The organism is Sinorhizobium sp. 8-89 (assembly GCF_030124325.1).
Classification (GTDB): domain Bacteria; phylum Pseudomonadota; class Alphaproteobacteria; order Rhizobiales; family Rhizobiaceae; genus Sinorhizobium.
The window spans coordinates 14,387-128,765 of sequence record NZ_JASKLR010000006.1; the positions used below are offsets into that span (position 1 = coordinate 14,387).

The 114,379-nt window shown below is 60.8% G+C and carries 99 protein-coding genes and 17 pseudogenes (1 of these 116 only partly in view); 70 read left to right on the top strand and 46 right to left on the bottom strand.

All coding sequences use genetic code 11. From position 1 onward, the window contains the following. Positions 1-932, top strand: a pseudogene (locus QN219_RS13960) (adenylate/guanylate cyclase domain-containing protein); the annotation flags it as partial. Positions 933-1,102: 170 nt separating this feature from the next. Here QN219_RS13960 and QN219_RS13965 read toward each other — a convergent pair. Then, positions 1,103-1,234 (bottom strand): annotated as a pseudogene (locus tag QN219_RS13965) (SAM-dependent methyltransferase); the annotation flags it as partial. 447 nt (positions 1,235-1,681) lie between these two features. Here QN219_RS13965 and QN219_RS13970 point away from each other — a divergent pair. Next, a pseudogene (locus QN219_RS13970) lies at positions 1,682-1,809 on the top strand (WGR domain-containing protein); the annotation flags it as partial. 370 nt (positions 1,810-2,179) lie between these two features. After that, a complete protein-coding gene (locus tag QN219_RS13975) occupies positions 2,180-3,004 on the top strand; it encodes a methyltransferase domain-containing protein (protein WP_284000320.1) in 825 nt (274 codons plus the stop codon). Positions 3,005-4,099: 1,095 nt separating this feature from the next. Here the strand turns inward: QN219_RS13975 and QN219_RS13985 are convergent. Beyond that, entirely contained in the window at positions 4,100-4,537 is a 438-nt protein-coding gene (locus tag QN219_RS13985) for a pseudoazurin (RefSeq protein WP_284000321.1), read from the bottom strand. Positions 4,538-4,734: 197 nt separating this feature from the next. Beyond that, positions 4,735-5,565, bottom strand: coding sequence for a ferritin family protein (locus QN219_RS13990; RefSeq protein ID WP_284000322.1), 831 nt, complete (start codon positions 5,563-5,565; stop codon positions 4,735-4,737). A 171-nt stretch (positions 5,566-5,736) separates the two neighbouring features. On the opposite strand from QN219_RS13990, the gene QN219_RS13995 reads away from it, so the two are divergent. The 7 genes from QN219_RS13995 to QN219_RS14025 are packed head-to-tail and all read left to right on the top strand — an operon-like array spanning position 5,737 to position 14,609. Next, positions 5,737-8,010 (top strand): regulatory protein NosR, encoded by a 2,274-nt coding sequence (locus QN219_RS13995; RefSeq protein ID WP_284000323.1) that lies wholly within the window; start codon positions 5,737-5,739, stop codon positions 8,008-8,010. Between the two features lie 23 nt (positions 8,011-8,033). After that, complete coding sequence (nosZ, locus tag QN219_RS14000; protein WP_284000324.1) at positions 8,034-9,953, top strand: TAT-dependent nitrous-oxide reductase; 1,920 nt, start codon at positions 8,034-8,036, stop codon at positions 9,951-9,953. Then, positions 9,953-11,320 (top strand): nitrous oxide reductase family maturation protein NosD, encoded by a 1,368-nt coding sequence (locus QN219_RS14005; RefSeq protein WP_284000325.1) that lies wholly within the window; start codon positions 9,953-9,955, stop codon positions 11,318-11,320. Before nosZ ends, QN219_RS14005 begins: the two co-directional genes overlap by 1 nt. Beyond that, complete coding sequence (locus QN219_RS14010) at positions 11,317-12,231, top strand: ABC transporter ATP-binding protein (RefSeq protein ID WP_284000326.1); 915 nt, start codon at positions 11,317-11,319, stop codon at positions 12,229-12,231. Before QN219_RS14005 ends, QN219_RS14010 begins: the two co-directional genes overlap by 4 nt. Beyond that, positions 12,228-13,055, top strand: coding sequence for an ABC transporter permease (locus tag QN219_RS14015; RefSeq protein ID WP_284000328.1), 828 nt, complete (start codon positions 12,228-12,230; stop codon positions 13,053-13,055). The genes QN219_RS14010 and QN219_RS14015 overlap by 4 nt, the downstream gene beginning before the upstream one ends. After that, positions 13,052-13,612: a nitrous oxide reductase accessory protein NosL gene (locus QN219_RS14020; RefSeq protein WP_284000329.1), complete on the top strand. Its 561-nt coding sequence runs from the start codon at positions 13,052-13,054 to the stop codon at positions 13,610-13,612. The genes QN219_RS14015 and QN219_RS14020 overlap by 4 nt, the downstream gene beginning before the upstream one ends. Continuing rightward, positions 13,605-14,609 (top strand): FAD:protein FMN transferase, encoded by a 1,005-nt coding sequence (locus QN219_RS14025; protein ID WP_284000330.1) that lies wholly within the window; start codon positions 13,605-13,607, stop codon positions 14,607-14,609. Before QN219_RS14020 ends, QN219_RS14025 begins: the two co-directional genes overlap by 8 nt. Before the next feature lie 712 nt (positions 14,610-15,321). Here the strand turns inward: QN219_RS14025 and QN219_RS14030 are convergent. Continuing rightward, positions 15,322-15,603: pseudogene (locus QN219_RS14030) on the bottom strand (cytochrome-c oxidase, cbb3-type subunit I); the annotation flags it as partial. A gap of 154 nt (positions 15,604-15,757) precedes the next feature. Between QN219_RS14030 and QN219_RS14035 the strand changes: the two are divergent. After that, positions 15,758-15,874 (top strand): annotated as a pseudogene (locus QN219_RS14035) (hypothetical protein); the annotation flags it as partial. A 75-nt stretch (positions 15,875-15,949) separates the two neighbouring features. On the opposite strand, the pseudogene QN219_RS34150 reads toward QN219_RS14035, so the two are convergent. Both QN219_RS34150 and QN219_RS14045 read right to left on the bottom strand, forming a co-directional pair. Then, positions 15,950-16,345 (bottom strand): annotated as a pseudogene (locus tag QN219_RS34150) (cytochrome c); the annotation flags it as partial. 515 nt (positions 16,346-16,860) lie between these two features. Further along, on the bottom strand, positions 16,861-17,019 hold the full coding sequence (locus tag QN219_RS14045; protein WP_284000331.1) for a hypothetical protein: 159 nt from the start codon (positions 17,017-17,019) through the stop codon (positions 16,861-16,863). A 45-nt stretch (positions 17,020-17,064) separates the two neighbouring features. On the opposite strand from QN219_RS14045, the gene QN219_RS14050 reads away from it, so the two are divergent. The 4 genes from QN219_RS14050 (at position 17,065) to QN219_RS14065 (ending at position 20,654) form a co-directional block, all read left to right on the top strand. Beyond that, on the top strand, positions 17,065-19,287 hold the full coding sequence (locus QN219_RS14050) for a copper-translocating P-type ATPase (protein WP_284000332.1): 2,223 nt from the start codon (positions 17,065-17,067) through the stop codon (positions 19,285-19,287). Further along, positions 19,284-19,493, top strand: coding sequence for a DUF2933 domain-containing protein (locus QN219_RS14055; RefSeq protein WP_284000333.1), 210 nt, complete (start codon positions 19,284-19,286; stop codon positions 19,491-19,493). Before QN219_RS14050 ends, QN219_RS14055 begins: the two co-directional genes overlap by 4 nt. Continuing rightward, on the top strand, positions 19,490-19,987 hold the full coding sequence (locus QN219_RS14060) for an SRPBCC family protein (RefSeq protein ID WP_284000334.1): 498 nt from the start codon (positions 19,490-19,492) through the stop codon (positions 19,985-19,987). Before QN219_RS14055 ends, QN219_RS14060 begins: the two co-directional genes overlap by 4 nt. 172 nt (positions 19,988-20,159) lie before the next feature. Then, positions 20,160-20,654: a DUF305 domain-containing protein gene (locus tag QN219_RS14065; protein WP_284000335.1), complete on the top strand. Its 495-nt coding sequence runs from the start codon at positions 20,160-20,162 to the stop codon at positions 20,652-20,654. A gap of 65 nt (positions 20,655-20,719) precedes the next feature. Here QN219_RS14065 and QN219_RS14070 read toward each other — a convergent pair. After that, a pseudogene (locus tag QN219_RS14070) lies at positions 20,720-21,164 on the bottom strand (YqaA family protein). Positions 21,165-21,387: 223 nt separating this feature from the next. Between QN219_RS14070 and QN219_RS14075 the strand changes: the two are divergent. The 7 genes from QN219_RS14075 (at position 21,388) to QN219_RS14105 (ending at position 27,196) form a co-directional block, all read left to right on the top strand. Next, complete coding sequence (locus tag QN219_RS14075; protein WP_284000336.1) at positions 21,388-21,783, top strand: hypothetical protein; 396 nt, start codon at positions 21,388-21,390, stop codon at positions 21,781-21,783. Positions 21,784-21,876: 93 nt separating this feature from the next. Further along, on the top strand, positions 21,877-22,104 hold the full coding sequence (locus tag QN219_RS14080) for a hypothetical protein (protein WP_284000337.1): 228 nt from the start codon (positions 21,877-21,879) through the stop codon (positions 22,102-22,104). Next, complete coding sequence (locus QN219_RS14085; protein ID WP_284000338.1) at positions 22,101-23,564, top strand: TolC family protein; 1,464 nt, start codon at positions 22,101-22,103, stop codon at positions 23,562-23,564. The genes QN219_RS14080 and QN219_RS14085 overlap by 4 nt, the downstream gene beginning before the upstream one ends. A gap of 14 nt (positions 23,565-23,578) precedes the next feature. Continuing rightward, complete coding sequence (locus QN219_RS14090) at positions 23,579-24,928, top strand: copper oxidase (protein ID WP_284000339.1); 1,350 nt, start codon at positions 23,579-23,581, stop codon at positions 24,926-24,928. 39 nt (positions 24,929-24,967) lie between these two features. After that, on the top strand, positions 24,968-25,447 hold the full coding sequence (locus QN219_RS14095) for a plastocyanin/azurin family copper-binding protein (RefSeq protein WP_284000340.1): 480 nt from the start codon (positions 24,968-24,970) through the stop codon (positions 25,445-25,447). Positions 25,448-25,466: 19 nt separating this feature from the next. Continuing rightward, the gene (locus QN219_RS14100; RefSeq protein ID WP_284000341.1) at positions 25,467-25,751 is read left to right on the top strand and encodes a copper-binding protein; all 285 of its coding nucleotides are present in this window, start codon (positions 25,467-25,469) and stop codon (positions 25,749-25,751) included. Positions 25,752-25,840: 89 nt separating this feature from the next. Continuing rightward, the gene (locus QN219_RS14105) at positions 25,841-27,196 is read left to right on the top strand and encodes an adenylate/guanylate cyclase domain-containing protein (protein WP_284000342.1); all 1,356 of its coding nucleotides are present in this window, start codon (positions 25,841-25,843) and stop codon (positions 27,194-27,196) included. On the opposite strand, the gene QN219_RS14110 is transcribed toward QN219_RS14105, so the two are convergent. Further along, complete coding sequence (locus tag QN219_RS14110) at positions 27,112-27,480, bottom strand: hypothetical protein (RefSeq protein WP_284000343.1); 369 nt, start codon at positions 27,478-27,480, stop codon at positions 27,112-27,114. The genes QN219_RS14105 and QN219_RS14110 overlap by 85 nt on opposite strands. A gap of 352 nt (positions 27,481-27,832) precedes the next feature. Here QN219_RS14110 and QN219_RS34155 point away from each other — a divergent pair. Beyond that, a pseudogene (locus tag QN219_RS34155) lies at positions 27,833-28,370 on the top strand (L,D-transpeptidase). An 83-nt stretch (positions 28,371-28,453) separates the two neighbouring features. Here QN219_RS34155 and petA read toward each other — a convergent pair. Further along, complete coding sequence (petA, locus tag QN219_RS14120) at positions 28,454-29,017, bottom strand: ubiquinol-cytochrome c reductase iron-sulfur subunit (protein ID WP_284000580.1); 564 nt, start codon at positions 29,015-29,017, stop codon at positions 28,454-28,456. A gap of 1,057 nt (positions 29,018-30,074) precedes the next feature. Between petA and QN219_RS14125 the strand changes: the two genes are divergently transcribed. Then, positions 30,075-30,545 carry a hypothetical protein gene (locus QN219_RS14125; RefSeq protein ID WP_284000347.1) on the top strand — a complete coding sequence of 157 codons (471 nt, stop codon included), beginning with the start codon at positions 30,075-30,077 and terminating at the stop codon, positions 30,543-30,545. Positions 30,546-30,616: 71 nt separating this feature from the next. Further along, positions 30,617-31,984 (top strand): adenylate/guanylate cyclase domain-containing protein, encoded by a 1,368-nt coding sequence (locus tag QN219_RS14130; RefSeq protein ID WP_284000349.1) that lies wholly within the window; start codon positions 30,617-30,619, stop codon positions 31,982-31,984. A gap of 1,065 nt (positions 31,985-33,049) precedes the next feature. On the opposite strand, the gene QN219_RS14135 is transcribed toward QN219_RS14130, so the two are convergent. Then, on the bottom strand, positions 33,050-34,039 hold the full coding sequence (locus tag QN219_RS14135; RefSeq protein ID WP_284000350.1) for a zinc-dependent alcohol dehydrogenase family protein: 990 nt from the start codon (positions 34,037-34,039) through the stop codon (positions 33,050-33,052). Between the two features lie 113 nt (positions 34,040-34,152). Here QN219_RS14135 and QN219_RS14140 point away from each other — a divergent pair, with 113 nt between their 5' ends. Beyond that, complete coding sequence (locus QN219_RS14140; protein WP_284000351.1) at positions 34,153-35,055, top strand: LysR family transcriptional regulator; 903 nt, start codon at positions 34,153-34,155, stop codon at positions 35,053-35,055. Between the two features lie 140 nt (positions 35,056-35,195). Here QN219_RS14140 and QN219_RS14145 read toward each other — a convergent pair whose 3' ends face one another. Beyond that, positions 35,196-35,423, bottom strand: a complete 228-nt coding sequence (locus tag QN219_RS14145; RefSeq protein WP_284000595.1) for a hypothetical protein — start codon at positions 35,421-35,423, stop codon at positions 35,196-35,198. Between the two features lie 47 nt (positions 35,424-35,470). Between QN219_RS14145 and QN219_RS14150 the strand changes: the two genes are divergently transcribed. After that, positions 35,471-35,650: a hypothetical protein gene (locus tag QN219_RS14150; protein WP_284000352.1), complete on the top strand. Its 180-nt coding sequence runs from the start codon at positions 35,471-35,473 to the stop codon at positions 35,648-35,650. 1 nt (position 35,651) lies between these two features. On the opposite strand, the gene QN219_RS14155 is transcribed toward QN219_RS14150, so the two are convergent. Together QN219_RS14155 and QN219_RS14160 are read right to left on the bottom strand one after the other, a co-directional pair. After that, positions 35,652-36,080 (bottom strand): metalloregulator ArsR/SmtB family transcription factor, encoded by a 429-nt coding sequence (locus tag QN219_RS14155; RefSeq protein ID WP_284000353.1) that lies wholly within the window; start codon positions 36,078-36,080, stop codon positions 35,652-35,654. Beyond that, positions 36,077-36,721, bottom strand: coding sequence for a peroxiredoxin (locus QN219_RS14160; RefSeq protein ID WP_284000354.1), 645 nt, complete (start codon positions 36,719-36,721; stop codon positions 36,077-36,079). Before QN219_RS14160 ends, QN219_RS14155 begins: the two co-directional genes overlap by 4 nt. Before the next feature lie 123 nt (positions 36,722-36,844). Between QN219_RS14160 and QN219_RS14165 the strand changes: the two genes are divergently transcribed. The 7 genes and pseudogenes from QN219_RS14165 to QN219_RS14190 all read left to right on the top strand — a co-directional run bounded on the left by QN219_RS14165 (position 36,845) and on the right by QN219_RS14190 (position 40,904). Further along, positions 36,845-37,771: an MBL fold metallo-hydrolase gene (locus tag QN219_RS14165; protein ID WP_284000355.1), complete on the top strand. Its 927-nt coding sequence runs from the start codon at positions 36,845-36,847 to the stop codon at positions 37,769-37,771. A 5-nt stretch (positions 37,772-37,776) separates the two neighbouring features. Further along, positions 37,777-38,208, top strand: coding sequence for a YeeE/YedE family protein (locus QN219_RS14170; protein WP_284000581.1), 432 nt, complete (start codon positions 37,777-37,779; stop codon positions 38,206-38,208). Next, positions 38,205-38,645, top strand: a complete 441-nt coding sequence (locus QN219_RS14175) for a YeeE/YedE family protein (RefSeq protein ID WP_284000356.1) — start codon at positions 38,205-38,207, stop codon at positions 38,643-38,645. The genes QN219_RS14170 and QN219_RS14175 overlap by 4 nt, the downstream gene beginning before the upstream one ends. Positions 38,646-38,672: 27 nt before the next feature. After that, positions 38,673-39,389 carry a TIGR01244 family sulfur transferase gene (locus QN219_RS14180; RefSeq protein ID WP_405052141.1) on the top strand — a complete coding sequence of 239 codons (717 nt, stop codon included), beginning with the start codon at positions 38,673-38,675 and terminating at the stop codon, positions 39,387-39,389. Further along, positions 39,311-39,634 (top strand): annotated as a pseudogene (locus QN219_RS34160) (TIGR01244 family phosphatase); the annotation flags it as partial. The gene QN219_RS14180 and the pseudogene QN219_RS34160, both read left to right, overlap by 79 nt. Before the next feature lie 18 nt (positions 39,635-39,652). Beyond that, a complete protein-coding gene (locus QN219_RS14185; RefSeq protein ID WP_284000357.1) occupies positions 39,653-40,444 on the top strand; it encodes a sulfite exporter TauE/SafE family protein in 792 nt (263 codons plus the stop codon). A 73-nt stretch (positions 40,445-40,517) separates the two neighbouring features. After that, positions 40,518-40,904, top strand: a complete 387-nt coding sequence (locus tag QN219_RS14190) for a DUF302 domain-containing protein (protein ID WP_284000358.1) — start codon at positions 40,518-40,520, stop codon at positions 40,902-40,904. Between the two features lie 150 nt (positions 40,905-41,054). On the opposite strand, the gene QN219_RS14195 is transcribed toward QN219_RS14190, so the two are convergent. Next, positions 41,055-41,687, bottom strand: coding sequence for a Spy/CpxP family protein refolding chaperone (locus QN219_RS14195; protein ID WP_284000359.1), 633 nt, complete (start codon positions 41,685-41,687; stop codon positions 41,055-41,057). Between the two features lie 793 nt (positions 41,688-42,480). Here QN219_RS14195 and QN219_RS14200 point away from each other — a divergent pair. From QN219_RS14200 to QN219_RS14215, 4 genes are all read left to right on the top strand, one after another. Next, complete coding sequence (locus QN219_RS14200) at positions 42,481-43,089, top strand: DUF2269 family protein (protein ID WP_284000360.1); 609 nt, start codon at positions 42,481-42,483, stop codon at positions 43,087-43,089. Between the two features lie 445 nt (positions 43,090-43,534). Beyond that, positions 43,535-44,839, top strand: coding sequence for a glucoamylase family protein (locus QN219_RS14205; protein ID WP_284000361.1), 1,305 nt, complete (start codon positions 43,535-43,537; stop codon positions 44,837-44,839). Beyond that, a complete protein-coding gene (locus tag QN219_RS14210; RefSeq protein ID WP_284000362.1) occupies positions 44,839-44,985 on the top strand; it encodes a hypothetical protein in 147 nt (48 codons plus the stop codon). Before QN219_RS14205 ends, QN219_RS14210 begins: the two co-directional genes overlap by 1 nt. Before the next feature lie 10 nt (positions 44,986-44,995). After that, positions 44,996-45,670 carry an isoprenylcysteine carboxylmethyltransferase family protein gene (locus tag QN219_RS14215; RefSeq protein WP_284000363.1) on the top strand — a complete coding sequence of 225 codons (675 nt, stop codon included), beginning with the start codon at positions 44,996-44,998 and terminating at the stop codon, positions 45,668-45,670. Positions 45,671-46,018: 348 nt separating this feature from the next. Here QN219_RS14215 and QN219_RS14220 read toward each other — a convergent pair whose 3' ends face one another. Both QN219_RS14220 and QN219_RS33975 read right to left on the bottom strand, forming a co-directional pair. Continuing rightward, positions 46,019-46,327 (bottom strand): c-type cytochrome, encoded by a 309-nt coding sequence (locus tag QN219_RS14220; protein ID WP_284000364.1) that lies wholly within the window; start codon positions 46,325-46,327, stop codon positions 46,019-46,021. Between the two features lie 420 nt (positions 46,328-46,747). Continuing rightward, on the bottom strand, positions 46,748-49,381 hold the full coding sequence (locus QN219_RS33975; protein ID WP_309486587.1) for a PAS domain S-box protein: 2,634 nt from the start codon (positions 49,379-49,381) through the stop codon (positions 46,748-46,750). Positions 49,382-49,671: 290 nt separating this feature from the next. Here QN219_RS33975 and QN219_RS14230 point away from each other — a divergent pair, with 290 nt between their 5' ends. Further along, the gene (locus QN219_RS14230; protein ID WP_284000365.1) at positions 49,672-50,403 is read left to right on the top strand and encodes a response regulator transcription factor; all 732 of its coding nucleotides are present in this window, start codon (positions 49,672-49,674) and stop codon (positions 50,401-50,403) included. Positions 50,404-50,430: 27 nt separating this feature from the next. On the opposite strand, the pseudogene QN219_RS34165 reads toward QN219_RS14230, so the two are convergent. From QN219_RS34165 to ftsH, 3 genes and pseudogenes are all read right to left on the bottom strand, one after another. After that, positions 50,431-51,180, bottom strand: a pseudogene (locus QN219_RS34165) (Crp/Fnr family transcriptional regulator). Positions 51,181-51,363: 183 nt separating this feature from the next. Continuing rightward, a complete protein-coding gene (locus tag QN219_RS14245; RefSeq protein ID WP_284000368.1) occupies positions 51,364-52,050 on the bottom strand; it encodes a dienelactone hydrolase family protein in 687 nt (228 codons plus the stop codon). Between the two features lie 250 nt (positions 52,051-52,300). After that, positions 52,301-54,187, bottom strand: a complete 1,887-nt coding sequence (ftsH, locus tag QN219_RS14250) for an ATP-dependent zinc metalloprotease FtsH (RefSeq protein WP_284000369.1) — start codon at positions 54,185-54,187, stop codon at positions 52,301-52,303. A gap of 181 nt (positions 54,188-54,368) precedes the next feature. Here ftsH and QN219_RS14255 point away from each other — a divergent pair, with 181 nt between their 5' ends. Further along, entirely contained in the window at positions 54,369-54,890 is a 522-nt protein-coding gene (locus QN219_RS14255; protein WP_284000370.1) for a universal stress protein, read from the top strand. A gap of 34 nt (positions 54,891-54,924) precedes the next feature. After that, positions 54,925-55,209 (top strand): hypothetical protein, encoded by a 285-nt coding sequence (locus QN219_RS14260; protein WP_284000371.1) that lies wholly within the window; start codon positions 54,925-54,927, stop codon positions 55,207-55,209. Between the two features lie 87 nt (positions 55,210-55,296). Here the strand turns inward: QN219_RS14260 and QN219_RS14265 are convergent, their stop codons facing one another. The 6 genes from QN219_RS14265 to QN219_RS14290 all read right to left on the bottom strand — a co-directional run bounded on the left by QN219_RS14265 (position 55,297) and on the right by QN219_RS14290 (position 60,384). Beyond that, positions 55,297-56,064, bottom strand: a complete 768-nt coding sequence (locus QN219_RS14265) for an ABC transporter permease (RefSeq protein WP_284000372.1) — start codon at positions 56,062-56,064, stop codon at positions 55,297-55,299. After that, positions 56,061-56,882 carry an ABC transporter ATP-binding protein gene (locus QN219_RS14270; RefSeq protein ID WP_284000374.1) on the bottom strand — a complete coding sequence of 274 codons (822 nt, stop codon included), beginning with the start codon at positions 56,880-56,882 and terminating at the stop codon, positions 56,061-56,063. Before QN219_RS14270 ends, QN219_RS14265 begins: the two co-directional genes overlap by 4 nt. Next, a complete protein-coding gene (locus QN219_RS14275) occupies positions 56,882-57,871 on the bottom strand; it encodes an ABC transporter substrate-binding protein (RefSeq protein ID WP_284000376.1) in 990 nt (329 codons plus the stop codon). The genes QN219_RS14270 and QN219_RS14275 overlap by 1 nt, the downstream gene beginning before the upstream one ends. Continuing rightward, positions 57,868-58,830 carry a 1-phosphofructokinase family hexose kinase gene (locus QN219_RS14280; protein ID WP_284000377.1) on the bottom strand — a complete coding sequence of 321 codons (963 nt, stop codon included), beginning with the start codon at positions 58,828-58,830 and terminating at the stop codon, positions 57,868-57,870. Before QN219_RS14280 ends, QN219_RS14275 begins: the two co-directional genes overlap by 4 nt. Positions 58,831-58,851: 21 nt before the next feature. Further along, the gene (locus tag QN219_RS14285; protein ID WP_284000378.1) at positions 58,852-59,532 is read right to left on the bottom strand and encodes a CBS domain-containing protein; all 681 of its coding nucleotides are present in this window, start codon (positions 59,530-59,532) and stop codon (positions 58,852-58,854) included. Between the two features lie 567 nt (positions 59,533-60,099). Beyond that, the gene (locus QN219_RS14290; protein WP_309486588.1) at positions 60,100-60,384 is read right to left on the bottom strand and encodes a ribose-phosphate pyrophosphokinase-like domain-containing protein; all 285 of its coding nucleotides are present in this window, start codon (positions 60,382-60,384) and stop codon (positions 60,100-60,102) included. On the opposite strand from QN219_RS14290, the gene QN219_RS14295 reads away from it, so the two are divergent. Both QN219_RS14295 and QN219_RS14300 read left to right on the top strand, forming a co-directional pair. Next, complete coding sequence (locus tag QN219_RS14295) at positions 60,334-60,492, top strand: hypothetical protein (RefSeq protein WP_284000380.1); 159 nt, start codon at positions 60,334-60,336, stop codon at positions 60,490-60,492. The two genes, QN219_RS14290 and QN219_RS14295, sit on opposite strands and share 51 nt — an antisense overlap. Before the next feature lie 47 nt (positions 60,493-60,539). Next, complete coding sequence (locus QN219_RS14300; RefSeq protein ID WP_284000381.1) at positions 60,540-60,926, top strand: phosphoribosyltransferase family protein; 387 nt, start codon at positions 60,540-60,542, stop codon at positions 60,924-60,926. Here QN219_RS14300 and QN219_RS14305 read toward each other — a convergent pair. Together QN219_RS14305 and QN219_RS14310 are read right to left on the bottom strand one after the other, a co-directional pair. Beyond that, complete coding sequence (locus QN219_RS14305; RefSeq protein ID WP_284000382.1) at positions 60,923-61,276, bottom strand: hypothetical protein; 354 nt, start codon at positions 61,274-61,276, stop codon at positions 60,923-60,925. The genes QN219_RS14300 and QN219_RS14305 overlap by 4 nt on opposite strands. Further along, on the bottom strand, positions 61,276-62,100 hold the full coding sequence (locus QN219_RS14310) for a universal stress protein (protein ID WP_284000383.1): 825 nt from the start codon (positions 62,098-62,100) through the stop codon (positions 61,276-61,278). The genes QN219_RS14305 and QN219_RS14310 overlap by 1 nt, the downstream gene beginning before the upstream one ends. A gap of 184 nt (positions 62,101-62,284) precedes the next feature. Between QN219_RS14310 and groL the strand changes: the two genes are divergently transcribed. Together groL and QN219_RS14320 are read left to right on the top strand one after the other, a co-directional pair. Next, a complete protein-coding gene (groL, locus tag QN219_RS14315; RefSeq protein ID WP_284000384.1) occupies positions 62,285-63,907 on the top strand; it encodes a chaperonin GroEL in 1,623 nt (540 codons plus the stop codon). A 43-nt stretch (positions 63,908-63,950) separates the two neighbouring features. Continuing rightward, positions 63,951-64,280, top strand: a complete 330-nt coding sequence (locus QN219_RS14320; RefSeq protein ID WP_284000385.1) for an ATPase inhibitor subunit zeta — start codon at positions 63,951-63,953, stop codon at positions 64,278-64,280. Between the two features lie 13 nt (positions 64,281-64,293). On the opposite strand, the gene ppsA is transcribed toward QN219_RS14320, so the two are convergent. Continuing rightward, on the bottom strand, positions 64,294-66,678 hold the full coding sequence (gene ppsA / locus QN219_RS14325; RefSeq protein WP_284000386.1) for a phosphoenolpyruvate synthase: 2,385 nt from the start codon (positions 66,676-66,678) through the stop codon (positions 64,294-64,296). Positions 66,679-66,816: 138 nt separating this feature from the next. On the opposite strand from ppsA, the gene QN219_RS14330 reads away from it, so the two are divergent. The 7 genes from QN219_RS14330 to QN219_RS14360 all read left to right on the top strand — a co-directional run bounded on the left by QN219_RS14330 (position 66,817) and on the right by QN219_RS14360 (position 74,563). Beyond that, entirely contained in the window at positions 66,817-67,779 is a 963-nt protein-coding gene (locus QN219_RS14330; protein ID WP_284000387.1) for a glucokinase, read from the top strand. Positions 67,780-68,277: 498 nt separating this feature from the next. After that, positions 68,278-68,805 (top strand): Hsp20/alpha crystallin family protein, encoded by a 528-nt coding sequence (locus QN219_RS14335; RefSeq protein ID WP_284000582.1) that lies wholly within the window; start codon positions 68,278-68,280, stop codon positions 68,803-68,805. A 92-nt stretch (positions 68,806-68,897) separates the two neighbouring features. Beyond that, a complete protein-coding gene (locus QN219_RS14340; RefSeq protein WP_284000388.1) occupies positions 68,898-69,728 on the top strand; it encodes a universal stress protein in 831 nt (276 codons plus the stop codon). 42 nt (positions 69,729-69,770) lie between these two features. Further along, positions 69,771-70,217 carry a host attachment protein gene (locus QN219_RS14345; protein ID WP_284000389.1) on the top strand — a complete coding sequence of 149 codons (447 nt, stop codon included), beginning with the start codon at positions 69,771-69,773 and terminating at the stop codon, positions 70,215-70,217. Between the two features lie 53 nt (positions 70,218-70,270). Further along, positions 70,271-70,990, top strand: coding sequence for an ABC transporter ATP-binding protein (locus QN219_RS14350; RefSeq protein WP_284000390.1), 720 nt, complete (start codon positions 70,271-70,273; stop codon positions 70,988-70,990). Between the two features lie 5 nt (positions 70,991-70,995). Beyond that, a complete protein-coding gene (locus tag QN219_RS14355) occupies positions 70,996-73,359 on the top strand; it encodes an FtsX-like permease family protein (RefSeq protein WP_284000391.1) in 2,364 nt (787 codons plus the stop codon). A gap of 4 nt (positions 73,360-73,363) precedes the next feature. Further along, complete coding sequence (locus QN219_RS14360) at positions 73,364-74,563, top strand: HlyD family efflux transporter periplasmic adaptor subunit (RefSeq protein WP_284000392.1); 1,200 nt, start codon at positions 73,364-73,366, stop codon at positions 74,561-74,563. Positions 74,564-74,638: 75 nt separating this feature from the next. Here the strand turns inward: QN219_RS14360 and QN219_RS14365 are convergent, their stop codons facing one another. From QN219_RS14365 to QN219_RS14380, 4 genes are all read right to left on the bottom strand, one after another. After that, positions 74,639-75,970 (bottom strand): trypsin-like peptidase domain-containing protein, encoded by a 1,332-nt coding sequence (locus tag QN219_RS14365; RefSeq protein WP_284000394.1) that lies wholly within the window; start codon positions 75,968-75,970, stop codon positions 74,639-74,641. Between the two features lie 66 nt (positions 75,971-76,036). Continuing rightward, positions 76,037-76,255, bottom strand: coding sequence for a hypothetical protein (locus tag QN219_RS14370; RefSeq protein ID WP_284000395.1), 219 nt, complete (start codon positions 76,253-76,255; stop codon positions 76,037-76,039). A gap of 47 nt (positions 76,256-76,302) precedes the next feature. Beyond that, a complete protein-coding gene (locus QN219_RS14375) occupies positions 76,303-77,898 on the bottom strand; it encodes an MBL fold metallo-hydrolase (protein ID WP_284000396.1) in 1,596 nt (531 codons plus the stop codon). Positions 77,899-78,044: 146 nt separating this feature from the next. Beyond that, entirely contained in the window at positions 78,045-79,091 is a 1,047-nt protein-coding gene (locus QN219_RS14380) for an ornithine carbamoyltransferase (protein ID WP_284000397.1), read from the bottom strand. Positions 79,092-79,464: 373 nt separating this feature from the next. Here QN219_RS14380 and QN219_RS14385 point away from each other — a divergent pair, with 373 nt between their 5' ends. Beyond that, complete coding sequence (locus QN219_RS14385; RefSeq protein WP_284000398.1) at positions 79,465-79,908, top strand: hypothetical protein; 444 nt, start codon at positions 79,465-79,467, stop codon at positions 79,906-79,908. Positions 79,909-79,962: 54 nt separating this feature from the next. On the opposite strand, the gene QN219_RS14390 is transcribed toward QN219_RS14385, so the two are convergent. Next, positions 79,963-80,703 (bottom strand): response regulator, encoded by a 741-nt coding sequence (locus tag QN219_RS14390; protein WP_284000399.1) that lies wholly within the window; start codon positions 80,701-80,703, stop codon positions 79,963-79,965. 140 nt (positions 80,704-80,843) lie between these two features. Here QN219_RS14390 and QN219_RS14395 point away from each other — a divergent pair, with 140 nt between their 5' ends. Beyond that, complete coding sequence (locus tag QN219_RS14395; RefSeq protein ID WP_284000400.1) at positions 80,844-81,590, top strand: Crp/Fnr family transcriptional regulator; 747 nt, start codon at positions 80,844-80,846, stop codon at positions 81,588-81,590. Continuing rightward, positions 81,571-83,184: a PAS domain S-box protein gene (locus QN219_RS14400; protein WP_284000401.1), complete on the top strand. Its 1,614-nt coding sequence runs from the start codon at positions 81,571-81,573 to the stop codon at positions 83,182-83,184. Before QN219_RS14395 ends, QN219_RS14400 begins: the two co-directional genes overlap by 20 nt. A 41-nt stretch (positions 83,185-83,225) precedes the next feature. On the opposite strand, the gene mgtA is transcribed toward QN219_RS14400, so the two are convergent. Further along, a complete protein-coding gene (gene mgtA, locus QN219_RS14405; protein ID WP_284000402.1) occupies positions 83,226-85,826 on the bottom strand; it encodes a magnesium-translocating P-type ATPase in 2,601 nt (866 codons plus the stop codon). Positions 85,827-85,998: 172 nt separating this feature from the next. Here mgtA and QN219_RS14410 point away from each other — a divergent pair, with 172 nt between their 5' ends. The 3 genes from QN219_RS14410 (at position 85,999) to QN219_RS14420 (ending at position 90,634) form a co-directional block, all read left to right on the top strand. Further along, entirely contained in the window at positions 85,999-88,698 is a 2,700-nt protein-coding gene (locus QN219_RS14410; protein WP_284000403.1) for a bifunctional acetate--CoA ligase family protein/GNAT family N-acetyltransferase, read from the top strand. 75 nt (positions 88,699-88,773) lie between these two features. Next, complete coding sequence (locus QN219_RS14415; protein ID WP_284000404.1) at positions 88,774-89,601, top strand: universal stress protein; 828 nt, start codon at positions 88,774-88,776, stop codon at positions 89,599-89,601. Between the two features lie 199 nt (positions 89,602-89,800). After that, entirely contained in the window at positions 89,801-90,634 is an 834-nt protein-coding gene (locus QN219_RS14420) for a universal stress protein (RefSeq protein ID WP_284000405.1), read from the top strand. A 58-nt stretch (positions 90,635-90,692) separates the two neighbouring features. On the opposite strand, the gene QN219_RS14425 is transcribed toward QN219_RS14420, so the two are convergent. Further along, positions 90,693-91,148, bottom strand: coding sequence for a pyridoxamine 5'-phosphate oxidase family protein (locus tag QN219_RS14425; RefSeq protein ID WP_284000406.1), 456 nt, complete (start codon positions 91,146-91,148; stop codon positions 90,693-90,695). Positions 91,149-91,284: 136 nt separating this feature from the next. On the opposite strand from QN219_RS14425, the gene QN219_RS14430 reads away from it, so the two are divergent. The 3 genes from QN219_RS14430 to QN219_RS14440 all read left to right on the top strand — a co-directional run bounded on the left by QN219_RS14430 (position 91,285) and on the right by QN219_RS14440 (position 95,252). Next, the gene (locus QN219_RS14430) at positions 91,285-91,962 is read left to right on the top strand and encodes a BON domain-containing protein (protein WP_284000407.1); all 678 of its coding nucleotides are present in this window, start codon (positions 91,285-91,287) and stop codon (positions 91,960-91,962) included. Between the two features lie 116 nt (positions 91,963-92,078). After that, positions 92,079-92,474, top strand: coding sequence for a hypothetical protein (locus QN219_RS14435; RefSeq protein ID WP_284000408.1), 396 nt, complete (start codon positions 92,079-92,081; stop codon positions 92,472-92,474). A 126-nt stretch (positions 92,475-92,600) separates the two neighbouring features. After that, positions 92,601-95,252, top strand: coding sequence for an HAD-IC family P-type ATPase (locus QN219_RS14440; RefSeq protein ID WP_284000409.1), 2,652 nt, complete (start codon positions 92,601-92,603; stop codon positions 95,250-95,252). A gap of 64 nt (positions 95,253-95,316) precedes the next feature. Here QN219_RS14440 and QN219_RS14445 read toward each other — a convergent pair. The 4 genes and pseudogenes from QN219_RS14445 to QN219_RS14460 form a co-directional block, all read right to left on the bottom strand. Then, positions 95,317-96,389, bottom strand: a pseudogene (locus QN219_RS14445) (NAD(P)-dependent alcohol dehydrogenase). A 109-nt stretch (positions 96,390-96,498) separates the two neighbouring features. Then, positions 96,499-97,341, bottom strand: coding sequence for a universal stress protein (locus QN219_RS14450; RefSeq protein ID WP_284000410.1), 843 nt, complete (start codon positions 97,339-97,341; stop codon positions 96,499-96,501). A 181-nt stretch (positions 97,342-97,522) separates the two neighbouring features. Continuing rightward, on the bottom strand, positions 97,523-98,773 hold the full coding sequence (locus QN219_RS14455) for an MgtC/SapB family protein (protein WP_284000412.1): 1,251 nt from the start codon (positions 98,771-98,773) through the stop codon (positions 97,523-97,525). Positions 98,774-98,933: 160 nt separating this feature from the next. After that, positions 98,934-99,611, bottom strand: a complete 678-nt coding sequence (locus QN219_RS14460; protein WP_284000583.1) for a YoaK family protein — start codon at positions 99,609-99,611, stop codon at positions 98,934-98,936. A gap of 205 nt (positions 99,612-99,816) precedes the next feature. Between QN219_RS14460 and QN219_RS14465 the strand changes: the two genes are divergently transcribed. After that, positions 99,817-102,141 carry a heavy metal translocating P-type ATPase gene (locus QN219_RS14465; RefSeq protein WP_284000413.1) on the top strand — a complete coding sequence of 775 codons (2,325 nt, stop codon included), beginning with the start codon at positions 99,817-99,819 and terminating at the stop codon, positions 102,139-102,141. An 86-nt stretch (positions 102,142-102,227) separates the two neighbouring features. Next, positions 102,228-102,938 (top strand): NAD(P)H-dependent oxidoreductase, encoded by a 711-nt coding sequence (locus QN219_RS14470; RefSeq protein ID WP_289624136.1) that lies wholly within the window; start codon positions 102,228-102,230, stop codon positions 102,936-102,938. Positions 102,939-103,023: 85 nt separating this feature from the next. Here the strand turns inward: QN219_RS14470 and QN219_RS14475 are convergent, their stop codons facing one another. Continuing rightward, positions 103,024-103,176: a hypothetical protein gene (locus QN219_RS14475; RefSeq protein WP_284000414.1), complete on the bottom strand. Its 153-nt coding sequence runs from the start codon at positions 103,174-103,176 to the stop codon at positions 103,024-103,026. 71 nt (positions 103,177-103,247) lie between these two features. Between QN219_RS14475 and QN219_RS14480 the strand changes: the two genes are divergently transcribed. The 4 genes and pseudogenes from QN219_RS14480 to QN219_RS14495 all read left to right on the top strand — a co-directional run. Next, the gene (locus tag QN219_RS14480) at positions 103,248-103,538 is read left to right on the top strand and encodes a hypothetical protein (RefSeq protein ID WP_284000415.1); all 291 of its coding nucleotides are present in this window, start codon (positions 103,248-103,250) and stop codon (positions 103,536-103,538) included. 746 nt (positions 103,539-104,284) lie between these two features. Further along, positions 104,285-104,956, top strand: a complete 672-nt coding sequence (locus QN219_RS14485) for a pentapeptide repeat-containing protein (protein ID WP_284000585.1) — start codon at positions 104,285-104,287, stop codon at positions 104,954-104,956. A gap of 181 nt (positions 104,957-105,137) precedes the next feature. Beyond that, a pseudogene (locus tag QN219_RS14490) lies at positions 105,138-105,445 on the top strand (helix-turn-helix domain-containing protein). Further along, positions 105,442-106,098: pseudogene (locus tag QN219_RS14495) on the top strand (hydrogenase 4 subunit B); the annotation flags it as partial. The pseudogenes QN219_RS14490 and QN219_RS14495, both read left to right, overlap by 4 nt. A gap of 98 nt (positions 106,099-106,196) precedes the next feature. Here QN219_RS14495 and QN219_RS14500 read toward each other — a convergent pair. Next, positions 106,197-107,539 (bottom strand): annotated as a pseudogene (locus tag QN219_RS14500) (ferric reductase-like transmembrane domain-containing protein). A gap of 307 nt (positions 107,540-107,846) precedes the next feature. Between QN219_RS14500 and QN219_RS14505 the strand changes: the two are divergent. Beyond that, positions 107,847-108,878: pseudogene (locus QN219_RS14505) on the top strand (zinc-dependent alcohol dehydrogenase family protein); the annotation flags it as partial. Positions 108,879-109,127: 249 nt separating this feature from the next. Then, on the top strand, positions 109,128-109,475 hold the full coding sequence (locus QN219_RS34170) for a GNAT family N-acetyltransferase (RefSeq protein WP_405052142.1): 348 nt from the start codon (positions 109,128-109,130) through the stop codon (positions 109,473-109,475). 497 nt (positions 109,476-109,972) lie between these two features. Here QN219_RS34170 and QN219_RS14515 read toward each other — a convergent pair whose 3' ends face one another. Next, positions 109,973-110,182 (bottom strand): DUF2933 domain-containing protein, encoded by a 210-nt coding sequence (locus tag QN219_RS14515; RefSeq protein WP_284000416.1) that lies wholly within the window; start codon positions 110,180-110,182, stop codon positions 109,973-109,975. Between the two features lie 822 nt (positions 110,183-111,004). On the opposite strand from QN219_RS14515, the pseudogene QN219_RS14520 reads away from it, so the two are divergent. Continuing rightward, positions 111,005-111,408 (top strand): annotated as a pseudogene (locus tag QN219_RS14520) (NYN domain-containing protein); the annotation flags it as partial. Positions 111,409-111,805: 397 nt separating this feature from the next. Here the strand turns inward: QN219_RS14520 and QN219_RS14525 are convergent. The 4 genes and pseudogenes from QN219_RS14525 to QN219_RS14540 all read right to left on the bottom strand — a co-directional run. Next, positions 111,806-112,859 (bottom strand): annotated as a pseudogene (locus QN219_RS14525) (sensor histidine kinase). A gap of 325 nt (positions 112,860-113,184) precedes the next feature. After that, positions 113,185-113,526, bottom strand: a complete 342-nt coding sequence (locus QN219_RS14530; protein ID WP_284000417.1) for a hypothetical protein — start codon at positions 113,524-113,526, stop codon at positions 113,185-113,187. After that, positions 113,511-113,771 (bottom strand): cbb3-type cytochrome oxidase assembly protein CcoS, encoded by a 261-nt coding sequence (gene ccoS / locus QN219_RS14535; protein WP_284000419.1) that lies wholly within the window; start codon positions 113,769-113,771, stop codon positions 113,511-113,513. The genes QN219_RS14530 and ccoS overlap by 16 nt, the downstream gene beginning before the upstream one ends. Continuing rightward, positions 113,768-114,379, bottom strand: the 3' portion of a protein-coding gene (locus tag QN219_RS14540) for a heavy metal translocating P-type ATPase (protein WP_284000420.1). It continues 1,659 nt past the right edge of the window; 612 of the gene's 2,271 nt are visible here — the last part of the coding sequence; its start codon lies off the right edge, out of view; its stop codon occupies positions 113,768-113,770. Before QN219_RS14540 ends, ccoS begins: the two co-directional genes overlap by 4 nt.

The window sequence follows — 114,379 nt, forward strand, 5'->3', positions numbered from 1 at the left end:
ACGATACCCACGTCTGGGCCGATAAATACGACCGAAGACTTGACGACATTTTCGCCATTCAGGACGAGGTGACGGCGGCGATCTCAGCCACTCTTCCAGGGCGGCTTGAAGCGGCCCAGCGAGACCAGCTCGCCCGAACGACGCCGACGAACATGGCCGCCTACGAGTGCGCCCTCACCGCCAAGGTGCTGCACCATCGCACCACCGTCGCGGACAACAAGCAGGCGCAGGCCTTGATAGACAGGGCAATCGCGCTCGACCCCGGCTACGCGCATGCCCATGCCTGGCGGGCCTGCATCCTCGGGCAGGCATGGGTGTACGGCTGGTGCGAGGACAAGGACGCGATCTGGGCCGAAATCGTTGCCGAGCTTGAACGGGCGCTGGCGCTCGACGACAATGACGCCGACGTGCACCGCATTCTCGCCGCCGTAAACGTGAACAACAACGAGCTGACGACGGCACGCTATCATCAGGAGCGCGCCCTATCGCTCAACCCCAATTACGACCTAGTGGTGGTCCAGCAGGGCGAGCTGCTGACGTGGCTCGGTCGCCCGGAGGAAGGGGTCGAATGGATCCGCAAGGCAATGCGGCTCAACCCCCATCACCCGGAACGGTTCTGGAGCCATCTCGGAAAGGCTCATTTCGCGGCGCGGCAGTACGCCGAAGCGATCGAGGCATTCATGCATCTTTCGGCGATGGACCACGTCCAGCACGCTTTCGTCGCCGCCTGCTACGGCTGGCTCGGCGATGAAATCGCTGCTTCTGCGCATATGAAGAAGGTCCGAGCGCTCGCTCCTGATTTCGGCATCGAGTCTTTCCTCGCCACCTTGCACTATGCCCAGGAATCCGAGACCCAGCACATCCGCGAAGGGCTTGTCAAAGCCGGGGCCGACGAAACCCCGCCAGCAGCGAGCGGCATGGCGGCGCAATAGTGCTGCTCGCCGCCCCGATTCCTTGCGAATGAATTCTATGCCGCCTTCATCTCAGCTTATGGAATTTGCAACGCTGACTGAGCGTGAGCAACGACCGCCTCGGAGTGGACGTGCAACTGCGTGGGACGTCGCCGGCTGCTGCGTGGCGTTGTCGAACGCATCATTCTTAGCCGTGCGCTGCCTTCGTACATGAAAGTCATTGGCTTCGGTCCTCGCATGTAAATTCGGTCGATCCGGAAGCCCGCGCCTTCTATCATCGACCAGGTGGGGCGGTTGAGATGACAGCCGCCGCCTATACATCTCCCCGACGCATGCGTGACATTTCCATGACCGCACAGGCAAGGTGCCGTCCGGCAGAAGCGCGAGAAACCGGGGGCTGCAATGCAAAGGAGCCTGAGACCGCCCCGTCCTGCACCGACGGGTGCAATCCCGCATGGATGCGGAGGAGGTAGAGCGGCGCAAGCGGGGCCAATGCAACGGCGCCGCACCATGTCCCGGTGTGCTTGAAATACCCGCCGTCGCGCGAAGAGATTACGAAGCGGCAGCCGCCCCACTCCCGTTTACCACAGGTCCAGCCCTCTCTTCGGCGCAATGGAAAGCGCGTTCAGGCCTCCGCTTGCTTCGCTCCGCCAGAGGCGGAGTGGAAAACGGCAGTGGAGCGGGACTCCTTCTTGGTCGCCGCCGATTGGCTGCGCCCGTCGATGCCCGGCCCGGCGCTCCAGCCAGACGCTGAGCGCAACAACGAGCGGGGCCGTATCGGCACTCGCGGCCAGGAGCGGATCCATCGTTTGAGGATGACCGTCAAGCGATAAGTCGCTTCCTTTTCCTAGTTCGCCAGAAGCGAGCGCGCGGCTATAGGCCACAATCGCACTCTTGAGTTTTGAAGCCTGGATGCGGCGGTAAGCTGCGCTGCCATTGCCATTCTGAATACGCGTGGCAATGGAGGAGTCCGGCACACAGTCCCAATCGATGCATTGTGCGATCTTTTTAGCCCAGATCGTGAACATCCTCGCAACAAGCCGTGCACAGGCCCCTGTGGAGGAACGGCTCTCTCCGACCCGTTGCGGACCTCCGCGGGAGTCAATCAAGAACGGCTGCATCCTACGGCGAAAGTGGCTATTGATTGCGTCATCACAGGCGAAGACCTGACGCAGAAGCGGAGAAAGCGTTCACTCCGCCAAGAAATGCCATGAAGCTAAGTTAGTATTACGACATAGATCTTTTCCACTCTGCTTGCGGGAGTATACATGGAGAGTTCTCGCGATCCGGCAGCCTTCCGTAAATTCGAGCACGACGGGTGGGAAACTGCCAGCAGAGGATACGACCGGCACTTTGCGCGCCTTACCCGGCAAACCGTGCCGGCTCTCTTGGCCGCCGCACGCGTTGCCAAGGGAATGCGCGTGCTCGACGTCTGCACCGGCCCAGGAATGCTCGCCCGAGCAGCGGTCGAGCGGGGAGCGCAAGTCGTCGGACTCGACTTCTCTGGCAAAGCCATAGAATCCGCCCGGCGCAACGTGCCCGACGCCGAGTTTCAGGAAGGTGATGCTCAAGCGTTGCCATTTGACGCCGAAAGCTTTGATGCCATCGTTTGTGGTTATGGCATAATCCACGTTCCAGATCCCCAGACGGCACTTGCGGAGATGCACCGCGTACTGAAGCCTGGAGGTTATCTCGCCGCAAGCGTTTGGCAGGCGCCAGAACCGACCAATGGCTTTGGCCTGCTCTTCGGCGCAATCAAGAAACACGGCAATCTTGACGTGCCCCTGCCCCACGGGCCTGATTTCTTTCAGTTCAGTGAGCCCGAAAAATTGAGGGCAGCATTTGAAGATTCCGGGTTTGCGGACGTGACCGTCGCGGGCGTGGATCAGACCTGGGAAATGGGCGATCCGTCCGGAATGATAACGGCAATCCTCGAAGGTGGCGTGCGCGCCCGTGGCCTGCTGCTGGCCCAAACCAAGAAGGTGCGCAGCACCATCTCCGCTGCGGTTGCAAACGGCATGATGCAGTTTCGCTCCGCCGACTGTATCTATCGAGTCCCGATGCCGGCCCTCGTGGGCTCAGGAAGGAAGTGACCTGTCCGCATCCGAGCGTAAGCTGAACGCCTCGAACCCTGCGGACTCGCCGTCGCACAGCGGTGATTTGTCCTTAATCGAAAGCCGCCTGACCACGACGGAGAAGCAGGCGGCGGATGCAGCGAAGCGTTTCATTTCAACGCGACATCGTTGCGAACACCCAGACTTCCGCGTGAAGAATACGAAGTGCGAGGGGCCGACGCCATAGGCCCGGAGCCGGTGGGATTTCTCTCCTATCAAGCAGACGGCCGCATGATGGCACGGGTGGTCAGCGGCGGGCCGCCTGTACCAAAAGGAGTCAAGCTGACGGATGGCGAGAAGGCTGCACTTTTCGATCCCATGCTGGCCTAATGCGGCTCCTAAACCGTCGAAGACGGCAGGGTCACCCAGTACGTCGATGCAAGCTGGAATCCTCTTTGGCGCCTGGCCGAACTCGTTCGGCCGTATTCGATCAGCGGTGACAGGTTAGTGATCAGCGACGCACCGGGATCGACCCTGTGACGGGCGAAGAAGCGATCCATTGGATCGAGTTTCAAAAGGTCTGAGGGGCTTTCGACACCAAAGGCAGCTAGGCCGTGTGTCAAACGTTCATCCCTAGCCAACCGCGTCGCGCCTCACAATCCGGCTTTTTGAGAGGGGGAAAATCATGACGGGAATTCTCGACGCCATTGCCATAGGCGCAGGCTCGGCCGGGGCTTGGAGTCAGCTATTTTCTCAAGCAGCAAGGGCGCGCTCATCAGGTGCTTGAACGCAGCCGCATCGGGGAGACATGGCGCACCCAGCGCTGGGGTTCTTTCCGTCTGAACTCACCGAACACCCGCTCGTTGCTGCAGCATCAGTTCGTCTCGTATCTCGAGAGCATGCCGAGCGGCATCGGTTGCCGGGGATAACCGACGCTCTGGTCACGGAACTGTCCAGAGATAACGGGCTCTTTCTGGTTGAGACGCCGCACGATGTACTGCAGGCGCGCAACGTCGTGATCGCAAGCGGCTTGGGCGCCCAAGGCAAGACTCGGCTAGGAACTGCCCCCGCCGCCGACGAGGCGATCACCCATGTACGTTGCGCCCCAGAGGGCAACGTCCGCTACTTGCGAATTCAAAGCTTGCCGAGTGCGGCCGCGACCCTCTCACCGGCCTTCTTCGGATACTTCGCGGCCTTCACCTGCTCGACATTGGCCGGCGCCTCGCCGACAACAACGACGGCAACCATGCCCATGCTGTAATGAGGTGTGCATTTGACGACGTAGATCCCCTGCTCCGTCAGCGTCACCTTGAGCGTCTCGTTGATCTTCCCCTTGAAGGCCTCGGCACCGGCAGGGATCATGTCCTTCACCGATTCGGCGTTGTGGCCCTTGTCGACGGGTACAAACGTCACCGTGTCGCCGGGTGAGGCTTTGACCAAAGACGGTTCGAACACCATCACCCCGTCCGCTCCTTTGTTGAGCATCTTGACTTCGTGGTCGACGGCAAAAGCGGGTGCACCCATGACGCTCAAGAGTGCCGCGCCGATGAGGAACTTGGTAGTAGAACGCATAAAAACTCTCCTGGTTATGAGACACCTTGCATCCTGATGTCGCGACATCGCTTAGCCCTGCCGGCAGCATCAATCTTTGACATAAGGCAAATACAGCGTTTGTTGAGCTAACATCCTCCAGCGCAGAACGCGGGGTTAGGTTCCCGCTTGAGCACACGAAACCCGTGCTACGCACGGTGACCTCTAGCCGGTGGCCGCTATAGTTCCCGCGCTGCGTATAGGCATCGGATCATGTCGCTGGCAAACGTCTGCATCCGCTCCCTTGCCGCTTCTGTGCTTTCGCGCTCCGCGAGGTCGAGATAGCAGTCGAGCAGAAACTCGCAGAGAGGTACCAGCCGTCCCGGCACGTTCTCCGGAACGTGATCCAGGAGAGGCGTTTCGCCAGGAGGATCTTCTGACAGAGCAGCAGCCCGCTCGAGCGCCTCGTTCGCCAAGCCGGGCAACCGGCCCGAGGGCTCGCCAGGTGCCGATGCAGGATGAGATCCTAGCAAATCCGAGAGCCGCCTCTCGAGCACCGGAAGGTCGCCTCTGACGGAACTGGATTCCCCACGGCGCATTTCGTGAAACGCCCGACGGCGTTCGCGACGCAGTGTGGCGACGTGGCCCAGTTCCTCCCTTGCAAGGCGCTCGGCAGCCTGCCTGATTTCGTCGGAAGGCGCGTGCGCCGCCGCGTAGGTCCAGAAGACAAAGGCTCGCTCCTCGTTGCGGACCGCCATGGAAAAGGCGCGGTACGACGTCAGCAGCTCAGAAGCGACAACCCCCGCCCCCTCGTCATCGAAGAGAGGTTCAGCGAGACTGACGGGTTCCGGCGCCTGGTCGCCAAGCCATTGGTTCACCTTTCCGAGATGCCCCTTTTCTTCCGCGATCAGACGCTCGAACACGGCTGTGAGGTCGGGACGGCCCTCGGCCCGCATGCGGGCCGCCAGGGCGACATAACCATCCACGGCCTCCTGCTCCATCGCTCGGGCGAACGACAGCAGCTCGCTCATCGAGGCCATCACCCATGGCTCGCTTCCACTTTCAGGCATGACCTGTTTCTCCCGGTTGGCACGCGCAAGTTGCGCTTTGTGGGTCTGGTTCTCTGGCCTCAAACAGATTGACCCTAGTTGAGTTTAATCAAGTTGATTTGGCGCAAAGAATTATTTCCAGCTGTGTGAAATGGCTGCGATGCAGTGGCCACTCATGGCCCAGGACCCTCGATGTACCAGGCAGCGACCGATAAAATGCAAGTGCAACGCCTTCTCCGCAGGGTCGTCGTTCTCTTTCTAGCGATGTTGCTCGCCTTTCCCAGCATGGCCGCGGGGCAACTGTCCACCTATCTGCAAAAGGTGCAGCCGGAGGAGATATTTCCGGGTGCCACCCGTTTCGGCGAGGTGACCGGCGATCCGCCGATCGCGCCAGTCTTCCGCGGCGACAGCCTGCTGGGCTACGCCTATCTCAATTCCGACGTCACGAGCTCCGTCGGCTATTCGGGCAAGCCCATCCATATCGTCGTTGGAATCGATCCCACGGGCGTCGTGCGCGGACTGAAACTGGTCGACCACAAGGAACCGATCGTCCTCATCGGCATTCCGGAGGCCAAGGTTGTCGCCTCGGTCAACGCGCTGATCGGCAAGGACCTCGGACGCGTCTCGGCGGGGACAGACCGGCCACCGCAAGTCGACATCGTCAGCGGAGCGACCGTCACAGTCCTCGTCATGGGCGACAGCATCGTTCGCTCCGCCGTCAAGCTGATCCGCAGCAACAGGCTCGGCGCGGACGCCGCGGCGCAGACCGGGTCCTCCAACCAGTTCCGGAAGGTCGACCCTGACAAGACGGACACGAGCGACTGGGAGACCCTGATCGGCAATGGATCCGTGAGAAGCCTGCGGCTGACGGTCGGCGAGGTGTCGGAGGCATTCCGGCAGGCTGGACAATCAGGCGCTGCCGGCCGGCCCGAGACGCACGGTCCCGGCGACCGGTTCATAGATCTCTACATCGCTCCTGTGAGCGTGCCGGCGATCGGAAGGTCGCTGCTGGGCGATGCCCGTTACGAGCAGATGCGCGCCAAACTGAAATCAGGCGAAGAGGCGATCGTCGTCGCAGGAGACGGGGCCTACTCATTCAAGGGTTCCGGCTACGTCCGCGGCGGCATCTTCGATCGCATCGAACTGCTTCAGGACGGCCAGGGGCTGCGCTTCCGCGACCGGTATCATACAAGGCTGCCGGCGCTCGCAGCACCTGGCGCGCCGCGCCTCCGCGAAATTGCCCTGTTCGTGGTTCCGGCCGAATTCGGTTTCGACGTGACCGCGCCCTGGGAGCTGCAGTTGCTTGTCCAGCGCAGCGCCGGCGCGCGCGACAAGGCCGTGCTGCCGTACAATTTGGGCTACACCCTCCCCGACGACTACGTGACCGTCGTGGCGGCGCCCTCGCCTTCACCCAAGGTCGAACCCAGCGTTGCCGACCAAGCAACTCCCGCCGAGCCGCTCAACGAGGGACAGCCGCTCTGGATCAAGATGTGGGACATGAACCGCGTGACGGTGGCCGTCACGATCGCGGCCGTACTTGTCCTGACTCTGATCTTCTTCTTCCAGGACTGGCTCGTGAAGCGGCCGGCACTGTTTGCCTGGGTGAGGCGCGGCTATCTGCTCTTCACGCTCGTGTGGCTTGGCTGGTACGCCAACGCCCAGCTCTCCGTCGTCAACGTCCTGACCTTCTTCAACGCTCTGGTCACGGGCTTCCACTGGGAGTTCTTCCTGTCCGCGCCGCTGGTGTTCCTTCTGTGGGGAAGCATCGCCGCCGCGCTGCTGTTCTGGGGACGCGGCCCATTCTGCGGCTGGCTATGTCCGTTCGGCGCGCTGCAGGAACTGACCAACAATGTGGCGCAGTGGCTGAAGGTGCCGCAGGTCCGGGTGCCCTGGGGGTTGCATGAACGGCTCTGGCCAATCAAGTACATCATCTTTCTCGGCCTGTTCGGGTTGTCGTTCTACTCGCTGGCGCTCGCCGAAATGTTCTCGGAAGTGGAGCCGTTCAAGACGGCCATCATCCTGAAATTCGCGCGGGAATGGCCTTTCGTCCTCTTTGCGCTCACCGTGCTCGCTGCCGGCCTGTTCATCGAACGCTTCTATTGCCGCTACATGTGTCCGTTGGGTGCCGCGCTCGCCATACCCGGCCGGATCCGTATGTTCGAGTGGCTCAAACGTTGGCCGGAATGCGGCTCGCCCTGCCAGCGCTGCGCCAAGGAGTGCCCGGTGCAATCGATCCACCCGGAGGGCGGCATCAATGTCAACGAATGCATCTACTGCATGCATTGCCAGGAGCTTTATCACGACGATCAGCGCTGTCCACACATGATCCAGGTGCGGCTGAAGCGCGAGAAGTTCATGGCGCTTTCCACCCCGGTCTCGCGGGGGGAAGTGCCGGCGAAGACCGCCGTGACCCACAAGGGCGTCCCTATCCGGAAACCTGAGCCAGCGCCCGAAAATCCCGTCTGACGCCAACACCAAGGAGAGGCACAATGTCAAACGAAGAAACCAAGATGCGTCTTAACAGACGACAGATGCTCGGAACGACCGCCTTCGTGGCGGCCGCCGGCGCCGTGGGCGCGGGCGGTGCCCTGACGCTGTCGGGCGGCACGGCAACCCCGGCCAAGGCGCAGGAGTCGTCCGGCGGAAGCTACGAGGTCAAGCCGGGCGAACTCGACGAATACTACGTCTTCTTCTCGTCGGGTCAGTCCGGCGAGGTCCGCGTCGTCGGTGCGCCGTCGATGCGCGAGATGATGCGGATTCCCGTCTTCAACCGCTGCAGCGCCACCGGTTGGGGTCAGACGAACGAGAGCCGCAAGATCCTTACCGAAGGCCTGCTGCCGGAAACAGTCGAGTTCCTGAAGGACCGGGGCGGCGTCTACACGAATGGCGACCTCCACCATCCGCACCCGTCGTTTACCGACGGCACCTATGACGGCCGCTATCTCTTCGCCAACGACAAGTCCAACTCCCGCGTCTGCCGCATTCGGCTCGACGTCATGAAGTGCGACAAGATCATTCAGCTTCCCAACCAGCACACTGTTCACGGCCTTCGGGTTCAGAAATATCCGAAAACCGGATACGTCTTCTGCAATGGCGAGGACGCCGTGCCGGTCCCGAATGACGGCAAGACCATGGGTGACAAGAACTCCTACCAGGCGATATTCACCGCCGTGGATGGCGAAACGATGAAGGTCGCCTGGCAGGTCATGGTCGACGGCAACCTCGACAACGTCGATGCCGACTACCAGGGCAAGTACTGCTTCGCCACCTGCTACAATTCCGAAGAGGGCTTTACCTTGGCGGATATGATGGCGAGCGAGCAGGACTGGATCGTCATCTTTAACCTGAAGCGGATCGAGGAGGCGGTCGCCAAGGGCGACTACAAGGAAATCGGCGGCGTGCCGGTGCTCGACGGCCGCAAGGGCTCGCCCTACACGCGCTACGTGCCCGTGCCGAACAGTCCGCACGGCATCAACACGGCGCCCGACGGCATTCACGTCGTCGCGAACGGCAAACTTTCGCCGACGGTGACCGTCTTCGACGTGCGCAAGTTCGACGATCTGTTCGACGACAAGATCAAGCCGCGCGACACCGTCGTTGCCGAACCGGAACTGGGCCTCGGGCCGCTGCACACCGCCTACGACGGCAAGGGCAACGCCTACACGACGCTGTTCATCGACAGCCAGGTCTGCAAATGGAACATCGAGGACGCCAAGAGGGCCTATGCGGGCGAGAAGGTCGATCCCATTCGCCACAAGCTCGATGTCCACTATCAGCCCGGCCATAACCACACCTCCATGGGGCAAACCAAGGAAGCGGACGGCAAATGGCTGATCTCGCTGAACAAGTTCTCAAAGGACCGTTATCTGAACGTCGGTCCTCTGAAGCCGGAAAACGACCAGTTGATTGATATTTCGGGCGACGAGATGGTACTCGTGCACGACAACCCGACCTTTGCCGAACCCCATGACGCGACGATCGTGCATGCCTCCAAGATCAATCCTGTCCACGTCTGGGATAGGAACGATCCGTTCTTCGCCGACGCGGTCGCCCAGGCGAAGGCTGACAACATCGACCTGATGGTCGATTCGGAAGTCATCCGAGACGGCAATAAGGTCCGCGTTTACATGACATCCGCCGCCCCGGCCTTCGGGCTCGAGGACTTCACCGTCAAGCAGGGCGACGAGGTCACCGTCTATGTGACGAATATCGACGAGGTCGAGGACCTTACGCACGGGTTCTGCATTGTCAACTACGGCATCAACATGGAGATTGGACCGCAGGCGACCGCTTCCGTCACCTTCAAGGCCAGCAAGCCGGGCGTCTACTGGTATTACTGCACGTGGTTCTGCCATGCGATGCACATGGAAATGAAGGGCCGCATGCTGGTGGAGGCGCAGGGAGCCTGATGGCCCATCCGAACTTACCGACTTTCGGGATGGCGGCGCTGGCCGTCGCCATCCTCGCCTGCCCCACATGGGCGGCGACGATCCGAAGGGCTGCCGACGGATTGCCGCTCCAGCCTGTGCTCGACCGAGCCCAGCCCGGCGACCTGATCGTTCTGGAAGGACGCGAACATCAGGGACCGGTCACAATCAACAAGACGCTGACGCTCGAAGGAGAACCCGGAGCCGTCGTCATGGGCAACGGCAAAGGCAGCGTGATAACTGTAAAGGCGCCGCGGTCGATCGTCCGCGGGCTGGAGGTCAGAGGGTCAGGCAAGGACCTCTATGGAATGGACTCCGGCATCTTCGTGGCACAAACGGCAACCGGAGCGCGCGTGGAGAAAAACGCGATCATTGGCAATCTCGTCGGCATCTATCTGCACGGGGCAGAAGACTCTTCGGCGCAAGGCAACAGGATCATCGGCTTGCGCGAGGGCAGGATCAGCGAGGCGGGAGACGGCGTATCGGTCTGGAATGCGCCGGGCGCGCAGGTCATCGACAATGACATCAGCTACGGGCGGGACGGAATCTTCAGCAAGGCGAGCAAGCGGAACGTCTTCAACGGCAATCGCTTTCGTGACCTACGTTTTGCAGTCCATTACATGTACACCAACGACAGCGAGATCAGCGACAATGTCTCGACGGGCAACGCGGTCGGCTATGCGATCATGTATTCAAATCGCCTCAAAATAAGGGGCAACCGCTCAGACGGGGATCGCGATCACGGTCTTCTGCTGAATTATGCGAATAGCTCCGAGATCACCGGCAACATCGTCGTCGGCCGCCTTCAGCCGGCCGACCGCTGGCGGGGGGTGCGATCCTCCGAACATGGCGTTCCGAAGGCCGACGATGAGAGCCAGACGGCAGGCGAGGACCGCCGTCTGGGGCCGGAGAAGTGCGTCTTCATCTACAACGCCAACAGGAACCGCTTCGCAGACAATCTTTTCCGGGGCTGCGCGGTTGGCATCCATTTCACGGCCGGTTCTGAAGGCAACCGCATGAGCGACAACTCCTTCATAAACAATCGCAACCAGGTGAAGTATGTCGGGACGCGGCATCTCGACTGGTCGGCGGACGGCCGGGGGAACTACTGGAGCGATAACCCGGCCTTCGACCTCGACGGCGACGGGATCGGCGACAGCCCCTACCGGCCGAACGACCTCATCGACAGGGTCCTGTGGACCTCGCCGCAGGCAAAGCTTCTGACGAGCAGCCCCGCAGTGCAGGTCATCCGTTGGGCCCAGGCGCAATTTCCTGCGCTTGTGCCGGGCGGCGTAGTCGACAGCCATCCGCTGATGGTTCCAGCCGCAGAGTGGAAGGCCGCGCAATGAACGAGACCGTAAAGATGGCAGGCGTCAGCAAGCGGTACGGAAATGCCACCGTGGTGGGGGACGTCTCGTTCGGCCTCCATGCCGGGGAAACGATCGCGCTCGTCGGTCACAACGGCGCCGGCAAGACCACGCTCATCAAGCTCATGCTCGGCCTAATCCGCCCGACCGACGGCCTGGTCCGGGTTCTGGGAGAGAACCCCGCAACCGGCGACTTTGTCGCTCGACAAAGGCTCGGCTACCTGCCGGAAAGCGTCTCCTTCAACATGGCGCTTTCGGGACGCGAGACCTTGCGTTTCTACGCGAGACTGAAGCGTGTCGACATCGCCGCCGCCGAGGAACTTTTCGAGCGCGTAGGGCTCGCACCGGAAGCTGTCGACCGGCCCGTTCGGACCTATTCCAAGGGCATGCGCCAGCGTCTCGGCCTGGCGCAGGCCCTGCTCGGCACACCGCGGATCTTGCTGCTGGACGAACCGACGAGCGGCCTCGACCCTGCGTTGCGGAGAAGTTTTTATGACTTGATCACGGAGTTGCGCGGCAAGGGCACCACGGTGTTGCTCTCGTCACATGCGCTGACGGAGCTCGAAGGACGCACGGATCGCGTGATCATCATCAACAACGGGGTGGCGATTGCCGACGGCACCCTTGACGATTTGCGTCGCATTGCTCGACTGCCGACCCGGATCAGCGTCAAGCTTTCGCAGATGGACGTAGCTCCGCGATGGGCCAACGGTGGGATGAAATGGTGCCGAAACGAGGATGGAGTCCTTGCCGCGGAAGTCCTGCCGGACCGGAAAGTCCCATTGCTGCATGACATCACGGCAGACGCGGCGCTGATCTCCGGTTTGACGATCACGGAACCGACGCTCGATGACCTCTACGCCCATTTTCTTAGGACCCAGGTGACGAAATGAGGAATGTGCTGACCATCGCCGGCAAGGAGATCCAAGAGGGCACGCGCAACAGATGGGTGCTGGCAACGACGTTGCTGCTGGCCGGGCTTGCCTTGACGCTGTCGTTCCTCGGCAGCGCCCCGACGGGCAACGTCGGCGTCAACAAGCTCGATGTCGTCATCGTCAGCCTCTCGAGCCTCACGATTTTCCTCGTGCCCCTGATCGCGCTCCTCCTTTCCCATGACGCCATTGTCGGCGAGATGGAGCGTGGAACCATGCTGCTTCTCCTCAGCTATCCGATCGGGCGCAGCGAGGTGGTGTTCGGAAAGTTCCTTGGGCACTTGGCGATACTCGCCTTCGCAACGCTCTTCGGCTATGGCGCGGCGGCTGCGGCCATCATCGCGGCGGGGAACGAAATCGGATCTGGAAGCTGGCAGGCGTTCGCGTCGATGATAGCCTCGTCGGTTCTGCTCGGCGCCGTATTCGCCGCTATCGGCTACCTGACGAGCGCGGTTGCCAGCGAGCGGACCACCGCCGGCGGCATTGCGATCGGGATTTGGCTGTTCTTCGTCCTTATCTACGACATGGCCCTGCTTGGCGCGCTCGTTGCGGCTCAGGGGCGGGCAATCCCGACCGGGCTGCTCGACCTGCTGCTGCTCGCCAACCCCACCGACGTTTACCGTCTGCTCAATCTCGGCTCGCGAGGTGCCAGTGCCCTTTCAGCCATGGGCGGAATCGCCGACCACGCCGGCCTCTCCCCGCCGGTCCTGGTCGCCGCCCTTGCGCTCTGGACGCTAACGCCGCTCGGCGTCGCCACATTGATCTTCTCGAGGAGGGAACTATGAAACTGGCAATCGTCACGGCAGTAGTGGCCGCAACACTTCTCCTCGCCGGCTGTGAAAACGAGGAGCAGGCGAACATGCCGGCCCCCTACTCACTGACGGCCGATGCGATGGGTCGCTATTGCGGCATGAATGTCCTCGAGCATCCGGGACCCAAGGGCCAGGTAATTCTGGAGAATATCCCGGAACCCATCTGGTTCTCGTCGGCGCGCGACACCATCGCCTTCACCATGTTGCCGGAGGAGCCGAAGGATATCGCCGCCATCTACGTGTCGGACATGGCCGCGGCGCCGAGCTGGGAGGAGCCGGGCGCCGAGAACTGGATCGACGCACGCAAGGCATTCTACGTGATCGGCAGCACCGTCAAAGGCGGCATGGGCGCGGAGGAAGCGGTACCGTTTTCCAGCGAGGCGGACGCGCGCGATTTCGCTGCTAAGAACGGCGGCCGGGTGACGGATTTTGCGGAGGTGCCGAAGGAATACGTGCTGGGCACCGGTACGGCTCCGCAGGGAGCGGACCTCCAACAGGAAAGCGACGGCAGAGGAGACACGCATGGCTAGCACAATTTCCCGCCGCCGGGCGATTTGCATCATGGCTGCTGCCGCGGGACTCCCCCTACTGGGCCTTGGCAGCCGGGTCGAAGCTGCCGCACCCCCGGTGATCTGGAAGGGCGGTGCGCTGGGGGCGCCGGCGACATTGATCCTGAACCTTGAGGACCGGAGCGAAGCCGAGCGCCTGATCGACCGCGTTGTCGCTGAAGTCGCGCGGCTCGAAAGAGTGTTCAGTCTTTACCGCATCGATTCTGTCCTTTCCGAGTTGAACCGGACCGGCGAGTTGGCTGCACCGCCAGCGGATCTGATAAATGTGCTTGAAGCAAGCCAAACCGTCTGGCAAGCGACGAAGGGCGCATTCGACCCCACGATCCAGCCCCTCTGGACGCTCTATGCCCGGCATTTTTCGGCGGCTGGCGCCGATCCCATGGGGCCATCCGAGGACGAGAAGAGGCGCGCGCTGGCCCGCGTCGGCCTCGACAAGCTCAAGTTCAATCGCGACCGCGTCGTCTTCACGCGTCCGGAAATGGCATTGACCCTAAACGGCATAGCGCAGGGCTATATCACCGATCGCATCGTCGATCTGCTCAAGGACGCCAGCGTTGCAAACAGTCTCGTGAGCATGGGCGAAACGCGCGCGATCGGGGCTCAGCACGACGGCCGACCGTGGCGGGTCGGTCTCGCCACGAGCGAGGATGCCGACACTCCGGACAGCATTCTGAGCCTCGTCAACAATGCGGTCGCGACGTCGAGTCCCGACGGCTTCCATTTCGGAGACTCCGGCCGCTTCGGTCACATCCTCGACCCGCACAGCGGAGGAGCGCCAAGGCTACATCGGCGGGTGAGCGTCGTGGCCCCGACGGCGACAATGGCGGACGCCTTTTCGACGGCCTTCAGCTTGATGGACATGCCGGCTATCCGCGTCGTCTGCGATCGGCGCGCTGACCTTGAAGTCGATTTGATCTCCCCTTCAGGCGCGCACGCGCGGTTTGGTCGGATCGGCTGATCTCGGCGGCGATCGCGCTTCGGGTGCGCCGGGCCGAACTCACTTATGACCTGCTCAATACCGGTTCGTTTGCAGTCCGCGCCGTCGTGCGAAGGAAGGTCACCTCTTCGCTAACGATCCGATCCTCGCTATTCAGGACGGCGCGCCACACCCGGTTCATCAACGAAAGCTCAGGCCGTTCGCGAGCGGACCTCCCTCCCCCCATCCGGTCCATCCAGCGCCGGGTGGGCGGGTACGGCGCGTCCACCAATCAAGACGATCAAGGGATATGGAGCGTCGGTGCAGCGCTCGCAGGGCTCGGACCGTTGTGGAACGAGAGCACGGAATTCACGGCGAGAGGAGCCGTGCCAAGCGGCACCGAAAGGCAATGCCACGCTCCGCAGAGGACGACTCCGCACACCAATATCGCAGTCACGAAAAAGAAATAGGCGGAGGCCCGACGGCCTCGGCGACAGCCCGACTGTTTCCACGATGAAGTTGGACCGGTCGGTCTCGACATCTAGCATCAATGTCGGTTTCCTTGCGCCAACCAGACCTTAGCCGCGGGGCGTCCGAGCTTCCGTTCCCCACCCATCCACGACGATGATGGAGGCGAAATCTCGACCGGAAGCGGGCGCTTGCCGATAGCGCCGGCACTGCCCGTAGATGGCTGCAGAGCGGACGCTCGCGCAGGACCTTGACCAGACGGCGTGGCTGAGGTGCGCGTCGACCTAGGGCTCACCTGATCCGCCAGCCGCGCCCGCGAGGTCCGTTGGATGACATGGAACGACGTGGCGATCAGGGCGTTGCCGCCAAATCCGAAAATCACCCCGGTCGTGTGCTGGGCGGCGGCCCAGACGCCAATGAACATGCCGAAGATCGCCCAGAACAATGTGAACCAGACGCCGACCTTGATCGGATCATCATAGTAGCGCGAGATACGCGAAGGATCCGGAGCCGGACCGAAGGATGTCGACATGATCAGGTATGTCGCTCGGCATTTAATTGTGAGAATGCTGTACCAATAATTTCAACCGGTTGCCACCGATCGTGACGCGGTGGACGCCCAACACGGCGACGAGGATCACGACGAGCCCACCCGGCGTCTGTTCGCCCGCGGCTACACGGTCTTCAATTGCTCTCAGGTCGACGGCTATAGACCGCCGGAGATGCCAGCGCTGCCCGAGGCCGAGCGGATCGAGCGCGCCGAACGCTTCTGCGCGGCCCTTGGTATCGACATCCGCCACGGCGGCTCGCAGGCCTATTACCGCCCGGCTACCGATCACGTGCAGATGCCGGAGTTCACCTGCTTCCGCAACGCGGTCGCCTACTACGCCGTGCTGCTTGCGCATTCCGGGGCCAAGCGCATCCGGGTTTCGATCTGCTGCAACGGACAAGACGGCTGCGTAGGCACCGAGATCGAGAGCCAATTTGTCGAACTGCTGGCGTTCCGTTTCGATGTTCGAGCTCGCTTTCGACCCGGTCGCGTTGACCGACCCCTCGAACAACGCCGACAGAGCAGTTCCGGACTGGGACCGAATGGTTTCGGCGGCTGCCTTGAACAGCTTCGAATAATAGGGCGACGTGCCCTTGAACATCGCGTTGATGCTCTTGGCCGCGTCTGCCATCGCCTTCATGTCCTGCTGCCTCCGGGCAACATGGGGAGAGACGGATTGCGCTGACGCAACAGAGATCACCGTGACAGAAGCCGCGATCGAGAGCGCTAGAGCAGCCTTTTCCTTCACGCTTACATTCACCGGGATAATTGTCTCCAACGCGATCCCCTCGACGCACCGCGGTCTCTAGCCGCAAGCGTCATTGTATTGACCAAGGTCAACGCAGCGCTTGCAACAGTGCGGCACTGTGCTTCAATATGTAATGAAAGGTTTGAGCGAGAACATGATCGCCGTAAGCCAGACCGCTGGAAGATGCGCGAGAGAATTGCTGGCCATTTTGGTCGCAATTATGTTCCTCGCCGCGCCAACGGTCGCGTCCGCTGCTGCAACATGCGATGGTCACGTCGCGCGGATTGAACACTCCGAAGCGCACCAAAATTCAGACCATACGGGCCACAAGAGCGTCCATCCCCAGAAGGTTTGCTGTGTCACTACGTGCGGTTGGTGCAGCGCCGTAGTTCCAGCTCACGGCCTGATCGCTCTTCGCCTGGCACCCAACGGTCACCTATGCCCCGATCCTGAGCAATCCATAGCCGGACTCGACTCTCCGCCCGCCGTCGGCCCTCCCCGTTCCGTCATTTGAACGTGCTTTCCGCTCATCCGAGGAAGTTTGTCGGTTGCAATGATTGCGTGGTGACCAGCTCGTCGGCCGTCGCCGATACGGAAAAGAGAGGGACTGAAACACACAGGTCCAATTCGGCGGTGCTCATCATCATCTTTGCCCGGCTGCCCTTCCCTTCCTTGAACAAGCCCAACGTCAGTGTCTCCAGGTAAGAGACGGACCATCACGGAGTTAATCCATGGACGATCAGAAGGACCAAAAGGATCATCCCCATCATCATCATCATCATCGGCACGAAACTGGGGTCGCAGAGACCGCTGAAAAGAGCATCGCGCCTGATCGGGCCAACGGCGTGGTCTACACTTGTCCCATGCATCCGCAGGTGAGGCAGATCGGCCCTGGAAACTGCCCGATCTGCGGGATGGCGCTGGAGCCGGAAGTGGCCACCGCCGAAACGGGTTCCAGCCCGGAATTGAGCGACATGCAGCTGAGGTTCTGGATTGGTCTGGTTCTGACTATTCCGGTTCTGGCCCTGGAAATGGGAGGCCACCTAACCAACCTGCATATGCTGCTCGGTGCGCAGATTTCGAACTGGGTGCAGCTCGTCTTCGCGACGCCTGTGGTCTTGTGGGCGGGCGCTCCGTTCTTCGAGCGGGCATGGCGCTCAATCATCACGCGGCACCTCAACATGTTCACCCTGATCGCGATGGGCACGGGCGTGGCCTGGGTCTACAGTGTCGTGGCGACCGTTGCACCCGGACTGTTCCCCGCCACCTTCCGATCCGCCGACGGAGCGGTCCCCATCTATTTCGAGGCGGCTGCGGTCATCACCGTCCTCGTGCTACTCGGCCAGGTTCTGGAACTGCGCGCACGTGAACAGACGGGCGGCGCGATCCGCGCGCTTCTGGACCTCGCCCCCAAAACCGCCCGCCGCATCCGCAGCGATGGCACCGACGAAGATGTGCCGCTCGAAGCGGTTGTCGTCGCCGACCGCCTGCGCGTCCGGCCAGGTGAAAAGGTTCCTGTCGACGGTACCCTCATTGAAGGCCGCAGCTCGGTCGATGAATCGATGATCACCGGAGAATCCATGCCCGTTACCAAGGAGATCGGTGCGAACCTCATCGGCGGCACGATGAACAAGACGGGCGGCTTCGTCATGGAGGCTGGCAAGGTGGGGCGCGACACCATGCTGTCGCGCATCGTGCAGATGGTGGCGGAGGCCCAGCGCTCGCGCGCTCCGATCCAGCGGCTGGCCGACGAGGTCTCCGGATGGTTCGTTCCCGCGGTCATCGCGGTCGCCATAATCGCCTTCGCCGTCTGGATGTGGCTGGGACCGGAACCGCGGTTCACGCATGGTCTGGTGTCCGCGGTCGCCGTGCTGATCATCGCCTGCCCCTGCGCGCTCGGTCTCGCCACGCCGATGTCGATCATGGTGGGCGTCGGCCGCGGCGCACGCCTCGGGGTGCTCATCAAGAACGCCGAGGCCCTGGAACGCTTCGAGAAGGTCGACACGCTCGTGGTCGACAAGACCGGAACCCTCACCGAAGGCAAGCCCAAGGTGACGTCGATCGCCACGACAGAGGGGCTGAGCGAGAACGAGCTGCTTCGACTGGCGGGCACCTTGGAACGCGCCAGCGAACACCCGCTTGCGGACGCCATCGTCGACGCCGCGACGGAACGCCGGCTGGCGCTCGGCAAGGCGGAGGATTTCGACAGTCCGGTCGGCAAAGGCGTCATCGGTTCCGTCGACGCACGAAAGCTCATCATCGGAAGTCACCGGATCATGGAAGACGCTGGTGTGGATGTGTCGGCCCTCGCGAAGGAGGCCGAAGCCCTGCGCGGAGAAGGAGCGACGGTCATTTTCGTCGCCCTCGATGGACGCGCTGCTGGCCTCTTCGCCATCTCCGATCCCATCAAGGCGACGACACCCGATGCTGTTCGAACATTGCTGAATGATGGCGTCCGGGTGGTCATGCTGACAGGGGACAACAAGACCACTGCGAACGCTGTCGCCCGGAAGCTCGGCATCAGGGAGGTCGAGGCGGAGGTCCTGCCGGAACACAAGAGCGAGATCGTCGCGCGTCTGCGCAAGGAAGGCCGGATCGTCGCCATGGCGGGAGATGGTGTCAACGACGCTCCGGCGCTTGCCGCCGCCGACGTCGGCATCGCCATGGGCACCGGAACGGACGTGGCGATCGAGAGCGCGGGCGTAACCCTGCTCAAGGGCGACCTCCAGGGCATCGCGCGGGCAAGACAGTTGAGTCATGCGACGATGAAGAACATCCGGCAGAACCTGTTCTTCGCCTTCATCTACAACGCTGCCGGAGTACCCGTCGCGGCGGGTGTTCTGTATCCGGCATTCGGACTTCTGCTGTCCCCGATTATCGCGGCCGCGGCGATGGCGCTCTCGTCGGTCAGCGTGATTGGGAATTCTCTTAGGTTGAGGAGTGTGCGGATATGAAGTGGGAACGCAAATGGACGCTTCTTGCCGTCTCGTTCGGCGTCATCGCAGCGTTCTTCGTCCTTCGTGAACATTGGGCGCATGCCCTGGGCCTGGCTCCCTACCTGCTCCTACTGGCGTGTCCGCTGATGCACCTGTTTCACGGCCATGGTGGACATCACTCCGGTCAGCATCAACATCGAGCGAGCAAGGAGGACCTGAGTTGACCTACACTCGATCGGCGCAGGCAATCGTCGATGTGGCGGCTTCTCCCAACGCGCTCTTCGACTACCTGGATGACCAGGCGCGTCTCGGATCGCACATGCAGAAGCCCTCGATGATGATGCTCGGCGGGCAGATGTCATACGAGCTCGACGACGCTCAAGGCCGCGCCGTCGGTTCCGTGATTAGGATGGAAGGCACAATGCTTGGCGTGAGGCTCGTCGTCGAGGAAGTAGTCATCGAGCGTCTGCCGCCACGCCGCAAGGTGTGGGAAACGCGCGGACGCCCGGAACTGATTGCCATCGGTGCCTACTGCTTGGGCTTCGAGATCGAGGCTGCAGGGCAGTCCTCCCGACTGCGCGTGTTCATCGATTACGATTATCCGCGTTCGGTCCTCGGTCGGATTCTGGGATGGATATTCGGTCCGATCTATGCCCGCTGGTGTGTCAAGCGGATGGCGGAAGACGCCGTCAGAACATTCCAAAGACAAAAGGTTTAAAACGCTCCCGCCAAGTCTAAGGCAGTGGTTCTTCGACCTGAATTGGGTTGCATAGGCGCGTCCGAATGCCGCTTTTGATGGAACGGACGACCGACCCGGCGGTTCCTAAGGCTGCGCAAGCTCATCTCAAGCCTTGTAGCTGTCGACGACGGCCAATGAGCGGAGGATCGCCATGAAAGAGCACGAACACTCGATCCAACACGAACCGACGTCACGACACCACTACCTGATGTTCGCCGTTAATATGGTGGTCAGCCTCGTGGTCATGCACTTCGGGATGTTCTCCATGATCGACGGCCGGGGCGATTTCCGTAACAATCTCAACACGCTCTACATGGCACTGACGATGGTTGCTCCGATGGGGATCATCATGCTGGCGACCATGGGTGGGATGTACAAGAAGAAGGGACTGAACGTAGCCCTTTACCTCGGTCTGGCTATCCTCTTTGTTGCTGCGTTTGCGGGAACTCGCACCCAGGCCCTCATCGACGATCATCAGTTCATCGCGTCGATGATCCCGCACCACTCCGGAGCAATTCTGATGTGTCGCGAAGCGCGTCTCACGGACGCAGAGCTGGTCGATCTTTGTAAGCGAATCTCTGAGGGTCAGCGCAAGGAAATCGCGCAGATGGACGCGATAAAAGCGAGATTGAACGGCTTCGATTAAATGCAGTTTGCCGCTACTCAGCGAAGGGCTCTCGCTCCGCGCGGGCCTTCGATTCCAAACATTTGTCAGATTGCCGCTCGCGTCCCGAGGGTTGCTGCGGCTAGGACAATGTATCGCGCCGTCTTTCCGACTGTGACCAGCAACAGGAAGGACCACCAAGGCTCTCGTAAAACCCCGGCGACTACAGTGAGCGCGTCTCCGAAGACTGGCATCCACGAGAGCAGCAGCGACCACGACCATAGCGCCGGTACCATCCAGCGCCCTTTTCCAACGACGACGTCTTCACCGGGAACCAAGACCGGTCGTGAAACCGATCGATGAAACGCCCAAGCACGCAGTTGAAGACTGCTCCCAGCACGTTGCCTATGCTTGCGACGCGAGGAGCCAAGTCGTCGAGAATTTTCCTGACGCAAGCAAGCCAACAAGCAAGGGTTCGGACTGGAAGGGCAGCACCGTGGCCGCGCCGAACGCGACGAGGAACAAACCGAGATACGCGGCTAGGCCAGTCATCCAACCTCGCCCGGGTTCAGGAACGAGAATAAGGGAGGAGGAGAAGGCTGCTTCACGCGTCCGGCAACTTTCTTGCTTGACCTTACCATCGTTGGAACGATTACACCTTCATTAAACTTCGGATTAACCCGCTATTTTGCCACATAATGATCGCGAATCGCATGTTATACGACCTGACAATTGACAACTGCAGGGCTGCTGGTAGTCCTCGGACATGAGCAAAATGTATCGAATCACATTGCAAAAGATGCTGGTTCTGCTCCGCCTCGTGATCGCCATGTCACTGGCGGGATACTCCTTGCCGACGGCCTCCGCCGCGATGCATGGATCGTGGTCCAATTCGGACCTGGTGCAATCTCACGATCATCAAAGTCAGACCGATGATCATCATCACATGACCAGCGGCGACCATTGGGATGGCGATCATGGATCGTCGCCGGACGATGCGGCCAAAAAGACCGCTAAACAGGAATGCTGCAGCAGCTTCTGTGTCAGCATGGCCATAGTGTTGGGAACTATCCCGATAGGCGGGCCTCAGGTGGCCTCTATACGCGAGTTCATCGACGACGCCCGGACCACGGGCGAGCTTCCGCCTCTGCACCGACCCCCGAACATCTGAATAGGACCGCACCCGTTCTTCTCACGGGTTTAAGGAGTGTTCGCGAGCAGGTTTGCTCTCGGGCGCCGCTGCAATTCCTATTCGGATAATACCATGAAACCATTGTTCTTCGTGGCCGCCCTGCCGCTTTTCGCGAGCGGATGTGCCTCCACATTGCCTCCCGATGTCATTGCCACGGGCGACCTCGCCGCCTCCCAGGTCGAGGTCCGCCCCCTCCGGTACACGAGCCCGGTTTCGGGCTACACCCATCGCGTGCCGGTCGATCCCCAGCCATGGCGCAACCAGAACGACGCGCAGACTCCAGAAGGAGATGCGTCATGATGAGAGCCACTGTCAAACTGGCTGCGGTCCTCGCCCTGCCGCTCGCACTCGGCGGCTGCGTGGCCGTGAGCGAATATGCAGCCAAGAACGCTGGCTTCGCCTCGGTCGAGGCCAAGACCGCCGAGGCGGCAGGCAAGCAGACCGTGTGGGTACAAAACCAGCAGCAGGCTCGTGTCGTCTCGGACCGCGTGAAGACGCTGATGGCGAAGAAGACCATTGGCGTCGAGACCGCCGTGCAGGTCGCGCTGTTGAACAACAAGGGGCTCCAGGCCGCCTACGCCGATCTCGGCGACTCGGCCGCCGACGCCTGGCAGTCCACGATGCTTGTAAATCCGACCGTTTCCGTCGGACTGACCGGCATCGGCACGCCGGGACTGGAAGCCTTTAAGACCGTCGAAGGCATGATCGCCAACAACATCCTGGCTCTCGCCACGCGAGACCGGAACATCGCTATCGCCGACACCGAGTTCCGAAAGGCACAGTTGAGTGCGGCGCTCCGCACGCTGCAGCTTGCCTCGGACACTCGCCGTGCCTGGATCAATGCCGTTGCCGCCTGGGAAACCGTTGCCCAGCTCAACCAGGCGCAGGCTGCGGCAGACGCCGCCTCGGAGCTTGCACAGGAACTCGGCAAGAGCGGCGCGCTTACGAAAGAAGGTCAAGCCCGCGAGCACGTGTTCTTTGCCGAATTGGCGGGACAGACGGCAAAGGCGCGGCTGGCGGCACGACTCGCCAAGGAAGAGCTGACGCGGCTGATGGGGCTCTGGGGTTCGGGAATCGACTATCAGGTCCCGAACCGTCTGCCGCAGTTGCCGAGGGGCATCATGAAGCGTGACCTGATCGAGGCGGAAGCAATCCAGCGGCGCGTTGATCTGCAGATGGCGAAGCTCGACCTCGATGCGACCGCCAAATCATACAAACTAACGGAAGCCACCCGCTACGTCACAGACCTCGAGCTCCTCACCGGCTCCGAGACGGAACGGGAAAAGGAGGATGGCGAGGTCAACTCCGAGACGACCGGACAGGCAGAGCTCGAATTCGTCATTCCGATCTTCGACAGCGGCAGGGCACGCATGCGCAAGGCCGAACTCGCCTATATGCGGGCGGCGAACCTCCTGGCGGAAAAGGCCGTCAACGTCCGCTCCGAAGCGCGCTCGGCCTACCAGGCGTACCGCGCCAACTACGACATAGCCCGGCATTACCGAAACAGCGTCGTGCCGTTGCGCACCAAGATCGAGGAGGAATCCCTCCTCACCTACAACGCCATGATCACCAACACCTTCGAGCTGCTCGCCGACAGCCGCGAGAAGGTCAATGCGAACCTGCTTGCCGTCAACGCCAAGCGCGACTTCTGGCTCTCCGAGGCCAATCTCGCCCCCGCCATCTACGGTGGCGGCGCGGGTGCGACCGCCGGCGAAACGGAAGTCGCGGCTGCCGCCGAAAGCGGTGGCGGCGGCCACTGAGAAAGGAACAGACCATGTTCAACAGAAGACAGCTACTCGGCGCAAGCGCCGCAATGGTGTCGACCGTCGCCTGGGCGAAGACGTCCAACATGGGGCTGCCCGAAGCCGCCGTCATGGAGACGGCGGAGACGCAGCCGCCGCTAAAGCCCACCTCCGGCCCTGACTACAACCCGGTCGTCACGCTCAACGGCTGGACCCTGCCCTACCGGATGAACAACGGCGTCAAGGAGTTCCACCTGGTCGCCGAGCCCGTCGAGCGCGAGATGGCGGAAGGCATGACCGCCTATCTGTGGGGCTACAACGGCCAGTCGCCGGGTCCGACGATCGAGGCGGTCGAAGGCGACCGGGTGCGCATCTTCGTTACCAACAAGCTGCCTGAGCACACGACCATCCATTGGCACGGCATGATTCTTCCCTCCGGCATGGACGGCGTCGGCGGCCTGACGCAGCCGCATATCCCGGTCGGCAAGACCTTCGTCTACGAGTTCGACCTCGTGAAGTCGGGCACCTTCATGTACCACCCGCATTCCGACGAGATGGTGCAGATGGCGATGGGGATGATGGGCTTCTTCGTCGTCCATCCCAAGGACCCGAAGTTCATGCCGGTCGACCGCGACTTCGTCTTCCTGCTCAACGCCTACGACATCGATCCCGGTTCCTACGTGCCGCGGATCATGGAGATGACCGACTTCAACATGTGGTGCTGGAACAGCCGCATCTTCCCCGACATCAGCCCGCTCGTCGTCTCCAAGAACGATCGCGTGCGCGTGCGGGTCGGCAACCTGACCATGACCAACCACCCGATCCACATGCACGGCTACGACTTCGAGGTCACCTGCACGGACGGCGGCTGGGTGCGCCCGGAGGCGCGATGGCCAGAGGTCAGCATCGACATCCCGGTCGGGGCGATGCGCGCCTACGAGTTCGACGCCAAGTACGAGGGCGACTGGGCGATCCACTGCCACAAGTCGCACCACACGATGAACGCGATGGGGCACGACATTCCGACCTTCATCGGCGCCGACAAATCGAAGGTCGCCGAGAAGATCAAGAAGCTTCGCCCGGAATACATGCCCATGGGCACCAAAGGCATGGCCGACATGGGCGAGATGGAGATGGAAATTCCCGAGAACACCATCCCGATGATGACCGGCTGGGGTCCGCACGGCCCGATCGAGATGGGCGGCATGTTCTCGGTCGTCAAGGTGCGCGAGGGAATCTCCGCGGACGACTACTCCGATCCCGGCTGGTACGAGAACCCGCCCGGAACACAGGCCTGGGAGTGGACGGGCGAGGTTCCCGACGCGCCGAAGGCCAAGGACGCCAAGACCCAGATCACGCCGAAACATAAGAACCACGGCTGATCCCGCATGCCGATGTTCAACCAACCAAAGGAACACACCATGAAAGCTGCAATCCTCGGACTTCTCGCCGCCGCCCTCGCCACCCCGGCGCTCGCCGGTGGCAATCACGCAGGCGGGCACGGAGAGGCAATGGCTGTCGGCGAACCGGGCAAGAAAGCCAACGCCACCCAGACGATCCAGGTCACCATGAAGGAGACGGACGACGGCAAGATGATCTTCACGCCATCGACCTTCAAGGTCCGCAAGGGCCAGACCGTTCGCTTCGCGATCAAGAACGCAGGCAAACTCGACCACGAGTTTGTGCTCGATCAGGAAGACAAGATCATGGAGCACAAGGCGGTGATGGAGAAGTTCCCGGAGATGGAGCACGACGATCCGAACGCCATCCGTCTCGCGGCAGGAGAGTCCGGCGAGATCATCTGGACATTCACCAACGACGGCACGTTCAAGATCGCCTGCCTGGTCCCCGGTCACTATGACGCAGGCATGCACGGCGACGTCACCGTTGCCAAGAAGTGATGATCGAAAGGAGTCCAACATGAAAACGCTCATCAAGCTCACGCTCGCCTCTGTGCTGGCCCTTGGAACAGCCTACGGCGCTCTCGCGCAGGAGTTCACGAAGGCCACCGTCAAGAAGGTCGATGCCAAAGCGAAGAAGGTCACGCTGATCCACGAGGAGCTGAAGAGCCTCGAAATGCCGGCGATGACGATGGTGTTCCGCGTCCAGGACGACGCGATCCTGGAGAAGCTGAAGGAAGGTGCGAACGTGGAGTTCGTTGCCGAGCGCGTCAACGGCAAGCTGACCGTGACGCAGGTCAAGTAAGGAACGAAGGGACGCGGTCGGCAGTTGACCGCGTTTCCCCTCGCTTCATCCGCGACCGGGAAGCATCTCCCTTCTCCATACGGTAGGACATGACGTCTTCGCTTCACCCACAATGGGCCTTCGCAAGGGAAATCCGCTCGATCATCTTGCGGTTCGTCGCCTTCGCGATCCTGGTCGCGAACTTTCTGCTCGGCGGCTATGAAGGGGCGGAAGGCACCCACTCTATCGTTGTCGTCGGCTATCTCATCATCAGCATCGCTGCGGTGGCGACGGCGCGATATATTCCTGGGCGGTCCCGGCTCAAGACGCTCTTCGTCATTCTGGATGCGCTGCTTGTCACTTTGATCCTGTACGCGCACATCCTCGCAGGTCCGGTCACCGAGAACCACAACCTCACCACCACCAGCCTGGTCGTCGCTTTCATCTTGCTCAATCAGGCCGGGCTCCAGCTCGAGCGCCGCCTCGTCTTCGTCTTTTCCGGCATCGTCCTTATCGCTTGGGTGGCAATGCTGGCGATCACGGCAGTCAGCCACCACACCGCCGATGCCATGTCGCTGCTAGCATCCTTCTTCAATCAGGACCTCGGCCTGACGGTCAGCTTCGGCTTCACCGCCTCTGCAATCTACCTACTTGCGAGGGATCATGACCGGACTCGCAAGGAGGCCCTCAGGGCTGACCAGAGACGGCACAATCTCTCGCGTTTCTTCTCGCCGCTGATCGTCTCGGAACTGCAGGAACGGGGCGAGGCCCTCGGCCTTGAGCGCCGAAACGCAGCGATCATGTTCGTCGATCTGCGCGACTTCACCGGCTTCGCTGAAACCGCCACCGCCCGCGAGCTGGCCCTCGTGCTGGCTGAGTATCGACAGCTCGTTTCGCAGACGATCTTCGACCACGGCGGGACGGTCGACAAGTTCATCGGCGACGGGGTCATGGCGGTGTTCGGACAGCCGCGGCCCACGGAAGACGATGCGGACCGGGCGCTCGCATGCGCGCTCGATCTGGTCGACGCACTCAACGACTGGCGGAACCACGGCGTCCGGATTGGCTATCCCGCCCTTGATGCCGCGATCGGGCTGCACTACGGGACTGTGGTCGGCGGCGTTCTGGACAGCGGCTGCCACAGCGAGTTCACGGTCATAGGCGATGCCGTGAACGTAGCACAACGGCTTGAGACCTTGGCGAAGTCGCTCGACTCTCCGCTTGTGATTTCGTCCGACCTGGTCGCGCGGCTGCGAGGGTCGATCCCGAACGCCACGTGGATTTCCCTGAATTCAGCCGCCCTGTCGGGCCGGCGGTCCCCCATAGATGTCTGGTATCTGCTCAGAGCGATGGACTCCGGAGGTATCGAGCATGTGCCGGCTTACGAAACGGGCGTCTCGCAGACGGCTCGCCAGAGGTCGGCCTTCCAATCTTGCCCCACCGCTCCCGAAGTCGGTACAGCGTAGTCGACACCCCTGAGCGATACCTTGGCCGGATCGCCGCACTTGACCAAAGCCCGGTGCTTTCCCGGATCGCTGTAGACCGCGCCACTGCGGGCGTCGGTCTGCGAAAGCGAGATGATGACGTCGTAGTCGTATCCGGGCCGTTCCGCCGTCCTGTTGCTAACGAGCCCGAGACTGACGACGGTGGCGTCTTCGAACTGCGCCGTATGGAAAACAAGAGGTTTCTCGGCTGCCGCGTTCGGAGCCGCGAGCATCACTGCCGCAAGTGCGGATGCAAGGTGACGCATTCCCACCTCCCATGGCTCATGCGCTGATCAGACTGTATCACGGCGAGGCCGCGGCGGCGATCACCATTCCGCCGTGCAACGGAACCGACCCCGCCTCTCGTCGTTCACAGTCGCATGGATCAAAGCCAACGCGTCCCGTTACCGGCCGCAGCCGAGTGCGGAATACCGGAGGCAGGTGAAGAAAGATGGATGGACGTGAGGTCTGCCGCCGTTTCTTCTTGAAACTCGCTGCAATCACCGCGGCGCTCGGCTTGACGGGCCGCATCGCCGCCTTGAGCGCGCCGACGAACGAGGGCGGCACTTCCCCTCGGGAGCACCCTCTATCCTGGCGGAGATGTATGGAGAAAGGCCGATGGAGCCCCATCCCGTCCCGGGGGTTCCCTACCAGGAGATCAACCCCCGCTTCCACCGAAGGGTCGTGGACGACCCGACAGGCGAGCCGCCCGGAACGCTCGTGGTCGACGTAGGCAACCGCTTCCTCTATCTCGTACAGGTGAAGAGTCGGGCCTTGCGGTACGGCGTCGCTCTGGGCCACGCCGGATTCGAGTGGCCGGGCCGTGGTGTCGTGCAATACAAGCGCAAGTGGCCCCACTGGATACCTGCCGACGAGATGATCGAGCGGGACCCGAAAGTGGGAGGAATACAGTCTGGAGCGCGGTGGAATGGAGCCCGGTCCCGACAATCCGGTCGGAGCCCGCGCTCTCTACATTTTCCAGAACGGCGAGGACAGGCTCTACCGCGTCCACGGTCGCCGGAATGGTGGAACATTGGCCAGCATGTCTCCCGGTTGCGTCAGGATGATCAACCAGCACGTTATGGACCTCTACGAGCGCGTGGCGGACGGATCACCGATCCTCGGGACCGACCCGTCGAAGCCGGACCGGTCGTAGCGTTCCACCGGCTGCCTTCTCTAGCGCGGTTGGAACCGGAAAGTCGGACCACGATCCAAAAGGAAGCGCGTTCTGATGCGCGTCTACCCGATTCGCACAACGGATTCGGAGACGAACTCGAAGCGGGGAATCGCAAGGTTCTCCGGCGCGGGACCCTTGCGGACGCGACCGGCGGTATCATAGTGCGACCCGTGGCAAGGGCAGAACCAGCCCCCGAAATCACCCGCCTGTCCCAGAGGCACGCAGCCGAGATGCGTGCACACCCCGATCATTACGATCCAGTTCTCCTTCCCCTCCCCGCCGGAGCGGGCATCATCGGTGGCGGGTTGGTCCTCTGCGAGGTTGGAATTCCGCGCCAGTGGGTCCTTGAGATCATCAAGTGCAGTCGCCCTTGCCGCCTCGATCTCCTGCTGGGTACGGTTGCGAATGAAAACCGGGCGACCGCGCCATTTGACGGTCAGTGCCATACCCTCCACGAGCGAGGATACGTCCACCTCGATGGACGCCATGGCGAGGGTCGAAGCGTCAGGGCGCATCTGGTCGATGAATGGCCAAGAGGCGGCCCCGACACCCACGACCCCTGCCATGGCTGTCACCAGATAGAGAAAATCGCGTCGGGTGGGTTCGCGCGTCTCGTCCATTGCCATCATGCTGCGGCCCTCCCAAGCTTCGCCCGCCCTGCGGACGAGGGAGAAAAGCAATTCTCCGGCAACCCTTCCGAATTGGAGAAATGCTCACCGATTTTACATCGCCGCTGCGAGTATTGGAACTTACGGTTTCAGGCGGCGGGCAACCGATCCGCAGCCCAGCGCCTCACAAATGGTCGGCAAGGGGCTGGCTAGGCGGTTGTGTCACAGGCAGAGGCGGGAACCAGCGCCCATTCGCTCCGCGGCGAGCAACGAAAATCCGAGAGCTAGGGCGTTGAGCAAGTGCCAGATGAAGTGCGTGCCTGTTGGCCAAGACCCACAAAGAGGCCCATCCAGCATGCGGAAGACCAATCCTATAGCGAATACGAAGCCGGCCCCGACAAGCAGGCGCGGCGTGGGGCCACGGCCAAGGACAGGGACGGCGGTCGCCCACGTTGAAGGTGGCAATTAGACCGGCGCATAAGACGCTGAACTGCCAGCCGGGATTTCATCAAAGTCTGAAGTGTGGGCGAAGGAACGAGGAGCGGCGCAGTTAAGAAGCCTGCACTCACCAAGCTCAGCCGCAGAAAACGTCTCAACGCCACGAAAATGAAAGAGTAAATGACCACCGCGATCGGCAAGATGTCCGCGATCAGCGCCATCTGTTGCTGTGGAACAGGAACGAGCCATGCCAACTGGAGCAGTCACGGTGGCCAGAACGCATAGCTGCTTGTCGGCCCAGGCGACCCGGGCATCAGCCCGGTTGTGTATTGTCCTCAGAGTTGGGAAACTTAGGTCTTCATTGTGGGAACCGACGCTTGCTTCCCAAAACTGGCGCCCGGAAAACCAGGGTGTTGAACGCTTATTCCTCGGTCGGGAATTTACAGCGTACTTATTACATTGGCACAACCCAAGCGACGTCATCGGATCCCACACAAGCACTGGGTTTCTTGCTGCTTCGGGTGCAACGTAACCTCGCCCCTCATGGGGCCTGACGCCACCCAGGATTTGATGCGCGTCAAGGCGTCATTCACCGAAAGGGTCAAACTGTATCGGTGTTCAAGCGGGAGGTTAGGCGATGCAGACATACTTGGCTCTTCTACGAGTTCACGTGAGTGCCGGAGTCATTGGGTCGCTGACGATTTTGGCATTCTGGATCTCGACGGTGATGTCGGAATTGTCGGGCAATCATGTTGCAGTTGTTGCTGTCAAAAATGGCATTCTCTGGGGAATGTTGGTTCTTATACCTGCGATGGTCACCGTCGCTGGAACCGGCTTTAGACTGGCTGGAAAGGCTAAATCGGCGCTCGTTTGCTCCAAAAAGCGTCGAATGCCCATCATCGGTCTGAATGCAATACTCGTGCTTGCGCCTTGCGCATTCTTTCTCGCGAACCGCGCCTCTGCAGGTCAGTTTGACACGATGTTTTACGTTGTCCAGGCGATCGAACTCATCGCGGGAGGCACAAACTTGACCTTGATGGGTCTCAACTTTCGGGATGGATTGACACTTTCCCGATGGTTGAAGGGCTCGGGGTTGCGCCCCGCCTAGTCCCGTGGGGTGCGAAACGCGATACTCCTACCCGCGGGTACGCCTATCGTCCGTGGCGGAGGGGTTTGCTGATGAGGATCTTTCAACTGGGTGCCTATCGAACCGATGCAGGTCGCTCGGTCCCGACCATGACCTCCGTCGAAAACCTGTTCCGGGAGTCGGAAAACGAAGCCGAATATACGACCGGGTGGGTTCGGATCGCTTTGGGCCTCACCCTGTTTGCGAGTGGTTTCCTCGTTTCCTCCGGTACGACCGGGCCCGCCGGAGGGTACGACCTGGTTCAAGTTCGTTTTGCGGCGCTCTTCACAATTGGCGCCTTTCTCGTGCTAGGCATCACGTCGTTTCTCCTGGTTGTCACTCGCTGGTTCAGGCCTTGGATGGCATTCGTCCTTGTCACTTGCGACGCAGCAGTTCTCGGTGTCAGCCTCTTCCTTGGCCTAGATGGCATTGGCCTAGAGGGTAACTGGGTCGCCGCGATGCCGACTATCTGGGCCGTACCCCTGCTCCTCGCGGTCGGCGCGCTTCGCTATCGGCCACTCGTCCAATTATGGGCCACCATTGTAATCATGATCGCCGTCGTTGGCGTCGTCTCCAAGCTTGGTTTTCGTTTGTTCCCGACTGAAGTTGACGTTCACGCATCGCTGGGCGCGTTGGAATCAAGCATTGCGCGCCTCTTTTCGCTGTCGCCTTATCTCATGCGCGCAGTCATGCTGACGCTGACCGGCCTGACAACGGCACTGGCAATGGCGCGCTCTCGCCGCCTACTCATGCGCGCCGTCAGCGAGACGGCTCGGCGCGCAAACCTTGCTCGCTTCCTGCCCGCTGAGATCGCGCCATTAGTGGGGGAAAATGATGTTGCCACGTGGCGGCAGGGTCGCCGCCAGCAGGCCACCATACTGTTCGTCGATATTCGGGCTTTCACCGCTTTTTCCGAAAAGATGGATCCGGCGAGGCTATCGATCTTCGTCTCCTCATTTCGGAGGCGGGTGATGCGTGCGGCGGAGGAATTCGGTGGTGTGGTCGACAAGTTCATTGGAGATGGCGCCCTGCTCGTATTCGGCATTCCAGAGCCCCAGAGTGATGATTGCGCCCGCGCTATCGCGTGCGCCCACAAGCTTCTGGCGCTGCTGGATCAATGGAACGTCAAACGCGGATTTGATCCACCTGTCCGGGTGGGCATTGGCATCCACACAGGTGAGACCTATTGTGGGATAGTTGGGGACGATCTCCGACTGGAATTCACGGTGCTTGGCGACGCTGTGAACGTGGCCGCCAAGATTGAACAGGCTACCAAGCGGTATAATACCGCGCTCTTGGCTTCCGAGACTGTGGTGATGCAGGCGGGGCAACAACGCACATGGCAGGAGGTTGGTCGTGAGTCGCTGGGCGGGCGCGGCGAGCATCTGGCCATTCTTTGCCCGCATGGGCACAAAGTCTAGCGATTGAAGCGCGCCGGCAGACTTAACCCGGGAACTGGGGAAACTACCCTACGAGTGGATCGTCGAACGCTAACGCGTTCGTCCGGTCCTCACGGCCGCTCAAGGGCAGGACCGAATCTCCGTTCCCTGCTTGGTGCCGGTCGCAGTTGGCCGGAAACCTCAGAGGAGCGCAAGCGGCAAAATATCGGTGCCGCCGGCGCGTTGCCGTCGATCACTGACCCGTTGCGAGCTCCCAGGGTACCCCGGATCTTCCGAAGAAGCAGGAGATCGAGGGGCGCGCCGAGATGACTTGCGACTTCTGCCATGCACCTTCGCGTGATAGCGCGAGCGCAACGACGTCTTTGCCCCGATGGTGTTCGAGCGCCTCGCCAACTATTTTCCCGCCTCGGTCCGGTTCGAGAAGCGCATTTGCCTATCTCCGTTCCCGTTCGTCTTCGTGCTGGCGACAATAGCGGCTGAACCACTCCGCTGTAGCGGCGGCAACGACATCGAGCGCTCCCGGTTCCGAGAACAGGTGGGTGGCGCCCGGAACGTGCAGCTTCCTGGGACCGGCGAGCGCCGCCAAGGCGGCCCGGTTCAGCCGAGAATATCATGATCCGATCCCCCCACGATCAGGAGCGTCGGTATTCTGACTTCTTCGAGTGTTCCCGCCAGATCCGGGCGACCGCCTCCCACGAGTAATGCGGACACGTGATCGCCGAGCTCGGCCGCCACTTCAAGAGCCGCTGCAGCGCCGGTGCTCACGCCGAAAAGCCGGACCGGGAGGCTTCGCGTACAGTTGGCCGTCAACGCCGACCTGCATGCTTTGCTGCGAGGAAGGTTTGTTCACTCTGCTGTTGGGTTCATGCCTAAGAGAAAGACGCCCTGCTACGCCGCTCGGTTGCCATGGCGAGATCGTCCGCCGCGCCGCTCGAGGCTCCGCCGCAGATCAGCCTTGGGCCAACCGGCCAGCGTGCTGACGCACTCCTCGAGTTCACCGAAGATGTGACGACCGCTGATGAAAGTGGAACAGGGCACGCTGTGCAACCGGGCAGACAGGGCTTTGGATAGCATCCCGAGGCGTATTCAATCGATGTCGATGACGAGCTTGCCGTTCGCCTGCCGGTTCTCGATGAGGTTATGCGCATCAGCAACGGTGTCGAGACTGAAGCGGCGCGGATCGAGCTTGGGAATCAGCTTTCCGGCTTCGACCAACCGCGTCGCCTCCCGCATGATCTCTCCATGATGGTCGCGGCCCTCTCCGGTCAGAAGCGGGATCAGCGTGAATACACCTGAATAGGTGGCGGCTTTGAACGAGAGCGGCGCCAGCGCATGCGCGCCCCAGCCGAGGCTGCTGACTACATGGCCGAAGCGCGAAACGCCCTTGAAAGCCGTGTCGAGAGCCGGCCCGCCGACTGTATCATAGACCACATCGAAACCCTTGCCATCGGTCAGGCGCTCGACGTAGCTCTCAACGCTCTCGGCGGTATGGTCGATCGGCGTTGCCCCCAATCCGCGAATATAATCCGCCTTGCTCGATGAATCGGCGCCGTAGACGTTCGCACCCGTCGCGACCGCGATCTGGATCGCCATGTGCCCGACCCCACCACCTCCGCCGAGAATGAGAACTGTCTGATCTGCCGTGAGCTTGACGCGATCCATTAATCCTTCCCAGGCAGTGACGAATACGAGCGGCAAGGCGGCCGCCTCGCGCATCGAAAGATTGGAAGGCTTGCAAGCGACCAGCCTGGCATCCACGGCGGCATATTCGGCGAGAGAGCCCTGATTGCCGCCTACGCCGCCGGTCATGCCATAAACCTCGTCGTCCCTGCGGAACCCCTGAACGTCTTCGCCGACCTCTTCGACGACGCCTGCAAGGTCGATGCCGAGAACGGCCGGAAGCAGGTGGCGGGCGTGGGCTGCCCTACCGGCGCGGATCTTTGTATCGAGCGGATTTACACCGCTCGCCTTGATCCGGACGAGAACTTGGCCCGATCCCGGTACGGGTCGCTTGGTATCTGCAATGCGGAACGGGGCCCCAGCGGCCTCGAGGATGGCGGATTTCATGGTGGGCATTTGATGCCTCCTGTCACTATTGCTTAAGGGATACTGCGACATTCCTGATTGCATGGAAATCAACAATGTTGTTTGATAATCATGCAGTATTGCATGGCATCCCGGAGGTTTTCATGGAATGGAGTGACATCCCGCTCTTTCTGGCGATCGCACGGGAAGGCACCTTGGGCGCTGCTGCCCGCAAGCTGGGTCTAACGCAGCCGACCATGGGCAGACGCCTGAAAGCGCTGGAAGAGGCTATGGGCCAAAAACTGTTCCAGAGGACCAGCGACGGATTTGTGCTGACGGACGAGGGCGTGCTGGTGCTTGCCCATGCCGAGCGAATGGAAGAGGAAGCACTCGGCATCACCCGCGGGCTGGCCGGCAGCGACGGACAACTGGATGGCCAGCTAAGAGTCTCCTGTTCCGACTGGTTCGGCATTCACGTGCTCGCCCCGATCCTGTCCGGCTTTTCAAGAAGGCATCCGAAGGTGACGGTCGAGTTGCTCACGGATGCAAGGTTGCTGAACCTTTCGCGGCGCGACGCAGATCTCGTTTTTCGTATCAGGCCGTTTACCGAGCCCGAGGTCATATCACGCAAGTTGATGACCATCCCGTATGGCCTCTATGCGGCTGCAGACATGCCCAATCCCGCCTATGATGGCCGCGGTGACGTGCCGTTGGTGACGATGGACGAGGCCTTCGGAAACATGCCGGACGTCGCCTGGCTCAGGGGGCTTTTCCCCGAAGCGCCAATCGTCATGCGAAGCAACAGTCGCGACGTGCAGGCGCGCCTGTGCCTCGGAGGCGCCGGTCTCGCGGTGCTGCCGCGACCACTTGGCGACAACATGAAAGGATTGAAACTGCTCTATCCGCCCACGAGTCCGCCGAGCCGGGACACTTGGCTCGGCTATCACCGCGATCTGCGGCGCCTGCCCAGGCTCAGAGCACTTCTGGATATCGCGATCCAGAGCGTCGGCGAGCCTGAACCAATGCATCGAGTCGCCAAGCATGAGGGTGCTGGCACGACGCGGTGATATTTCTCGAAGGTCTTCTCCTAGACGACGCGATTGGCGATCTCGGTCTCGACAGTGACGAACACTACACCCTTGGCAGAGGTCGGCCGGTTCCAGACCAGAGCCTCGGACCAGCCATCGGGGTCGAATGCATTGCGATTTTACCCTGACTTGGCAGGTTCTTCCGTCTGCACCCGCGCAAGGCTGTGGGTGGCACAATCGCGCTCGCTGCAGACCTCGCCCGAGACTTCGCGGCGCCGCGTCTCGAGTTCTTCGCTGTAGCGACGCAGCGGGTGGCGTTCGGTCAATAGGCCGACAAGCGGTGCTTCTGTATCAACCTTCGGCGGCGCCCATAGAAGACTCTGGTTCCGCCGAATTTCAGGCGGCATTGTCCTCAGCCTCGCTGCTGTCGTTGAGAGGCTCAGGGACGGAAACAATGTCTACGACGGGGACACCGATCGCGCGGAGGCGTCGTGTCGTGCGCTTTGTCATAGCCCATCCGGCCATCCTGCTTGGTGCCAGCATTGGAGTTGCCGAGTGGGCCTTGCAACATGAAACGGAAAACGTCGGCGACTGCGCGCGCTGTGACGGCCTCTTCGACGCTGTCGAGGTATAGCCTACCGCGCCGGATCTAGTCGCGCGAACTGCGCCGCTTCGCTGATATCCAACTTCCGAGCGGTGTCTGACGACGATAAAGGCGCAGGTTGCCTTTCACGCGAAGACTGCGGTTGGCGTTCGGTGCTGCAGAAGAGGTCGAGGAGCAGGCCCATGACCGCTTCGACCCGCTCGTCGGCGACGGAGTAGTATATCGTGCGCGACTCCCGGCGCGTCTTGACCAGGCCTGCCTGGCGCAGTTCCGCAAGCTGTTGCGAAAGTGTCGGCTGCTTCAGCCCAAGATCATTCTGGATGTCGCTGACTGAGCGCTCCTGCTGAGCGATATGGCAGAGCAGCATAAGGCGGCTTGGTGTGCTGAACAACCGCATGAATTCGGCCGCCTGTGCCGCATTGTCCTGCAATGCTTCCACGGGGATGTCTTTCCTCATCATGCGACCCGTTCCCGATAGTACCAGGCGCCCTTCGACCCATTGGCCGTTTCCGCCTCCTCCATGGTCACTGCCGGCTGTTCCACAAGCGGATCACCAGACCGCCAGCCCTCTGGCGTGGATGCGCCTTCCCTCAGGGATGCCTGCAAGGCTTCGACAAGGCGAAGAAGTTCGTCCACGGACCGGCCGACATTCATGGGATACCAGACGATGGCACGGATGACGCCTTCAGGATCGATGACATAGGTGGCCCGGACTGTGGCGCTGCTCGGCGAGGCACTGTCGAGCATGCCATAGGCCTGCGCGATCGCCATCGACGGGTCCTCGATCAGCGGGAAATCAACTTTGACCCCGAAGCTCCGCTCGATATCGCGCAACCAGGCTACATGCGCGTAGAGGCTGTCCACAGAAAGACCCAACAGTTCACACTCGAGTGCCGCGAATCTCTCCTTTGCGCGTGCCAAGGCCATAAATTCGCTCGTGCAAACCGGAGTGAAATCCGCCGGGTGCGAAAAGAACAGGACCCAGCGGCCACGATAGGAGGCAAGCGACACGTCCCCCGCCGTCGATCGAGCCGAGAAGCCAGGCGCAATATCGTTGATCCTGAGAGACCGCACCTCGGCCCCCGAAGCGGTGTCGTTCATTCCAAATCTCCTGACCGGTCATGCTTCTTCGCCTATAGCTCAGAAGTTTTCGCGTTTCCATCAAATACATACTTGCATATTTAATGTAAATATATGTAAGGAGTCCAACCAGGAGGTTAAGCCATGTCGGACACCGCCCTCTCCCACGCTCGAGAGGTCATCGTCACCGCACGAGGCGATGCATCGAAAAGGCCTGCCGTTAAGTCCTTTTTCGATCCCGCGACGTTCACCATCAGTCATGTCGTCCGCGATCCGGGCTCAAACGCCTGCGCCATCATCGACAGCGTGCTCGATTACGATCCGGCCGCCGGTCGAACGATGAATGCGTCGGCGCGCGCGCTCATTGATTACGTAAAATCCGAAAGCCTCGAAGTGCAGTGGCTTCTGGAGACGCACGCCCATGCGGATCATCTCTCCGCCGCTCCGCTTCTGCAGGCGGAACTCGGTGGCGCGCTCGCGATTGGCCGCGAGATCATCCGGGTGCAGGAAGTTTTTGGCAAGATTTTCAATGCCGGCTCGGAGTTCCAGCGGGACGGCAGCCAGTTCGATCAGCTCTTCCGGGACGGCGACCGGTTCAAAGTCGGCGGGCTCGAAGCGACCGTTTTGCATGTACCGGGTCACACGCCCGCCTGCCTCGCCTATATCATCGGTGATGCAGTGTTCCCCGGCGACACGCTGTTCATGCCGGACTATGGCACCGCCCGGTGCGATTTTCCGGGCGGCGATGCCCGCCAGCTCTTTCGCTCGATCCAGCGCCTGATGCAGCTACCGGACGAGGCCCGCATGTTCATGTGCCACGACTACAAGGCACCCGGCCGCGATGAATTTGCCTGGGAGACCACCGTCGGCGCCGAGCGGACCGGCAATGTTCACGTGCACGAGGGCGGAAGCGAAGACGCATTTGTCACGATGCGCAACGAACGCGACGCGACGCTTTCCATGCCGAAACTGATCCTGCCATCGGTGCAGGTCAACATGCGCGGCGGCAGGTTGCCTCCACCCGAGGACAACGGCGTCCAGTACCTGAAAATCCCCGTGAACGTGTTATGAGCGCGATGACTGAGATCAACTATCTCTGGCCTCTGGCCGGCGGCCTCCTGATCGGCCTGTCGGCGGGCCTTTATCTTCTGCTGAATGGACGGATAGCCGGGATTTCCGGCCTTGCAGCTGCTGCGGCCGGATTGACCCACGACGGCGTCAGCAAGTTGGGATTGGGTTTTCTCGGTGGCATTATCGCTGGGGCGTGGCTGGCGGCCGCACTCATTCGCCAACCCGACATCACCATCACCTCCTCGCCTGGGCTACTCATCGCTGCAGGACTAATTGTCGGCTACGGCACGCGGCTCGGCTCCGGTTGCACGAGCGGGCACGGTGTTTGCGGCCTAGCGCGTCTTTCGCCGCGTTCGGTCGCAGCGACGGTAACCTTCATGGCCGTCGCGGGTGTAACCGTCTTCGTCACGCGCCATCTTCTTGGAGTCCTGTCATGAGCTCCCGCATCGCAGCATCGATCATCTGCGGCCTCATCTTCGGGACGGGCCTGGTGATCTCGGACATGATCAATCCGGCACGCGTGCTGGCTTTCCTCGATGTCGCCGGCAATTGGGACCCGTCGTTGGCCTTTGTCATGGGTGGCGCGCTGGTTCCCTCTGCCGTGGCTTACATCGTCCGCCGCAGCCGCTCAGCGCCCCTGCTCGATAGCCGCTTCTATGTGCCGGCGAATGCACAGATCGATTGGAAACTGGTGACGGGCGCGGCTCTGTTCGGGCTCGGCTGGGGCCTTGTGGGGTTCTGCCCCGGCCCCGCCATAGCCGCTTTGTCGACGGGGCGGTGGGAGGCCGTCCTGTTCGTCGCGGCCATGCTGGTCGGAATGTCGGCGTATCGTTTTTCGCTCGGCCGGCACGTTCCAAACTACCGCTTCAGCTGAGGAGGAGAACGGATGGACATCCGCAGGATGGACGACGCGATCAGCGTGTCGCCGCAGATCAAACTCGAGAATGCGCACGAGCTGTCGGCGCTTGGGTTCAAATCCATCATCTGCAACCGGCCGGATGGCGAGGACGCCGCCCAACCCGCCACCGCTGACATCTGCCAGGCCGCGATGGGCGCGGGTCTCGACTTCCGTCACATTCCGGTCGTCGGATCCAACATCACAGACAACGACATAGCCCTCTTCCGCGCAGCCCTAATAGATCTACCGAAACCAATTCTTGCCTACTGTCGATCGGGCACGCGCTCGGCGACGCTCTGGGCTCTGTCGATGGCCGAGACGGCCAGTGTCGAGCATGTAATGGCGACCGCGGGGGAAGCCGGCTACGATCTGAACGAGCTTCGCTCACGCCTGGAAGGGCTTCACAAAAGGCAACCCACAAAAAGTGTCTCCGCCGCGTGTGACGTACTCGTGGTCGGTGGAGGCGCCGCCGGCATCGCGACGGCTGCGAGCCTCCTGAAGCGGCGACCTGTCTCAACATCATCATCATCGATCCGTCGGATCGACATGCCTATCAACCAGGCTGGACCATGGTCGGGGGCGGCATCTTCAAGCCGGGTGATACCGTTCGCCCGATGCGATCGGTCATTCCGTCCGGCGTCCGCCCCGCGGCCGCGGCCCGCAAGCAGGCACCGATCGTCGCCGAGAATCTTCTCGCCGTCATGGACGGGCGAAAGATGACAGCCGCCTATGATGGTTATGGGTCTTGCCCGCTTACGGTCGAGCGCGGCAAGATCGTGCTGGCCGAGTTCGGCTACGGCGGCAAGCTCCTGCCGACGTTTCCGACCTGGCTCATCGACGGCACCAAGCCATCAACGCTCGCCTGGTACCTGAAGGCCGAAGCGCTGCCGCCGATCTATTGGCACGCGATGCTTAAGGGCCGCGAGTGGCTGGCGTCGCCGGAACTCAAGGGCGAGGCCGCCTAGGACGACCACGGAACATTCATGTATCTCGACGCGCTACAATATCTGCTCGGGGGCATGTCCGGCGTCCTGGTCGGCTTCACCCTCGGGCTCTTCGGCGGCGGTGGTTCGATACTCGCCGTCCCGCTGATGGTCTATTTCGTCGGCGCGCCGAGCGCGCATCTGGCGATCGGCACGAGCGCGCTCGCCGTCGCCGTCAATGCCTTCACGAACCTTCTCAGCCATGCTCGCCTCGGCAACGTCAAATGGCGTTGTGCCGCGGTCTACAGTGCCGCCGGCGTTGTGGGCGCGTTCCTCGGCTCAACGTTTGGCAAATTGGTCAACGGTCAGCACCTGCTGATACTGTTCGCGCTGCTGATGCTGGTCATCGGCGCTCTGATGTTCAAGCGACGAAATGCCGAAGGCAATCCAGGGGCACAATGCAGTCCCGAGAACGCATCGAAGGTCCTGGGCTTCGGCGGCATGACCGGTATCCTGTCGGGGTTCTTCGGTATTGGCGGCGGGTTCCTCATCGTCCCTGGGCTGATTGCCGCGACCGGCATGCCAATCATCAACGCCATCGGCTCGTCGCTCGTCGCCGTCACCGCGCTCGGGCTGACGACGACCATCAACTACGCTCTTTCCGGCTATGTCGATTGGGCGTTGGCAGCCGTCTTCATTCTCGGGGGTGTCGCAGGCGGAGCGCTCGGCGCATTCGTCGCGGCACATCTTTCGGGCAGGAAAGGCGTGCTCAACAGCCTGTTCGCGTCACTGATCTTCGTAGTCGCCGGCTACATGATCTATAGGGCCGTGGGCCAGATCACTGCGGCTTGATCTTATGCGCACCGAGGAGATCATTTCGAAGCAGGCTGAAATGCCTCAACGACAATCGACGAGAGGAAGTCCCATGAGCTACTATTTCGCAAAAACGTTGTCATGCGGCTTTGACGAGGCGGTGCAGCGCACGACGGATGCGTTGAAAGCAGCCGGCTTTGGCATCATCACCGAAATCGACGTCAAAGAGACGCTCAAGAAGAAGATCGACGTGGACTTCCGTCCTTACCGAATACTCGGTGCTTGCAATCCGCGCCTGGCGTACGAGGCGCTCAACATCGAGGACAAGGTCGGGACGATGCTGCCGTGCAACGTCATCATACAGGACGCTGGTGGCGACAAGATCGAAGTCGCCGCCATCGACCCTGTTGCCTCAATGCAGGGGATCGGCAATCCAACGCTTTTGGAGACGGCCAGGCAGGTGCGGTCGATGCTGGCGAGCCTCGTCGAGGGCCTCTGAACGGTCACCCGTAGCAAGCTGGAGATCTTCCTGCAGGAATTGAAATCAAATCTAAGTCGCTGACGTGCGTTGGGCATTGATCGACATCAACGGCGGTGCGATTTGGTTGCACTTCGCTGCTCACCTGAATGAGCTCCCGGTCTGCTTCGGTTACATCATCCCCATCATCGGGGGCACAAGCAGCCTGTCAGCCATCTGTTTTTGCGTTCCATCGAGGGCTTGATAGAGAGGAACGAGGGCGCCCTTCAGTTTGCGTATGTTTTCGAGTCGGCTGGCCAGGGTGCTTTCTCTCAGTTGCAGACGCTGCAACGGGGTCCCGCCAGCCCCACCCGGTCCGCCCATGCCACCCGGCATCTGCATCATACCATCCTGTGGGGCGCGGGCGTTAGCACGCAGAGTTTCGGCGAAGGCGTTCCACAACGGCTCCTGCTCCGGGGTTATCTTGAGCTCCGTCTTCAGGAACGCGAGGCGCCCCTCGATGTGTTCGGGGGCCATCATCTGGGCCATTGCTCCCATGGCGGTCTGCCCCATTGGTGCCTGGCCGGCCATCATGCCCATGGGGTCTTGTCCGCCCATCATCCGCATCATGCTGCCCATCATGTCGCCGGACATCATGCCGCTCTGCATCGTGGCACTCGGGTTCGCGGCGGGAACCTGCTGTTGCCCGGCTCCCTCGCTCGCCTGCCCGGCCGGGGCCTCGGGATGATGCGCGTCTTCGGCAGAGGCCGGCGTCAAGCCCAAGAGCACTGCACCCGCCAGCAGCATTGTTCGCAGAGTCGCCATTTTCATCTCTCCCAGTTTCTAATGGTCCGGGCAGTCGCCTCGGAGAAACAACCAAAGAACCCTTCTATAAAATACCCGTTGGCGCGAAAATCCACTTTGATGCGGATCAAGCTCGGCTTCGACCAACGTTCACTGCGGACGCGGGCGTTGGCACTGTCACCGGCTTCGTGCTGCCTGCTCGAAGATGGCGACCCCGCGTCGTCTTCAACCGGGACCTCGTCAGGGCGGAAAGGCACCCCGCGTATGGAGTTGGAGGCCTTGCCCGGTTCCCGCGTCCATGTTCGTCTCTCCGTCCGATTTATCCATATTTGTAACCACTTGAGCATGAAGGCTTGCGAAATCCTGCTCACGGAAAGCGCCTTCTTCAAGAGAACGGCGCGGATGCCGTTTGCTTGGATGATATCCTCTCCTCGGCCCGGACGATGATCGAAGCCGCGTTCCAGTTTCAGTCAGCGGTCTTGCGCTCCCGATGTGCGGCAGCGATTCGTGCACTTTTTTTTAACGGGGGTTTCGTCGCTCTGAAGGAAACGGGGCCCGCATCGTCATGGCGAACACCGTTGTTCATCCCTCGAACAATAGTCGACATTTCATGCCCGTTGGTGGCGAGCAAAGAGGACTTGCTAAACAGCTCCTGCCCACTCCGTTCGAACGGAGGCTTTCGTGCGGTCTGGGAGCCGCACGCTCCGTCATTTTGATGTCGCAATTCCTAGAGCGAGTTGGTTATTTTGCCCATAGTCACCATCTTTGTTGCTACCGAAACCAAGTCTGGACAGCCCCGGAACGGCGGTATGCCATGGACCAGTACCTGCTCTTACGCTTTGCACATTTGGTCGGGCTTATGCTGATCTCGGCCGGTCTCATTGGCGTGTTCGTGACGGACATGCGTTCCCGACAAGTCCACGACGTGAAGCTTTTCGCACAGGCGGTCACCTTCATCGCGGTATTCTACGACGGTCTCGTCGTACCCGGTGCTTTGCTGCTGCTCGCGAGCGGGACTTGGCTCATCATCTCCTATTATGGTGGCTGGGAGTTCGTGAGCGTCCCATGGCTCGTCGGCATGGTGGTCCTGTTTGCCATTGAGTTCGTTGAGGGAAATACGATCACTCGCCTTTATTTCATGCGCCTACGGCGCTTGGCACGAGCAGCGCTGATGGAGGATCGAGTCACACCGGATCTGGCCGACGCTCGCGCAGAACAACTAGCATCTTTCACGCACTTTCTGGACATCCCGATCCTCTTGGTGATCGTCTCTCTTGGTGCATTGCGTCCCGATGACTGGACGCAATTTGTGATCGGCGTAGCGATCGCTGTCGTAGTGGCTTCGCTGTTGAATTACTTCGTTCCGCGTCTGTATCCTTGGGGTGGCGAAGACACGAGGCTGACGCGCTCCGTCGGTGGTTAAGCCCGAGCTTGAGGTAATCTGTGAGTTACATTGCCTGGTTCACGCGCGTTCAAAGAGCGCGAGTGCGCCCGCGTCCTCGCTCTCGCGCTACACTTCGGATCACCCATTCTCAAATCGAATTCCCCGCCCGTACGTTTGAGACGAATGTCTCAATCCGCGATTTTCTGACCCTGGCGGGCTGATCACCTTTTCGCACGGTCGAAATGCCTTTCGGATCGCTCGGAGCTTCCGGCGCTCCCTCTGCCGGACAAGGCGCGCGCGAAGTCCAACGAAAATTGACGCGCATCAATGTCATGTTCACGCAATCGGCAGAGCCTGAAAGAGATGCTCTGCCCATCTCTGCGGCGGTCTGCAGCCGCTGCCGCAGCCCGAAGACAAGAACGGTCCTGAACGTCCGGCAGCCGACTGAAACTGCTTGCGCGCTGGCTCTCCAGGAGGGGCATCCGTGAAGGAGGAAGGGACGACCCAAGAGCTTCGGCAGCTTCAGCGAGAGACGTTCGACTACTTTCTCAACGAAGTGAACCCCGCAAATGGCCTGATCCGTGACAAGACGGCACCGAATTGGCCGGCCAGCATCGCGGCGACGGGTCTTGCGCTCGCCTGCTACCCCGTCGCCGTGGAGCGCGGCCTAATGAGCCGTGAAGCGGCCGTGACGCGAACCCTGGCCACGCTCCGCTTCTTCTTGGCCAGTCCTCAGGGTCTGGAGCCAGATGCCACGGGGTACAAAGGTTTCTACTATCATTTTCTCGATATGGTGACCGGCAGACGCGCATGGCAATGCGAGTTGTCAACGATCGATAGCACCTTCCTCTTTGCCGGGACCTTCGCGGCCGCGGCCTATTTCGACGCGGCCGAGGCTCGCGAACGGGAGATATGCGAGATCACGGATGCCCTTTACCGCCGGGCCGATTGGCAGTGGGCGCTCGATGGCGGCACGACGGTATCTCACGGCTGGAAACCCGAGAGCGGCTTCCTCAAGTATCGCTGGGAAGGCTACAACGAGGCGCTGTTGCTCTACGTCCTCGGGCTCGCCTCGCCGTCGCATCCGCTCCCTGAAACGAGCTACGCCGCCTGGACCTCCACCTATCGGTGGGAGAGCTGCTACGGCTATGAATATCTCTATGCGGGCCCGCTGTTCACGCACCAGCTATCCCACGTCTGGATCGACTTCCGCGGTATCCAGGACGACTACATGCGCGCCAAGGGCATCGACTATTTCGAGAATAGCCGCCGTGCAACCCATGTTCAGCGCGCCTACGCGATCGACAACCCCCGGAAGTTTGAAGGATATCGCGAATGCTGTTGGGGCATCACCGCAAGCGAAGGACCCGGTCCGGCGATGCTCAAGCTGAAGGGCATTGAGCGGAAGTTCGACGACTACATCGGCCGCGGCGTACCCTACGGACCGGACGACGGAACGCTCGCACCGTGGGCCGTCGCCGCCTCGCTTCCGTTCGCCCCTGAAATCGTGCTGCAGGCCCTCGACTACTGCATCCATCAGGCCAGGCTGAAGATGTTCAACCGATATGGCTTCAAGGCGGCCTTCAATCCCACCCACCCCGGCGAGTACGGAAACCCCTATGGCTGGTGGGTGTCGCCATGGCATTTCGGTCTGAACCAGGGCCCGATCGTGCTGATGCTCGAGAACCATGAGAGCGGCCTGTTGTGGGACTTGATGCGCCGCTGCCCCTACGTTGCCGCAGGCCTGCGCCTGGCCGGCTTTCATGGCGGCTGGCTGGCGTTGCAGTGATGATCCTCGACGCTGCCGACGTTTTCTTGATCGGCATCAAGGGCGCCCGCTACGATTTTGGTATCATGCTCAACAAGGAGACGTTGACATTGGATCCAACCAACGACCTGGTCGCTCCGACAAGCCGCACGAAGCAGGGCAAGTAAGGAGGCTGCGATGCACGACAATGCTCCCGCGTATTGCCTATGGTCGTTGGTGATCGTCAACTCGGCGATTTTCGTCCTCTTCGCCTTTTCATTTTTCCGCCCGCAGACGCAGCGCGACTGGCGGTCGTTCGGGGCCTTCAGCGCCTTCCTCGTTGCGCTGTTTACCGAAATGTACGGATTTCCGTTGACGATCTATCTCCTTTCCGGCTGGTTGCAGAGCCGTTATCCCGGCATTGAGTGGTTTTCCCATGATGCAGGGCATCTTCTTGAGGAGCTTTTCGGCTGGAGGACCAATCCACATTTCGGACCGTTCCATCTCCTGAGCTTCGTCTTCATCGGCGGTGGTTTCTGGCTGATCTCCGCGGGCTGGAAGGTGCTTTACGAGGCCCAGACGCAAAGAGCCATAGCGACGACCGGGGCCTATGCCTACGTCCGCCATCCGCAATATGTCGGTTTCGTCCTGGTCATGTTCGGCTTTCTCTTGCAGTGGCCGACCGTGCTGACGCTGACGATGTTCCCGATCCTAGTCTTCATGTACGTGCGGCTGGCCCGCATCGAGGAACGCGAAGCCATCGCGGAGTTCGGCCTAACATACGAAAAATACATGCACGACGTGCCGGCCTTCATTCCGCGCTTCAGCAATCTCGCACGCCCCTCGAAACAGGATGCCGCCGGCCCGAGGTGATGCAGGACCGCCCGGCTTGGTTCCCCAAGAGCTGCTGCGGGGATTGGCGTATGCAAAGCCGGATCATTCGGATGTCAAGTTCAGCGGAACATAGGTTTCAAGCGACAGGAGCCGCTACAGGAGCGTTGGTCGGTATCGCGGGGTCACCCGCTGACGCTGCTCGCCATCGTATGCCTGGTGGTGATCCTGACATCTCCCGCCTCGGCCACGACCGAAGACGAGAATTACCGGGTCGCCGATGATCTGGGTATCTACCTTGGCGTTTTGCCGATTGCCATGGTGCGAGGCCATCCGAGGGAGCATGCCGAGGGGGGCATGCACGGTGTGAGCCTCCCCGCGATGTTCGGATTATTCCCCCAGGCTTAGGATATAGGCCGACACGTCCTGAACATCCGTCTGCGAAAGTACTATGTTCGGCATGGTTGGATGATCCTGGGCCGTGAGCCAGACTGTAAGCGCCGCTTCGGTCATTCCTGGCGTCGCAGCGACCGCCTCGAAGCTTGGCGCTTCCGAACTGGGGGACTGAGCTTGACCGGCGAGGACGGCGTGGCAGGCAGCGCACACGTCAAGCGCGAGTTGGCGTCCCTGACGAATGTCCTGTGCCTGTGCCGTCGAAACCGTCGCAAATGTGCTGGCAATCACTGCGATGATCGTCACTCGCACTGTGATCTCCTCTTTAGCTCTCATCGCCCCGATCGACAGATCGACCGAGATCCCTTCGCGTCAACGGCAGCGAACGTTGTAAAACTAGCCATTGCCAACTTGTACCGTCAAATGGTTGAACATCACATCGTCTGTTGTTCGCCGGGCTTTCCCTGATCCGTGCTGGTGCCTGTCACCGATACGTCGGGTTCTGACGTGGCTGACTTTGGTGCTTTTCGCCTATGTCGGCGTCGTCCTTACCGTGGAGATCAACTGGGGCGAGGTCGCCCTGCGGAGGGTGGCAAAATGGCCGCTCAAATGCCGTGCCCGTATGGTTGTCTTAGATCGGGTCGTGACAGCAGGTCCGGCCTTGGCCCTTTCTCGGTTACACGCTGCCTGTGAACATTGGCGAAAGCCCTACGGCCAACGGGGATATTAGCTGACCGCGGTCCTCTCGCTGAGAGTGCGTTGAAGCGCCCAGGCTAAGTCTGAAACCGTGTAAGGCTTCCTCAACCATGCCGCTACCCGGCTATTCGCCTGTCCCGTAATCTCAGGCCCGGCATAACCGGATGTGAAGAGGACAGGAAGCTCGGGATAGCGCTGGCGCGCTGCGGCAGCCAGTTCCGCACCGGTCATGCCGCCCGGCATCACTACGTCGGTGAAGAGAAGCCCGACGCCTGGCATTCGGTCGAGGATCGACAGCGCTTCCGGTCCGTTGCTTGCCTGAAGGACACGATAGCCGAGCGACTCGAGCCGGGCGATCGTCACGCGCCGCACTCGCTCATCGTCCTCGGCAACGAGCACCAATTCGCCGGTGCCCTCCGGCAGGCTTAGGGGTGCCGCAGTTTCCGACGTTTCGGCACCTTTCTCGAGGGCCAGCGGAAGGTAGATCCGCACAGTCGTCCCCTGGCCCTCCTCGCTGTAAAGCGCGACGTGCCCGCCCGATTGCTTCACGAAGCCATACACCGAACTCAGCCCCAGACCTGTGCCAGCTCCTTGCGGTTTTGTGGTGAAGAAGGGTTCGAAGGCTCGCTCCCTGACTTTGGCGCTCATCCCGGTCCCCGTGTCGCTGACGGCTATCAGGACATACTGTCCCGGGCGAACCTCCGGATGATCGAGGGCGTAGTCTCGGTCGAGCTCCGCCCTGCTCACCTCAAGCGCCAAAGTTCCGCCCTTCGGCATCGCGTCCCGTGCGTTGATCGCAAGGTTCAGGATCGCGTTCTTCAACTGGCCTTCGTCGACCACTGCGAGGCACCCGCTTCTGATACCGGTGCGGACCACAATCGTCTCCCCAAGTGTACGGCGCAACAGGTCACCTGTGGCGGCGACCAACTCGCCGACGTCGGAAAGCTGCGGGTTGAGTGGCATGCGTCGTCCGAAGGCGAGCAAGCTGGAGGTCAACTGTGCGGCAAGGTCGGCCGCCTCCTGAGCCTCACCGACGTAGGCGCGGTATTTGTCGCCAGCCTTAGCTTCAAGCATTTCGAGGTTACCCTTGATCACCGTCAGCAGGTTATTAAAATCGTGGGCGACTCCACCCGTGAGCTTGCCGATCGCTTCCATCTTCTGCGTCTGGCGCAATTCCTGCTCGACGCGTTGCTTTTCCGTTTGGTCCTGCAAAAAGGCGGTAAAGAGTCGCTCCCCATCAGCCTCCGCCTCCCCTACGTAAAGCTCGACCGGGAACTTGCTGCCATCCTTGCGCCGGCCGAGGACGACGCGGCCCTTGCCGATGATGTGGCGCTCACCAGTCTTGAGGTAGCGCTCAATGTATCCGTCATGCGCGCTCTTGTCCGGTTCCGGCATCAGCATGCTGACGTTCTCGCCGCATGCCTCGCCCGCCTTGAAGCCGAAGAGCTTCTCGGCGGTGGCGCTGAACGATTGTATTCTGCCGCGGCTGTCGGCGACGACCATCGCGCTTGGCACGGTTGCCAAGATCGAGCGGAGGTGGGCCTCGCGCCGCTGCGCCTCGGTCGCGGCTGAAGCAATGACGCGCCCGACCGCGTTGATCTCGCGCACAGGAGTCGCGACGGCGGATACGCGTTCATTCCGCTCCAGTTCGAGCCCGGCGCTCTGAAGCGCGCCAATGGCACTGGCCAGACGAGAGCCGGACCAATAGGCGAAAACGATCGATACGAGCAGGAGCAGAAATCCGATCGTCAGGACGGAGGCAAGCGCCTGCCAGATCGGCGCGTTGAGGATCGACATTGAGACGCTGACCGTGGTCAACCAATTCGTCTCGAGTGAGCGGGCATAGGCAGCAACGACATCCACGTTCACGAGGTTTTTCCCGCGCCAGAGCCCCTCCATATCGGACGCCCGCGACATCCACTCGGCCGGCGCCTTCCGGCCGACAAAAGCACCTGGATCGGCCGAGCGCGCAACGATCGTGCCTGTAGAATCGGTGACCGCCGCAAGCCAGCCTTCGTCAAGGTTCGCCTGGCTCAGGACCGGCTGCAGCCTCTCAACGGGTATGCGGAACGAAAGAAAGTAGACGACTTCGCCATCACGCAGCACCGGAACGATCACGCCGACCATCAGACGCTTTTGCATGGGCCCCACGAAGGCGCTTGTCACGACGGGCTTCTTCTCAAGAAAAGCCTGCCGCTCGAAGCCCAACATCTCGGGATTTGCGACCGGCAATGCCGTTCCCCATGGCGCCGACGTGTTGAGGAGTTGCCGCGGTTCGCCGGGAGCGCGAACGACGATGGTGACGGCGAGCGCACGCGCTATCTTTGAGGCAGTGGCGTGAAACGCTTCGAGATCTCCCCGTTGCAGTTCGTCGGAGGTCGCAAGCGCTTCCAGTACGAGCCTAGATCCCGCCAATTCGCCATCGATCGAGACCGACAGCTCACGTGCCAGCGATTGCGCCCACTCGACCGCGCGCGCCTGCTCGGCCTCAACATGCGTCCAGGCCAGGAACGAAGCAAAGAGTAGCACCGGTAGTACGAGGGCCGCGGCAAAGACCAGGAAGAAAGTCGAAGCGGGCCGCTCGCGTCGCCCCAACGATGAACCCGCGCGCGTGACCCGAGAGGCCCAATCTGCGGCAGCAGGTGTTGTCGAAGATTTGTTCATCGATGGCCTTACCGCACTGATGGCGCCACGCTGGTAACAGTCATGAAAGACATTGCTCTAGCTCGAAGACGGCTCTTCGAAATTGATCCAACGCAAGATCGACGCTCTTCTTTTCGGTACATCCAAATATCAACTCGCGGCCGAAAGCGGCGCCCCGGAAGGCGGACACGCAAAGTGCACCGGAAATGCGCCCTCCTATTTGACCCTGGACAAAGTGCGACACGATATTCGTGGTATCGGCCTGTTCCGGAACGAGCTCGAAAAAGACGGCTAAGTCTTTGAGTGGAGAGATGGTTTACAGATCAATGCCGCACCTGATCGTGGTCGACGATGATCCGCGGATTCGCTCCATGCTGTCACATTATCTGGAAGGCGAAGGCTTTCGCGTGAGCCTGGCTGATAGTGCTTCACAGTTGCGCCGGGTGCTATCTCCGTCGATCGACCTGGTGCTGCTCGACATCGGACTTCCCGACTGCAGCGGATTGGACCTCGCACGTGAGATCGGCGCGAATTTTCAGATCCCGACCATTATCGTATCCGGACGCGACGACGACATCGATCGTATAATCGGTCTGGAGATGGGGGCCGATGACTACGTGTCGAAGCCGTTCAACCTGCGCGAACTGCTCGCGCGCGTCAGAAGCGTATTGAGGCGATCGCAGCGGGCAATGCCCCTGGGGACGGCGCAAACGGCCACAGTCAGTATCTTTCAATTCGACGGTTGGACGCTCGACGCCGACCGGCGTCAACTGACGTCCGCCTCAGGGCGAGGTGTCGAACTTACCACCGGCGAATTCGATCTACTCATGGTTTTCGTCACCCATGCGGGTCGCGTCCTGACGCGCGACTTTCTCCTGGATGAGACACGCGGCCGCTTGCGAGAGGCATTCGACCGTGCGATCGACGTGCAAGTCACGCGCCTCAGGCGGAAGGTGGAAGACGATCCGGGAGATCCGCGACGGATAATGTCCGTCCGCGGTGTCGGCTACGTATTTGCGACGAAGGTCCACCGCCCGATGTGACGATCTCCGCATGAGCTCGATTGACCCTCATGCCCCGGCGTTTCTTGCCCTGCGCAGCGCGCCGTCATCGCCCTCCCCGTTCGCAAGAGCGAGCAGCGCGTCCATCCTCAGCAGGGCGATGGCGTGACGCCCGAGCGTCGCTATGACTCCGCTGCCTGTACGCTTGGTGATCGTCCGCGAGACTGTTTCGATCGTCATGCCCAGAAAGTCGGCGACATCGAGCCGTGTCATCGGCAGGTCGATGACACGACGCCGGTTCTCCAATTAGCCACGTGCCATCATGAGCAGGAAACCGGCCACCTTTTCATCGGCACTCCGGCGGGAAAGGAAAACCATTTGATCCTGCGCCGCCGCCATCTCGTCGCAAAGGCGGGAGAAAAGTTGCTCCCTTAGATATGGCGCTCGCGCGCTTTCGTTTTCGAGGCGGCGCCGCGGAACGCGCCGCAGTTCGGCGGGAGTTACCGCTTGGACCGTATAGAGATAATCATCCTTCAGCGGGACGCCGAGCAAATCCCCGGGCCGCAGGAAGCCCATGATGACGCGGCGACCATCACCCAGAATCCGCAGAGCCCGCAAGGTGCCTTCAATGACCTCGAAGGTATGCTTCGCCGGCTCCCCTTCCCAGAAGACGGCGGCACCCGCGGCGAAGCGCTCGACTGGCTGCCTCATGAACAGCGACGAACGGCTCGGCTTCTCGGAAACACGCGGAACTGCTGCAACACGTGCCTGATGTCCGGCGACAGCTGAAGGCTCACGGGGGGTTTCTCCGTCTCTCAAATTGGACGGAAGGACTTGGCCGCCGCTACGTGACTCCAGGATGACGTTTGCGTCAAAATATTTGCGGGTAGCCCGCCGAAGGTCGCCGCTTCATTCGGCAAGTACAACCACATCTTGACCCCGATAATGGTCGAGCCCTACGCCACTGCCTTTCCTTCTGCACGGCTCGAGGAACGCATGTGCCTACCTCCGTTCCTGTTCGTTTTCGCGCTGACCGCAATAACGGCCGAACCACTCCGCTGCAGCGGCGGCTACCGCGTCGAGCGCTCCCGGTTCCGAGAACAGATGGGTGGCGTCCGGTACAATCTGTAGCTTCTTGGGACCGGAAAGCATCGCCAAGGCTGCCCGGTTCAACCCGAGAATGTCACGATCCGATCCCCCTACGATCAGAAGCGTCGGCGTCCTCACCTCTTCGAGGGCCGATGCGAGGTCCGGGCGACCGCCTCGAGAGACCAATGCAGACACCTGGTCGCCGAGCTCAGCCGCCGCTTGTAGAGCCGCAGCGGCACCGGTGCTCGCGCCGAAAAGCCCGACTGGCAGCCCCCGAGTGTAACGGGCCGCCAATGCCCACCTGCATGCGCCAACCATCCTCTTGGTCAACAATGGTATGTCGAATACATTGACGCGATTTGCAGCCTCCTGCTCGCTGAGGAGATCGAAAACGACGGTTGCGAAACCCTGCTTTCGTAATACTTCCGCAACATAGACGTTGCGTGGGCTCTCGCGGTTGGAGCCGCAGCCATGGGCAAAGACGACGACGCCGCGCGGGTCTGAAGGAAGGCGAAGGCAACCCGGCAAGTCGTGCGGCGAGATCTCAATAGCGATTGCCTCGGACCCGTTGGTTGTTAACTGCACAGTGCCAAATGTCATGGTCTCTGGCCTTTCAAGAGGGCAATGCGATGGCAAACTAGTGCTTCAGTGTTTTTGATTTCACTTACCGTTCTTCGGAAGTCGCCTTTCGCGCCAGGCAATCACGTCCTCGGGATTGCTGAGACAGGCCGGCCCTCCTAATGGCATGCACATCCTTTGGCGTGGCAGGTTCCCTTCGATCAGCGATACTCCACTGGCAGACGCCTCAACATTGTGTGCAATGAAGGCGGCCGCGCCGCATTGATGTCGGTCAACGGCGATGAAGGATTCTGGGCGCCGGTTTTCGATGCGGCCGCCCGACTGGGACATCGGTCTCGCCGTCCGTGGTCGTCTCGGCCGTCTTGCGGCCCTCCCGAAGTAACGGGGGAAAATCCTGCGGAGTAATAGTCTCGCGCTCGAGCAGCAGTTTTGCTCCTGCCTTTAACTCGCCCACACACCCCTGCAGTATCGCCTTGGCACCTTGGTAGGCATCGTCGATCATCATGCGCACCGCAAGATCGATTTCGCGCGCGGTCGTTTCCGAATAATCCTTCTGCCGTGGCGCAACTGGACCATCGCCGAGCCATTGCAGCCTTTGCTCTTCGAGCACAGCCTGGCCGACCTGCGGGCTCATGCCGAAGCGCACGACGCTTTGCCGCGCCACATCGGTGGCCTTCGCAAGGTCGTCCGCCGCACCGGTCGAGACTTCACCATAAACAAGCTCTTCAGCCGCTCGACCGGCGAGCAGTGCTGCAATGCGCTCCTTAAGTTCACTCGACGTGATGAGGAAGCGGTCATCGGTGGGGCGCTGCAACGTGTAGCCAAGCGCCCCGATCGAGCGGGGAATGATCGACACCTTCTGCACTGGATCGGTCTTCGAGAGTTTCGAGGCCACCAAAGCGTGGCCCATCTCGTGATAGGCGACACGCTCGCGCTCGTCGGGTTTCAGCAGGCGGCTCTTGCGTTCTGAACCAGCTACGATGCGCTCGACCGCGTTGTTGAAGTCCTCGATCGTGACCCGCTCGGCACCACGGCGCGTCGCGACGATCGCGGCTTCGTTGACCAGGTTGGCGAGATCGGCGCCGGTGAAACCCGGCGTCATGTCTGCGATCTCCTCCACATGCACCCCCTGCGCGATCGCGACATTCGCCATATGAACCTTGAGGATTGCCGCCCTGCCGTTTCGATCCGGGCGATCAATGACAACCTGGCGATCGAAGCGGCCTGCACGCAAAAGGGCTGGATCAAGGATCTCCGGACGATTGGTGGCAGCCAGGAGGACGATGCCGCCGCGTGGGTCGAAGCCGTCAAGTTCGGCCAGCAATTGATTGAGCGTCTGCTCCTTCTCGTCGCCGCCGCCATAGCCGGCGAAAGGACTGCGGGCGCGGCCGAGCGCGTCGAGCTCGTCAATGAAGATAATGCAGGGAGCGGCCTGTCGCGCCTGATCGAAAAGGTCCCGCACGCGGGCGGCGCCGACGCCAACGAAGAGCTCGACGAATTCCGAGCCGGAAATCGAGAAGAAAGGCACGCCGGCCTCGCCTGCAACCGCGCGCGCCATCAGCGTTTTGCCCGTTCCGGGTGGCCCGACGAGGAGGATCCCTTTGGGAATATGCGCGCCGAGGCGGCTGTATTTCGCCTGGTCCTTCAGGAAGGCAACCACCTCCTGCAACTCAGCCTTCGCCTCGTCGACGCCGGCCACATCGTCAAACGTCACACCCGTCTGGCGCTCGAGATAGACCTTGGCCTTTGACTTTCCAATGTTGACGAGGCCACCGCGTTCGGTGACTCCCTGAAAGAGCACGAACCAGAGGCCAAAAAGGACCAGCAACGGGAAGATCCAGGAAAGCAGCGTCATGCCCCAATTGCTGTCGGTCCCGCCCGATACCTTTGCACCGGCCTTCTCGAAGACCTCGGCCACCGATGGATCGACGCGGTGAGCAATGAAGTATTTCTTCCCGTCCTCCGCTTGCCTGAACTCCCCCTCGATCATCGTTTCCGTCACGACGACGGAGGCAACCCTGCCCTCCGCCGCCGCGCGCAACGCGTCGGAATAGGTGAGCTGCACGACTTCGCGATGGCTCCACCAGAACTCGAAGGTGGCGATCAGCAGAAGCGCGGCGATGACATAGCCGACGCTCAATATCCGTTTCGTGTCCATCGGCTCGCGTCCACTTGCTTGTACCTAGGTACGATCCTTCTCACGTTTGCGCGGACGGTACCTTGACCCGCGTCAAACGTGGGCGTGGCTCACAGGATCTGGTTTGCAAGAGGCTCTTTGACGAGCGTCAATGCCTTCCGCCAAGACATGCCCGAGAGTTCGTTCAAAGGGAGGAAGTGTCATGACCAAGTGCGTTCTGGTCGCAACCGATGGATCCGACAAAGCACGAGAAGCTGTGGCGATGGCGGCGAACATGGCCAAAGCTCTCGGAGCAAAACTCACGGTCCTTCACGTCACCCTGCATGGGCTTAGGGCTGAGGAGGCGAGCCGCCTCGCCGAGCCGGCACACCTCGTCCGTCGCATATCGGCCGTGACTATGCCAAAGTTGGAGCGTGCTCCCAGCTCGATGGACGAGTTGTTTCGTGCCTCCCAAGGCGACATTGGAGAAATGGCTTCGGTCTTGGGTGACCGTATCGCCGAGGACGCCGCCGATATTGCCCGAAGCATTGGCGTCAGCAGTGTGGAGACCCGCATCGAGGCCGGCGACTACGCTGAGACAATTCTTGCGGTCGCTGAGGAAATCGGGGCGGACATGATCGTCGTCGGAAGCCGCGGACTCGGGCGATTGAGGGGTATGCTGGTCGGAAGCGTGTCGCAAAAAATCGTTCAGCATGCACATTGCTCCGTGCTGGTGGTACGCTGAACATCGCTCGATCGAGCTCTTTGCCGAAACAACATTGCTCGTTGACACCTATGACACCACCGTCAGCGTCCGGGTTCTCTTCGACTTTGGCAGGAAAATGAAGTCTGCGTTCACGGTGCAGGCCACAAGGCCGGATTCCGGCGACCTGCTCAAACTGTCCCGGCAATCAAGACGAATACTCGACGAGGACGGACCGCGACACGTGAAGATCTTCGCCAGCGGCGGCCCCGATGAATGGATAATCGACCGTCTCGTGCGTGCCGGCGCGCCGTGCGATCTTCATGCTCGAACTTTCAGTTTGGCCGGATGCGCGCCGTAGCGGAAGCTCTTCATCAAGAGCGGTTGAGGGCTAGTCGAGGGACGAAAACAGTTCGATAGGCTGCGCGAGCGACGCTCCTTGAGCCCTTCACCTTACGTTCGTTCCCCAGCGGCGATGGAGAAAGCGCTCCCAAGGTGCAAAGAGGATTCGATCGGCCAAGAGGCCGATCAGCACGATGACCACCATGGCGCCGATCACCTGATCCATCGCGTTCAATTCGCGGCCGTAATGGAGCAATTGGCCGAGACCAAAACCTGTCAGGATCGTGACGAAAATCTCCGCCGCCATCAGGGATCGCCAGGCGAATGCCCAACCCTGCTTCATGCCGCTCACCAGGAACGGCAAGGAAGCCGGCAACATCACCATCGTCCAGAGATGGGTTCCTCGCGACCCCATGGTGCGTGCCGCACGCGCATAGATCGGCGGAATCGTGCGGGCGCCATGGTTGGTGGCGATGATCACCGACCATACGGTCCCCATCACGACAACGAAGAGCATCGCACCCTCGGTTTGCCCGAACCAAAGCACGGCGAAGGGCACCCAACAGACGCTCGGTAGTGTCTGCAGACCAAGCGCGAGGGAGCCGATTGTGTCTTCCAAGATCTGCGAGGAACTCGTGAGTACGCCGAGAGGCAGGCCGATCGCAGCGCCGATCGCATAGCCAACCAGAAGCCGCTGCATGGTAACCCTGATCGCTTCAAAAAGCGTGCCATCCATCATGGCACCCCAGAGATATCGCGCGACGCTCAAGACAGAGGGAAAGAGTACCGGTGACCAGCGTCCGCTCTCAGACAACAACTCCCAGCCGACCAGCAGCATAACGAGGAAGCTCGACACGATCGCGAAACGCTTCATTCTGTCACCCCGCCTCCGATAGTGCCGCGAAGCGCATCAGCAACGCGTCCGGCGTGGCCGATGAGTTCCGCATCGTAGATGTTTCGCGGGCGTGGCAGCGGAATCTCGAAATGCTGAACGATCCGCCCCGGCGCCTTCGACATCAGTAGCACGCGATCTCCCAGGCAGGCCGCCTCACGCATATTGTGCGTGACGAACACGATCGTCTTGCGGCGGTCGCTCCAGATGCGCTGGATATCGTCATAGAGGTGCTCGCGGGTCATCGCGTCGAGTGCGCCGAAGGGTTCGTCCATCAGCAGCACCTGCGGATCGGGGGCCAGTGCCCGCGCCAAGGCTACCCGCTGCTTCATTCCACCCGAAAGTTCATGCACGTGCGCGCCTTCAAATTTTTCGAGGCCGACCAAGGCAAGATATCGGTGTGCGATCTCGCGTCGCTCGCCGTTGCTAAGTTCGGGGCAAAGCCTCAGGCCGAACATGACATTGCCGAAAACGTTGAGCCAGGGAAAGAGCGACGGCTCCTGGAACACGACCAGACGCTGTCGACCCGGCCCGGTCACCGGCTGACCGTCGGCAAGCACATGACCAGCATCGGGCTTGCTCAACCCGGCTATGATGTCGAGTAGGGTCGACTTTCCGCAGCCGCTCGGCCCAACGACACAGACAACTTCGCCAGCCGCAACCTGCATGGAGACATTGTCGAGCGCATGTATGGTTGCCCGCGGCGTGCGGAACCACTTTGACACCCCCTCCACCACGAGCTTGCTTGTTGCCGTGGCAACCGGACCCGATATCGACTGGTTGGTGACTTGATCGAGCATCAGGGTACCTCGATCAGTCTCGAAAGCTCCGGTATTTCCCGCAGAAAGCCGACCTGCTGAGCCTTAGTGACGAAGGTCTGCAGTGCGGAGGGCGAAATCTCGCCGGTAACCGACATGCGCGTCCATGCCCGCGCAATGAGCTCCGGCGACATGCTGACTCGAAACGACGCCTTCAGTTCGTCCAGGATCATCCGCTGCGCGTCGGACGGGTGCCCCTTGATCCAGTCACTAAGGTCGCGATGGCCATCGACAAAGCGTCGGACGAGATCGCGGTGTTCCGAAAGAAAGGCTGCACGCGCGACGAGCACTGTCGTGACCGCTTCCTTTTCTTCGACGAGGATCTTTCCACCCGCCTCCATTTCGAGCCGCGAAACCCAGGGTTCGACAGTCCAGACGGCATCGAGCTGTCTGGCCTTGAAGAGTGACAGTTGCTCCGGATTGGCAGTCGGAACAACCTGGGCGTCCCCGCCTGCCTGCGTTATCCGCAAGCCTCCTGCTGAGAGCCAGGCGCGTGCTGCCACGTCCTGAGTATTTCCGAATTGGGGTGTTGCGAGCCGCTTGCCGCGGAAGTCCACCGCGGTCGCAAGGCTCTCACCCGCTTGCACGACGAGCGCAGAGCCACCGTTGACCGCGCCGGCGACGATACGGATTTCTGTTCCTGCCGAACGGGCATAAGCATTGATGGCCGGATTCGGTCCTACGTAAGTAAGGTCAATGCTTTCGGCGAAGACTGCTTCCATGGCACTCGGACCGGCATTATAGGCGTACCATTCGACCTTGATCTTCGGACTGAGCCGATCGGCGAACCAATTCCGGCCCTGCCGTTCGAAGTTTCTGGCAACCAGCGCCTGGGCATGTGTCACGTTCGGGAAATGGCCAATCCGAATCTTGAGATCTTGCGCGCGAACGGCGGTCGTCCCAAACGCACAGAGTCCCGTCGCAATCGTCGTCACAAACAGGCGCTGCGCTCTGAATAGAAATTCGTTCATGGACCGGAGCTTTCCATGGACGTTGACGGCACGCGTGGAGGCGGTTCGGTCCCCTTGTAAATCTTAAAGACGTCGTCGCGCCGGCACAGCTCGGTTCCGGATGCGATGACGGCAGCCGCCCCCGCGGCGACACCAAACCGGAACGCCTCCTCAATTGACTTGCCTTCCGCCAGGAACCAAGTCAGCGCGGCGATGAAGCTGTCGCCGGCACCCACGGTGGACTTGGCGACGACGTGCTTGGACGGGACGCGTAAAACGCCGAAGGCTCCAGCCAAGAGGGCACCCTCGCGGCCCATAGTAACTGCAACGAACTCTGTCGCAGTTTCCTTCACCAAAGCCGATGCGGCTCGCACGACCCCTTTCTCGTCCAGACGCCGGCCGGCTAGTGTTTCCAACTCTTCAATGCTCGGTTTGACGAGGAAAACCGGTGCCTTGCCCAAGGTGCAGCGCAATGTCGCCCCCGGGCAGTCGAGAATGAACCTAGCGCCGGTTTTCGCGGCTATGCGGCCAATGTGAGCATAGATGTCTTCGGGAGCGTTGCGCGGCAGACTCCCGCTGGCCACTATGAAGTCACCCCTGAACCTCTCAACGACGGCCAGCGCCTTCGCGATGTCGTCCGGCGCGACTTCCGGCCCCTCGGGAACGAAGCGATATTCGAGCCCCGTTTCCTCTTCTCGAACCATGAAGGAAATTCGCGTCAGTCCTGCTGCCTCCACGGGGTGAGTTCGGATCGCTGATGTCGCGAGGGCCTCTCTAAGCATCGCTCCCGTCGCTCCGCCTGCGATGACGAGGAGCTCGGGCTCGCCGCCGAGCTCGGCGATGACGCGTGCGACGTTGACGCCGCCGCCGCCGGGTCGCTGCCGCTCGCCATGCGTACGGATCTTGACGGTCGGACGCACGTGCTCAGCCTGACTCCATACGTCGATGGTGGGATTGAGAGCCACTGCAAGGATGGACATGGTTCACTCCACCAGGGTGCTTCAAGATCGTTCTGATAAGGTCGCGCTCGCTCCGACACGCAGCTTGTTCCTGACGCGCCCAACGCCGCTCACGCCTTCTGCGGCAACGCGAGCCGCCTCGCGCTGAACCTCACTGGCGACCTCTCCCCATAGGCAAACTGTGCCATCCTCGACTGTCACGTCGATTGCCGCCTTGTCGAGTCCGACGTCCGAACAAAGCCTCGTCAGGACAGCGCGTCGCGTCGCCTCGTCGCCCGCAGCCGTCACGTCAGGCACTGCCGCAGCGATCACCCGCAGAATATCGCTGCGGCTGACGATGCCCACCATCTGGCCGGCGCGTACAACGGGGACACGTTTGATGTCGTGCGTCTTTATAGCTGCAGCAATACGGTCAACCGGAGTGTCTTCATCCACTGTCACGACACCTGGCGTCATGACGTCACCGACACGCCAGCTGTTTCCCTTGATGAAAATCTCCGGCGCCTCTTCGTGCGTGCTGCCCGTACCCCGCCACGCGGCGGGTCCCAATTCTGCGCGCCGCAACAGATCTCCCTCGGTCAGAATACCGACAAGACTCCCATTGTCGTCAAGGACTGGCAGGCCGCTGATGTGGTTTTCCAGCATTACGCACGCGGCATGCTTTACGCTATGCTCAGGACTTATGGCGATGACCTTCCGGGTCATGACGTCCGCGGCTTTCATCTGAGGCCTCCCAGGAAAATATGGCTTTTGAAACATAGCTCACTTGTCGACGGCGTAGATTGACGTCGGTCAATAAGGGGAGCGGCAAGGCCACCATACTCCCCGCGCCGCTAGAACCGTGCGGCTTGCTTGCGTTAGGCCGTGCTCACCTCAGTCGGGTCCGCGTGGTGCGAAGACCCGTAACACTCTGCTGGCGGGATCGTGAGGGCCGCAACGCACAGCTGGACCTCACCCATATCCTTGATTTGCGTCAATGCAGGCTAATCCAGGTAATACGACATTTGGCGGCTAGAGACAGATGGGGTTTCACATGTCACAGCTGATTGCAAGTCACCATATCGACTATCGCGGCTACGGTTTGGAGGCCAGTCACTATGCTTCGGCATGGCGAGTGCACATAATACCCGGCCGGCGCTCCCTCCCAACTGACCCTGACCACGTCTTGGCAGATACTCAGGAGGAAGCGCTTACAAAGGCACGAGCAATCGTCGATCGCCACCTCCAAGGCTGAACAACTCACTTCGCTACAAAGTGCCGCGAGGGGCACGTGCGGCCCTTCGATCAGCATCAAGGAACGAGTGCAGTTAGGTAGGGTATGGTCACCGGCTCCCGCGTCTTGGTTTGCCGGTCCGTGCGCACATAGGGGAGATTTGGAACGAGGGCCGTTACGCGTGAAGCGCCTCCTTCGCGACAGCAAGCGATGAAAAACAGCAATTCGCAAAGCTTGTCGTTGACAGACTCCCGGGCACTTACATTCAGTTGCTGCATGGCCCAACTCTTCGACGCGGTCGGCACGGATGCGTGCGCAACATTGCCACGTTTCAGAACGCCTTCCGCTGCCGCACCATTCATTTGAGCGCGAAGCCGCTGTTCGCCGACGTGATTGCCCAAAAGCTGAAGACGGGCCGGTCACGATTTTCTCCCCGGATGGTGGCGGTACCAAGCGAGCGCAGCTTCTGAACGAGGCCTATGAACGTCTCTCTGGCAATCCTGCTGAATTCGGCTTCATGGAACAGCGCCGTGGCGTTGTTTCGGGCGAGCTCTTTGCGGGAGAGGTGGAAAATGCGACGGTCTTCATTGTCGACGACATGATCAGTACCGGCGGCACCATGCTGAGAGCGGCAGAAGCCTGCAGAAAGCGCGGCACCAGGGCGGTCTATGCGATGGGGAAGCGCTTATTTCGTGTTCCTCCAGAAGGTGTCGTATATAGCCTCGCCACCGGCAATCTCCGGCGAACGGCCGACATAGAAACGAGCAAGCCGGTCGACTATCGCGGAAATCTTGGTCGGGCTCACTCGGCTCGCAGCTATGCCGGCGTCCAGCATGTCGTCCGCCGGCAGCCGCCGCATCTCGACGAGCCAATCGATGACGTGCGCGGTTTTCTCGAAGGTTAACTTTCCCCCGTCGTCACAATAAAGCGGCCTGACGGCGCGATAGTCTCGCCTGCCAGCCGGCGGTTTAGGCGGAGCTCCTCCTCGCAGAAGAATTTCCGCGCCCCGACGGTACTGAAATCGAGGTGGGATCGCGAGGTCGGCTTCTTGAGCTTGAGCACCCAATCGTCGGCTATGAAGACCCAAGACATATGGGTCTCCTTGGTCTCGATGTTGTCCGGCTTTTGCGGGTAGGAAGCGGGATTGGAGAGGAATCGCACCTTCTGCGCCAGTGCCGCGATGAGATCGGGACAAGTCTCATCATGCTGTTCTCCAGTGAGCAATCCCGGGGAACGGCGATTGTGAGGCATCATCAAGCCGACATCAGGCGGTGGAGCGAAACTTCGCGCAGCAGCGATCGGGTGACACCGCCAAGCAGCCATTCGCGAAGGCGGCCGTGGCCATAGCCGCCAGAGACGATCAGATCCGCTCCCCTCTGCTTGGCGATGTCAATCAGCGCCTCCCCAGCCTCGCCTTCGCCATGGTCCACTATCTCTGCACGGGCTTTTGCACCATGATTGATAAGATAGCGGACGACGTCAGTGGCACTGGCCATCGCCCGATCTGGCTCGCGCTCCGCCACGGTCGCTACGACGACTTCGCGCGCGTGGACGAGGAAAGGCATCGCGTCTGCGACTGCCCGTCTCGCCTCACGGGCATCCTTCCAGGCGACGACGACGCTTCTCGCATTGAGAGGTGCAAGATCATCTCGCGGTATGAGCACCGGACGGCCCGCCGCATGTATCAACGCGCCCAGGTCTATGGCGGTGCGGGCGTCGCGTCCACCCACGCCACCTGGTCCCGCGATTACGAGATCCGCCGCTCTCGCGGCTGTTGCCAGCCCTCTTGTCGGATCGCCGACAGTCGTGCGTAACGAATCGGTCCCTCCCATCTCGCCGCTAGCATCGAGATCGCTTCTGAGCGCTTCCAGGCGGTGTTCGATCTCCCTTGCCTCAAGCCGCATGAACTCGGCATCTACTACCACTCCGGGCGGAGGCGCCGAAATCGGGTGGACGTCGCTGGCGGCGAAGCCGACCAGACTTGCCTCAAAACGCGCGGCGAGCTCGCGCGCAAAATTTAGCTGCGGTGGTGCGCCATCGCCTATGTCCAAGTGCACCAGTATCGTGTTGTAAATCATGGCCGCCACCTAGGTTTGGCCTATCGTTTCGGGGAACTTAACCATTGATCGACCGCCCTCGCCTTGACCGGCGTCAAAGATGATTCCGTGACGCTGGGGCCTTTTGCACGCCGATGTCGTTTGATGCGCGTCAAAGCGAGCCTCCCGCCCTGTGCTACAAAAGCATCGAACGGAGGATGAAGTCATGGCTCACAAGCAGGTCCTTTTCCATTCGGCTGCCCGGGAGAAGATCTTGAAGGGCGCTTCGCAATTGGCCGATGCCGTTCGGGTCACACTCGGGCCTCGCTCGAAGGCCGTTCTGATCGAAAGAAAGTGGGGGTCGCCGATCGTCTGCAATGATGGGGTTACGATCGCCAAGGAATTCGACCTGAAAGATCCCGAAGAAAATCTCGGCGCGCGCATGCTGCGCCAGGCGGCGGAGAAGACGGGGGAAATTGTCGGCGACGGGACCACCACATCGACGATTCTTGCCCATACGATTTTCGCCGATGGGTTGCGCAATGTCGTTGCCGGCGCAAGCGCGATTGACATCAAGCACGGGCTCGACCGAGGCGTCAAACGAGCTGTCGCCGAACTCAAGAAGAACTCACGGCCCGTCTCCGAGAAGCGTGAAAAAGAACAGGTGGCGACGATTTCGGCCCACAACGACGCACAGATCGGCTCATTGGTCGGAGACGCCATGGAAAAGGTGGGCGACGACGGAGTCATCAGCGTCGAGGAATCGAAAACGACCGAGACGGTCCTCGAAGTCGTGGAGGGCATGCAATTCGATCGCGGTTATCTTTCTCCCTATTTCGTCACCGATGCTGAACGAATGGAGGTCGTTCTCGAAAGCGCCACCATCCTCCTGTTCGATCGCAAGATCACTTCGCTCAAGGATTGCGTGGAACTCCTGGAGGCCGTTGCGAAAACCGGAACGCCACTGCTCATCATCGCGGAGGATGTGGAAACCGAGGCGCTTGCAACTCTGATCGTCAACCAGATGCGCGGAACGCTGCGCAACTGCGCCATCAAGGCGCCAGGATTCGGAGACCGACGCAAAGCCCTCTTGCAGGACATCGCCATACTCACGGGCGGGCAGCTTATCTCCGAGGAGCTGGGCATAAAGCTCGAAACGGTAACGCCCGAACAACTTGGCCGTGCCGAGCGGATCGTCATTACGAAAGATACGACCACCATCATTGGTGGGGCGGGAGGTAAAAAGGCCATCAGCGGCCGGGCGGAACAGATCCGCAAGGAAATCTCGACCACCACCAGCGACTACGACCGTGAAAAGCTCCAGGAGAGACTGGCGAAGCTTTCCGGCGGCGTCGCGGTGATCAAGGTGGGTGCAGCCACAGAAGCGGAGCTCAAAGCGAAGAAGGAAGCGCTCGATGACGCCATCAGCGCGACCAAGGCTGCCGTCGCGGAAGGCATCCTGCCGGGTGGCGGATTGGCCCTCCTGCGGTGCATAGCGGCCGTCTCAGAGGAGGAGGAAGCCTGCGAAGGCGATGAGCGCACCGGCGTTCAGATCCTCAAGCGGGCACTGGAAATCCCGGCACGGCAGATCGCCGAAAACTCGGCAACCGACGGCGGCGTGGTGGTCGCGAAAATGCTCGAGGGAGAGGGCAGTTTCGGATATGACGCCGGCCGAAAGGTCTATGTCGACCTGGTCTCGGCCGGCATCATCGACCCTACCAAAGTGATCCGCGTCGCGCTCGAGAATGCGGTTTCGGTCGCAAGCGTGCTGTTGCTGACCGAAGCCACGATGACGGAACTTCCCGAGACGCCGAAGGAGGCGATAACCGAAGCCGCAATGCAACCATAGTTGCACCGCAGCTCGATCTCGCAGACGGTTGGAGAAAGAAATCATGGAACTGACGGAGCGAGAGAAAGCGCTCGAAGAAAGGTACATCCTCGACTTTGAGCGTTCTTTGAGAGTTCGCGAACGCCGAAACCGGCTGCTTGCCGGATGGGCGGCACGCGCGCTCGATAGATCCAACGCGACCGCTTACGCGGCGGAGATCGCTGAAGCCGGACGGGCCGAAGCTGGCGACGACGACGTCCTGCGCAAGGTGCTCCGGGATTTTGAAATCGCCGGAATCGCTGCGACCAGGGAACAGCTAGAGGAAAAGATGCGGGCCCTGTTGTTTGTTGCCGCCGAACAACTAGACGCCCGAAGCAAAACGGAGAGGCGGTAGGTCTGCCCGCCTCCTACGTCGCTCTCCCACCCTTTTCCGCCGCTGCCACGGTCCGGCTCACGGCGACAAAACTGTCCGGCGTGACCGAGATCGAGTCGATGCCACATTCGACAAGAAATGCCGCGAAGTCGGGATGATCGCTTGGCGCCTGGCCGCAAAGGCCGATCTTGGCTCCGGCCTTCCGAGCTTCCGTGATGACTTTGAAGATCATCCACTTCACGGCTTCGTCCTGCTCGTCGAACAATGAAGCGAGTTCCTCGGAATCCCTGTCGACACCAAGGGTCAACTGAGTGAGATCGTTCGAGCCGATCGAGAATCCATCGAAGAACCTCGCGAAATCTGCCGCGAGGATGACGTTGGACGGTATCTCGCACATCACATAGATCTGCAGCCCGTCGACGCCTCGCTGAAGACCGTTTGCGGCCATCACCTCAAGGACCTTCTCAGCCTCTTTCACCGATCGGCAGAACGGGATCATGACGACGACGTTCCTGAAGCCCATCGTCTCACGCAGCCGCTTGATCGCCCGACACTCAAGTGCAAAGCCGTCACGATATTTCGGCGAGTAGTAGCGAGATGCGCCGCGAAAGCCGATCATCGGGTTCTCTTCTTGCGGCTCGAACTCGGCGCCGCCGCATAGCCCCGCATATTCATTCGTCTTGAAATCGCTCATGCGCACGATGATCGGCCTGGGATAGGCAACTGCAGCGAGACGCGCCAGCCCGCGCGAAAGCTCGTCGACGAAATAGTCGGTCCGCTCCGCATAGCCCGATGTCAGAGCGGCGATCTTCTCTCTTGCCGATTGGTCGCGCAGCCGGTCGAAGTGCACGAGGGCCATGGGATGGATCTGTATCGCATTGCTGATCACGAATTCCATGCGCGCAAGGCCAATGCCGTCGGCCGGGAGTCTCCACCAGCGGGATGCCGATTGCGGATCGGCAAGGTTCAGCATGACCTTCGTTCGCGTTCCCGCGATGTCGGTGAGGCTGATCGTCTCCGCCTTGTATTCGGCCACCCCTTCGTAAATGCGGCCCTCGTCGCCCTCGGCGCAGGACACGGTGATGATCGCGCCCGTAGCCAAGAGCCTCGTCGCGTTCTCCGCGCCGACGATTGCGGGCAGGCCAAGCTCGCGACTGACGATCGCCGCATGCGAGGTGCGTCCCCCATGATCGGTGACGATGGCAGAGGCGCGCTTCATGAGCGGCACCCAGTCCGGGTCGGTGGTTGTGGTCACCAGAATAGAGCCGTCACTGAACTTGCCGATGTCGTTTGGATGCTCGATGAGGCACACGGGACCCGCGGCGATGGCACTGCCTATTGCAAGACCCTTTGCCAGCAGGCGCCCCTTCTTGCCGATCTGATAGGTTGGAAGTTTATCGGAGGCTGCTCTTGCCTGTACGGTTTCGGGCCGAGCCTGCACGATGCGGAGGTGGCCGTCGCGGCCGTCTTTGGCCCATTCAATGTCCATGGGGCAGCCGTAATGCTTCTCGATCGCTATCGCCCAGCGGGCGAGCTGAAGAATCTCCTCATCTGCGAGGACAAGCTTGGTCTGTTCTTCTCGGGAAGTGGAGACACCCCGGGTCGGCTCGAAACTGTTGCCGTAGGTGAGCTTACTGGTCTTCGTGCCGCATCTCTTCTGGATAATCGGCACAAGGGCACTGTCGCTCAGCAGCGGTTTGAACACGCGGTATTCGTCGGGATCGACAGTTCCTTTGACAACATATTCGCCAAGACCCCAGGCCGCATTGATCAGAACAATCTTATCAAAGCCGGTCTCGGTCTCGATCGAAAACATGACGCCTGCGCCGCCGAGATCAGAACGGACCATTTCCTGGACGCCGACGGACAAAGCCACCTTCATGTGATCGAAGCCATTTACCTTGCGGTAGCTGATGGCTCGATCGGTAAAGAGCGAGGCATAGCAACGGCGACAGGCGTGCATCAGTGCCCTCTCCCCGACAACGTTGAGAAAGCTCTCCTGCTGTCCGGCAAAGCTCGCCGTCGGGAGGTCCTCCGCGGTTGCACTGGAACGCACTGCAACCGAGGACGCGTCGACATCGAGCCTGCGCGACAGCGTACGATAGGCCGCGATTATTTCGGCTTCGATCTCGGCGGGCCAGCGACCCCGGAGAATATTCTCGCGTATTGCGGCGCCCGTGTCGGCGAGGGTGGCTTCACCTGCCTTCCATTTCTCAAGCAGGGCAGTGATCGGTGCCCGCAAGTCATTCGCATCGACAAAGTTCCAATAGGCCTCCGCTGTCGTCGCAAAACCGCTCGGCACCTTGATGCCATGCGCGGAAAGTCCGGAGATCATCTCGCCGAGTGACGCATTCTTGCCGCCCACACTGGCGATATCGCGCCGCGTCACATCCTCGAACCAGATAATTGAAGCGACCATTTCCACCTCCCGTGTTGAGACTGTCCGCTCGCGGCCACCGCACCGACAAACAGCGACACCCTATGCTTTCACGACATCGGTGACCTTGACGTCCATCAAAGTGCGAGGGGCTAGCCTGCCGCATACTCTCCACAAAACATGTTGGAGGCCGAGGTGAATAAATTCACACATGACGCTGTTGTGGCCGACGTTAGCGAGACCCACATTCGCTTCGCCGTCGTCCACACTGACAGGCTGACGATCGAAGATTATGTGCAGTTCGGAAAGAACGTATTTGGATCCGTGGTCGAGGCGCTGGCCGCTTACCGGCGCTCTCTACCAACCTGTCCGCCTGCCTTGGGGATCACAATCGCAAACAGCGAATTGTTGCCCGTCAGTGATTTGGAACGCAGGCTCGCCGAAGGACATGCAGGTGAATGGCACCACATTCAAATCATCGGTTCCATCGACGCGCTTTCGCTCATCTTGCCCGATCTCGCTCCGCATGACGTCGTCCAATTCGGAGGGGCAGAGGCCCGTCGCGACGCGGCGAAGGCTGTCGCAAGCATTGGCGACGCACTCGGCGTAGGGGTACTCGCTCAGATCAATGGCTCTTGCCCACAGTTCCATGCTCACGCCGGAAGCATATCCTTTGCACCGCGAACGCAAGAAGAGCTTGATATCCTGGAGCGCATTCGCTGCGATACGGACCATGTTTCCGTTGAGCACGTGTTGTCAGACCGGGGACTGGCGCACCTTTACCAGATCCTGCGTGAGAGTTCGGGACAGCCAGTGCGCTCCCTTCAGGCCACTGACATTGTCATCGCCGGCTTGCAGGGGGACGATCGCTGCGCGACGACGGCGATAAACTATTTTGCCACTTGGCTCGGCAGATTTGCAGGCGATATGGCTCTCCTCTATGACGCACGAGGCGGAGTCTATCTGTGGGGCCCGATACTGCGGAAGATGGAGAAACTCCTCCACAACGGTGCCTTCCGCCTCGCGTTCGAGGCGAAGGGAAGACGATCGGACTGGCTGACGCGAATACCAGTCTTCCTGATCCGAAGCGAGGACGCGATCCTGCGCGGCGCGGCAAAGGCCCTCAATCAACAGATGGACTAACCTCTCCGCTCTCGGAGCTTGACGGAAACGCCGCTTGACTGGTCAGTGTGGGGAAGTGTGCCGAAATCTCTGTCGTGTCTGCTCTCTGCGGCCTGTGGTGGGGCAGCCGTTGATCGGCAGCACGCTGAAAAAGCGATGTAATTATGAGCGCTATGATGATCAGAAGCAACCTGCTCGTGACGGTTGCCAAATTAGCGTGAACAGGTTGTGCCTGGTCATTGTGGATTTCCGCTGACCTTCACCGTCGCCCACGAACGACGGCTACCGCATACAAGCACATCACACATGCAAGGAGCGCACCATGTTCTCGGTCAAAAAGGGAATTGGGGCGGGTCCGTCTTTGACGCGCATCAATGAGGCTGGTGCCACATAGGGCTCTAATAAACACATCTGGCTGGGACACGCGCGAGAACGCGGCAGGCCCAGCCGGGGGGCTTTGCGGTGCTTGCAACGAGCGCCCCGATGAGCCTGCAACCCTGCTTTGAAGGAGAACCAGCCATGGCTGAACCTGAGACCAAACTGCCCATCAAGTCGGAAGAGAAAGCCGTCGAGCATCGCGGCGAGTCGTGGCTCCCGTTCGAAAGCCTACGATCTGAAATCGACCGCCTGTTCGACGACTTCGCTCCGACCCTGTGGCATCGCCCCTTTGCGTCCGCATTCATGCGTCGGATGCCGCGGCAGTCGGAGTTCAAGATCGCGCCCGCCGTCGACGTCGCGGAGACAGAGAAGAGTTACGAAATTACCTGCGAACTGCCAGGGATGGAGGAAAAGGACATAGAGGTAGCGGTCTCCAGTGGAACCTTGACGATCCGGGGTGAGAAGCAGGAGCAGAAAGAAGAGAAGAACAAGGACTACGTCGTTTCGGAGCGTCGCTACGGCTCATTCCAAAGAGCCTTCCGATTGCCTGACGGCGTTGATGCTGACAAGATCGCCGCCAATTTTTCGAAGGGCGTTCTTTCCGTGACCCTGCCAAAGACCCCCGAAGCGCAGCAGAGCGAGCGCAAAATCCAGATCAAACCAGCCTAGCATTCTTACCGGGAGAGCAAGACGTGCCGGGTGGCGCGTCTTGCTGGGTTCAATCGTCGCGTCACGCTTCTACGTTCCAATGGAGCAAAACCATGTCTTTCAAGACGATCCTCGCGGTCGTTGGCGTATCGCAGACCGACCGCGACCTGCAGGTGGCTACAGATATCTCTGATCAAGTCTCCGCGCACTTGAGCGCTCTCATCGTCGGCTTTGCGCCACAACCGACCGGGCGGTATGCAACGCTTGCCCCGGCGTGGCTCGAACAGCGCGAGCGAAACCTGCAAGCACTTGGTGAAGCCGCGAAGAAGGCTCGCGACAAGCTCTCGACGCGGGAGATTTCATTTGATGTCGACAGCATTTACGCGGAGGTGGCAAGTGCCACCTACGACATAGGCGAACGGGCGCTCTATGCCGATCTTATCCTGATCGGTCCCGGCGCCTTCGAGGACGACGATCTCAAGAAGCAGATTATCGGCGGTGGGCTCTTCCAACCGGAACGTCCGGTGTTGCTTATCCCGCCCGAGTGTACTCCGACGCTCAAGCCGAAGACCGTCCTGTTAGCCTGGGACTCGCGTGCTCAATCCGCACATGCGGCGCGAGAAGCACTCCAGTTGATGGCCACCGCCGAATCCGTTCACGTCACCATGGTGGACCCTACGGCGACGCTCCGCACGAGCGGAGATGAACCCGGAGCAGATGTCGCCGCCTATCTAGCGCGCCACGGCATCGATGTGACCGTCGATGCGCTGCCGAGCGAGGGCCGGAGCGTGGCGCAGGTTCTACAGCGACATGCCGTTGATATTGCGGCCGATATGATCGTCATGGGCGCCTATGGTCACTCCCGGCTGCGCGAGCTCGTATTCGGTGGCGTCACGCGATCGATGCTCGATGAAGCTCGGCTACCCGTGTTGATGGCGCGATGATGAGACAGAAGATTACGAACGCTTGCGATTGGGGCCAGCATGATGTCGACGATAAGAATTCCGCATGGCAGCGTGGTGCTGGTGTGTGATGGAGCCAAAGCGCTCATCCTACGCAACCGAGGGGATGCAGAGCTCACCAATCTGATTCCGCTTGAGGTCGAATCGGAATATCAACCTCCGGCACGGGAACTCGGAACGGACCGTGGGGGCCGAGTTTATCAGTCGCAAGGCGGCGCTCGAAGCGCAGTCCAGCAAATGGACTGGCATGACCGGGCGGAGGAAGCCTTCGTCTCCCATGTTTGCGAGAAACTTGTCGCGTTCACACGCGACGTGGGCATCAATAAACTGGTTCTCGTTTTACCGCCGCACGCTCTTGGCCTTCTGCGCAAGCAATTGGATTCCTCGGCGCGCGCCTTAGTCATCGCCGAGGTGGCCAAGGATCTGGTGAAGTTTCCAATCCCGGAGATCGAGCGTTATCTTTCGCAATGATACCCACGGGCGCGAGGTTCGCGGCGGCCAGCTGCCGACCCGAGGAGTGAGTGGTGGAGAACGAGGCATCGGCCATCGCCCTGGAGGCGCGCGGACTCACCAAGATCTATCGGATGGGTGCGGTGGAAGTTCACGCCCTGCGCGGAGTGGACGTGGCCCTTCGCGAGGGCGAACTGGTGGTGCTATTGGGGCCATCCGGCAGCGGCAAGTCGACTCTGCTCAATATTCTTGGCGGCCTTGATACGCCGACTGGCGGAACGGTCCGGTTTCGGGGAGAGCCCCTCACTCTGGATAGTGAACGTGCGCTCAACCTTTACCGTCGTAACCACGTCGGTTTCGTTTTCCAGTTCTACAATCTTATCCCCAGCTTGACGGCCCGCGAAAACGTTTCCCTCGTAACGGAGATCGCCAGAAACCCAATGTCGCCTGTTGAAGCTCTGTCGATTGTCGGCCTCGGCGACCGTCTTGATCACTTCCCCGCACAACTTTCCGGCGGCGAGCAGCAACGCGTTGCCATTGCCCGCGCAATCGCCAAGCGCCCGGACCTGCTTCTCTGCGATGAGCCGACAGGCGCACTCGACAGCAAGACCGGAATCCTTGTGCTCGAAGCGATCATCAGGATCAATCGGGAACTTGGCACTACCACGGCGCTTATCACCCATAACGCCGTCATTGCCGACATTGCCAATCGCGTGCTCTACTTCGCCGACGGGCGCATCGTCGAAACGCGGCGGAACGCCGTGCAGCGCGCGCCCGGCGAACTCGCCTGGTGAACATGATGAGCAGTCTCGATCGCAAGCTCATCCGTGAACTGTGGAGACTGAAGGCGCAGGTTCTTGCGATCGCGCTGGTGATCGCGTCCGGTACCGCCCTGCTTATTATGGCGCTGACGACGATCGAGGCGCTCGAGGAGACGACCGCCGCCTATTACGAGCGGACGCGTTTTGCCGATGTGTTTGCCCAGGCAAAGCGCGCGCCCGAAAATCTCCAGCGCGAAATCGCTGATATTCCAGGCGTCCGCCTCGCCGAGACGCGCATCGTCGAAGGCGCAATTCTCGACATGCCGGGTTTTGCGGAGCCGGTCGTCGCCCAGTTGCTCTCGCTACCGGAACGTGAGCCCCAGCTTCTGAACGCGTTGGTTATCAGGTCCGGACGCCTGGCCGACCCGACGCGGCCCGACGAGGTGGTCGTCAGCGAGCCTTTTGCCGAGGCTCACGAATTGAAGCCCGGCCATAATTTCGATGCGGTCTTGAGAGGGCGCAAACGCACGTTGCAGGTCGTTGGCACCGCGCTTAGCCCCGAATTCGTCTACGCGATTGCCCCCGGCGGCCTCATGCCTGACGACGAGCGTTTCGGCATCCTATGGATGGGACATGATGCGCTGACGGCCGCCTTCGACCTCAAGGCTTCCTTCAACAACGTCACCCTCAGTCTGCTGCCGGGCGCTGACGAAAAGGACGTTATCCGCCGGCTCGACGGCCTCTTGGCTCCCTTCGGCGGCATCGGTGCCTACGGTCGCGCCGACCAGACCTCGAACTGGTTCCTGGAGAGCGAAATCGCCCAACAGACGAACATGTCGCGGATCATGCCGACCATCTTCCTGGCAGTCGCCGCCTTTCTGACCAACATGGTTATTGCTCGGTTGATCGAGACGGAACGCCGCGAAATCGGTCTGCTGAAGGCCTTCGGCTATGACAATTGGGCTATCGGCTGGCACTACGCCAAGATGGTCCTCGTCATCGGCACGATCGGTATTCTGATCGGCTCCCTGATCGGCGCCTGGCTCGGTCATTGGAACACGGAGCTCTACACCAAGTTCTATCGCTTTCCCTTCCTGCTCTACCGCCCCGGCCCGGCCGGCTTCGTGATCGCTGGCGCCATCAGCCTCGGTGCGGCGCTCGCCGGCAGCCTCGCCGCGGTTCGCCGCGCGGTCCGGCTGCCGCCGGCGGAGGCCATGCAGCCCCCTTCCCCGCCGATCTATCGACGCACCTGGGCTTCGCGGACCGCGCTCGCCGGCGCCTTAGACGAGCCGTCACGCATGATCTTCCGGCGCATCATCCGATGGCCTTTGCGGGCCTTCCTCGCGAGCCTCGGCCTCGCCCTTTCGATCGCTGTGCTGATCATGGCCCTGCAATGGGTCGACGCCATCGATTCCCTTGCCGAGACGGCCTTCGAGCGTGGACAGCACCAGGACGCGACGGTCGCGTTCAACGACCTGCAGCCGATCGATACCGTCGCAGACTTCGAGAATCTGCCCGGCGTCCTGGCGGCGGAGCCCTATCGCTATGTCTCGGCACGCATCAGGCATGCGCATCTCTCCGAGCGACAAGCCATCATAGGCGCCCCTCCCGGCGCCATTCTCAGCCCCGTCTTCGACGTCGAGCGCGGGCGCATCGAGGTTGCTCCCGGCGGGCTCATGGTCTCACGCAAGCTCGCCGAGCTTCTCGATGTGAATGCCGGCGACACCGTCGACGTCGAACTCCTGGAAGGGCGCCAGACGCGACTGAGCCTGCCAATAACGCAAGTCTTCGAAACGTATCTCGGCACGCCCGCCTATATGGACATGACCGCGCTCAACCGCGTGGCCGGCGATGGCCGCGTCGTGAGCGGCCTGCACATGCGCGTCGATGCTCCGAGCCGCGCGACGTTGCTGGCAAGGCTCAAAGACATCCCTAATATCGCCGCTGTGCTTTTCCGCCAGGCCGCGATCGATACGTTCTACGAGACGATGGGAGAAACGATCTTTATCTTCATCGGCTTCTTCGTCGCCTTCTCGATGACGCTTTCAGTCGGCGTCACCTACAATTCGATCCGCATCGCGCTGTCCGAACGGGCGCGCGAATTGGCGACGCTCCGCGTCCTCGGCTTCAGCCGCTGGGAGATCTCTTACATCCTGCTTGGCGAAGTCGGCATACTGACATGGATCGCGATCCCGCTCGGCGCAATCATCGGTTATGGCCTTGCTTGGTACATGACGAGCGCCTTCGAGACGGAACTCTACCGCGTGCCGCTCATCTTGAGGGATGCAACCTACGGCAAGGCGGCGCTGATCGCACTCGCGGCCACGGTGGTCTGCGCCGCGGTCGTGCGTCGGCGGCTCGATCGTCTGGACCTGATCGCCGTGCTGAAGACAAGGGAGTAAGTCCGTGAACGTTGTGAAACGCAGGTTGGTGATCTGGGGCGGTCTCTTGGGCTTGCTCGTAGCCGGCATCGCCTTCGCATTGCGGCCGCAGCCGATCGCGGTCGACCTCGCCACGGCGGACAAGGGCTTGCTGCGCGTCACCCTCGACGAGGAGGGCGAAACGCGCGTGCGCGACGTCTACACGGTTCATGCACCGTTGCGTGGCCAATTGCAGCGTATCACCGCCGAGGCCGGCGATTTCGTCGAGGCGGGAAAGACACAGCTCGCACAAATCGAGCCCGCTCCGCCAGCCTTCCTGGACGTGCGGATAGAGGCGGAGCTGCAGGCGGCCGTCGAGGCGGCGCGGGCCGCTCATAACCTCGCCGCGGCCGAACTCAACAAGGCCAAAGCCGACTTGACGTTTGCCGAGGGAGAGCGTGCTCGCGCCCGACTGCTGATCGAACGCAGGACGATCTCTCAGCGCGCCCTCGAAGATGCCGAGCGTGTCCACAACGTCGCACAAGCCAATCTCGCTACCGCCGAAGCGGCGCTGAAAGTGCGAGAGCACGAGCTTCATCAGGCGCAATCGCGCCTCCTGTCGCGACAGGAGATCCGGAGTCTCCGTGACGACTGCGAATGCATGTCGGTAACCGCCCCGGTGAGCGGTGTGGTGCTGCAGATCATGCGCCGCAGTGAAGGGGTCGTGGAAGCGGGAACGCCGCTGCTCGATATCGGCGATCCTGCGGATCTGGAGATCGTTGCCAATTTCCTCTCGGAGGATGCGGTCCGGATCAAGCCCGACCAGAAGGCGATCATCACAGGCTGGGGTGGAGAGGAGCTCAACGCAGTTGTACGGCGCATCGAGCCCTTCGGACAAACCGAGGTGTCGGCGCTCGGGATCGAGGAACAGCGGGTAGACGTCGTGCTGGATTTTGCCGATCCGCCGGAACGTTGGCGTTCGCTGGGGCATGGTTATCGCGTCTACGTGCGGGTCATCCTGTTCGAAGGCGAAGTCCTGAACCTGCCGCTTGGCGCTCTGTTCCGGCAGGGCGAAGAATGGGCGGCCTTTGTCGCTGCAGAGGGACGGGCGCAATTGCGCCGCGTTGCCGTGGGCCAGCGAAACACGCTCTCCGTGGAAATCCAAGAAGGGCTCGGTCCTGGAGACAGAGTAATTCTGTACCCGAGCGACCGGGTCAAGGACGGGGTCGCTATCGTGGAGCGCTAGCCCGTGTGCGGCGCCGCGCGTCTTACCAGACGGCAAGGGACGCTGTAGCAGAAGGAAAGATGCAATAGCTTGCGCTTATTCGAGTTCCAGCCGGTACGCGGTACCGGCCCGCAGGATGTCGACGGAAGCGCTCTCTTGTGTGCTTTCCAGAACACTTCGGATCTGTTCGACTGAGGTGGGTGGCTGGCCGTTGATGGCCGTCAGATAATCGCCTGTTCTCAGCCCCATCGAATAGGCGTCGCTTCCCGATGCAACGTCGACGACGACCGCCCCCGCCGGCGCGCAAGCCGGCGAGCCATTGGCGGATGGAAACTCGACGACGACCGATTCCTGGCCCGAGTCCAGGTCGCGCCGAGCGGCCGCATCAGAAAGCATGACATTCACCTGCTGCAACTTTTCCCCCCGACGAACATCAAGCGTAATTCGCGTGTTCGGCGAAAGCAGGCTGATCGCATTCCTGAAAGCTGCGTCCGTCGGGAAGGTGCGGCCATCCAGTGCGACGATAATGTCGCCGAGGCGCACGCCTTGTCGTTCCGCCGGCGAATTGCAGACGAGCTCATTCACGACAAATTTTTGCGTCTCAGCGGCACTGCCAGGCCGAATATCGGCGGCGCCCGTGACCGAGAGGCCAAGCCACCCACGCCTGTATTCGCCGTGGGCGATCAGCTCCCGCGCGATTTGCATGGCGATATCGGACGGAATCGCAAAGCCGATGCCGGTACTCGCTTCGTCTGGCGCAGGAATCCCGCGTGCAATGCCGATCAACTCGCCAGAGGCATTGACCAGCGCACCGCCTGAATTGCCTGGGTTAATGGCCGCATCGGTCTGGATGTAGTCCTGGTATTCATCGGCACCGAGGCCGGAACGGCCCAAACCGCTGATGATGCCAAAGGTCGCCGTTTGCGTCAGGCCCAAAGGACTGCCCACCGCAATGACAAAATCACCGACCTTCAGTTCGGATGAACGTCCCCATTTGACCGAGGAAAGGCTTGGTGCCTCGACCTTGACCACCGCGAGATCGGTCGGCGCATCCTCCCCAATCCTGTCGGCCTGGAATACCCTTCCGTCAGCAAGCTTCACGGACACATCGTCAGCGTCTGCAACAAGGTGACGGCTCGTGATGATGTAGCCGTTCTCGTGATCGATAATCACCCCCGATCCCGTCGTAGTCACACCAGTTTGCACAACAACCACATCGTCGGGAAGACCCAGGATTCTCCGCACATTCGGATCATCGAGCATGTCGGCTCTGAAAATCCCGCTGCTGGCTGTGCGGATACTGACGACCGCCGGTTGTACCCGCCGTAACACCGCGGACACGCCCGCTTCGATTTCGGTCGCTCCGGCGGCCCCACCCAAGCTGTTAAGTAGCGCGGCCAGGGCTAGAACGGTTGAGATCTTGAGCATTTTTGCGCTCCATGCAGCAATGCCCGAAATTTCAGCCGAATTTGCCCGTCGATGCATTGATGCGCATCAATTCGCGCGCTCGTCCGAGGAGGGCGAGAAAGATCCGACCGACAGGACGTTGACTGTTGCCGCGGCGAGGCGACGATAGAGTCGGTGCCGGCGTACGATCGGCCACCAGCCGTAGAGGAAGATTTCCAGCGTGCGCCAGTTAACCACCAGCCGAAGACCACGACACGCGAGTGTGCTGCCGTTCCCGCGGCATCGCTGATCAATTGGTTGGCTCACGTGGGTTTCCCCTCTGATCTTGCGTCACAACCCGAAGCACGCGCATCTCATGCTTTTTCCTGCAGGGCACGTCGCAGCCGGCGGATTACGACTCGACGCGCCTTGTCGTCCGCGGCCTTGGCCAATTCATCCTGCAAATCGAGGACGAGCGACTGGAAATCGTTGTGCCAATCGGTCCTTCCCGCGAGGATCGGATCGATCCGCGGCGGAGTCGTCGCTTCGGAAATCTCGACCGCTCCTTGCAGGCTCAGACGAAAAGCGCTGTCCAGGTTCGGTCTGATCAGGCGATCCTCGGATAGGACGGCCAGGAGGCGTTCCCTGAGCCCCTCAAGGGCCTCGTCCTCTCCGTGGACGAGAAAGACGCCAGCGCTGATCGGCTGCCGGGCCTGCACCCAGTCGGCAAGCTCACCGCCATCGGCATGACCGCTATAGATGTCCAACTTCCTGATCCGAGCGCGGACGCGGATATCGTCGCCCTGGATGCGCACCGTCGAGGCGCCGTCTTCGAGAAAGCGCCCGAGCGTGCCGTTCGCCTGATACCCGACCAACAACACCGTCGCCTCGTCTCGCCAGAGCCAGTTCTTCAACCGGTGCCGAATGCGCCCCGCCTCGCACATTCCGCTCGCCGCGATGACGATGTGGAAACCCCTGACCAAATCAATCGCCTTGGACTGCTCCGCCGTCTCGGTGAAGCGCACGTTCTTCGCCTCGATTGCCCTGACAAGAACATCGCCGTTCTCAAGCTCGCGCGCATGCCGGTGGAAGATCTCGCTCGCGCGTGTCGCCAAGGGAGAGTCGATGATGATAGGGCACTTGGGGACACCACCCGTTTCCATCAGATATACCAGGTCTGTGAGCAGTTCCTGCGTGCGTTCCACCGCGAAAGAGGGGATGAGAAGAGCGCCGTTTGGATGCGCTGCGGTCAGCACCTCGGAGCGCAGGATGTGACGTCGAGCGGCATCGTCCGCTTCCTCGCGCTCGACATTGCCGTAGGTGCTCTCGCAAATGACATAGTTCCAGCCGCTCGGCGCTTTCGCATCGAATTGCAGGAGCTTGTAACGCGGACCGATATCGCCGGAAAACAACAGGCGCAACGGCGACGGTGCGGCATCGATCTCCATCTCGACGGAGGCCGATCCGAGCAGATGTCCGGCATTCCAGAAACGGAAGCGAATTCCTTCGCCCGCCTTCTCCCAGGAGCCGAGGCGCACTTGCCGAAACAGGGTGATGGCGGCGGCGGCGTCGCGTGCGTTGTAAATCGGCGTCACGGTCTGACGGCCCCGGCGCAGGTTGCGGCGATTGAGCTGGTCGACTTCGCTCTCCTGAATGTGCGCAGAGTCCGGCAGCATGACGGAGCAGAGGTCTGTGGTCGCAGGCGTAGCGAAAATCGGGCCATCATAGCCAAGCCTGACAAGCTTCGGCAGCAGGCCCGAATGGTCGATATGCGCATGTGTGAGTATGACGGCGTCGATCTTCCTGGGGTCGAAGGGAAAGGGGCGGTAATTCAGTTCCTTCTCGGTCTTGGATCCTTGGAAAAGACCGCAGTCGACGAGGATCTTCGTGGCACCAAATTCGACGAGTTGGCAGGAGCCGGTAACGGTTCCCGCGGCACCATGAAAACGGATGATCGGTTCAATCGCCACAGCACGGACCTCATCGAAAGACGACAATATCGAAGCATGCACGCTTGCATCGGCGGGCGACTTGATGCGGATCAAAGATGCATACCGCCATGCGTCGGCATCAGGCCTGGGCGGCAAATGGAACGAAGTCCACTCAGTCCGGACGCCTACCGCATGTCAAAGGGCCACAGCGTCCTTTGCGCGTCTGACGAAGCGGTTTGCGGGTCCCCAATGGTCGCGACAAAAATCGCCTTGATGGCGTGCATGCGGTTTGCCGCCTGGTCGAAGACGACGGAAGCTTTCGACCCAAAGATTGAGTCGGTGACCTCCATGCAGTCGAGCCCGAACTGCTTCGCAATGCGCGCTCCAGCCTTTGTGCTCCGGTCGTGGAATGCGGGCAAGCAATGCATGAACTTGCAATGCGGGTTATCGGTTGCCTCCATGACGTTCGCCCTGACGGCGAATGGCGACAGCAGCCTGATGCGCTCAGCCCACCCGGCCTCGTGCTCTCCGAGCCAGGAAGCCGTGTAGACGAAATCTGCGCCCAATACCGCGGCGCCCACATGTTCCAGCACCGTGAACTTCCCACCATTCTTGCGCGCTTGCAGCGTCACGTGATCGATGAAGGACGAAGCCGGCCAGAATATCGGCGGTGATGCGATGCGGAAGTCCATGCCGAGCTTGGCCGCCCCTAGGGCAAGCGATGCGGCGATGGGGCTGCGGCCGTTACCGAGGAAGGCGATGGCGATCTCGGACGGCGCCTTGTCGGCAAACTCTTGCATCGTCAGGAAATCCGCCAACGCCTGGATTGGATGAGATTCGTCGGTGCAGCCATTGTAAACCGGCACGTGCGCGTGTGCTGCGAGCTCCTCGACAGCGCTTTGGGCATGGCCGCAATATTCGATGGCATCGTAGATCCTTCCGAGCACTTGAGCCGTGTCCTCGATCGACCCCCATTGCCCCGCATGGCTCACCGGAAGCGTCAGTCTGACGATGCGCGCGCCTTGATCATAAGCCGCAACTTCGGATCCTAAGACGCTGACCGAGTCAGCTTCGACGCAGAGCGCAATATTCTTGCCCCTAAGACGGGGAGTTTCGTTGCCGTTTCGCCTCGCCACTTTCAGCTCGGCGGCGAGCTGCAACAGATGCCGGATTTCCTCCGGCGTGAACTCATCGAGCGTCAGCACGCTACGGCCGCGGAGACTGATGGACACGACATGCCCCCATCGCTTTTTCTTCAGTGAACTGGAACGCGCCGAAATCGCAGCCGCACGGTAACGCTGCGTAATTCCTCGCGCTCACTGAACAACAGATCGGACTTGGCGGCTTTGACTCTCATCAAATTCGTGCAGCCTCCGGCTCTTTGATGGACATCAATGACCGCGGCGGCCACTTCCTGGAAATTCGTCTGCAACGTCGGAATGCGGCGAAAATGTATCGCCTCGCAGCATTGAATGACGTCTTGGCCAGGGCAAATTGCACACGGGCCTACGCCCTCGCCGATGCCACGCCTGAAGGCGCGCTTTGGTCAAACGCCGGACAGGGCTCAGAGGCGCCGGCGAGAAGCGTTTCAATTGGGGGAGCAACATGGCTGTCGCCTACTCCGTCGGTCCGATCAAACGCGAACAGGTCGACAAGTCCTATCGGTTGGTTGAGGCTGTCGGCTACCATCTCGATTTGCCGTCTTGGCGCGAGTATTGCGCAATTTCCTTCGCACGGAACTGGCCGGCGCCCTATGCCGAAGAAGTAATAACCGTAGAGAATCCACTCGGTTACATTGTCGGCCTCTGCATCATACGCCCAGCGCACGACAAGATCTACGGCCGAGTGCTCGACGTGCCGGTCTTCATCGTCATAAGCGCCGCGGATACGCGTGGCGCATCGAGTTCGCTCCTCGGCTACTTGACAGCGACCGCTCGCAACAAACATTACGGCTTCATTCGGGTGTGGGGCCTCGAACCGGACGATTGGCCTGGATCGCCAGATGTATCGCGCGGAGAGGGCCGCGGAATTCTGATCCCCGTTCAATGAGAAAAAGCTCGGCCCAAGGGTACGTTCAGCGTTGCGCACGGCAAATCGACGAAGCTAAGCTTCGTGCCGCGTGGTCCTTGCGCTGAAAACATAGCCGACTCCTCTGACCGACTTAATAAGGGCCGGCTGGTTGGGATCACGCTCGATCTTTCTTCGCAAACGGGCGATCTGTGCGTCGATCGTTCGGTCGAAAGGTTCGAGATTACGGCCTCGTGTCAGATCCATAAGCAATTCGCGCTGCAAGACACGGCCAGCGTGCTTCACCAGTACGCAAAGCATGTCGAACTCGCCGGTCGTCAGCGGTATCTCTCGTCCGTCATCTGACAGCAATTGGCGACGACCGACATCGAGACGCAGCCCCTCGAAACGGTAGATTTCTGACTGAGGATCGCCGACGCTCGACAATGACCGAGGTTGCCGGCGACGAAGAACACCCCTGACGCGCGCCAGGACTTCCCGAAGATGGAAGGGTTTCGCGATGTAGTCGTCGGCACCCACCTCCAGCCCGACAATCCGATCGACGACGTCGTTGCGACCAGTCAACATGATGATCGGTACGTCCGAGCGCGCGCGTATATCTCGCGCAAGCGTCAATCCGTCCTCGCCGGGCAGCACGAGGTCGAGCAGAATGATGTCGGCCGATTGTTTGTCGAGGCACTCACGCATCTCGCCCCCATCGCCGGCAAGACTGACGCGGTACCCCTCTTCTTCGAAGTACCGCGACAGCATCTGCCGGATCCGCGAGTCGTCATCGACGACGAGAATGTGCTCGGGCAAGGTCGGTGCATGCGCCATGAATCAATCCCAGACGGTGCTGTTCCCTCCAAGCGCCGTTACACTCTGTTACAATATCATACCAATTTTCGCACGCGTGTCGTCGTGTGATTACGCCCTGGCGTTCAACTCTTACCATCAACGAAGGTGGAGGGAAGGTCATGAGTGCACAGGTTGTAACCATGCAGGATGCTCGTACAGGAGCGTGGTCGCAGGCTTTGCCTGCGGCGGATCTTTCCTCCCTCTTTGCGCGGCAACCAGTCGAAAAATTCGCGCCAGGTCAAAGCGTTTTCTGGGAGGGTGACGAGGCCATGCATATTTTCGAGGTCGCCGATGGCATGCTGCGTGCGTTGCGGCTGCTTAGCGACGGCAGGCGGATTATCGTGGGTTTCTTGCAAGCTGGAGACCTTCTCGGCGTGTCGCTCAAGGAACGTTATCTCTACACCGTCGAGGCGGTCTCCCCTGTTGAGCTTCGCCGGTTTCCTCGCCGACGTTTCGAGGATGAAGTGGCGCGGCATTCAAACTTGCAGCAGCAACTCTTCTCGAGGCTGCGTGACGAAATGACTGCCGCGCAGGATCAGGCCGTGCTTCTTTCCCGCCGGAGCGCCGAGGCAAAGCTGGCGAATTTCTTCCTGATGATGAGGCGGAACGAGAACTGCAAGCGGACTTCGGTCGTCGATCTTCCGATGACGCGGCTGGACATCGCCGATTATCTCGGCATGACAATCGAGACGGTATCGCGCACTATAACCAAGCTCGCAAATAACGGTGTCATCGCGATACCGGAACGGCGCTCGGTCACGGTCCTGAAAATGGAAACGCTTCGATCGCTGGCGGACGGTGACGATAGCGAGCACTGGTTGCCCTCGCCAATGGCGCGGGCGCAGCATGCATCCGCCAGCGCATAAGGGCGGCGGGGCAGAAAGGAACGACGTGGTCGAGCAGGCCAGCAGCGACATCACGAATCTTAAACGCGCGCAGGCTGATCTGGCGGCGCGCGAGGCACATCTTCGCTCGATTCTCGATACCGTTCCAGAAGCAATGGTGGTGATCAACGAGAGCGGCGCGATTTCCTCTTTCAGCGCAGCCGCGGAACGCCTGTTCGGTTATGCCGAAAGCGATGTCGTTGGATCCAACGTCAAAATCTTGATGCCCTCGCCTCATCGCGAGGCACATGACCATTACTTGAATAATTATCTGCGCACCGGGGAGCGACGCATCATCGGAATTGGACGGGTCGTTGCAGGACTACGAAAGGATGGCACAGTGTTTCCGATGGAGCTTTCAGTGGGAGAAGCGATGTCCGACGGACGCCGTATATTCACTGGCTTCATTCGGGATCTGACCAGCCGCCAGCGCATTGAGGAAGAGCTCAGACAAGCGCAGAAAATGGAAGCCGTCGGGCAGCTCACCGGCGGCTTGGCGCATGATTTTAACAATCTGCTGACGGTGATTACCGGGAACCTGGAAATGATCGAGGCTCGGCTGCAAGACGAAAGGCTGAAAGGCTTCTTGCGAGAAGCGCAGGCGGCCGCCGACGATGGGGCAAAGCTGACGGCACAGCTGCTTGCATTCGGCCGGCGGCAGCCACTCAACCCCAAGCTTGTGGACGTTGGCGAACTCGTCACGAACTTTTCGAAACTGCTCACCAGAACCCTGGGGGAGACCATAGACCTATCGACGATCGTAAACGGCAGCAGCAACCTCGCCCTCATCGATGTCTCCCAGCTCCAGAACTCGCTTTTGAATCTGGGTCTGAATGCGCGCGACGCGATGCAGGACGGCGGCCGCCTGACAATCGAGATTTCGACGACAATCCTCGGCCGCGATTACGCTCTGATGTACCCCGAAATTCGAATGGGACACTATGTTCTCGTTGCCGTCACCGACACTGGCGTCGGGATGACCGAGGACGTCAGACGTCACGCATTTGAGCCGTTCTATACAACCAAGGGAACCGGTGCGGGAACAGGCCTCGGCCTCAGCATGGTCTACGGCTTCGTCAAACAATCCGGGGGGCATATTCAGCTCTATAGTGAACTTGATCGGGGAACGAGCGTTCGCATCTTCCTGCCTGCGGCGCGGGGAGAAAGTCAGCTCGCGCAGATTGGCGCAGATGAAAATGCCGCCCCAGAACCTATTCCGACCGGCCATGAGACGATCCTCGTCGTGGAGGACGATGCGCGGGTGCGCCGCGTCGTCGTTTCGCGACTGCGCGACGCCGGATATTCTGTCATCGAGGCGGAAGCCGGCGCGCAGGCACTTCAACTGCTTGCGGAGCATCCCGAAGTCTCCCTCGTCTTCACGGACATGATAATGCCGGGCGGAATGAATGGCGGCGAATTGGCCCAGCACGTGCGCTCGCTAAGACCAAATGTGAAGACGCTGCTCACGTCAGGCTACGCCGAGCCGAACGCGGCCGGCGGGGCGGCAGGAAGCTGGCTGCAAAAGCCCTACACCGCCAGAGAGTTGGCAGTGCGGCTCCGAGAACTGCTCGATTGACGCGCGAGGTAGCGAAACCCATCAAGTGGAGCTTGGGGCTTTCAGAGTTCTTCCTCTAACACGAGCTCAGGATAATACGACCTGCTACGCACCCGGCTGTCCCACCGATTGAACCAGTGCTTAGTCGCCTCGGAAGCCATCAGGTACGCCGCCGTGATCAGCAGCACTCCCAGCATGATCGGCCATGGCAACGGCACGAAGCCGAACCAGTCCGCGAAAGGCGCATAGGGAAGGATGACGGCCGTGACCGCCGTCGCCAGGGTCAAGAGTGACAAAAGCCAACCTGGTCTGCTCCGCCAGAACAAGGACCGCGTCCGCACGATCAGCACGATTGCCAATTCGGTGAGCAGTGACTCGACGAACCAGGCGGTCTGAAATGTCGCTGGCGTTGCCCTTGCCACCAGAACAAGACCTGCAAAGGTAAGGAAGTCGAAGAAAGAACTCACCAGACCGAAGCTCACCATGAAGCCACGCACGTAACCGATGTCCCAACGGCGGGGGCGTCGTGTTTCCTCGCGATCGACCTTGTCGCCTGCGATGGCGAGCGCCGGCACATCAGACAAGAGGTTGTTGAGAAGGATCTGTTTGGCGAGCAGTGGCAGGAACGGCAGAAACAAAGAGGCGAAAGCCATGCTGATCATGTTGCCGAAGTTCGCGCTCGTCGTGATCGATATGTATTTCATCGTATTGGCAAAGGACCTGCGCCCCTCCTCGATGCCGCGAAGAAGAACATTAAGATCACGTCTCAACAGCACGATGTCCGCCGCTTCTCGCGCAACATCGACGGCGCCGTCGACAGTGATGCCGACGTCGGCCTGATGCAAGGCAGGCGCATCGTTGATGCCATCCCCGAGATAGCCGACCACGTGACCGGCGCGGCGCAGCGCCTCGATTACGCGCTCTTTCTGGTTCGGGTCGATCTCAACGAAGAGATCGATATCGGGCGCTCGTGCGAACAACGAGTCCCTTGTAATCTTCGACAAGTCTTCGCCCGTAAGTATCTGCGACGAGCGCAAGCCAATGGTGTTCGCCAGATGAACGGCGACATGACGATTGTCGCCCGTGATCATCTTCAAGTCGATGCCGCGCTTCGCAAGAGCCTTCAGGCTCTCGCCGATGCCGGCTTTTGGTGGATCGAGAAAAAGCAGGAAACCGGCGAAGCACAGCCCTTCTTCCTGTTGCCTTCCGTATGCCAGAAGTGGCGCCATTTTGCGAACGGCCAGACCGAGCACTCGGTAGCCCTCACCACTCCAGAAGCGAAATTTCTCGTCGATCGCCTGCCTCTGTGTGTCTGTGAAGGGCGCCGCCGCATCTCCGTTCAATACGGAGGAACAGACTGCCAGCACGTTCTCGATCGCTCCCTTGCAGATCAACAGATCGCGATCGGAATCGCCGTCCTTCCGGACGACAACTGATAGCCGCTTTCTCACGAAATCATATGGAATCTCGTCGACCTTTGAATAAAGAGACGAGGAAGGCGGTGCGTCTATCGCGACAATCGCCTCGTCGAGCGGGTTCTGCAGCCCTGTTTGCATGGACGCATTCAACCGCGCCCACATATAGACCGTCGGGGAAGGCGCTCCGCTGACGTCGAGGCAAGCGTCCAGATGCACCACCCCTTCGGTAAGCGTTCCCGTCTTGTCGGTACACAGCAGGTTCATGCTGCCGAGATTCTCGATTGCCTCGAGGCGCCGGACGAGGACTCCACTTTGCGCCATCGTTGTCGCTCCACGCGCGAGAGTAATGCTGATGATGGCCGGCAGGAGTTCGGGACTGAGCCCGACGGCCAATGCAATGGAGAACAGGAGCGAATCGATCGGCTCGCGTTGAAGAAGCAGATTGGCAAAGAACACGAGGATCACGATCACGAGCATGATCTCGCTCATAAGATAGCCGAACCGGCGAATTCCGCGAGCGAACTCGGTCTCGGGGCTACGCCGTTCGATCGCCGAGGCAATCGCGGCAAATTCAGTAGTGTCGCCTGTCCTGATCGCGATAACGCTTGCGGTACCGCTGCGGACCGAGGTTCCCGTAAAAACGGCGTTCGATCTCCGCGCTAGCGGGGCGCCAGGCTCGACCGTTCCTGGAGACTTCGCGACAGGAAACGCTTCGCCTGTAAGGGCTGCTTCGCTGACGTTGAAGTCCCGCGCTTCAAGTATGATCCCGTCCGCCGGCACCAAGTTGCCTGCGGAAAGCTGAATGATATCGCCGGGCACGACCTCCAACGCCGGAATCACTTTCGGCGCTCCGTCTCTGAGCACTGTCGACTTTTGAGCGATGCGCTTGCGAAGCGCCTCCACTGCTCGCGACGCCCGGTACTCCTGCATGAAGCTCAGGGCACAACTTATAAGAACGATGAGAATGATGATAATTGCATCGTGTCGCTCGCCCACAAGGACCGACATACCGGCCGCGAATACGAGGATGAGAACGAGCGGGCTACGGAACTGCCGGAGCAGAACCGAAAGAGCAAGAAACCTGTCTCTGCGTGCGACGGAATTGCGGCCATAGCGCGCCAGGCGCTCGTGCGCTTCCCTGCTGCTCAATCCTGTCGCACGGGAACCATACTCGGCCATCAGGTCAGCGGCCGGGGTGGCCCAATATGTGCCCCCTTCTCGCGCATCGAGTGCTAAAGATCTCATGGGACGTTCCTGTCGGGCAATCAGAGTGTCTAAGGGTTAGGATGGCACTGCCGCGAGCGCGAATGCATTGAGGAGAGTCAATTTCCAGGCAGGGATTGCCTCGCTTTGAGCGCGATCAACGCGCCACCGGCACACCGCGATATCCTCGTCAAGGAAGACTGGAGATGGCGCCATGAGCATTCGCAACCTTCATCACGCCATCAATCCGCAGTCGGTTGCACTTGTCGGCGCCTCAAATCGAGCCGGGTCGCTTGGCCGGGTAGTCATCGAGAACGTGCTCGCGGCCGGGTTCAAGGGAGAAATCTGGCCGGTAAACCCAAAACATGATCAGGTGGCAGGCCTTCGCTGCTATCGCCGAGTCGCGGACGTTCCAGGCGTCCCCGATCTCGCGGTCATTGTCACGCCGCCGACAACGGTTCCCGCGCTCATCCATGAGCTGGGCGTAAAGGGAACGCGAGCGGCGGTGGTCATCACGGCGGGTCTCAATGCCGATCAAGGATTAAGACAAGGGATGCTCGATGCAGCAAAACCATTTCTCCTTCGCATCATCGGTCCCAACACGGTAGGCCTCATCGTTCCGTCCGCGAAGTTGAATGCAAGCTTCGCGCATTTGCAGGCACAGCCAGGCGGAATTGCGCTACTTTCGCAATCCGGAGCGATCGCGACGTCGCTGATCGACTGGGCGGCGGACAACAATGTCGGCTTTTCAAAAGTCATTTCCCTCGGCGATATGGCTGATGCCGACGCCGGCGACTTTCTCGACCTTCTGGCTGGAGATCGCGAGACGCGTGCGATCGTCATGTATCTCGAGACCGTTCCCAACCCCCGGAAATTCCTGTCAGCCGCTCGCGCCGCCGCTCGGGTGAAGCCGGTCGTCGCAATCAAGGCGGGCCGACACGTCGAGGCAGCGAAAGCGGCCGCCACGCATACTGGAGCGCTTTCAGGTGCCGATCAGGTCGTCGACGCGGCCCTGCGACGCGCCGGTATCTTGAGGATCGAAGGCCTTGCCGAATTGTTCGACGCGACCGAAACCATCGCGCGTTTTCCTCCTCTTCAGCGCAGCCGTGTCGCAATCGTCACCAATGGTGGCGGAGCCGGGGTTCTCGCTGTGGATCGACTGGTCGACTTCGGGTGCGAGCTCGCGGAGCTTTCGCCAGAGACTATTCGCGCACTCGACCGGATCTTGCCCGGCAATTGGTCGCGCGCCAATCCCGTCGACATTGTCGGCGATGCGGCGCCCGAGCGCTACAGGGGCGCGATCGAGCTCGTCGCTCACGACCCAGGAGCGGATATCCTGATCGTGATGAATTGCCCGACCGGCCTTGCCTCGCCCGTCGATGCAGCAAGCGCTGTCGCCTCGCTGGCGCAGTCGGGCACCATCTCAGGCAAGCCTGTCTTGACGTGCTGGTTGGGCGGCCAAACCGCCCGTAACGGTCGTCAAGTACTACAAGAGGCCGGATTGGCGAGCTACGACACCCCTTCCGACGTCGCCTTGGCCGCTTCCTACCTTGCTCGATGGTCGAAGACGCAGGAGGGCCTGCTGCGGGTGCCCTCGAGGAAGAGCCACGAAACGCCCTTTGATCGCGGCTCGGTGCAATCCATTTTCCGACGGGTTGCGGCCGAAGATCGCTGGATGCTGAATGAAGCGGAAGCCAAGGCGGTGATCGCAGCTTACGGCATTCCCATTCCTCAGACCTTCATTGCAAAGTCACCGGCAGAGACGGAACGAGCCGCCGCTACGCTTCTTCAAAAAGGTTCGAAAGTGGTCGTCAAACTGGTATCGAAGTCGGTCACGCACAAATCCGATGTGGACGGCGTCGTCCTTGACATCCCGGCCCCCCTCGCCGCTCGCGAAGCTGCCGAGAGAATTGCTGCGCGGCTCAAGGCGCACGACCCGGCTGCCGTAGTCGACGGATTTACGGTCCAGCCGATGATTGAACGCAAACATGCGTGGGAACTGATCCTGGGCATCACCCGAGATCCGATCTTCGGTCCGGTCATTCTATTCGGATCTGGAGGTGTTTCCGTTGAAGTGGTCGCAGACAGCGCGGTCGCGCTTCCCCCGCTCGATGCCGTGCTTGCGGGCGACCTCATTGACCAGACACGCGTCGGGAAGCTCCTTGCCGGCTTCCGCAACCAGCCGGCCGCAGATAGGAAAGCGATCTGCAGAGCACTTACGGCGCTATCACAAGTCATCGTCGATTTCCCCTGTGTGTTGTCGATGGATATTAATCCGTTGGTCGCCAGCGCCGAGGGCGTCATCGCGCTTGACGCGCGCATCGAAATAGACCCGCAGGCAATCGCGCGCCCCAGTCCCAATCGCGATCTCGCGATCCGCCCATATCCGAGCGATTGGGAAAAGCAGATCGGGCTCGCGGGGCGTGTTTATGAGCTGCGGCCGATCAGACCGCTAGACGCTGCTCTCTATCCTGCCTTCCTGGCAAAAACGTCCGCGGCTGACATCCGATTTCGTTTCCTGGCATCCCGCGGTCACTTCAACGACCAGATGCTCGTGAGGCTGACGCAGATCGATTACGAGCGCGAGATGGCTTTCGTCGCGCTCGATAATGAAAGCGGCGAGCTTGCGGGAATCGCTAGAATTTACGCAGATCCCGATCACGAGTCCGCGGAATATGGCTTGCTAATCAGGACCGACTTGCAGGGGCATGGTCTTGGCTGGGCTCTCCTCGCTCTCCTCAAGGACTATGCTGCGGCCGATGGCCTGCAACGCCTCGAAGGTCTCGTTCTAAGTGACAATGCGAAGATGCTCAGAATGTGCCGCGAGTTTGGATTTGCGATTTCGTCGCACCCCGCCGATTCAACCCTGAGGATTGCGACACTGGCGCTGCAGCCTCAGGCGGGAACTTCTTGACCGGGATCAATGTGTCGGCCCACATCTGGCGTAGATTGGCTTTCAGAATTCCACACGGTCTGGGAAACCAGAGCAATGACTTACAAGTCAGTTCTTCAAGTGCTCGATGCAAACCAGTTTGAGACGGACCTCACAGAGGCGGCAGATCTCTGCGCCGCCGCCAACGCTCATCTCTCGGTACTCCTGGTGAAGGTCGCGGCTCCACTTCAGTTCGGGGACCATGCGGGCCTCTCGGTCGCGTGCTTGGACATGCGGATGGACGAGTTCGAACAGCTCGACAAGGCCGTTGTGGCGGCGCGAACGAAGCTCAAGGACGTCGGAATATCGTTCGATGTCGCCGGCGAGTACATCGAGACTGCATGGGACAATAACCTCATTGGAGAGCGGGCACGCTACGCAGACGTTACATTGATCGGAACCGGAATGGATCCCGCATTGCGGACGCGCTTCATCGAGGGCGTGCTTTTCTGTTCGGCGCGCCCCGTCCTGCTTGCTGCCCATCGCCAACCGGTTACGTTGCTTCCGAAGAAGATTTTGCTGGCGTGGAACTCAAGTTTTGAATCCACAAGGGCGGCCCGCGAAGCGCTCGACATGATGAGAAACGCCGAAAGCGTACAAGTCGTGTTGGTTGACCCGACGGCGGCGTCTCGCCGCAACGGCGAGGAACCTGGCGCGGATGTTGCGACTTATCTTGCCCGCCACGGCATCAAAGTGACCGTCGATCGGCTTCCTAGCGCAGGACGCCGGGTCGAGGAGGTTCTCAACCAGCATGCAGTTGAGACCTCCGCCGATTTGATCGTCATGGGCGCATACGGACACACACGTCTTCGCGAGAAGATATTCGGCGGTGTCACCAAAGCAATGATCGAGGCACCGATTGTGCCGATGTTGATGGTCCGCTGACATTCCCCACAATGAAACACAGGCACTGCTACTAATGCCGGCTGCTGACAAGCAAACTCGCCGCACTCGACCGATTCAAGACTGCAGCACTGGCGCTGCAGTGCCACGCGGGAGCTTCTTGACCGTGATCAAAGCAGCCGTCCTCACCCCGGCGTAGATTATCTCCGAAAGTTACAATTGGCTTCGGAGGAGCAATGCAATGACATACAAGACAATTCTCCTGGTACTCGACGCTGAACGCCATGAGAACGATCTGACAGCGGCGGCAGATCTCTGCACGGCCGCCGATGCGCATCTCTCGGTTCTCCTGGTCAAGCTCGCCGCCCCACCTCCCGTTGGAGAGTTTGCGGCAATGTCGGTCGCCTGGCTCGACGAGCGGGCCCGCGACAAGGAGCAATTGGACAAGGCGGTGGAGGAAGCACGAGCCACTCTGGAGGGCCTCGGAATCTCCTTCGACGCCAACGGCATGTACTCGGAGATGGCATGGGCCGACGACTACATCGGGGAGCGGGCACGCTACGCTGACGTTACACTGATTGGTGCCAGTCTGAAGATGGATTCGCCGTTGCGATTGCGTGCCATAGACGGCGCGCTCTTCTATTCGGCGCGACCAGTTCTGCTCGCAACCAATCGTCAATCCGTCACCCTGCGTCCGAAAAGGGTTCTTCTCGCATGGAACTCGACTATTGAAGCCGCGAGGGCGGCCCGCGAAGCTTTGGAAATGATGGAAAGCGCGGAGGAAGTGAATGTCGTGCTGGTCGATCCGGCCGCGGCGTCAGCCAAAAACGGCGAAGAACCGGGTGCGGATGTTGCCACCTACCTTGCTCGCCGCGGCATTAAGGTAACGGTCAACCGGCTTCCGAGCGCGGGACGCCGGGTCGACGAGGTTCTCAACCAGCACGCACTCGACACCTCCGCCGATCTGATCGTGGTTGGTGCATACGGACATACACGTCTTCGCGAAAGAATATTCGGCGGCGTTACCAGGGCGATGATCGAGGCGCCCATTGTACCGGTGCTGATGGTGCACTGAACATTCTCAGTCACATCGAAATAAGGCGCCGTATAGAACGGCGCCTTATCATTTGCCGTCATGTCTCACGTTCGTATGCGGCACGGCCGGTCATTTCGTCGATATCGACGCAGAAGAAGACATGCTGCGAAGCGGCGGCTATCTCCGGTTTGCCCGGCTTCAGCCCGCCCGGCTCCCACCAATTTGGCCGCGCCTCGAGTAGCGACCAGGCATGTATGCACTCTTGGTGCCACTGCCCCTTAGACGGCAGCTCCTGGTAACGGCCGAACACAAGGACGCTTTTCCACTGTCGCTCACCTGAAAACTCTTCGATTTCAAGGCACACATGCGGGTTCTCGCGCATCCACTCGATCTTTTGGCCAGGCATGGAAAAGCCGTAGAGGCATTTCCCGGCGAAGGCATAGGTGATGGGCACGATATACGGCCTGTCTTCCTTGCAGCAGGCAAGACGAGCCACGTGACCTGTCTGAACCACGCTGTTGCATTCGTGACGGGACATTTCCTTGATAAACATCGGTCTGTCCTTTCTGCCAGGTGACCAAGCTAACCTTCGATCCGGTGATCCGCTTTGATGTGCCTCAATGACCGCGAGCCGCGTCTGGGCGATACTCTGCTCCACAGTTTACAACGCTCTCGGGTGGAGGAGAATCATGAACAAGGACGTTCGACTGCGCCAGGACATTCTGGACGAACTTGAATATGAGCCGAGTATCGATGCTGCCAATATCGGCGTTGCCGTCGAGGACGGAATCGTCACACTTACCGGGCACGTCCGCAGCTATGCGGAAAAACACGCCGCGGAACGCATCGCCGAACATATGAAGGGCGTTCGAGCAATCGCGGAGGAGATCGAGGTGCGCCTACCGGAGCACAAGAAAACCGCCGATGACGAAATTGCCGGCCGCGTTCTGAAAATCCTCGCTTGGGGAGCTGCGATTTCCGCCCCTGAGGACATCCACGTGAAGGTCGAAAAAGGTTTCGTCACGCTTGAGGGCACCGTCGATTGGCATTTCCAGCGCTCTGCGGCCGAGAACTCGGTTCGAGTGCTGACGGGCGTCACTGGCATCGACAACCAGCTCAGGATCCGCCCAAGGATGAATGTGGTGGATGTCAGGCATGGCATCAAGGAAGCCTTGAAACGCAACGCGCAGACCGAAGCCGAAAACATCGATGTGGAGGTCTCGGGCAGTCACGTCATATTGCGCGGAACGGTGCAGAGCCTGCGAGCACGCGTCATGGCGGAACGCGCTGCCTGGTCAGCTCCGGGCGTGACTGCCGTCGAAGACCACTTGAGGATCGAGGATGCTCGAGTGCGCTTGGGTGCCTGAACGCGAGCGACCGTGGGCGCAACAGCTAAATGCGCCGGAAATAGGCATGCTCCGGATCGGCTAGTATACAGACCACCAGGTTCGCAGCCATCAAGCAACGACATGAGGGAGCTATAATGCACGGGACTAATTCGCATCCCACACCTGCCTTTGGGCTTGGTTGGACATCAATACCGGCCCCGTTCGAGGGTCCGAACGTCCTTTTCTCGCTCGGTCGTCTTCAGGCCGACGCGTTCAGCGCAATGCTTCGATATCAGATCGAAGCGTTATCGTTCCTAAAGAGCCGCTGTGAGCAGGATCTACAGTATCTGCAGGAAATCTGGTCACCTGCTCACGTGAAGGACTCTTTCGATTTGTGGTGCAGCTTATGGCAAAATGCCTGCCTCGACTATTCGAAGGAAGCAGGCCGAATGGCAGATATCGGCGCCAGCACTGCAGCCAATGCGGCAAAGCGCGCGCATGGAGGAGAAAAGCTGTTCGCGGACAATCTCGCGGTCCAAACGGTCGTTTAGCCGGGTGGCGCCACGGGGCGTCTGAAGCAACAACGTTCGAGAAAGAGCCAGGCTCGCGTAACCGGGGCGCATTTCATGAACTCAGCAACGTTCGTTGACACTGCACCTCACGTTCAAGACGCTGCGATGGATGACGACCTTTCTACTGGGCTTGGTCAGAAGGAGGCGGAGGTCCGGCTCAAGCAATTTGGGCCGAACATGCTTCCCGAGCCACAGGCGTCCTCCCTTTTCGCAACGTTCTTGCGCCAGTTTCGCAGTCCGCTGATTTACATCCTGCTGGCAGCGACGCTTGTGTCGCTCGCGCTGGGCGACGTGCGCGACGCTCTGTTCATCGGAATCGTCCTCGTCGCGAACGGTGTCATAGGCTGCATGCAGGAGCACTCGGCCGGCAAGGCGGCCCTCGCGCTGCGCAAACTGGAGCAGCCAAAGGCGACCGTGGTCCGCGACGGACACGTGCAGGAGATCGACGCCCGGCTCCTGGTGCCGGGTGATCTGGTCCTGATCGAAGCCGGCGGCCGCGTGCCGGCGGACCTCCGGATTCTGTCGGCGACCGATCTTGTCTGCGACGAATCCCTGCTGACGGGAGAATCGGCACCGGTCCATAAAACCGCGGTGGATATTGACGCCACTGCCGCGGTGAATGCCGGGCACCTGGCGTTCGCGGGAACGCTCGTCACGCGCGGCCGCGGACGAGGGACAATAGCAGAGACGGGTGCGGCTACTGAGATTGGAAAAATCGCGGCCGAGATCGGCAAGGCGTCCGTCTCCAAGCCCCCCTTGATGATCAGAATGGAACGCTTTTCGCAGTTCATCGCCTGGGTCGTCGCTGCTGCTGTAGTGCTTCTCATTCTCGTCGGGATCGCTCGGTCGATGTCGCCGAGTGATCTCTTCATGATGTCCGTTGGCCTGGCGGTGAGCGCGATTCCGGAAGGGCTGCCGATAGCGATCTCGGTCGCGCTGGCAATCAGCATGCGGCGTATGGCGAAAGCACATGTCATCGTGAGGTGGATGCCGGCCGTGGAAGCGCTTGGCTCCTGCACGATGATCGCCACCGACAAGACAGGCACCCTGACGCTCAACGAGTTGACCGTAACGGATATCCGGCTGCCGGATGGCACTGGTATCGTCTGCGATACTGGTGCTGATCTGGACGCCTGCACGATCCGGAGCGATGGAACTCCTCCCGCGGAGGCGCGAGAACGCGCCATTGCCCTGTTAAAGGCGGCTTCGCTGCCGAATGAAGGATCGCTCACCCGACAAGACAACGGCTGGACCGCCGTCGGCGATACGGTCGACATTGCATTGCTGGCAGCGGCGTACAAGGCAGGGCTGCCGCGCGAGGCAATCGAGGATGACTACCCTCTCGTCGCCCGGATTCCCTATGAGCCGGACCTGAAATATGCCGCTTCATTTCACCGACACGGCGACAGCATCCGCATCTTCGTCAAAGGCGCCGCAGAAACCCTGATCGACATGGCCGATCGGATGGATGTGGCTGGCCGCGCCGAGCCGATCGATCGGGAAGTCCTTCTCCGGCAAAAAGAAGAGATGGCCGCGCGCGGCCTTCGAGTGCTTGCCTTTGCGGAAGGCGAGACGGCAATCGAGGCAGATGGAGGCTTAGGTCGTCACCTCCTCGTCGATCTCGTCTTCCTGGGGCTCGCCGGAATGCAGGATCCTGTGCGTCCGGAGGTACCGCAGGCAATTCGCGATTGCCACTCAGCAGGGCTGGACGTCGCGATGGTGACTGGCGACGACCCCAAGACCGCAGCGGCGATCGCCTCGGGGGCCGGACTGATCTTCACCGAAGATCAGGTAGTCACCGGCGAAGCTGTGCGCCGGGCTGAGGAGAACGGACAGGAAAGTCTCGATACCCTGACCCGCCACGGCCGCATCTACGCACGTGTGGCTCCTTCGCAAAAACTCGCTCTCGTCCTCTCGCTCGCGCGCAACGGCCACTTCGTCGCCGTCACGGGCGACGGCGTCAACGACGCACCCGCGCTGAAGCACGCGCATATTGGTGTGGCGATGGGGCGAAAGGGCACGGAGGTGGCCAAGGAGAGCGCGGACATCATCATCACCGATGACAACTTCGCTTCGATCGTCAGCGGAATCCGCGAGGGCCGGGTCGCCTATGCGAATATCCGCAAGGTCATTTTCATGCTGATGTCGACAGGCGCCGCAGAATTGCTGCTCTTTCTGCTGGCAATACCTCTCGGCTTGCCGATGCCCCTTCTTCCCGTGCAATTGCTCTGGCTCAACCTTGTAACCAACGGCGTTCAAGACATTGCTCTTGCCGGTGAAAGTCCAGAAGGTGACGAACTTGGCCGCGCGCCACGCAGGCCGTCCGAACCGATCTTCGATCGGCTGATGATTCGGCGCATATGGCAGTCCACGCTCGTCATGGGAGCCGGCGGTTTCGCGATGTTCTATGTTCTGCTCGAGCAGGGCTACGGCGAGAGCGAAGCCCGCAATCTGCTGCTGTTGTTGTTTGTGCTTTTCGAGAACTTCCAGACGCTCGCGAGCCGCTCCGAGCGCAAGTCCGTCTTCCAGCTTGGCTTGCTTGCCAACCCGCTTCTCCTTCTCTCAATCGCAGCGGCCCAGGGCCTTCATATCGCTGCGATGTACACTCCGATCCTCAGAGAGACCCTGCAAGTTTCACCGATCTCGTTCTCAGAGTGGGCGCTCCTGCTTGGTGCAGCATCGTCTGCCCTCCTAGTCGTGGAAATTGACAAGTGGCGGGCTCGCCGCAGGCCTCGCGGACGATCTCGCGGGCAATGAAGATATGGCCTGCGACTCCAGTTCCCTCGGGGCTTTACAACTCAGTCCTGCGCCGATGGAAGCATCATGGAGTAATCGCGACCTTTAGCACCCCGTCACGCTGGTTTGCAAAAAGGTCGTATGCCTCCTCGATTTGGTCCAGCTTGAAGCGGTGGGTCACCAGAGGACGCGTGTCGACACGGCCGGATGCGATCACCTCCATCAGACGACGCATGCGTTCCTTACCTCCCGGGCAGAGGATGGTCCGGATAGTATGGTCTCCTAAACCTGCGAGAAAGCCGTCGAGTGGAATTCTGAGATCACTTGAATAGACGCAAGAGACGACAGCGTACCTCCGGGCCTAAGGACGCGAAGCGCACCTTCGAAGGTGTCCTGTCGACCGAGCGCCTCAATAGCTACATCTACGCCACGCCCGTCGGTCAGACGCATGATTTCCTCAACGGGGTCACAAGCTTTGAAATCCACAACATGGTCCGCTCCCATGCGGCGGGCCATCTCCATGCGGGCCGGAACGCTGTCAACCGCGATAACCGTCGTTGCGCCGATTAAACGCGCACCCGCTGCAGCACACCATCCAATAGGCCCCTGCGCGAATACCGCCACCGCGTCGCCAACGCGGACGGCACCGCTTTCCGCCCCGGAGAAGCCCGTCGACATAATATCGGGGCACATCAGCACCTGCTCGTCGGCCAGGCCGTCCGGCACCGGAGCCAGGTTGGCCATGGCGTCAGGTACGAGGACGTTCGGCCTGCGAACCGTCGATGGTGTTGCCAAACTTCCAGCCGCCCGTGCCTTTCCAGCCGTGTCTCGTGCCGGGGCCATCCTGGCCATGGCAGCCGCACAGGGCCGCATTACTGTGGCCTGAGGTGCAGATCGCCCCGGAGATCACACGCTGACCCTCCCTGTATCCCTGCACGGCGGACCCGAGCTTCTCGATCACGCCCACCGGCTCGTGGGGCCTATCGTGAGGCCGGGTGCGACCGGGTACTCACCCCTCAGGATGTGGACGTCGGTACCGCAGATTGTGGTGGTCGTGATCCGCACGAGCGCGTCGAGCGGACCGACGTCGGGGATCGGCTTCTCGTCAAGTACAATGCGACCAGGCGCGACGAAGATTGCGGCTTTCATCTTAGGCATGACGACCTCCTTCTGCGTGCGCTGTCAGCCTCAGCGGGACCAACAGGATCGGCACCGGCATGAGAACCCAAATGCGCTCAGACCCTGAACTGCAGGTCGGTCTTTGCAATCAGTATGCCATGAACAGCGGCACGGGGCTCTGTTTCAGCAGAGATTGAGTGACGCCACCGAATACCAGCTCGCGCAGCCGCGAGTGGACGTAGCCGCCCATCACAATCAAATCGGCATGGATCAGCGTTGCATGTTTGCGCAGCGTCTCGGCAACGTCGCCTTTTACGACCGGCAGAGTTTGCGCCTCCACGTTCACGCCATGGCGGCTGAGGTGTAGGGCGGCGTCAGCACAGGTGGGGGTGGCAGGGAGGCCCTTCTCTCCCGTCACGGCGACCACCTTTACGGCCTCTGCGGCCCGCAGGAACGGCAGAGCGTCGGCTGCCCCTCGGGCAGCCCGGCCGCTGCCATCCCAAGCTACGATAATTCGCTTGGCGCAGAATACATCCTGCGTGGCCGGGACCACGAGCAATGGGCGCCCGGTTTCCATCAGCAGGGCTTCGATCAGCCCCCGGTCGACAGCGAGAGATTCGGATTCTGCATCGACGATCGTGAGGTCATGCAGGCGGGCTTGCGTCCTGAAGGCTGCGAGCAGCTCGGGATAGCTGAGATGCGGGCTCTCGATGGAGCAGGCAACACCCGCCGAGACAGCATGGGCCTCTGCGGTGCGCGCGGCAGCCTGGGCAAGGGAATGAAGCCGCTGGTTCTCTTCCCGGACGAGACCGGCGATAACCTTGCTGACCCCGGCGCTCGACAGAGTGAGCTTAATCGAAGCAGCCTGGATAGTGGCATGCGCACCCGCCTGCTGCGCAAGAGAAATACCGTAAGCCAGCGCGGACGAGGTTTCGTCAGGGCCGAATTCCTTCGTCAGGCCAATCAGTATGCTTTTGATGTTCTGGACCATGTCGATTCCTCCGACCTGGGATCCAAACCGAGACCTCCCGAAAGAAATTAGGCCGAAATACAAGGACAGCAATTGATCTAACGCAACATCTCATATGAGAGGGGTTGCTTCGCGGGCTAACGCGTGCGGAATCCGACCCGCTTCCCCGATCTTGTTCGATAACGGCGGGTCCTCCACGGAATTAGCGGGCAATGACGAAATAAACCGCGACTCCGGTTCCTCCGGCGAGAAGCGATATAGCAGCGAGCGATATCCAATACCGTATTGTTCCGGACGCCATCGCCACCAACACCCTTCCGCCTGCGTTTGCGAGTACCGCAACGAGCACTGCGGCTCCGACGATCTGCAGCGGTACCGCTCCGCCTCCAGCGCGAAGCGCTGTCAGTATCGCCACATCGACGTCGAATACCCCAGACGCGGCCGAGATGCCGATCAAGCTATTGTCGCCCATACCGGTCATCAAGGCTGCGCCGGTCGTCGCAGTCAGGGCAAACAGACCTGCAAAGATAAGAAGCGGAAAGAGTTCAAACGGATTGCGTGCGGTGATTGGTTCGTCGGCGGGAGGTGCACTCTTAACCATCAGGGCGGCACCACCCGCAGCAAAAATCAACGCCGCTGCAATTATTGGCAGGACAACTTCAGGAAAGACCGGCGGAGAGATGACAAGAATTACCGTCAACACTCGCAGTAGCGAGACGACGGCGGCGATGCTTGCGGCCCCAGCCAACGGCCCCGGCTCCTCGCCAGAGCGTGCCTTCTGCCCAAAACTGGCTGTCACGGCAGTCGATGAAACGATTGCCCCCACCAGCCCGCCCACCACCAGTCCTCTTGACGGGCCAAGTAGGCGAACCGCGACGTAGCCAACAAATGAAATGGTGGCGCTCAGGACCGTGAAGAACCAAATTTCACGTGGATTGAAACCACCCCATGGGTCAATGGCATGGTTTGGAAGAAGAGGCAGCCCAATGGCGGTCATCGCCGCCAGCACGAGAGCCGAACGCAGTTCGATCCATGACAGCTTCTTGAGAAGATTGTGCATTAGCTCGCGGCTGGCGAGCACGCCAGCGAGTGCAGCCGCGCCCGCCGCCGCCACCCTGTAGTCGCCAGTCACCGCCAATCCGCCGAGCGCAAAAACCGCCAATCCGGCAATGACGCCGGTGACGCTGAAATCCTCATCGTGCCGCGCTTCGCGCAGTTTGAACCAGGTGAAACTCAGCGCGAAGCTCATGAACCCTGCGGCAAAGATAAGGTGGCTTCGCTGCGCATCGGACAGTGCCGCCAGGATCCCGCCAAACAGACCCGAAATGCCGTAGGTGCGGATGCCTGCCGTGCGGCTGCCTGCCGGCGCTTCCCTTTCCCGCCATCCACGCTCGAGCCCCACGAGTAGACCTATTGCCAGAGCAAGCCCCAGACGGAGAATAAGAGGTTCCATTCACTGCCCCCGTGCAATGTTTTGATGTCGGCTTTCCTGAAAGCGCGCAAGTGTTGCGCCATCTACTCCGGGTCAGGTTGAAAGCACATCCGATTTGGAGCAGACGGGCAGCGAGCGGCTTTGCAAATGGGTTATGGGCAAGATTCCACGCGGATAACCACTAACGGTGCTGAATGAACCTACTTTGCCAGCGACGGGGTATTTGGATCGCGACTGCTGCCAATAACAGGGCTGCAGCCGACGGCACCCATAGGCCCAGGCTTCCTATTTCTTGCACGAGGGCTGCCCCTGAAATGGCTCCTGCCATCATGCCGAGCCACGGCACTATTTGGATGACCCAATGCGTGTTGCGGATGCCCATCGCCCAGCGTCCCAACCCTCGTCCGAAGCGCGACAGTGCCCCGGTAACATATGTTAAGCCAACCGGCAGCCCTTCGATCTGCTCGACAGAGGCGTTGATCGCTCCCATCGCCAGAACAAGCATAAGGAACCGGAGCTCTCTCTGATCGGCTAACAGGGCTGCGCATGCGAGCAGAACGGATACGAACAGCAAAACAGCATGCGGCCTGAACCTGATCGAGACCATCACTCCCACGGCGTTCCCTATCACGAAGGTGATCAGGCCCCCGATGAGAAGTACTCCCCGCGCGACGTCGGCCTGGATCAGGGCGACGGAGGCGCGAGTCGTGTTGCCACTCATGAACGACACAAAATCCCCGAGCGACATAAGCCCCATGGCATCGGTCATGCCTGCGAGGAACGATATTGCAGCGACAAGCGCCAAACCAACAGAACTTCTCTGACGCTTAATGATGCGCCGCCGCCGCTGCACCGTCATTTGAGATGATCCAAGTGAACCCCCGCCAAGTAAAAGCAAACCCGGTCCGGAGTTGCAAGCTTTCGATGCGCTGCGAACGGCGGCGCCCATTCCCGTTGTCATGCGCTTTCTTTCCTCGCCGGTGGCGTTCTTGCGGGACATTGCGCGGAATCATGACAACGGTCCTGGGATCCAATATCCTTCACGAGATCTGTTGGAGAGTACCTTGACGAGGAGCGGAGATTTCGAACCGGTTTGGCAAGGGGGAGAGCTGGGCAAGCGCCTTCTCCTTGCCCTCATCGCTGTAGCCTTGCTCGCTGGCACAGTCACCTGGCTCGCGGGCCGGCCCGACCTCAGCGCCGCGTCCTGGGCTGCCGGCACCGCGATGATCCTGGCGAGCCTCCTTACCGACATCGCGATCAGTCTCGGGAGGAAGGAATTCGGGCTGGACCTCATCGCGGCTCTCGCAATGGGCGGCGCCCTCATTCTCGGCGAATACCTGACCGGCAGCATCGTCGCACTGATGTACAGTGGTGGCGAGGCGCTCGAGGACTTCGCTCAAAGGCGCGCACGCCGAGAACTGACAGCGCTGCTCAACCGGGTACCGCACACCGCCGTGCGTTACGCGGATGGGCAGTTGCAGGAGGTTTCCATCGAAGAACTTAATCCTGGCGACCGAATTCTGGTACGCCGTGGCGAGGTGGTGCCGGTCGACGGAAATATGCTGGATGGCATCGCCGTGCTGGACGAGTCGGCCTTGACGGGCGAGGCAATGCCGATCCGGCGCCGATCCGCCGAGCCAGTGACGAGCGGCACGACAAACGCCGGCGATGCCTTCGAAATGGTCGCCTCAAGCGCGGCGAGGGACAGCACCTATGCGGCAATCGTCAGGCTAGTGGAGGCGGCAAAAGCCGCGAAGGCGCCCATCGTTCGGCTTGCCGACCGATATGCGCTGGGCTTTCTTGCGGTCACGCTGCTCCTCGCCGGCGGCGCCTGGGCCGTGAGTGGCGAAGCGATCCGGGCGCTCGCCGTCCTCGTCATTGCGACACCGTGCCCCCTCATTCTCGCGGTCCCGGTGGCGATTATCTCCGGTGTCTCCCGCTGCGCCGCCAAAGGCGTGCTCGTGAAGGGCGGAGGCGCCCTTGAAACGCTTGCCCGCATCAAGACGGTGATCCTCGACAAAACCGGGACGATTACCGACGGCCGGGCCCGTCTTATCGAGGTTAAGTCCCGCACCGATCTCGACCCTTTGGAAGTGCTGCGTCTGGCCGCATCGCTGGATCAGGGCTCACACCACGTCATCGCCCGCGCACTGGTCGCAGCCGCACGGGAGCGGGGGTTGCGGCTGGCCGCACCATCTGGATCCCGTGAAGAGGCGGGCTCCGGCGTGACCGGCCGCATCGACGGCCACGAGATTGCGGTAGGCGGCTGGGATTTCGTCAGCGCCAGGATCGAGGAGACCGCCTTCTCGCAAGACATCCGGCAGTGGATCCGGAGGGATGGCACCGTCTCCGTGCTCACCGCCATGGACGGAGTTCTAGCGGGCGCGTTTCTGCTTGCGGACGAAGTCAGGCCGGAGGCCGGCAGCGTGCTGAGGCGATTGCGCGATGCCGGCGTCGACCGGATCGTACTTGCGACCGGGGATCGCACAGAGCTCGCGGAAAGCCTTCAGTCCTTCCTGGGGCTGGACAGCGTTGTGGCCGAATTGAAACCGGAGGACAAAACTCGGATTGTGGAAGCGGAAGGATCGGCAGGACCGGTGATGATGGTGGGCGATGGCGTCAACGACGCGCCGGCTCTCGCGGCCGCCGACGTAGGAGTAGCCATGGGCGCGCGCGGGGCGGCTGCCTCCTCGGAAGCGGCGGACGTCGTGATCCTGGTGGACAGGCTCGATCGCCTCGTCAGCGCTATCCACATCGCGCATAGGTCACGCAGCATAGCCCTCCAGAGCGTCTATATGGGGATGGGCCTGTCCGTCGCCGGCATGCTTGCGGCCGCCTTCGGCTACCTGACACCGGTTCAGGGCGCGCTGCTGCAAGAAGCAATCGACGTCGTCGCCATCTTGAATGCGCTGCGGGCGCTCGCAGACCCTCTGCGTGACTGGCGGAAAACAACACACTTGTCGCATTTGGAACTCCTGGAACTCGAAGCCGAACATCGGGCCCTGCTGGATGTGGTGGATGAGATCCGCCATACGACCGACCGTATCCAACGTGCTTCTGAATCTGAAGTTCGCAACGAGCTTGCAGACCTGGACTCCTTGCTGCGACGATATCTTCTTCCGCATGAGCGGCGGGACGACGAGGAACTCTATCCACGACTGCGCAGGCAAGCAGGCACGCCGGATGCCTTCGCCGGCATGAGCAGGACTCACATAGAGATCCTGCGTCAGGTCCACAGCTTGACTTCCCTTCGAAAGGCCCTCGGCGACCATGGCCCAAGCGCGACGCAGCGCTACGAGATCGAGCGGCTGCTTCACGGGCTCGAAGCCATCACACGGCTACATTTTGCTCAGGAACAGGAAATCTATCGGTTGCTGGAGGGCGAGTAGTCGACCCATTACTGCGCTCGCGATCACCGTGCCGATTGCGCGACATCAAAGTTCTCTGCGCCCGATCTGCCCAAGATATGTGAAAGTTGAAGTTGCAGATGGCCGTCATGGGCCGCAGAGAGATCGTCAGCGATTTCGTTGCCAACACAGACGTCACCAGCCGCTTCTCCGGGCGCGAACAAATCGCAGTCTTCTGGCAGATAGGAGGAGTTCCAGTGATTAAGCGCATCGCAGTGATTCAGGGCCATCCAGACCCCGCCGGGCATCACCTCCTGCACGCAATGGCTGACGCCTATGTCGAGGGTGCTGCCGCGGCAGGACACGAGGTCCGCCGCATCGAGGTAGCAACGCTCGAGTTTCCGCTGCTGCGAACCCAACAGGATTTCGAGACGGGAGCATTGCCGTCCACGTTGGAGCAATCGCGAGAGGATATGCGCTGGGCAGAACACTGGGTCTTTCTATTCCCGCTTTGGCATGGAACGATGCCGGCCCTGCTCAAGGGCTTCCTTGAGCACATCTTTAGGCCCGGCTTTGCGATGGAATACAAGAAAGGCGGTTTCCCCAAGAAGCTGCTTGCCGGGCGCTCGGCCCGCATAGTCGTTACCATGGGAATGCCGGTGCTTCTGTACCGGTGGTATTTCGGCGCATATGGCGTGCGCAGTTTCGAACGCAGCATGTTGGGCTTCGCCGGCATCAAACCCATTCGCGAGAGTTTCTACGGTCTCTCGTTTGCCGATGAGAAGAAGCGCTCTCGCTGGATCGGAGACATGCGCGACTGTGGCAGACGCGCCGGCTGATTACTCCAACTCAAAGCGCGCAAGCTTCTTCCGACTGGTATGGTCGCTGGCAGCGCCGATGAGCCGGTCTCGTTCTCTTGCAGCTTCAGAAAACCGATTGGGAGCCTGCAGGCGCGCACTCAGCCAGCATGTTCTCCCCTGTGGCAACGAGGTCGCTCGAATGCTGCACCGGGCCGGATCGTTCGAGATAACTCCACCAGAGGCTCGCACTGGCACATTCGAGTTTGAGCTTGATCAAGGAGTCTTCCCCATCGGTGTAGCATAATGTTGCGTATCGGAGCCCAGATCCGCATGCCAGGAGGATCACAAATGCCCCTGAAATTGATTAGTGGAATGATGAAGGCGTCTGGTGACGACGGGCTTCTGATCATGGAAAGAGACGTCGGAGGCGACGAAATCGTTCTTGTCACGAAGGAAGCACTGCTCGACATCGCCGATCCGCCGCTTTGTAACGAGTGCCGCCTGCAGGAGTACATCGCAGTCTTCAGCGATATCGCTTCCAAGAAGTTCGACTGTCAGGAGTTCACGCCCGATAGGCGCGTCGCAATATCCGGAACTGATGTGTCTGACTGGAAGGCTCATCATCCGGACGCGGCTTGAGCATCGATGTAAACCATAGCCAGCGACGCGAACGCGCGGTTGTTGGTGAACCAAAAGGACGCGGCTGCAATGTATCGAACGCGTGGTCCCCAATGCGCCATCGCCGTTGCTCTCGTTTTGACGGTCATCGGCGAGAGCGCCGCGGCCGATCGAGCCCGCGGGCGTAGCATAGCCCAGCGCTGGTGCAGCGAGTGTCACGTCGTTTCACCCGGGCAACTTCACGCCTCTGATACCGTTCCGACATTCGCTCAGATCGGTCAGGCGGAACAATTTAACGAGACCCGCCTTTCCGCTTTCTTGGCCGCACCCCATCACTCCCGTATGCCCGATCTCTCGTTGACACGCTCCGAGATTGCCGATCTCGTCGCGTACATCAAGGCGCAACGACCTTAGCCGATCGGGCCAAGGGTGCAGTGAACATTTGGAGGCAGGAGGTTGCCGTTGGCCGCCCCAGTTGCGGCCAAATCGTAGCGACTTCTTGATGCTCGCCCCGATTGACGCGGAACAAGATGCCAAGGGACAAAATCGGGCACTCTACTCTAGAGACATGGTCGGCGGTGGCTTTCACAAGTGCCGACAGCAGTCCTGAAAAGCGGTCAAAAAATCACAGGTAGAACGCAATGAAAATCCATGCCGAGGCTCTCAAGCATTTTGCCGATGTTCATGCCGCGAGCGTCGGTCGCTCTGTCGATCGGACGCATGCCGCCGGCAAGCGCAGGGCCTCGATCCCGGTACTCCTCACCTTGATGCTTGGCCCAGCCGTGCTTGCCCTGGTTTGGGCGAGTCCCGCGGCGGCCGTGCATTGCAGGAATTCACCCGCGCCCGGGCTCGACTGGACCGACTGCAATAAGAGCCATCTCATCCTCAGGGGCGCTAACCTTGAAGGCGCTACCCTCCTTGGCGCCGACTTTACTCTCACCGACCTCCGCGACGCCAATCTCAAATCGGCAAATCTCGAAAAAGCAAAACTAGTGCGCACGTCGCTCGCTGGAGCAAAAGCCGAAAAGGCAAACTTCGATCGGGTCGAAGCTCACCGAAGCATTTTCGTTGGAATGTCTGCGGAAGGCGCTTCCTTCGCGAACGCCGCCCTGCAACGCGCCGACTTCAGCCGAGCGCATCTCACCGGAGTCAATTTCGAGAAAGCCGAACTCGGGCGCGCCAAGTTCGTCGGTGCGAAATTGAAGGGCATCCGGTTTTCGCGTGCCAATCTTTCCCGCGCTGATCTCAGTGGGGCAATCATCGAGGGACCGATCGCATTCGACCATTCTGTCCTCTCTTTGACGAGGATCGAGGGAGTGGACCTCTCGGCAGCAACCGGCCTCCAGCAAGCACAGATCAATTTGGCATGTGGTGACACTGCGACGAAACTGCCGCCTGAACTTACCGTCCCAGCAACGTGGCCCTGCGACTTCGACTGAAAGTCCTTTGTCACCTCGGTATCCCGGCGGCGGAGGCCCCGCTTGCGAGCCGCAGGATGTTGGCAATCGGCTCCTAAGTCTAGAAACGTCCCGTGCATCAGAATATTGTTTTGAACCATCAATTAGAGAGGTGCTAGATTCCGATTATCAGAGCCAGAGCAAGACAAGCGATGGTCGAAGCGTGATTACCGCTGCTCAATTGCGGGCCGCCAGGGCCCTTCTCGGGATCGACCAGCGTCAGCTCGCTGAACTGGCCGGGATCTCGGTCCCGACCATCCAGCGCATGGAGGCAAGCCCTAATGTGGTCCGCGGTAACGTGGATACGCTCTGATGCGGCTGCTGGCTGCTCTCGATACCGCCGGCCTCGAACTGATCAACGAAGGAACCGTGAGCGAGAACGGTGGGCGCGGCGTGCGGCTGAAGGCCGTCGGCAGCGCCAAACCCCCAAGCCCGGCGGAAGCGGACGCGGCGCGGGGGGACCGCCCATGACGTCGGTCCTTGCCTTGCTGCTATGTGTGCTGGCTTTTCTGGCGACGGCGGTTCTGGCGGTCTTCATTGCACGAGCAAGCCAGTCAGCCTCGATCATTTACGGCATCAGCCTCATCGTCTCGGCGATCGCCTACGCGACCGCGGTTACTGAGCTTTTCGCGACGGTCTCGCCTGCCAGTCCCGCAGCACTCGTCCTCCCCCTCGGCCTGCCGTGGCTCGGCGCCCATTTCCAGGTCGACGCACTTGCGGCATTCTTCCTCGCGGTCGTCGATCTCGGCGGCCGGTCTATACGCGCTCGGCCACGGCTGCCACGAGCACGTGCCTGAGCGCGTGCTGCCGTTTTTCCCGGCCTTTCTCGCCGGCATGAATCTAGTGGTGCTGGCAGCCGCCGCCTTCACCTTTCTGCTCTCCCGGGAGTTCATGTCGCTGGCCTCGCGGGCGCTGGTGATGTCGCACCATCGCGACGCCGACAACCGAAGCGCAGGCTATCTCTATATCGTCATGGCAAGCTTCGGCGCGCTGAGCCTGCTGCTCGCCTTCGGCCTCCTCGCGGGTCCCCCCGAAGCTACGATTTCGCCGCCATACGCGCCGTCGAACATACGCCGGCCGTAGCGGCGATCACGATCGTCCTGCTGCCACTCGGCGCCGGCTCCGCGGTGATGGGCATCCTGTACGCGCTGATGGATGCGGGCGAGGTGCAGAAGCGGTCAAGCTGAATTGGGCTTCGCTCGATGGTTTTCCTCAAGATCCTTCACCGCATCGCGAACAGTTCCTGGTGGAAGCTCGGTTACAGGCAGTCCCTGCGCGGCAAAATCCGCTTCGCCGAAGCCTGCCGGTCCACAGAACCAGATGCTGGCCTCGCGCCATTCGGGCACGGCGGCGCGGATACGATCGCAGTCAGCAGTCCGTCACGGGAGTCGACCAGGACGTGCAGATGGAGATCCGCGGCCTCCGCATCCGCCCTCAATTTGGCGAGGGCCACTTCGTCATACTCGGCGGTGGAATGAAACAGGTCGATTAACGGGAATCCTTCTTGACCCGGATATGCCCGCCGCTCCAAAGCGATATGCTTCATGCCGGCGATGAAGGGCGTGATTCCAATGCCACCCCCGATCCAGATCTGCCGCGGCTTGCCGTTGTTGAAGGTGAAGCAACCATATGGCCCTTCAATCCTCACATCCTGCCCGACATGCAGCTTGTCGCGCAGCCGACTGGTATGGTCGCCCAGTTCTTTGGTGACGAAGGTAATCCGCCGATCCTTGTCGTTCCATGCGGACGCGATTGTGTACGGGTGCGCACCTTCCGCCGTATCGGAGGTCGCAAGGGCGAACTGGCCGGGCTTGTGGCCGGGCCAGCCATTCGGCACCTCGATCTCGGTTTCAAGCGCGCGCACGCCCGGATAGTACTGGAGCGACGAGATCTTACCCTGAACCTGCCGATCCGCACCTACGCGACGCAGCAGCACAATTATCGCCGCGTAAGTGCCGGCGAATATGAGCAGCCCGACCACGATGCCGACGGGCGACGTCCAGTAGCTAAACTTCGTCAACACCACCGAGTGAAATACAAGCACCAGATATACCACGGCAAGCAAGCGATGTGTCTTGTAGAAGGGCCGGTAGGGGAAGCGCTTGATCAGCGCCAGTGTAATCAACAACACGGCCGCGTAGAATGCCCATTCCCCCACCGCTTCCGCGGAACCGCGCAGGCCCATGAAGAGCTGTTCAGCCGGGTTCTCAAGAGCCGGCCTTGCTCCGCGGGCCGGTCGCATAAGCCAACCAAGCTCGTCGCCCATTTGACCCCCTCGCTCCACAGCCAATGAACTACGGAGACGACGAGGGCGGTTATGCCAAGCCACTTGTGCAGGCGGTACATCTTATCCAGCCCGCCGAACCAGGCCTCCGGCCAGCGCGGTCGTAGCGCCAGGATCATTGCGATGCTCATCGCACCCGTGGCGATAACGCCGCTGTATTGAAGCATCGTTTCGCGAAACGCTTGGAAATTGGCCGGCTGGAAAAGGGAAGGCTCAGCCGCCAGCCACAGGGCGCTCAGCAGTGCCAGTATGCCCGACAAGGCACGTTTGATGTTCTGCATGATCGTCCTTCTCGAGAAGACACCAGCTGGGCATGCATACGGTAGTTCTCCCGCGCGTGTATTGATATGCGTCAACGGCCCTTTCACGAGGACAGCGCCAAGCCAACTGCACATGGGCGTAAACGCCACGGAGTGAAAGAGTGCACCCGCTCGGCCCGTATGCTTGGCGGGCGTAAAACGCCGCCGAGAGGCAGAGTTTTCCTGAAGCGGCGCCCTGCGTTGACCGACGTCAAAGCTCAACCGCAGCGGCGCGTGCACAATCAGTAAAGTCCACAACCGATCGCAAATAGTGCGAAGGAGAAACTTGATGAAGGCTCTCGTCTACGAAGGACCGGGACGGAAATTCCTTGCGGAACGGCCGATGCCCACGATCGCCACGGCGACCGACGCCATCGTAAAGATGACGAGGACCACGATCTGCGGCACCGACCTGCACATCCTCAAGGGTGACGTGCCGTCCTGCGCGCCAGGCCGCATCCTCGGCCATGAAGGCGTGGGGATCGTCGAGGAGACGGGCGCCGGAGTGACGCAGTTCACCAAGGGAGCCCGCGTCCTGATCTCCTGCATCTCCTCCTGCGGCAAGTGCGACTATTGCCGACGCGGTATGTATTCCCACTGCACCACCGGCGGCTGGATTCTCGGCAACACGATCGACGGGACCCAGGCCGAATATGTCCGCATCCCGCATGCCGACACCAGCCTTTATCCGATCCCGCAGGGCGCCGACGAGGAAGCGCTTGTCATGCTAAGCGATATTCTCCCCACAGGCTTCGAATGTGGCGTGCTGAACGGCAAGGTCCAGCCGGGCGGCACGGTCGCCATCGTCGGCTCCGGGCCGATTGGGCTGGCGGCGCTGCTAACGGCACAGTTTTTTTCTCCGGCCGAGATCATCATGGTCGATCTCGACGAGAACCGTCTCGAGGTGGCGAAACGCTTCGGCGCCACGCAGACGCTCAGGGCGAGCGGCGATGACGCCGTGCAGCAGGTTCTGGCGCTGGCTGGAGGTAAGGGCGTCGACACCGCGATCGAGGCGGTCGGCATTCCTGTCACTTTCGATCTTTGCCAGGAGATCGTCGCGCCAGGCGGCGTCATCGCCAATATCGGTGTCCACGGCGCAAAGGCCGATCTGCATCTCGAAAAGCTGTGGTCGCAGAACATCGCGATCACCACGCGGCTGGTGGATACGGCCACGACGCCGATGCTCCTGAAGACCGTGCAGGCGGGCAAGATCGACCCGAAAAAGCTGATCACGCATCGCTTCAGCCTCGATCGGGTTCTCGATGCCTACGAGACTTTTTCCCATGCCGCAAGCACGCAGGCATTGAAGGTCATCGTCGAGATCGCCGTGGATGCGCTTCCGGCGCGGACGACCGAAGAGCTGGGCATGGTCGGCTTGTCCGCATCGGGGGCTGCCGACGTCTGGAGTTGCGATCTCCTGACCCGAACCGGGCTCGTGCTCCATGTTCAACAGGTCCGCCCCGAGGACGAGACGCTCTTGGCGGAATTCTTCGCCCATGTGACGCCTGAAGACCTGCGCTTCCGTTTTCTGGGCGGTGTTCGCGAGGTGAGCCACGAGCGTGTCGTAGCCATGACGAGGGTCGATCACAATTTGACGGAGAACTTCCTTGCCTTTGCCGACGGTCACAAAGCGATCGCTGCAACGGCGATGGTTGTCTGCGATCCGTCTATGGAAAAGGCAGAGGTGGCGATCTCCGTTCGAGCCGAGGACAAGCACAAGGGCATCGCCTGGGAATTGCTGCGGCATGTCGCCCGCTATGCGCAGGCACTCGGCGTCAAGACACTGGAATCGATCGAAAGCCGGGAAAACCGCGAAGCTATCGAACTCGAACGGGAACAGGGCTTTGTCGCGGTCCCCTACCCAGACGACCCGACCCTCATACTCATACGCAAGGAACTTCATCGCCTAAAGTCCTGATCGAAGACCGGCTGGGAGGTCGACCTCACTCTGTGTGGGGGCTCACTCGCCGTCGGGGATGATGCCGTCATGGGCGCGTCTTCGAACGAATACGTGCGCCAGGGAACGGCCGTCAAATGGGCCGCCCGGCGGCAGTGCTGACGCACTCCTCGAGTTCGCTGAAGGTGTGATGGAGGTGAGGTAGCCTCGATGCTCCCCCTCTTCACCGGTCACTGGTCCGCAGCAGCGGCAGCAAAGGAAAATTGAAGTGGTCTGAACAGCCGATCGTCATGATGCGATCGGAGCCTAGCAATCAACGCCTTTGGCGAGTCAAGCGGCCGGGCGATTCCATCTGCGGTCGTTCCGATCGTGATCGATTCATCCACCAACATGGGGCCGCAAGCCGGGCGCGCGCGCTGTCTCGTCTACCAGAGCGCGCCGGTAAACGGTTCCGGGCTAATTCGTAGAGGGGCGGTGGGTAAGGAGACCGCGACAATATCTCCGCCGCGACAGTCCGCCTAGGCTTCAGGCACGTTCTCTTCCTGACGCGAGCGTCTATGCGCCGCGTTGTCGCGGCCATAATGAACCATGCGCAGGAGCGGACAAGCGAGTACGAGCAGATAAGGAAGATAGCCGAGTACCTGCAGCCGATATTCTGAAAGGAGTAGAAATCCTGAACCAAAAAGTGCCCCGACGGTCAGCTCGATAACTGTCTTCGAACGCCACATTGGCGATTCCCTCGCGGTGGCGCCGACTTGGCGCGAGCTCGGTTGTGTTTTGCAGGTCAACAATGTGAACTCCCGTCCGTCCCGCTCAGTTCGGCTTCGGGATGATACGCCTCTTCTGCAGGGCTTGGTGCCGCGCGCAAACGTGGCGCGCTTGCCAGCCGGATGGTTTGTGGTGTCGACATTTCGCCTCTTCTCTGGCCAGTAACGACCTACGAGGATATGGCTGCCGAGATATTTACATCTTGACGCGGATCAAAGTGGACCGCCCCAGTCGCGCCGTCCGGCACTTCAGCCGCAATCGCTGATCAGTATCCATCGAATCCGACTTCTCTAGAGCGACACACTCGATAGCCGCCCCAGTGGACTACAATCACTGCGTGTCTTTGACACCCGTCAAAGCCTCCTGTCCGGATCCCGGCCAATGTCTTGTCGAAGACGACTTCAAACTTCGGGAGGAGATATATCATGGCCGCCACCGACCTTTCGACGCCCCCCGCGCCTACCTTATACGACACATCGCGCTCCTTTCGACCAGAGACAATGATGTTTTTCCCAAACACCATCTCGGCCCAAACTTGCCAGCTTAAATACGTCGGGCTACTGCGGCGGCTGCAGCCCGCTTGAAATCAAATCGTGCCGTTGAGCGTTCGTTCCGCAATGTATCATCCGCCAAAGTCCGGCGAGTTAAGGCCACGACCGTATGATATTTGCGGTCGGCGCAGGTGATGAACATCGGCTAGTAGCCATCCGCGGGTTTAGCGGAGGGTCGCAACGTTCGAACATCGCGAGAAAATCGCAATTTTCATCGACGGCGCCATCTCTATGCTACGTCAAAGAGGCTTGGCTTCGAAGGTCGATTTCCGCAAACCTATAGCGGCCTTTCAAAAGCGCGGCTACCTGGCTGGGGCCTACTATCACACAGTCCTGATCGGAGATCAGGAAGCTCGTCCTATCCACCCGCTGATCGACTGGCTCGACTATGATGGATATCACGTCGTCACCAAGCCCGCCAAGGAATTCACCGACTCGTTCGGCCAGCGCAGGCTCAAGGGCAACGTGAACGTGGAGCTCGCGATCGGCGCGATTGAAACATGCGAACTCGTCGTTCATCTCTTGATGTTCTCGGGAGACGGCCACTTCACGAGGCTTGTCACGGCGCTGCAGCGGTCTCGAGCATATCCACCAAGCGGCCGATGATTGCAGACGAGCTACGGCGTGAGGCCGATATTTCATAGGCGAAATACGCCGCGAGCACCCAGAGCCCGTGGCAAGCGGCAATGAAAAACTGCGGGCCGTTGACGCATAAGGATCCTAAAGAGGCGACTGATACAAGCCACAGCACCCGCCCACCGCTATGCACCGGCACTCTCGCGAATCGGTCAACACCGGACCTGCGGCGCGACTTCGGCGATGCTCGGCCGAAGGAGAAGGTGAAGCGCTCCTCAAGAGGAGTGCAAAGCTTAGAGGCCGCCGCAGTCGCCTATATTCGCGAGCGCCAGAGATTCTCCAGCATCATTTGAGGGCGGCACCAATCACGCCAGGAACGTACCGATCACCAGCACGGCGACTTGTCTCCTGAGTTGAAGTGGAGACAAGCCAAGATCGGAACTTTTCTCAAAATTATCAACATGGCCGTTGCCTGAAACTAATCGTTGCGCATGTGCCTTGACCCGGAGTGCAACTCACCTTGAGATCGGCTTTAGAGTTTTCGTGCAGCGATTGCACGATCAACTCGCCAAGTTTGCCGGGCTTGGGCCAAGTCTCCCCGTCCGGGAAACCTATTCCGTCGTCCGCAACGATCACGCGATAAGCACCGTCTTCAAAAGTGCTTCGCAGAGTGATCACCCCTCCTTCTCGCCCCGCAAAAGCGTGCTTGAGCGCGTTGGTGAGCAGTTCGTTGACGACAAGCCCGGTTGGCATCGCCACGTCAATCGTAACAGGATAGGGGTCGATTTTCATGTCGAGGCTAACCCCATCGCAAGCGTTCGATGCCATGACAGCGGATGCGATCTGACCGATATAGATGCCAAGATCGACGTTCTGGCTGCTCCCTCCCTTTGCGAGGGTCTGATACAGCGTGGTCAGTGCTTCAATACGGCCGGCCAACCTTTCGAAGGACTGCGTGTCCGGGGCCGGATTGCTGCGTGCTTCGAGCCGGATTAGTGCCGTTATCATCTGAAGGTTGTTCTTCACCCGATGTTGCAGCTCGCTAATTAGGAGATCCTGCTCTTTGATACGTTTTTCGAGCTCCTCGCGTTCGGCCTGCTTGTGCTCGGTCACATCCACAAGTGCGACGAGGCGAAAACACGGCTGCCCCTCGTCGTCTTCAACAACGTTTGAATAAACGTCGATTATGATGGTCGTGTCACCGGCACTTCTTTTGAAGGTTCCGACGCGATCGGTCTGGATAACGACGGCCTGACCGAGCGATGACAGGCTCTGCTTCAAGCACGCCCCACTCTCTGTTCGCAACCTCCGCCGCGGTCAGTCCTGAAAGGCTCTCGAACTCAGGGTTGGCGTAGATAATCCGCTCGCCCCGAGCACCGATCTTAGAGATGACGAGAGCGATCGGCACTTGGTCGAGAAATCGCTTGAACTGTTCGTTCTCGAGAGCTTCCGCAAGATCGGCATTGTCGAGAAGTCGGTCGACTTGTTCCGGCAAATTGTCGGAGGTCATTTCGAGTCCCCAGTTAGGAATAGAAGTGTAACAGAAACATCGAAGCGGTGGACCAAAATGCCTCAGGAGCAATATCGGCCTGCGCGCGGGTATCATGACGCCGTCTGTGCACGCCGCCCCCGGTAAGCCCAACACGGGCCAGCGCGCAATCGCGAGCCTCTCCCAGCCATTCTCGGCATCGGGAATGGCGGTGCTGGATCTCAGAGCTCGGGTGGCAGTACCGGCGGCGTCGCCGCTCGGAGTACGACGACCCTTGCAGCGTATGCAGGGTGGCGGCACCGCTCAAGGGCCTGGGCCGGCGACGAGATAAGGCCTCATCACGACGTCAACTGAGCGTGGTCAGGTTTGCCCTCGAGGTTGAATCGGCCGTTCGTTTCGGCGCACTGACGCCGCGCAACACGCCGATGGCGGCCCCTATCGTTCCGCCCGTGACCACCCCTGCCGATCCACCGGCAAGGGTGGCAATAAGGCAATTGAGGACTGAGGCACCCGTCCCTGAACCGGATGAAAAGAAGAACCCGGCGGCGAGGCCAGCCAAGGCTCCGATAGTCCCGAGCGCTATCGCGAACAGGGTAACGGACTCCGAAGGATCGATCTGCCGGTCTGGCTGCTCGTGCTGCTCCGGAGAGCGGTCATCGTCCACGCGTTCATCTATGTCCTGTTGCATTTCGCCTCCGAGGGGAGCTTTTTAGGATCCTGTCGTCTTTCATCGGAAACGCCACCGCACTCGGCCAGTTCCTTCCGAAGCGATCCTGTCGGCGCCGTCACCTCGTCCTCATCCGCCAACAGGACCCGTTCCGCGGCTCCGTCGAGATCCTCATATTGCCCGGATTTCAACGACCAGAAAAACGCGCCCAGCCCCACTACGCCCATCGCCAATGCTACCGGTATGAGGACAGCAAGATAACTCATGTCTTTACCGACGCTGCCTCTGTCGTCTGGATGATGTCGCGACGCATGCGGGTTCGCGCGCCGAGGCGGAGCGCATTCCCGACGACCGCGATCGAGGATAGAGACATGGAGATCGCAGCAGCGACCGGTGTGACCTGCCCGGCAATGGCAAAGGGCACGCTGACGATATTATAGGCCACCGCCATCGCGAAATTCTGGCGTATCAGAGCATCGGCTCGCGCTGCAGTCTCCTTGATTTCCCGGATCGCCAGCAGGCTGCGTGAGAGGAAAACAAAGTCGGATGCGTTCCGCCCGACGTCCGCGGCGGACGAGGGGGCAATCGACACATGCGCCGCCGCCAACGCCGGAGCATCGTTGAGCCCGTCGCCGATCATCAGCACCTTGCGGTTCTCGCTCGCCAATGTCCGGATGAGGTCGACCTTTTCACCTGGAAGCAATTCGGCCGCGAAGTCGTTCACTGCCAGTTGGTGGGCAACGGACGAGACGGCGGCATAGCGATCTCCTGACGCGATGCGCACGGAAAGGCCGGCGGCACGCAGGGCGCCAACGAGTTCCCGAGCGCCCGGGCGCAGCGGGTCCTCGAATTCGAAGACTGCAAGCTCATGGCC

Coding starts and splice junctions, on each gene's coding strand:
- QN219_RS14365 (WP_284000394.1), bottom strand. CDS start 75,970: ATGCTCAAGATCTCAACCGTTCTAGCCCTGGCCGCGCTACTTAACAGC.
- ftsH (WP_284000369.1), bottom strand. CDS start 54,187: ATGGACACGAAACGGATATTGAGCGTCGGCTATGTCATCGCCGCGCTT.
- QN219_RS14420 (WP_284000405.1), top strand. CDS start 89,801: ATGACATACAAGACAATTCTCCTGGTACTCGACGCTGAACGCCATGAG.
- QN219_RS14095 (WP_284000340.1), top strand. CDS start 24,968: ATGAAAGCTGCAATCCTCGGACTTCTCGCCGCCGCCCTCGCCACCCCG.
- ccoS (WP_284000419.1), bottom strand. CDS start 113,771: ATGAGTTATCTTGCTGTCCTCATACCGGTAGCATTGGCGATGGGCGTA.
- QN219_RS14025 (WP_284000330.1), top strand. CDS start 13,605: ATGGCTAGCACAATTTCCCGCCGCCGGGCGATTTGCATCATGGCTGCT.
- QN219_RS14455 (WP_284000412.1), bottom strand. CDS start 98,773: ATGGAACCTCTTATTCTCCGTCTGGGGCTTGCTCTGGCAATAGGTCTA.
- QN219_RS14270 (WP_284000374.1), bottom strand. CDS start 56,882: ATGCTCGATCAAGTCACCAACCAGTCGATATCGGGTCCGGTTGCCACG.
- QN219_RS14215 (WP_284000363.1), top strand. CDS start 44,996: ATGCACGACAATGCTCCCGCGTATTGCCTATGGTCGTTGGTGATCGTC.
- QN219_RS14110 (WP_284000343.1), bottom strand. CDS start 27,480: ATGCGTCACCTTGCATCCGCACTTGCGGCAGTGATGCTCGCGGCTCCG.
- QN219_RS14210 (WP_284000362.1), top strand. CDS start 44,839: ATGATCCTCGACGCTGCCGACGTTTTCTTGATCGGCATCAAGGGCGCC.
- QN219_RS14005 (WP_284000325.1), top strand. CDS start 9,953: ATGGCCCATCCGAACTTACCGACTTTCGGGATGGCGGCGCTGGCCGTC.
- QN219_RS14410 (WP_284000403.1), top strand. CDS start 85,999: ATGAGCATTCGCAACCTTCATCACGCCATCAATCCGCAGTCGGTTGCA.
- QN219_RS14245 (WP_284000368.1), bottom strand. CDS start 52,050: ATGACATTTGGCACTGTGCAGTTAACAACCAACGGGTCCGAGGCAATC.
- QN219_RS14290 (WP_309486588.1), bottom strand. CDS start 60,384: ATGAATGGTGCGGCAGCGGAAGGCGTTCTGAAACGTGGCAATGTTGCG.
- QN219_RS14170 (WP_284000581.1), top strand. CDS start 37,777: ATGACTGAGATCAACTATCTCTGGCCTCTGGCCGGCGGCCTCCTGATC.
- QN219_RS14320 (WP_284000385.1), top strand. CDS start 63,951: ATGGAACTGACGGAGCGAGAGAAAGCGCTCGAAGAAAGGTACATCCTC.
- petA (WP_284000580.1), bottom strand. CDS start 29,017: ATGGCAATGGACGAGACGCGCGAACCCACCCGACGCGATTTTCTCTAT.
- QN219_RS14175 (WP_284000356.1), top strand. CDS start 38,205: ATGAGCTCCCGCATCGCAGCATCGATCATCTGCGGCCTCATCTTCGGG.
- QN219_RS33975 (WP_309486587.1), bottom strand. CDS start 49,381: ATGAACAAATCTTCGACAACACCTGCTGCCGCAGATTGGGCCTCTCGG.
- QN219_RS14275 (WP_284000376.1), bottom strand. CDS start 57,871: ATGAACGAATTTCTATTCAGAGCGCAGCGCCTGTTTGTGACGACGATT.
- QN219_RS13985 (WP_284000321.1), bottom strand. CDS start 4,537: ATGCGTTCTACTACCAAGTTCCTCATCGGCGCGGCACTCTTGAGCGTC.
- QN219_RS14340 (WP_284000388.1), top strand. CDS start 68,898: ATGTCTTTCAAGACGATCCTCGCGGTCGTTGGCGTATCGCAGACCGAC.
- QN219_RS14165 (WP_284000355.1), top strand. CDS start 36,845: ATGTCGGACACCGCCCTCTCCCACGCTCGAGAGGTCATCGTCACCGCA.
- QN219_RS14015 (WP_284000328.1), top strand. CDS start 12,228: ATGAGGAATGTGCTGACCATCGCCGGCAAGGAGATCCAAGAGGGCACG.
- QN219_RS14135 (WP_284000350.1), bottom strand. CDS start 34,039: ATGCCCACCATGAAATCCGCCATCCTCGAGGCCGCTGGGGCCCCGTTC.
- QN219_RS14425 (WP_284000406.1), bottom strand. CDS start 91,148: ATGTTTATCAAGGAAATGTCCCGTCACGAATGCAACAGCGTGGTTCAG.
- QN219_RS14345 (WP_284000389.1), top strand. CDS start 69,771: ATGTCGACGATAAGAATTCCGCATGGCAGCGTGGTGCTGGTGTGTGAT.
- QN219_RS14050 (WP_284000332.1), top strand. CDS start 17,065: ATGGACGATCAGAAGGACCAAAAGGATCATCCCCATCATCATCATCAT.
- QN219_RS14440 (WP_284000409.1), top strand. CDS start 92,601: ATGGATGACGACCTTTCTACTGGGCTTGGTCAGAAGGAGGCGGAGGTC.
- QN219_RS14100 (WP_284000341.1), top strand. CDS start 25,467: ATGAAAACGCTCATCAAGCTCACGCTCGCCTCTGTGCTGGCCCTTGGA.
- QN219_RS14435 (WP_284000408.1), top strand. CDS start 92,079: ATGCACGGGACTAATTCGCATCCCACACCTGCCTTTGGGCTTGGTTGG.
- QN219_RS14185 (WP_284000357.1), top strand. CDS start 39,653: ATGTATCTCGACGCGCTACAATATCTGCTCGGGGGCATGTCCGGCGTC.
- QN219_RS14430 (WP_284000407.1), top strand. CDS start 91,285: ATGAACAAGGACGTTCGACTGCGCCAGGACATTCTGGACGAACTTGAA.
- QN219_RS14200 (WP_284000360.1), top strand. CDS start 42,481: ATGGACCAGTACCTGCTCTTACGCTTTGCACATTTGGTCGGGCTTATG.
- QN219_RS14485 (WP_284000585.1), top strand. CDS start 104,285: ATGCTTGGCCCAGCCGTGCTTGCCCTGGTTTGGGCGAGTCCCGCGGCG.
- groL (WP_284000384.1), top strand. CDS start 62,285: ATGGCTCACAAGCAGGTCCTTTTCCATTCGGCTGCCCGGGAGAAGATC.
- QN219_RS14180 (WP_405052141.1), top strand. CDS start 38,673: ATGGACGACGCGATCAGCGTGTCGCCGCAGATCAAACTCGAGAATGCG.
- QN219_RS14415 (WP_284000404.1), top strand. CDS start 88,774: ATGACTTACAAGTCAGTTCTTCAAGTGCTCGATGCAAACCAGTTTGAG.
- QN219_RS14155 (WP_284000353.1), bottom strand. CDS start 36,080: ATGATGAGGAAAGACATCCCCGTGGAAGCATTGCAGGACAATGCGGCA.
- QN219_RS14065 (WP_284000335.1), top strand. CDS start 20,160: ATGAAAGAGCACGAACACTCGATCCAACACGAACCGACGTCACGACAC.
- QN219_RS34170 (WP_405052142.1), top strand. CDS start 109,128: ATGACGAGGGTCGATCACAATTTGACGGAGAACTTCCTTGCCTTTGCC.
- QN219_RS14480 (WP_284000415.1), top strand. CDS start 103,248: ATGCCCCTGAAATTGATTAGTGGAATGATGAAGGCGTCTGGTGACGAC.
- QN219_RS14385 (WP_284000398.1), top strand. CDS start 79,465: ATGGCTGTCGCCTACTCCGTCGGTCCGATCAAACGCGAACAGGTCGAC.
- QN219_RS14515 (WP_284000416.1), bottom strand. CDS start 110,182: ATGTGGCGTTCGAAGACAGTTATCGAGCTGACCGTCGGGGCACTTTTT.
- QN219_RS14390 (WP_284000399.1), bottom strand. CDS start 80,703: ATGGCGCATGCACCGACCTTGCCCGAGCACATTCTCGTCGTCGATGAC.
- QN219_RS14285 (WP_284000378.1), bottom strand. CDS start 59,532: ATGAAAGCCGCGGACGTCATGACCCGGAAGGTCATCGCCATAAGTCCT.
- QN219_RS14130 (WP_284000349.1), top strand. CDS start 30,617: ATGAGGATCTTTCAACTGGGTGCCTATCGAACCGATGCAGGTCGCTCG.
- ppsA (WP_284000386.1), bottom strand. CDS start 66,678: ATGGTCGCTTCAATTATCTGGTTCGAGGATGTGACGCGGCGCGATATC.
- QN219_RS14230 (WP_284000365.1), top strand. CDS start 49,672: ATGGTTTACAGATCAATGCCGCACCTGATCGTGGTCGACGATGATCCG.
- QN219_RS14530 (WP_284000417.1), bottom strand. CDS start 113,526: ATGCAACAGGACATAGATGAACGCGTGGACGATGACCGCTCTCCGGAG.
- QN219_RS14085 (WP_284000338.1), top strand. CDS start 22,101: ATGATGAGAGCCACTGTCAAACTGGCTGCGGTCCTCGCCCTGCCGCTC.
- QN219_RS14280 (WP_284000377.1), bottom strand. CDS start 58,830: ATGTCCATCCTTGCAGTGGCTCTCAATCCCACCATCGACGTATGGAGT.
- QN219_RS14305 (WP_284000382.1), bottom strand. CDS start 61,276: ATGATGCCTCACAATCGCCGTTCCCCGGGATTGCTCACTGGAGAACAG.
- QN219_RS14300 (WP_284000381.1), top strand. CDS start 60,540: ATGGAACAGCGCCGTGGCGTTGTTTCGGGCGAGCTCTTTGCGGGAGAG.
- QN219_RS14355 (WP_284000391.1), top strand. CDS start 70,996: ATGAGCAGTCTCGATCGCAAGCTCATCCGTGAACTGTGGAGACTGAAG.
- QN219_RS14460 (WP_284000583.1), bottom strand. CDS start 99,611: ATGACGGTGCAGCGGCGGCGGCGCATCATTAAGCGTCAGAGAAGTTCT.
- QN219_RS14190 (WP_284000358.1), top strand. CDS start 40,518: ATGAGCTACTATTTCGCAAAAACGTTGTCATGCGGCTTTGACGAGGCG.
- QN219_RS14055 (WP_284000333.1), top strand. CDS start 19,284: ATGAAGTGGGAACGCAAATGGACGCTTCTTGCCGTCTCGTTCGGCGTC.
- QN219_RS14395 (WP_284000400.1), top strand. CDS start 80,844: ATGAGTGCACAGGTTGTAACCATGCAGGATGCTCGTACAGGAGCGTGG.
- QN219_RS14335 (WP_284000582.1), top strand. CDS start 68,278: ATGGCTGAACCTGAGACCAAACTGCCCATCAAGTCGGAAGAGAAAGCC.
- QN219_RS14330 (WP_284000387.1), top strand. CDS start 66,817: ATGTTGGAGGCCGAGGTGAATAAATTCACACATGACGCTGTTGTGGCC.
- QN219_RS13995 (WP_284000323.1), top strand. CDS start 5,737: ATGTACCAGGCAGCGACCGATAAAATGCAAGTGCAACGCCTTCTCCGC.
- QN219_RS14075 (WP_284000336.1), top strand. CDS start 21,388: ATGTATCGAATCACATTGCAAAAGATGCTGGTTCTGCTCCGCCTCGTG.
- QN219_RS14450 (WP_284000410.1), bottom strand. CDS start 97,341: ATGGTCCAGAACATCAAAAGCATACTGATTGGCCTGACGAAGGAATTC.
- QN219_RS14125 (WP_284000347.1), top strand. CDS start 30,075: ATGCAGACATACTTGGCTCTTCTACGAGTTCACGTGAGTGCCGGAGTC.
- QN219_RS14020 (WP_284000329.1), top strand. CDS start 13,052: ATGAAACTGGCAATCGTCACGGCAGTAGTGGCCGCAACACTTCTCCTC.
- QN219_RS14080 (WP_284000337.1), top strand. CDS start 21,877: ATGAAACCATTGTTCTTCGTGGCCGCCCTGCCGCTTTTCGCGAGCGGA.
- QN219_RS14310 (WP_284000383.1), bottom strand. CDS start 62,100: ATGATTTACAACACGATACTGGTGCACTTGGACATAGGCGATGGCGCA.
- QN219_RS13975 (WP_284000320.1), top strand. CDS start 2,180: ATGGAGAGTTCTCGCGATCCGGCAGCCTTCCGTAAATTCGAGCACGAC.
- QN219_RS14160 (WP_284000354.1), bottom strand. CDS start 36,721: ATGAACGACACCGCTTCGGGGGCCGAGGTGCGGTCTCTCAGGATCAAC.
- nosZ (WP_284000324.1), top strand. CDS start 8,034: ATGTCAAACGAAGAAACCAAGATGCGTCTTAACAGACGACAGATGCTC.
- QN219_RS14090 (WP_284000339.1), top strand. CDS start 23,579: ATGTTCAACAGAAGACAGCTACTCGGCGCAAGCGCCGCAATGGTGTCG.
- QN219_RS14195 (WP_284000359.1), bottom strand. CDS start 41,687: ATGGCGACTCTGCGAACAATGCTGCTGGCGGGTGCAGTGCTCTTGGGC.
- QN219_RS14145 (WP_284000595.1), bottom strand. CDS start 35,423: ATGCCGCCTGAAATTCGGCGGAACCAGAGTCTTCTATGGGCGCCGCCG.
- QN219_RS14265 (WP_284000372.1), bottom strand. CDS start 56,064: ATGAAGCGTTTCGCGATCGTGTCGAGCTTCCTCGTTATGCTGCTGGTC.
- QN219_RS14150 (WP_284000352.1), top strand. CDS start 35,471: ATGTCTACGACGGGGACACCGATCGCGCGGAGGCGTCGTGTCGTGCGC.
- QN219_RS13990 (WP_284000322.1), bottom strand. CDS start 5,565: ATGCCTGAAAGTGGAAGCGAGCCATGGGTGATGGCCTCGATGAGCGAG.
- QN219_RS14105 (WP_284000342.1), top strand. CDS start 25,841: ATGACGTCTTCGCTTCACCCACAATGGGCCTTCGCAAGGGAAATCCGC.
- QN219_RS14140 (WP_284000351.1), top strand. CDS start 34,153: ATGGAATGGAGTGACATCCCGCTCTTTCTGGCGATCGCACGGGAAGGC.
- QN219_RS14010 (WP_284000326.1), top strand. CDS start 11,317: ATGAACGAGACCGTAAAGATGGCAGGCGTCAGCAAGCGGTACGGAAAT.
- mgtA (WP_284000402.1), bottom strand. CDS start 85,826: ATGAGATCTTTAGCACTCGATGCGCGAGAAGGGGGCACATATTGGGCC.
- QN219_RS14400 (WP_284000401.1), top strand. CDS start 81,571: ATGCATCCGCCAGCGCATAAGGGCGGCGGGGCAGAAAGGAACGACGTG.
- QN219_RS14255 (WP_284000370.1), top strand. CDS start 54,369: ATGACCAAGTGCGTTCTGGTCGCAACCGATGGATCCGACAAAGCACGA.